The 102,894-nt window shown below is 44.8% G+C and carries 70 protein-coding genes (1 of these 70 cut by a window edge); 19 read left to right on the forward strand and 51 right to left on the reverse strand.

Annotation, left to right across the window (positions count from 1 at the left end; all coding sequences use genetic code 11):
- The 4 genes from DDZ15_RS04745 to DDZ15_RS04760 form a co-directional block, all read right to left on the reverse strand.
- A protein-coding gene (locus DDZ15_RS04745) for a histone deacetylase family protein (RefSeq protein WP_199222878.1) crosses the window boundary here: on the reverse strand, positions 1–111 show its start. Its footprint begins 741 nt before the window's first position; the window shows 111 of its 852 coding nt (coding positions 1–111); the start codon lies at positions 109–111; its stop codon lies beyond the left edge, outside the window.
- 75 nt (positions 112–186) lie between these two features.
- Complete coding sequence (gene pgeF / locus DDZ15_RS04750; protein ID WP_109645407.1) at positions 187–927, reverse strand: peptidoglycan editing factor PgeF; 741 nt, start codon at positions 925–927, stop codon at positions 187–189.
- Positions 924–1,805: a shikimate dehydrogenase gene (gene aroE, locus DDZ15_RS04755; RefSeq protein ID WP_109645409.1), complete on the reverse strand. Its 882-nt coding sequence runs from the start codon at positions 1,803–1,805 to the stop codon at positions 924–926. Before aroE ends, pgeF begins: the two co-directional genes overlap by 4 nt.
- An 80-nt stretch (positions 1,806–1,885) precedes the next feature.
- Positions 1,886–2,356, reverse strand: coding sequence for an SRPBCC family protein (locus DDZ15_RS04760; protein ID WP_109645411.1), 471 nt, complete (start codon positions 2,354–2,356; stop codon positions 1,886–1,888).
- A gap of 271 nt (positions 2,357–2,627) precedes the next feature.
- Between DDZ15_RS04760 and DDZ15_RS04765 the strand changes: the two genes are divergently transcribed.
- Together DDZ15_RS04765 and DDZ15_RS04770 are read left to right on the forward strand one after the other, a co-directional pair.
- Complete coding sequence (locus DDZ15_RS04765; protein ID WP_146198513.1) at positions 2,628–3,863, forward strand: DUF1302 family protein; 1,236 nt, start codon at positions 2,628–2,630, stop codon at positions 3,861–3,863.
- A 66-nt stretch (positions 3,864–3,929) separates the two neighbouring features.
- On the forward strand, positions 3,930–6,242 hold the full coding sequence (locus DDZ15_RS04770; RefSeq protein ID WP_109645415.1) for an efflux RND transporter permease subunit: 2,313 nt from the start codon (positions 3,930–3,932) through the stop codon (positions 6,240–6,242).
- Here DDZ15_RS04770 and tmk read toward each other — a convergent pair.
- The 5 genes from tmk to DDZ15_RS04795 form a co-directional block, all read right to left on the reverse strand.
- Positions 6,211–6,813, reverse strand: a complete 603-nt coding sequence (tmk, locus tag DDZ15_RS04775; protein WP_109645417.1) for a dTMP kinase — start codon at positions 6,811–6,813, stop codon at positions 6,211–6,213. The genes DDZ15_RS04770 and tmk overlap by 32 nt on opposite strands.
- Before the next feature lie 13 nt (positions 6,814–6,826).
- Positions 6,827–7,507, reverse strand: coding sequence for a PspC domain-containing protein (locus DDZ15_RS16920; protein ID WP_109645419.1), 681 nt, complete (start codon positions 7,505–7,507; stop codon positions 6,827–6,829).
- Between the two features lie 187 nt (positions 7,508–7,694).
- Positions 7,695–8,270, reverse strand: a complete 576-nt coding sequence (locus DDZ15_RS04785; protein WP_109645421.1) for a 5-formyltetrahydrofolate cyclo-ligase — start codon at positions 8,268–8,270, stop codon at positions 7,695–7,697.
- On the reverse strand, positions 8,267–9,889 hold the full coding sequence (bshC, locus tag DDZ15_RS04790; protein WP_109645422.1) for a bacillithiol biosynthesis cysteine-adding enzyme BshC: 1,623 nt from the start codon (positions 9,887–9,889) through the stop codon (positions 8,267–8,269). The genes DDZ15_RS04785 and bshC overlap by 4 nt, the downstream gene beginning before the upstream one ends.
- Entirely contained in the window at positions 9,890–10,459 is a 570-nt protein-coding gene (locus DDZ15_RS04795) for a bifunctional nuclease family protein (protein ID WP_109645424.1), read from the reverse strand. It lies immediately after the preceding gene.
- A gap of 246 nt (positions 10,460–10,705) precedes the next feature.
- On the opposite strand from DDZ15_RS04795, the gene DDZ15_RS04800 reads away from it, so the two are divergent.
- The 4 genes from DDZ15_RS04800 to DDZ15_RS04815 all read left to right on the forward strand — a co-directional run bounded on the left by DDZ15_RS04800 (position 10,706) and on the right by DDZ15_RS04815 (position 14,311).
- The gene (locus tag DDZ15_RS04800) at positions 10,706–10,933 is read left to right on the forward strand and encodes a translation initiation factor (RefSeq protein WP_109645426.1); all 228 of its coding nucleotides are present in this window, start codon (positions 10,706–10,708) and stop codon (positions 10,931–10,933) included.
- A 97-nt stretch (positions 10,934–11,030) separates the two neighbouring features.
- Complete coding sequence (locus DDZ15_RS04805) at positions 11,031–11,405, forward strand: response regulator (protein WP_109645428.1); 375 nt, start codon at positions 11,031–11,033, stop codon at positions 11,403–11,405.
- Positions 11,406–11,483: 78 nt separating this feature from the next.
- Positions 11,484–13,694, forward strand: coding sequence for a patatin-like phospholipase family protein (locus DDZ15_RS04810; RefSeq protein WP_109645430.1), 2,211 nt, complete (start codon positions 11,484–11,486; stop codon positions 13,692–13,694).
- A complete protein-coding gene (locus DDZ15_RS04815) occupies positions 13,691–14,311 on the forward strand; it encodes a tetratricopeptide repeat protein (RefSeq protein WP_109645432.1) in 621 nt (206 codons plus the stop codon). The genes DDZ15_RS04810 and DDZ15_RS04815 overlap by 4 nt, the downstream gene beginning before the upstream one ends.
- Here DDZ15_RS04815 and DDZ15_RS04820 read toward each other — a convergent pair.
- The 10 genes from DDZ15_RS04820 to gatB form a co-directional block, all read right to left on the reverse strand.
- A complete protein-coding gene (locus DDZ15_RS04820) occupies positions 14,298–14,603 on the reverse strand; it encodes a hypothetical protein (protein WP_109645434.1) in 306 nt (101 codons plus the stop codon). The genes DDZ15_RS04815 and DDZ15_RS04820 overlap by 14 nt on opposite strands.
- Positions 14,604–14,650: 47 nt before the next feature.
- Positions 14,651–15,226 (reverse strand): sigma-70 family RNA polymerase sigma factor, encoded by a 576-nt coding sequence (locus tag DDZ15_RS04825; RefSeq protein WP_109645782.1) that lies wholly within the window; start codon positions 15,224–15,226, stop codon positions 14,651–14,653.
- A gap of 86 nt (positions 15,227–15,312) precedes the next feature.
- Complete coding sequence (gene holA / locus DDZ15_RS04830) at positions 15,313–16,365, reverse strand: DNA polymerase III subunit delta (protein WP_109645436.1); 1,053 nt, start codon at positions 16,363–16,365, stop codon at positions 15,313–15,315.
- Positions 16,366–16,379: 14 nt separating this feature from the next.
- Positions 16,380–17,207 carry a ThuA domain-containing protein gene (locus tag DDZ15_RS04835; protein ID WP_109645438.1) on the reverse strand — a complete coding sequence of 276 codons (828 nt, stop codon included), beginning with the start codon at positions 17,205–17,207 and terminating at the stop codon, positions 16,380–16,382.
- Between the two features lie 65 nt (positions 17,208–17,272).
- Positions 17,273–18,343, reverse strand: a complete 1,071-nt coding sequence (locus DDZ15_RS04840; protein WP_146198514.1) for an aldehyde dehydrogenase family protein — start codon at positions 18,341–18,343, stop codon at positions 17,273–17,275.
- Positions 18,344–18,346: 3 nt separating this feature from the next.
- Positions 18,347–19,324, reverse strand: coding sequence for a LuxE/PaaK family acyltransferase (locus DDZ15_RS04845; RefSeq protein ID WP_242978880.1), 978 nt, complete (start codon positions 19,322–19,324; stop codon positions 18,347–18,349).
- A 63-nt stretch (positions 19,325–19,387) separates the two neighbouring features.
- Positions 19,388–20,683: a phosphoribosylamine--glycine ligase gene (purD, locus tag DDZ15_RS04850; protein WP_109645444.1), complete on the reverse strand. Its 1,296-nt coding sequence runs from the start codon at positions 20,681–20,683 to the stop codon at positions 19,388–19,390.
- Between the two features lie 3 nt (positions 20,684–20,686).
- A complete protein-coding gene (gene tpiA, locus DDZ15_RS04855) occupies positions 20,687–21,457 on the reverse strand; it encodes a triose-phosphate isomerase (RefSeq protein ID WP_109645446.1) in 771 nt (256 codons plus the stop codon).
- Positions 21,457–22,842 (reverse strand): TlpA family protein disulfide reductase, encoded by a 1,386-nt coding sequence (locus DDZ15_RS04860; RefSeq protein ID WP_109645448.1) that lies wholly within the window; start codon positions 22,840–22,842, stop codon positions 21,457–21,459. The genes tpiA and DDZ15_RS04860 overlap by 1 nt, the downstream gene beginning before the upstream one ends.
- A gap of 29 nt (positions 22,843–22,871) precedes the next feature.
- Entirely contained in the window at positions 22,872–24,323 is a 1,452-nt protein-coding gene (gene gatB, locus DDZ15_RS04865; RefSeq protein WP_109645659.1) for an Asp-tRNA(Asn)/Glu-tRNA(Gln) amidotransferase subunit GatB, read from the reverse strand.
- A 303-nt stretch (positions 24,324–24,626) separates the two neighbouring features.
- Between gatB and DDZ15_RS04870 the strand changes: the two genes are divergently transcribed.
- The gene (locus tag DDZ15_RS04870) at positions 24,627–25,331 is read left to right on the forward strand and encodes a hypothetical protein (protein ID WP_146198515.1); all 705 of its coding nucleotides are present in this window, start codon (positions 24,627–24,629) and stop codon (positions 25,329–25,331) included.
- A gap of 29 nt (positions 25,332–25,360) precedes the next feature.
- Here DDZ15_RS04870 and DDZ15_RS04875 read toward each other — a convergent pair whose 3' ends face one another.
- Entirely contained in the window at positions 25,361–26,419 is a 1,059-nt protein-coding gene (locus DDZ15_RS04875; protein ID WP_199222880.1) for an agmatine deiminase family protein, read from the reverse strand.
- A 170-nt stretch (positions 26,420–26,589) separates the two neighbouring features.
- Between DDZ15_RS04875 and DDZ15_RS04880 the strand changes: the two genes are divergently transcribed.
- The 6 genes from DDZ15_RS04880 (at position 26,590) to DDZ15_RS04905 (ending at position 34,080) form a co-directional block, all read left to right on the forward strand.
- A complete protein-coding gene (locus DDZ15_RS04880; protein WP_109645663.1) occupies positions 26,590–27,225 on the forward strand; it encodes a thymidine kinase in 636 nt (211 codons plus the stop codon).
- A 9-nt stretch (positions 27,226–27,234) separates the two neighbouring features.
- A complete protein-coding gene (locus DDZ15_RS04885; RefSeq protein WP_109645665.1) occupies positions 27,235–28,566 on the forward strand; it encodes a NupC/NupG family nucleoside CNT transporter in 1,332 nt (443 codons plus the stop codon).
- Positions 28,567–28,639: 73 nt separating this feature from the next.
- Complete coding sequence (locus tag DDZ15_RS04890) at positions 28,640–29,524, forward strand: peptidyl-prolyl cis-trans isomerase (protein WP_109645667.1); 885 nt, start codon at positions 28,640–28,642, stop codon at positions 29,522–29,524.
- A gap of 25 nt (positions 29,525–29,549) precedes the next feature.
- Positions 29,550–30,950 carry a peptidylprolyl isomerase gene (locus DDZ15_RS04895; RefSeq protein ID WP_109645669.1) on the forward strand — a complete coding sequence of 467 codons (1,401 nt, stop codon included), beginning with the start codon at positions 29,550–29,552 and terminating at the stop codon, positions 30,948–30,950.
- Positions 30,950–31,945: an AAA family ATPase gene (locus tag DDZ15_RS04900; protein ID WP_109645671.1), complete on the forward strand. Its 996-nt coding sequence runs from the start codon at positions 30,950–30,952 to the stop codon at positions 31,943–31,945. The genes DDZ15_RS04895 and DDZ15_RS04900 overlap by 1 nt, the downstream gene beginning before the upstream one ends.
- Positions 31,946–31,959: 14 nt before the next feature.
- On the forward strand, positions 31,960–34,080 hold the full coding sequence (locus tag DDZ15_RS04905) for a hypothetical protein (RefSeq protein ID WP_109645673.1): 2,121 nt from the start codon (positions 31,960–31,962) through the stop codon (positions 34,078–34,080).
- An 82-nt stretch (positions 34,081–34,162) separates the two neighbouring features.
- Here the strand turns inward: DDZ15_RS04905 and DDZ15_RS04910 are convergent, their stop codons facing one another.
- The 3 genes from DDZ15_RS04910 to DDZ15_RS04920 form a co-directional block, all read right to left on the reverse strand.
- Positions 34,163–35,383: a coiled-coil domain-containing protein gene (locus DDZ15_RS04910; protein ID WP_146198516.1), complete on the reverse strand. Its 1,221-nt coding sequence runs from the start codon at positions 35,381–35,383 to the stop codon at positions 34,163–34,165.
- A gap of 11 nt (positions 35,384–35,394) precedes the next feature.
- Complete coding sequence (locus DDZ15_RS04915) at positions 35,395–35,844, reverse strand: hypothetical protein (RefSeq protein WP_109645677.1); 450 nt, start codon at positions 35,842–35,844, stop codon at positions 35,395–35,397.
- Between the two features lie 66 nt (positions 35,845–35,910).
- Positions 35,911–36,459 carry an adenine phosphoribosyltransferase gene (locus tag DDZ15_RS04920; protein ID WP_109645679.1) on the reverse strand — a complete coding sequence of 183 codons (549 nt, stop codon included), beginning with the start codon at positions 36,457–36,459 and terminating at the stop codon, positions 35,911–35,913.
- Between the two features lie 98 nt (positions 36,460–36,557).
- On the opposite strand from DDZ15_RS04920, the gene tadA reads away from it, so the two are divergent.
- Complete coding sequence (gene tadA / locus DDZ15_RS04925) at positions 36,558–37,001, forward strand: tRNA adenosine(34) deaminase TadA (RefSeq protein ID WP_242978881.1); 444 nt, start codon at positions 36,558–36,560, stop codon at positions 36,999–37,001.
- Positions 37,002–37,234: 233 nt separating this feature from the next.
- Here the strand turns inward: tadA and DDZ15_RS04930 are convergent, their stop codons facing one another.
- Positions 37,235–38,812, reverse strand: a complete 1,578-nt coding sequence (locus DDZ15_RS04930; RefSeq protein ID WP_109645680.1) for a VTT domain-containing protein — start codon at positions 38,810–38,812, stop codon at positions 37,235–37,237.
- A gap of 249 nt (positions 38,813–39,061) precedes the next feature.
- Between DDZ15_RS04930 and DDZ15_RS04935 the strand changes: the two genes are divergently transcribed.
- Positions 39,062–39,880, forward strand: coding sequence for an alpha/beta fold hydrolase (locus tag DDZ15_RS04935; RefSeq protein ID WP_109645682.1), 819 nt, complete (start codon positions 39,062–39,064; stop codon positions 39,878–39,880).
- A 41-nt stretch (positions 39,881–39,921) separates the two neighbouring features.
- Here DDZ15_RS04935 and DDZ15_RS04940 read toward each other — a convergent pair whose 3' ends face one another.
- The 12 genes from DDZ15_RS04940 to dnaG form a co-directional block, all read right to left on the reverse strand.
- On the reverse strand, positions 39,922–41,745 hold the full coding sequence (locus DDZ15_RS04940; RefSeq protein WP_242978882.1) for a type II and III secretion system protein: 1,824 nt from the start codon (positions 41,743–41,745) through the stop codon (positions 39,922–39,924).
- A gap of 17 nt (positions 41,746–41,762) precedes the next feature.
- Positions 41,763–42,614, reverse strand: a complete 852-nt coding sequence (pilO, locus tag DDZ15_RS04945) for a type 4a pilus biogenesis protein PilO (RefSeq protein ID WP_109645686.1) — start codon at positions 42,612–42,614, stop codon at positions 41,763–41,765.
- 3 nt (positions 42,615–42,617) lie between these two features.
- Positions 42,618–44,336 (reverse strand): PilN domain-containing protein, encoded by a 1,719-nt coding sequence (locus DDZ15_RS04950; protein WP_109645688.1) that lies wholly within the window; start codon positions 44,334–44,336, stop codon positions 42,618–42,620.
- A gap of 10 nt (positions 44,337–44,346) precedes the next feature.
- A complete protein-coding gene (locus tag DDZ15_RS04955) occupies positions 44,347–45,591 on the reverse strand; it encodes a type IV pilus twitching motility protein PilT (protein WP_109645690.1) in 1,245 nt (414 codons plus the stop codon).
- A gap of 820 nt (positions 45,592–46,411) precedes the next feature.
- Positions 46,412–46,909, reverse strand: a complete 498-nt coding sequence (locus tag DDZ15_RS04960) for a Crp/Fnr family transcriptional regulator (RefSeq protein WP_109645692.1) — start codon at positions 46,907–46,909, stop codon at positions 46,412–46,414.
- A gap of 18 nt (positions 46,910–46,927) precedes the next feature.
- On the reverse strand, positions 46,928–48,706 hold the full coding sequence (locus DDZ15_RS04965; protein ID WP_109645694.1) for a GspE/PulE family protein: 1,779 nt from the start codon (positions 48,704–48,706) through the stop codon (positions 46,928–46,930).
- A gap of 291 nt (positions 48,707–48,997) precedes the next feature.
- Positions 48,998–50,329, reverse strand: coding sequence for a type II secretion system F family protein (locus tag DDZ15_RS04970; RefSeq protein WP_109645696.1), 1,332 nt, complete (start codon positions 50,327–50,329; stop codon positions 48,998–49,000).
- Positions 50,330–50,445: 116 nt separating this feature from the next.
- Positions 50,446–50,871 (reverse strand): hypothetical protein, encoded by a 426-nt coding sequence (locus DDZ15_RS04975; protein WP_146198517.1) that lies wholly within the window; start codon positions 50,869–50,871, stop codon positions 50,446–50,448.
- Between the two features lie 134 nt (positions 50,872–51,005).
- On the reverse strand, positions 51,006–52,538 hold the full coding sequence (locus DDZ15_RS04980) for an O-antigen ligase family protein (protein ID WP_109645700.1): 1,533 nt from the start codon (positions 52,536–52,538) through the stop codon (positions 51,006–51,008).
- Positions 52,516–52,989: a hypothetical protein gene (locus DDZ15_RS04985; protein WP_199222881.1), complete on the reverse strand. Its 474-nt coding sequence runs from the start codon at positions 52,987–52,989 to the stop codon at positions 52,516–52,518. The genes DDZ15_RS04980 and DDZ15_RS04985 overlap by 23 nt, the downstream gene beginning before the upstream one ends.
- Before the next feature lie 437 nt (positions 52,990–53,426).
- Entirely contained in the window at positions 53,427–54,242 is an 816-nt protein-coding gene (locus DDZ15_RS04990) for an inositol monophosphatase family protein (protein WP_109645702.1), read from the reverse strand.
- A 111-nt stretch (positions 54,243–54,353) separates the two neighbouring features.
- On the reverse strand, positions 54,354–56,405 hold the full coding sequence (dnaG, locus tag DDZ15_RS04995; protein ID WP_109645788.1) for a DNA primase: 2,052 nt from the start codon (positions 56,403–56,405) through the stop codon (positions 54,354–54,356).
- Between the two features lie 201 nt (positions 56,406–56,606).
- On the opposite strand from dnaG, the gene sucD reads away from it, so the two are divergent.
- The gene (gene sucD, locus DDZ15_RS05000; RefSeq protein ID WP_109645703.1) at positions 56,607–57,473 is read left to right on the forward strand and encodes a succinate--CoA ligase subunit alpha; all 867 of its coding nucleotides are present in this window, start codon (positions 56,607–56,609) and stop codon (positions 57,471–57,473) included.
- 436 nt (positions 57,474–57,909) lie between these two features.
- Here the strand turns inward: sucD and tnpA are convergent, their stop codons facing one another.
- From tnpA to DDZ15_RS05020, 3 genes are all read right to left on the reverse strand, one after another.
- Positions 57,910–58,362 (reverse strand): IS200/IS605 family transposase, encoded by a 453-nt coding sequence (tnpA, locus tag DDZ15_RS05010; RefSeq protein ID WP_109645705.1) that lies wholly within the window; start codon positions 58,360–58,362, stop codon positions 57,910–57,912.
- A 665-nt stretch (positions 58,363–59,027) separates the two neighbouring features.
- Positions 59,028–60,299 carry a glucose-1-phosphate adenylyltransferase gene (locus DDZ15_RS05015; RefSeq protein ID WP_242978883.1) on the reverse strand — a complete coding sequence of 424 codons (1,272 nt, stop codon included), beginning with the start codon at positions 60,297–60,299 and terminating at the stop codon, positions 59,028–59,030.
- On the reverse strand, positions 60,299–61,747 hold the full coding sequence (locus DDZ15_RS05020; RefSeq protein ID WP_109645707.1) for a glycogen synthase: 1,449 nt from the start codon (positions 61,745–61,747) through the stop codon (positions 60,299–60,301). Before DDZ15_RS05020 ends, DDZ15_RS05015 begins: the two co-directional genes overlap by 1 nt.
- 223 nt (positions 61,748–61,970) lie before the next feature.
- Between DDZ15_RS05020 and DDZ15_RS05025 the strand changes: the two genes are divergently transcribed.
- Together DDZ15_RS05025 and DDZ15_RS05030 are read left to right on the forward strand one after the other, a co-directional pair.
- The gene (locus DDZ15_RS05025; protein WP_109645709.1) at positions 61,971–62,906 is read left to right on the forward strand and encodes an ABC transporter ATP-binding protein; all 936 of its coding nucleotides are present in this window, start codon (positions 61,971–61,973) and stop codon (positions 62,904–62,906) included.
- On the forward strand, positions 62,903–64,207 hold the full coding sequence (locus tag DDZ15_RS05030) for an ABC transporter permease (RefSeq protein ID WP_109645711.1): 1,305 nt from the start codon (positions 62,903–62,905) through the stop codon (positions 64,205–64,207). The genes DDZ15_RS05025 and DDZ15_RS05030 overlap by 4 nt, the downstream gene beginning before the upstream one ends.
- Before the next feature lie 22 nt (positions 64,208–64,229).
- Here the strand turns inward: DDZ15_RS05030 and DDZ15_RS05035 are convergent, their stop codons facing one another.
- The 10 genes from DDZ15_RS05035 to DDZ15_RS05080 all read right to left on the reverse strand — a co-directional run bounded on the left by DDZ15_RS05035 (position 64,230) and on the right by DDZ15_RS05080 (position 97,698).
- Positions 64,230–66,587: a HEAT repeat domain-containing protein gene (locus DDZ15_RS05035; protein WP_109645713.1), complete on the reverse strand. Its 2,358-nt coding sequence runs from the start codon at positions 66,585–66,587 to the stop codon at positions 64,230–64,232.
- Between the two features lie 3 nt (positions 66,588–66,590).
- Positions 66,591–67,367: a histidinol-phosphatase gene (hisN, locus tag DDZ15_RS05040; RefSeq protein WP_109645715.1), complete on the reverse strand. Its 777-nt coding sequence runs from the start codon at positions 67,365–67,367 to the stop codon at positions 66,591–66,593.
- Between the two features lie 159 nt (positions 67,368–67,526).
- Complete coding sequence (locus DDZ15_RS05045) at positions 67,527–68,237, reverse strand: InlB B-repeat-containing protein (protein ID WP_109645717.1); 711 nt, start codon at positions 68,235–68,237, stop codon at positions 67,527–67,529.
- 2 nt (positions 68,238–68,239) lie between these two features.
- Positions 68,240–72,892 (reverse strand): invasin domain 3-containing protein, encoded by a 4,653-nt coding sequence (locus tag DDZ15_RS05050; RefSeq protein WP_109645719.1) that lies wholly within the window; start codon positions 72,890–72,892, stop codon positions 68,240–68,242.
- 33 nt (positions 72,893–72,925) lie between these two features.
- On the reverse strand, positions 72,926–78,703 hold the full coding sequence (locus tag DDZ15_RS05055) for a right-handed parallel beta-helix repeat-containing protein (RefSeq protein ID WP_158278619.1): 5,778 nt from the start codon (positions 78,701–78,703) through the stop codon (positions 72,926–72,928).
- 257 nt (positions 78,704–78,960) lie between these two features.
- Positions 78,961–79,515 (reverse strand): ECF-type sigma factor, encoded by a 555-nt coding sequence (locus DDZ15_RS05060; protein WP_109645727.1) that lies wholly within the window; start codon positions 79,513–79,515, stop codon positions 78,961–78,963.
- A 102-nt stretch (positions 79,516–79,617) separates the two neighbouring features.
- Positions 79,618–81,633, reverse strand: a complete 2,016-nt coding sequence (locus DDZ15_RS05065; RefSeq protein WP_158278620.1) for a tetratricopeptide repeat protein — start codon at positions 81,631–81,633, stop codon at positions 79,618–79,620.
- A gap of 119 nt (positions 81,634–81,752) precedes the next feature.
- A complete protein-coding gene (locus DDZ15_RS05070; protein ID WP_109645731.1) occupies positions 81,753–83,807 on the reverse strand; it encodes a fibronectin type III domain-containing protein in 2,055 nt (684 codons plus the stop codon).
- 9 nt (positions 83,808–83,816) lie between these two features.
- Entirely contained in the window at positions 83,817–95,960 is a 12,144-nt protein-coding gene (locus tag DDZ15_RS05075) for a hypothetical protein (protein WP_109645733.1), read from the reverse strand.
- Positions 95,961–95,982: 22 nt separating this feature from the next.
- Positions 95,983–97,698, reverse strand: a complete 1,716-nt coding sequence (locus DDZ15_RS05080; protein WP_146198518.1) for a hypothetical protein — start codon at positions 97,696–97,698, stop codon at positions 95,983–95,985.
- 198 nt (positions 97,699–97,896) lie between these two features.
- On the opposite strand from DDZ15_RS05080, the gene DDZ15_RS05085 reads away from it, so the two are divergent.
- Positions 97,897–100,074 (forward strand): Tex family protein, encoded by a 2,178-nt coding sequence (locus DDZ15_RS05085; protein WP_109645737.1) that lies wholly within the window; start codon positions 97,897–97,899, stop codon positions 100,072–100,074.
- 115 nt (positions 100,075–100,189) lie between these two features.
- On the opposite strand, the gene DDZ15_RS05090 is transcribed toward DDZ15_RS05085, so the two are convergent.
- Positions 100,190–100,915 (reverse strand): InlB B-repeat-containing protein, encoded by a 726-nt coding sequence (locus tag DDZ15_RS05090; protein ID WP_109645739.1) that lies wholly within the window; start codon positions 100,913–100,915, stop codon positions 100,190–100,192.
- A 10-nt stretch (positions 100,916–100,925) separates the two neighbouring features.
- On the reverse strand, positions 100,926–102,894 hold a 1,969-nt coding region (locus DDZ15_RS05095; RefSeq protein WP_146198519.1), incomplete at its 5' end, for an Ig-like domain-containing protein.

A 102,894-nucleotide genomic window follows, 5' to 3' on the forward strand; every position in this document is an offset into this window, starting at 1 on the left:
GTGAACGGTACAGAGCGCGGCCATGTCTGCCATACAGGGCTCAATGAACTGTGAAGGCTTGAAGCCCTCATTTTGTGTGAGGTGGTCATAAAGCCCGGAAAATTTTTTCATGGGGAAAATATGTCCTTCCGGGAGCGGCGCAACATAACCTTTGCAATAGCTGATTTTCAAATCTGAACGGAAATTTCAGGTTAACTTTATCATTGCCAACATTCTTCCTGCCCTATCCCGTTCTCTGCGGTAAGAGTAATAACGTTTGCTTTCAAGCGTGCACTCGTCACTCGCCTGGATTCTGGACAAATCAACTCCTCCATCGTTCAGCTGGCTGATCAGAAATCCTTTAAGATCTACATGAGGTTTCGGATAGGTTCCCTTTACCACAAACTTTTCGGGAAACTGTTCTGCGACTTCCTCTCCCACCTCAAAATTCCGGCAAGAAATGCAGGGACTTATGTAAACGTAAAAAGAATCAGGATCTCCGCCCTCTCGGGTCATGGTCTCCATCCCCGCCGGTATAATTCCGCCTGCGGCACCTTTCCAGCCGGCATGAAACGCACCTATGATCCGGTTTACCGGGTCTGCAATAAGAATAGCTGCGCAGTCAGCAACCCTGATTCCAAGAGCCAAATCCTCATTTTTTGTAATTATGCCGTCTGTTCCATCTACCGTACCGGGTTCATTTACGACCTTGCACGATGAGCCGTGTACCTGGCTGGCCAGTACCATATGTGACGGTTCCCAATCAATTTCATGAAACAAATGCTCAAAATTGCGGTCAACCTCTTCCTTTTCGGCTTGTGTATTGTAACCCAGGTTTAAACCAGACACGGTTCCGTGAGTATTGACTAGGGTTCGGTTCGCTTCGGTGAAAAATGCCTCAATACCCGGCAGATCTTTAAAAATATCGGGATGGTATACCGTAATCATGTGTTCCCTAATTGATTCGTCAGCAAATCATAAATGAGATTGTACGGCAGATTTTTACCTGTCCAAAGATGAAAGGCTTCATCACCCTGTGAAATAAACATCTCCAAGCCGTTTATGACCACCGCACCTTGTGATTTTGCAAGCGATAAAAATCGTGTTTCCAGTGGATTATATACCAGATCGTAGCAAATTTTGCCCGAAAGTATTTCGCTATTCATTCTGTCAACCGGAGATGATTCCGTATTCGGCGTCATTCCCAGCGGTGTGGTGTTGATTATCAGTGCAGCGTCTTCTGCGTATGCTTCAGCCTGATCATAGCCGCAGTAGAGAAGTTTAATCTCTCCATCTAGATCGGGGTTAATCCGGCTTGAAAGCCCAGGATTTCTGGATACAAAGACCACTTCGTAAACCCCGATGCGTCGCAGTGCGGTAAAAACCGCCTTGGAAGCCCCTCCTGTTCCAAACACCACTGCCCTGCTTCCGTGCAGGTTGTCTTCATGGGCGTAAAGGGGTTTTAGAAAACCGTCAACATCCGTATTAAAACCTCTGAGCATGCTGCCGGATTTGACAATTGTATTCACTGCACCCGTTTCTTCTGCCGTCTGATCTGTTTCATCCAGAAAACCGGAAAACAATTCTTTAAACGGAATTGTAATATTGCACCCGAGGAACTGTTCCCTGTTCATCCATGCAATAAATCCCGTTATATCTTGCTGCTTCAGTTCCAGGGCATGATATTTTGCTTCTATACCATGATAATCAAGCCCGAACTGGTGCATTAACGGCGACAGAGAGTGGCTCACAGGGTTCCCGACAACAAGGTAATGAGGGATATGTTTCAGATCCGATTGTCTGAGTTCACTAAAAGTATAGACCATATGATGGAACAGCAGGATAAAAAAAATGCGATCCGGGATTATCGGAACGCATTTTCTTTGGGTCAGTTTAAAACGGCAGATCAGGCGACTTCACTTGCCACTTTTTCAGAACTGGATTCTTCATCCTTAAAGGTGTCAGATTCTGCCAGATCTTTAAATGTTTGAAGATCTTTCTTCAGCTGTACCGGAAGTTCTTCAATAAATGCTGCCAGATCCTCTTCTGCTTCACCGAAAAAGGTTCTGTAGTCGAGGGTAAAATCAACTCTTGTTCGCTTGCCGCTATCCAGCGGAGTGAAGCGAATTGTACCGGTTTGATTCAGGTTCCCATTAATCGTAATCCAGGCAAAACGGGTGTTTCTGAGATTATCGATAATATTGGTTGTCCACTGAAACTCCTCGCCGCCGATTGTGGTTGTATAATCGAAAGTTTGTGAGTTTACCTTTTCAACGTCATCAATACGTTCGAGAAATTTTGTGAAATGAACCGGATTACAAAGTAGTTCGTATACTTTGGCAAGAGGTAAGTCTACTTCAATTCTTTCGTGCGCCATAGGTGTGATAAACTTCGAAAATGAAAAGTTTTGATTCGGATTTGGATGATTGTGGGATTATGGGTAGAGCTAATCCACAATGCACTAAAATTACGCATATTTTGATTAAGCTTCAATCAATTTGAGAATTAACATTTTTAAAGAAACAATTTATACACCGTTAATTCAGTTTCTAACGGTTTGTGCATTTTTATTTTTTTTCCCGCTGTTCCCTGCGAGTCATTCATTTGCCCAGAATAGTCTGACGGGACTGTATCAAAATTACAATGCCTTGCAAACCACACCGGAATATGAAATTATTGCCGCACGGAATCGCTTCAGGCTCCAGTTAAACAGATCCATATCCGGTGGCTCGTTTCAGTCAGAAACAGATATTATCCACCGGTACGCTCAGCGTGCGGAAGCTGAGGTATTGATACGGGAGCTCTATTTTGAGCTCTACTTTGACAAATCAGACCTGAGAATCGGGAAACAGGTCATTAACTGGGGAAGGTCGAATGGTGCTTTTGTAACCGGAATACTCTCTCCCCTGGATCTGAGTGAATTTCTAACGCAGGATCCGTCAGATCTCATACTTGGAGTAACCTCACTGAACTATATACGATATTTTGGCTCCAACTCCCTGCAATTTGTTTTTGCCCCCGTATTTGAAAAAGACAGGTTTCCCTCGCCCGACTCCAGATGGTTTCCATTGCAAACAATCGATGCCCCCCTTCCGGTACGATACAGAACGTATGAATCAGAGAGACCGGCTACCGATATGCAGGCCGCACTGCGATATTCACTGAGAAGTCCCGACTCCGTTGACCTGGATCTGATGCTGTATTACTGGACGCATCCAATGCCTTCGTTCTCCTTAACTGTTGAGCTTTTTAACGATTTTCCGGAACCGCCCTCGGTTGATTTGTCAGAAACCTATCGCGTGTCGCCCATGGCAGGATACTCGCTGAACTGGCAGCTTGGCGATAACTTTTCATTGCTTTCTGAATCGCTCTTTGTAACCGATGCCCTTTTTACTTTTTTGCCGGTATCCGTAAACCGGCTTGAAGATGCTCTCGAGAGTACCACAGACGCACTGTTGGTTCTGCAGGAGTTTGAGTTAAGAAACGATGGATATCTTCTTACAAAGCCATGGCTGCAGTCGATGGCAGGCTTGCAGTCTGAAGTTGCCGGTACTACAATTAGTCTTCAGGGATATCTGGAAACAATTTTTAAATACGAAGACCGTATTCTTCCCCAGCAGTTCTTTCCCTATGCTACTCTTTTTATGAACAGATCTTTTCTGCGCGACAGGCTACAGGTGATAACAGGCGGACGCTATAACTTTTTCGGGAATGATTTCTGGGTTCAGCTCCAGGGTGTGTACGAGCTGGATGATGGATTGGAGCTCTCTGCCGGTGTGAACCTATTCGGAGGAAAAGAGATATCCCCATTCTACGGCCATTTTACATTTAACCAGTTCAGGGATAACAGTTTTCTGTTCTCAAAAATATCTCTCTATTTCTGATCATCATTGGAATGAGAACCGTCTCTGAAAGGTTCATCAGCCGTAAGCAAAAATTATTTATCAGTTTTGAAACAGTTCGGCGAATTTATACTGCGTAACCCCAGGATCGTACTGTATGGCATTGCCATATTGGCGCTGGCATCGATTTATCCTGCATCCAACATCCGAACAGATTTTAATCTGGAAGGATTTTATCCGGACGATGATGTCGTAATTGAGGATTACAGGCTTCTGGAGGAGGAATTTGGACGGGATGATAATACGATCATTATCGGCTTTCAATCCGATTCACTCTTTTCACATGCTGTTCTCTCCGATCTGAAAATGATTGGCGAAAGACTCGATTCACTTATGTATGTGAGTGAAACACTTTCTATCTGGAATGCAACGGATATTTCGAGTGACGGTATCAGTCTGGATTTTGAGCCCTACTTATCAGATTCGGCAGTTTCGGAAGGAGATCTGCAGCAAATTAAGGAGAGTATATCATCCGATCCGCTTTTAAAAGGTTTTATAGTCAATGAGTCGGGAACGGCAACATCGATCATTCTGAGAATAGACCAGGAACAGAATACCTATTCCAACAGAAATATCCTGATCAATTCAATTCAGGAGGTTCTGAACCCTTACCGGGACAGATACGAGTTTCATATTTCAGGTATTCCCTATTTCAGGAACCAGTACGTGAATATGCTCAATGGCGAGATTGTGATGTATATTGCAATCTCTTCCATTTTGATCATACTTCTGCTTTGGTATCTCTACAGAACGTTTTGGGGGGTTCTCTTTCCAATGATCATTGTATGGTCTACCCTTTTGATAACTGTGGCCCTGATACAGCTTACCGGTGGTTTTCTGGAGATCATGAGCAGCACAATTGCTCCCATCCTGCTTTGCGTAGGGGTAGCCGATGCAGTACATATGATATCAAAATATGACGATGCCAGAGAGTCGGGCAATACCAAAAGAGAATCCATTCTGGAAATGCTTAAAACCCTGGGCAGCGCTACATTTTTAACCAGTGTCACTACTGCAATCGGATTTGCAAGCCTGCTCAGCAGTACGGTTCAGCCCATGCAGCGCTTTGGTGCCTACACAGCTGCGGGCGTTCTTATAGCCTATCTGGTAACCATTTTCTTTTTGCCTGCCGTGCTCACAATGGGGCGTAAATCACGGGTTTTTGACGAAAAGTCGGGCTCTTTGTACCCGCTTCTAATACTGTGGCTTAATAAACTCACCGCGTTTAACCGCCTGCACTACGGAAAATTACTGGCCGGTGTACTCCTTCTTCTTCTGATTTTTGCTTCAGCTATCCGAAACATTGAGGTTAACGGGAAGGTGTTTGATGATGTGGGTGAAGATACCGAGCTGATGCAGGACAGCAGATTTTTTTCCGAAAACCTGTCACCGCAATTTCCTATGGAGCTTATAATAAACACCGGAGAAGCAAGCGGTGCTCTGACCTATGAAATGTATCGTAAAGCAGATTCACTGACTGAAAAACTGCTCAGCTATCCGGAAATACATAAGGTAACAGGGCTGAATACCCTTATTGGTGAAGTACATACTACCCTCAATCCGCAGAAAGGAGAATTAGGAACTATGCCCTCCCCCGACGACGCGATTGCACAGTATGCACTGTTGCTTGAAATCAACGGTGGAGATAACCTGTTTAATTTTGTCGATTTTGATTACCGTAAACTGAGATTGACCGCGCTTACTGAAGATGCCGGTTCAAAAAGGATCAATGAAATACGGAATGAGATATCCGCTTTTGCTTCAGATCTTTTTGATGAAGAGGAGCTCATTATCACGGGAACCACAATTCTGAGTGCAGATCTGACGGATAAAATTGTGTATTCACTCTCCTGGAGTATTCTTATCGCAATTCTTGTGATCACACTGATTATGGCGGGTCTATTCAAAAGTTTCAAGCTTGCCTTGATTGCTCTGATTCCGAACCTGATACCGTTGATCATGGTAGCCGGCGTTATGGGCTTTCTGGGAGTAGATATAAAACCATCAACTGCGGTCATATTTACCATTGCACTGGGCATAGCGGTAGATGACAGCATACACTATCTGGCGCGCTTCAGAATAGAATTTTCCAGGATCGGATCGGTTTTTCCCGCTCTTTCTGCAACCACCATACGAACCGGGCGGGCAATAGTGGTTACCAGCATGATATTGATTGCGGGTTTTGGGACACTTATCACAAGTGAATTCACATCCACTGCTATGATGGGCGTACTGGTAACGACAACCATTTTTTCCGCCCTGTTGGCTGATCTGTTTGTTCTGCCCGCTCTCTTTTACTGGTTAAAACCTGATTTAAAGAGAATACAGCCTAAAGGTTCTGCTCAACGTAAGCGCGTATAACGGAGTGGATCTCTTGCGGTGACTGAGAGGCATCAACGGTCTTTATTCGATCTTCCTGTTCAGCAAGCACGTCATACCCTTTGCATACCTTTTCAAAAAATGCCGTGCCGGCATTCTCCATTCTGTCTTTTTCACTGCCTCTGGTTCTTTCAGATGCCAGCTGTGGACTAATCTTAAGATAAAACGTTATGTCGGGTACCACTGCATGAGATGCTATATTGTTCAGAGTGTGTATTTGATCAATCTCAAGAGATCCCCTTCCGTAGCCCTGATACGCCGTGGTAGAGTCATAAAAACGGTCAAGTATCACAATTAACCCATCCCTCAGCAAAGGAATCACCTTTTCAGATAGCAACTCGGATCGCGCAGAAGAAAAGAGCAGCATCTCCGTGACGGGATTCATGTGCAGATCGTCGTGGAGCAGTAAACTTCTTACCTTTTCCGACAGTTCAGTCCCCCCTGGTTCTCTGAATACATGGCACGGATAATGATGTTCCTCCAGGTAGGATTTGAGCAGCTCAATTTGTGTGGATTTGCCACACCCGTCAATTCCTTCAAAAGTAATCAGCAAAATGACTCACGTGTTAGTTAAAATCGTCCATCAGGCTAATGGGCTCTTTTGGCATTACTATTGCGAGTGCAATATACACAAGAAAGAAACTCCCGTAGCCCAAAAACAGTGCCGCCAGGAAAATAACCCGTATCACCGTTGAACTGATACCAAGGTACTTGGCAAGTCCACCGCAAACACCGGATATGTAACTATCTGTTCTGGATTTGTACAGTTTTTGGCTGGTTTGTACAGAAACTTTGTCGAATGCTGAGGTGGCAGCGGCCGAGGCTGTTCTGCGGTAATTTCTCTTTTTCTTTTTCTTCTGCTCTTTTTCGGTGTAGAGAAATGCGTCCAGTTTATCGTAGGTTTCCTGTACCCTCATTTTCTCTTCACGCTCGATTTTTTTCTCTTTGTTTCCGGATGATTTAAACATCGTGAGAATACTAATTCCCAGCATTGCACCTGCGAGATAAGGAAGAAAACCCATGAGCGTATAAACGCCTGGAATGGCCTGCAAGCCAATAATGTCTGTAGCTATAGAGTGACCGATAAAAGAAAAAGCGGTGATGACGAAAGCCAGACCTGAAATGGTTGAAATATTCCAGATACTTTTTTTGGTCTTCTTTTCATTTTCCTCCAAAAACTCCTGCAAAGTTCCCTGCAGTTCCCTGTCGGATATGTTTACAGTGCTTTCCATCTGTTTGGTGCTCATGATATTTACTTTTCTGTATTACCTGATAAAAATGGATACGACATTTTTGGCAGACTGTTTCAGTCTGATATCAATTTTCGAAGTTCCGGAGAATATTTAACCTGAATTCAGAAGTAATCCAACCGGCACATATTTTCCCTAAAGTTACCGGGTGAGATTTTTAATCTTGTCTGATGCCAGTCTCATGCTATATAACACCGCTTTCCGTGATCAACAGATCCAGCGGCACGTCAAATCTGTTTACCGGTAACTGTTTGTCATGCATTTGAATGTCAAAAAGAAGTCCAATTTTTACAGCATCTGTTTGCTTGAGAAAACGATCATAAAAGCCTTTTCCGTAGCCCAGCCGATTTCTTTCATAATCTCCGCTAAGCATCGGAACAAGTACCAGGTCCAGCTCTTCAGGTGATGCGGTGCCCTTACCTTTCGGCTCCGGAACACCCCAATCGTTTCTCTTTAAATGGCCTGTACTGCTGATATGATGATGCGATAGCTGAGTATCACTTTCAATACGCGGAACCACAATATTTTTTCCCAGCTCCAGGGCATTCTCAATCAGTAAATACGTGTCAACCTCGTTTCTGTGATTCATTGAAACGTAGGTGTGTATGGTTTTGGAGTCCAAAAAGACGCCGGTGGAAAAAAGATGCCGGTGGATTTCTCTGCTCTTTGCTTCTGTACTATCAGCATCAAGCGACATTCTGAGCTCTGTGTATTTTTCCCTGAGCTTCTTTTTAATCTTTTTTACGGATTCATCGCTCATAATTCAATGACAAAGTGGAAATCGGGCTTCTCATCGGACAGCAGCTCAAGTAAATCATCCCAAACACTGATGCCGTATTTATTCATAAAATAGATAAAAAGGATCTCTCTTTCCTGGAGGTTGCCCATCGGAAAAAGTGCATTTTTTACCTTTGATATTCGATTCAGCTGCACGCTCTCCTGCTGTTTAACAGAGCGGTACATCTTGCCTTTTAATTTATCAAGCTCATTAAAAAAAGCAGCTGATGCCTTTCCGGCACTATTTTCCAGTGTGGGATCGACCTCTCCCACCCGCGGTTTCATTTTCTCGGTAAGTTCCTGAACGTCTTCTTTCCACTCGTTGATAATGGACTCTATATCCGGTTTGTCACTTTGGCTGACAAATTCTGACTCAAGATCCTCAATACGCTGATTGTACTCTGTCCAGGTAAAAGGAAGGTTTTCCATTGCACGATGAACGGCGTTTTCAATAAGTGTACAGCTGAACCGGGGTATGATTACAGGCATGGATTGACCAAAAACCCGGTATGTATCTTTCATCTGTGCAAAGTATGAGACCTCTCCCGGCCCTCCAACATAGGCTATGGAAGGAAGCAGATAATCCTGCAACAGAGGCCGTAAAAAAACATTGGGGGAAAACTGAGCAGGATTCTCTTCCAGCTTCCCGATGAGTTCAGAAGTTGAAACTGCGGGCATGTGCCCTGAATCATCCCTCCACATACCTTCTGAAAATTCAAGCTTATACCGGGTGCCATCCTCATCTATCCGGAACAGATTGCTTTCCTGAACCATGACCTGGCTATGATATCCTGAATCCTCAAGTTTATCGGATGTAGCCTTAAGTGAATGATAGATCTCCTGCCTTTTTTGAATAGCTGCCTGCAGTACAGGCCTGGTGTGATCCTTGATCCCCTCATGATTGCTGCCGGCAAGTATAAGACCGTGTTTGCCGAACATCTCCATCATCAACTTTCCAAAAGCATTTCCGGCTGTCTGTTTCTGTGAATACGAGGTATCGATCAGCTCCCATAAAGCGTTGCTGAAATCCGTATCGCCCAGAGTCCCTTTTATAACTTTTTTGAGTTTTTCAAACTCACTGTTGAGCAAAATATCAGCAGCCCGCTGATCACGGTTCTGTTCAGTTTCCCATTCCAGGTGAAGAGAGGTATCGCCGGAGGGGATCGTAACAGAGGCAATTTCGTCAAAATCGTGATCTTCATCCCCCATCCAGAAGACGGGCACGAACCGTTTGCCGGAGTCCCGATTTAAGTGAGAGCAGTAGATGATTGCGGTCAGTGTTTTATAAACGGTAAATAGCGTGCCGCCCATAAGAACAGGTTGCTGACCGGTTACAACTGCATAGGTGTTTTCGTCTTCCAGGGAATCAATGTTGGATAGTACTGCCCTGGGAGGATCAAACGGGGAGTTATAGTCATGTAAAAGCTGAACAGTATGAGACCTGGAACCCCGAAAGGTATAGTGGTTTAGAGCTGCTTGAGCAAGGTTCTCCTGCAGCGGGTCGTGCTCAAAAAAATCGAGTATTTTTTTGTCCCTGTTGAGATAGTCAGAAAATAGAGTGGAAAAGTTGAGTAGTTCAGGAGGGGTTTTTTTAAAATTCATCTACCCCTTCATTTTTTGGATTTGGTCGCGAAGCTTGGCAGCTTTTTCATAGTTTTCGGTTTCAACAGCTGTTTTCAACTCTTTTTCGAGCGCCTCCAGTTTCGACATCTCTTTCTTGCCTTCGTCTCCTTTCACCTTGCTTTCGGTTTTTTCCAGGGTTTCTTCGGTTTCAATGCCCGCTTCATCCAGCACGGTGCTGTTCACAAATATCGGAGCACCGAATCGGATTGCCAGAGCAATGGCATCACTGGGCCGTGCATCCAGTTCAAACGATTCACTGTCTCTGGAACAGTGAATTTGTGCAAAGAACGTACCTTCGTTTAAATCGTTAATTATGACCTGTTCTACATTCGAATTAAAACTGAGCACCATGTTTTTCAATAAATCGTGCGTCATCGGCCTTGGCGGTTTAATGCTTTCAAGCTCCAGTGCAATAGCCTGAGCTTCAAAAGTACCAATGATGATCGGCAGCCTGCGATTCCCTTCCATTTCTGAAAGAATCAGGGCATAAGCTCCTCCACTGCTGGGACTGGTCGACAAACCCAGTATATCCATTCGTATATTCTGCAATGATATCTCCGTAAATTTACATTTCGGCTGTAGCTAAAGTTAACCATTTTCTGCATTCACTTAAACAGTTTCATTGTCTGATTTGAGAAAAGGACGTGATTGCGGCTGAAATCGTGCACAAAAGCCTATTCCAGAACGGATCACTTAAGTGAGATCGAATCCGCAAGGGAAGTTGGAATTTACCAGAAATAATGTTTTTATAGCGTATATCAGAAACGTAATTAAATCAGGCTGCTGCCAGTTCAATTGAAAGCAAGTATTAAAGAAACCAGAAACCCGAAAACAGGAAAACCTGTAACGGTTATTACAGGTATTACTCATAATCCGCAGGTTATTGAAAAGCTTACCAGGAAGCTGAAAGGCGCTTGTGGTGCGGGAGGCCATATTGAAGGTAAAACCATCATAATTCAGGGTTCACACACTGACAAAATCAGCGACATGCTTGCAAAAGATGGGTATTCCGTATCTTCCTGATTAATTTACTCTGTTTTTAAGATTAAGAATACCGATATTCAGTTCGATAAGCTTATTTGATTTCCGTTCAACACCTTAAATCATACTAAACGTCACAGTGGCTGATCAACCCAAAAAAATTCTTCTTGTTGAAGATGATGGAGTTCAACAGGTTATAATGGAGAGATTCATCAATAAGCTTGGCCATACGGTTTTGGCAACCGTTTCTGAAGGGAAGGCCGCCGTTCAATCTGCCCTTAAGCTGAAAGGAGTTGACTTAATAATCATGGATATCCGTCTCAGCGATGATGTGGACGGTATTGAGGCAATGAAGCAAATTCGCCAGAAGTCGGATGTGAAGGTAATTTATGTTACCGGAAACACGGAAGCGGCTACAAAAGAAAGAGCGTCAGAGACAAAATTTGAAGACTATATCGAGAAACCGGTTACGCCGGAAAAGCTTAAAGGTGCTATTCAGAAAGCTTTCAGTTAGCACGCATACCTGCATCGTTTTCTTCAGAAACGGTCCTGCTTTTACTGTGCGTAATCCGAACAGGTGGTATGTGTTATTATGATCAGGCCCTTTCTCATCGTACTGAATTTTCTACTCATCTTATCTTTTTCAGAAGCGCCTGAATCGTATGCTCTGTCTCAGGCACAAAGCAAAAGTTCTGTTACAAATAAACCGGACTCGCTTCGGGTGGGACTTGTACTGAGCGGAGGCGGCGCCAAGGGTGTTGCACACATTGGTGTGCTGAAAGCGATTGAAGAATCCGGTTTGCGCATCGACTACATTACGGGCACCAGCATGGGAAGCCTGGTTGGCGGATTGTATGCCATTGGCTATAACAGCGACCAGCTTATTGAACTTGCCAAAGAGAATAATTTTGTAGAGTTGTTTACAGAGAATCCGGAACGCAGGTATATCTCAAATTACGAGAAAGGATTCGATGAGAGGACCATTGTTTCTTTTCCGATCAGTGAGAAAGGTATTGACCTGCCGGCAGGAATTATTACGGGCCAGAATATCTATACGTATTTGTCAAATCTTGCCTGGATGGCTCACTCTACGGATGACTTCGACGAGTTTCCTATCCCCTACGCTGCAATTGCCACGGACATAGAAACCGGTGAGGCGGTAGTTTTTCGTTCGGGGTACCTTCCTGATGCAATCCGTGCCAGCATTTCAATACCCTCTGCCATGGTGCCGCACGAAATAAACGGGAAACTGTACGTTGATGGCGGCCTTGCAAGAAATATTCCTGTTGAAGACGCTATCCGTATGGGGGCTAATTATATAATCGCAGTTGATGTGTCCACTCCCCTGGTACCGCAGGACAGTCTTCAAACTCTTACAGAGATCATGAATCAGGCTGTAATGTACCGGATCAATGAAAGGGGGAAACAACAGAAAAAAATGGCAGATCTGGTAATCGAGGTCAGTGAATTGAATAAATATGATATTACAGACTTTGATTTGATGGAAAGATTCCTGGACATCGGGCTGGAGGCAGGCCGAAGATTTATGCCAGAATTCAGGGAATTAGCCAATCGACAGCAGGGTGTTGCACCTGAAAGGCCGGGTATGGAACCGCCTGTTCCCTTGCCGATCAGCAACATTATCATTGAAGGGAATTCGCTTTTTGATGACGAATTCATACTTCGAAAACTTGAGTTTGAACCCGGAAACCGATTAACTCCGGATGATATTGAAGCCCGTATCTCAAAGCTCTACAGTTCCAGCTACATAGATCAGGTAACATACAGAATCAAGCCTGATACACTGTATCAGTATAACCTTCAGGTTAAGATCCATGAGAGTAAACGCAATAACTTCAATGTGGGCTTGCGCTATGAATCAAACACACAGGCCTCCATTTTACTGGAGTCAAGTTTTCAGGACCTGCTTCATCCTGGTTCTATTAACAGATTAGAAACAAGATTGGGCGACAGAATCAGTATTGGTACGGACTATATCTATTATGGTGCTCTCGGCTCCAGATTGGCAGCATTAACATCGGTTTGGTTTAATTCCGAGCTGGTAGAGTGGTACAGTGATTTCGACCGTGTGTCCAGTTTTAAGAGCAGAACACTGAAAGCCGAGATATCGGCCGGAAATTATTTCAGTACCCAGAATCTGTTTACTGTAGGCATCAGAAAAGAGTTTGATTATCAGGATAATGAAATCAATCCTGCTGACATTGAACCGGTTTCGAAAGGACATCATGGAATTTTTGCCAAATACAGATATGACAGCCATAACCGGAAAGCATATCCGTCTAATGGTCAGAAGCTGGTAGCTGAAGGATATCACAGCAATACGGCATTTATGAGCCCCCTTCTTTTTACCTCTGTAGCAGGTTTATGGGAAGGATTTATCCCTCTATCGGAGAATCTCTCTTTCAGGCACGCTCTATACGGAGGATATACCTACGGCGATGATCTCCCCTGGAATTACTGGCATACGGTTAACAGATATTCAGATACCTTCGGTTATGTCCGTATTGGCGGATTTGACACGTTTCAGGTTGCCAGCAGAAATCTGCAGCTTGCATCATTTGGACTGCAGGCAGAACCCGTTTATCATCGATTTGTTGGCGTGGATGTGTACACGGGGCGATTTTCAGACCAATGGGAACTATCACTTAACCGGTCTGATTTTGAATATGGCATATCACTTTCTGTGGGTGCATTAACTATTCTGGGCCCAATAAAAGCCATACTATCAACCAGTACCATTGATTCATTCCAGGCAGAAATTCAAATCGGATACCAGTTTTGAGTACTTTACACAGCGTAGAAAAAGAGCTTCACCATCTGCTGAAAGAAGCAGAATCGAATCCACTTGATCCAAATCTTCTGAATGAAATAGGAGTTGGATACCTGATTATTGGCCGCAGTGAAGAAGCGATAACCTATTTGTCAAAAGCTGTGGAGCAGAGTGATGAGATACGCTTTCAGTATAACCTGGCAAATGCCTATTCTGAAAATGATAATCCACAAATGGCAGCCGATTTATATCTTCGGGTTCTCGAAAGGGAACCGGATCATATCCCTTCCCTGAATAATCTGGCCGACTGTTTTGAGCAGACCGGAAATTTAAAAAGAGCTGCAGAACTTTTTGAGTATCTCACGAAGATCAATGATTCGGATTCTCTGTCGCACCTGAATCTTGGCAACTTTCTTATGAGGCAGAACCGGCATATCGAAGCGGTAAAATGTTTTCAGACCGCGATTGACAGGGACGATCAATGTACGGATGCCTACTATTTGATTAGCTGGGTTCTGATGAAGGCCGGTGTGGAAGATAAAGCACTTGAGTATGCTGAAAGCGGGTTACAAACGGATCCCCATCATGAAGAACTGAACAGAATGATCAGCAAACTCAGAAACGATTAGCTGAAAGTCGCTTACTGCAGCTTTTTGCTGCATTGAGCCGTGAATTCTCTTTTTCCAGCTCCATAGCAAAAGCGGCCGCCATTTTTCTGTCGAATAGATCTGAAACCCCCTTTTGAGGAAGCTTCCGCAGAATCCGGGGCATCACATCACTGGCATCCACAGCACGCCGTAAATCGTTATCAGAACATAATAATTCCTTGAATGAGAGCTCTTCTGCCCCATTCAGGCACTGGTCGGAATAATCAAGGATAAAGCCGGAAATGACTTCATCCTCACGCAATGATATATTCATGGAGTATGAATTTCTGTTGGTATTCAGAAATTCATACTCCGCTATGATTAAAATGTTTCCGAGTTTACATAGTCGCCGATCAGGTCCTGAAGCTGCTGGCGTCCCCGATTGATTCTGGACTTGACGGTTCCCATGGCTGTTCCCGTAATTTCTGCGATCTCCTCGTAGGTAAGCTGCTGAATATCACGAAGAACGATTGCTTCCCTGAAATCATCATTCAGCTCCATGAGTGCTTTTTGAAGCTCATCCATACTGAATTTAAGATGCAGCTGGTCATCCTGAAGCATTTTTGAGTCGGTAATTTCAAACTCTCTGTCGTCGGGATCGCGCTCATCAGCATGGATTGAAATGAGGCTCATTCGCTGCTTCTTTTTATACATACTTTTTGCCAGGTTCAGCGCGATGGTGTACATCCATGTCGACAGTTTGGCAATTCTTTCGTATGAGTGCCGGCTGCGATAAACCCTCAGAAAAGTTTCCTGCACGAGGTCTTCACAATCTTCATGGTTGTGAGTATACCGGTACAAAAAGTTGTGAAGCCTGTCTTTATAGCGGTGCACGATGATGTCGAATGCCTGAACGACTCCTGCCTGAAGCTGTTCCATTACATCTTCGTCTGACATTTGATGCAGTTTAACAGTAGCTGAAGCTTTCATGATGATACCCCGTAATTCTAAGGTTGCTGTTATCGCAACACCGACGGGTACTCTCAGCCGATGATGCGCTTGATCAGCAGGAGAAATATCGAGGAGGTATCTAATGTGCTGTAGCCTTTCGCCGCACTGTCTGCATCCAGAAGTGCTTCGAAGATACCGGGCATCTCTGCCAGGCTGAACCGGGAAGCTTCACTCCATTGTGCATTAAAGAAGTAGTTACTCTTCATGCCAAGTTGACTCTGGACTTCATTTTTGGTCAGTCCCTTCTCGGTAAGCCGGCGAATTTGCCAGATGTTGCCAAACACATTGTAAAAGAACCCCACGGTTTTGATTACTTCTCCCGCGCTGTAGTTATTTTTAAGCAACATCTGTTCCGCAATGCCAAGGGCCTGGTCCAGATTTCGGTTGAGAACTGCATTTTTCAGCTCTATGACGCTGTAATCGCGATATGAGCCGGAAGTTTTTTTTATATCGTCTGTTGTGATACGATCTGAAGTGTCTACAAAAGTGCACACTTTATCTATTTCAGTGGACAGAAGGGTCAGGTCCTGCCCTGCCATTTCACTAAGAATACGTGCCGCATCAGGCTCCATCTCTTTACTGTGGGTGTGACGGGTCCAGTCGATTACCCATTCGGGAAGTTTGTAAACAGGGAGCACATCAAACTCATATACACCGGTTGACCCGCTCTCTTTAAGTGCCTTACCCAGAGCTGTTCGCTTATCAGGATATTTTGAATCGATCAGACACAATATGGTTGACGGATTCGGCTGTTCTGCATATGGTGCAAAATCATTGAGGTTACCATCGTCAGTATTCTCGCCAAGTTTTAAAAAATCCCTGACGATAATTACTCTCTTTTCCGCCATCATGGGAAAACTTCGGGCTATTCCAAGTACCTGAGCAGGAGAAACGTCGCTCCCGTATAACAGATCAAAATTAAAATCTTTTTGTTCATCAGGGATAAGTTTTTCAAACTCCTCCTGCAAAAGGTCAATAAAAAAGGTCTCCTCTCCGTGCAGATAGTAGACAGGCTTTAAACCCTCCCTTTGCCTCAGTTCCCTGAAAAGCTGCTTGAATGTATCTATACTAGTAGGTTTTGCCAATGAACCGCTGATTTTTATTGGTTTTTATCCATTGAATCGTCAATTCCAAGGGCATATAAAATACCACCTGTCAGATGATTCAAAAAGAGGGAGTCACTGAATGATTCTTCGGTATGACCAAGGCCTGTATAGAATGATCGTCCCCCATCATACTCCCTATACCATGCTATCGGATGATTTCCAGGGTGATCACTTCCTTCATAACTATCCGTATCCAGCTTCAGAAGAATGTTAAGCCCTTCTTTGAATGATCTGTAATTGTACCATTCATCGTCTCTCTCCCACCGCTCAGGCAAACCTTGCAGGGCCGGATGATTTTCATTGCTCACCATTATGGCTGCCTGCCTTACGTTTGGATTGTTTGGATGGTTATCAAAATATGCCCCAACAAGTCCTTCGTACCAGGGCCAGTCATATTCGGTATCTGCAGCTGAGTGAACACCAACAAATCCCCTTCCCGATTGAATAAACCGCTTCAGATTTGATCGCTCTTGCTCATTAAACAGCGTACCTGTTGTATTTAAGAATAGGATTCCATCATGGTTAAACAGGCTGTCAGATCCCATATATTCAGAATTTTCCGTAAACGTGAGTGACAGGTTAAGTTCGCGTCCCAGCTTTTGTAATGCTTCCACACCTGCTTCGATGGACTCGTGACGAAAACCCGTTGTTTTTGAGAAAACCAATAGTGAATGTGTGCCGGATGCAGACTTATCGACTGTTGGCTGATTCTTTTCTTTCATACCGCCACAGCCGGTTGCTGCTGCAAACAACAGAGGGGCTACGATCCATGGTGCCGCTGATTTCAGCTGGTTGCTGTTCAATAACATATCATTTGTCATTGGTTTAGTTCTTTTTTAAAGGTACAGAAAACGAACAGATCTAACCGAATGAAGATGCCTGACTTCTACCGCAATGTTTTAAGCAGCCACTCAATGGTATCAACACCATCCGCTTTCCACCATACCGGTGGTTTTTGTGCAAGTGACAGTGGTTCAATTGCTTTCCCGCCTATCATTCTACCCATTTCAGAATTACTGTAAACTGACTGCAGTGAACCGGCTGACTGTTGTACCAGGTTTTCAATCTCCTTTCTTCCTCCTTTTATCCATTGGAGGATGAATTTTTCATCCGGAAAACTCAGGTTCTCCTCTATCAGAAAGTCATTTAACCATGCCTGTTCAATCCCCACCGCTTTATTGTAGGCAAAGCGGTAGCTCAATGATGGATTTGGCTTCTGATGCTGTGGATTCTTTAACCAAAAATTCTCCACATAATCAGTAAACTCACACTTTTCCTCATTCAACCCAAAAGGAGCCACTACCACTGCTACAGACCTGCAGCCATTCCCGCCATACCTGAAAACGGATTCTGTAAGCTCTTCCATGGTTTCTTTACTATTGTCTGTAATCCAGGCAATAGAATAGTATGCCGTACGGATCAGTTCGGGGGTTTCTTGCGAAGCTATACCCAGTTCTTTAAGTAATTTTCTGACAGGAGTTACAGACGATGCAGAACCTGAGAATAGTACTGCATCAGCATCCATTGACCGGAATTGACTCAAACTGGTTGACCAGTGATTCTTGCTCACCAAACCAAAGTCAGCAAGTATTTTAAGTAAAGAGACCATGAGATACGGATCTTTCCGTGACAGTTTGCCTCTGTAAGATGCTCCGCTAAGCAGCACAGCCAGCAGATCATGAAATCCCACAAGCGGTATATTACCCGCATGAAGGCAGCATACAACGTTATCTTTTTCAGCGGGTGATACAAGGCCTGCTTTGTCACACCACTTTTTCAGGCTGATGGAGTCTACAGACTGTTTAAGATGTCGTATACGATGCTTAATATCTTCAAGACCGAAGAGCCCTTCATCAACTGAACGTTCAATTGCTTTTCTGAGATGCTTGTTGTCTGGCTGCAGCCAGTTGTGTATGGCATCAGACAACTTTTCAATATGACTATCAATGGTTTGCATGGATCAGTCAACGTCTATCAGGAAATTGCAGCCCCTTAAATTGCTTGAGCTCCACCGGCCAAGAATCCGAAATTTGCCATCCTCATTCATCACACCGCGGTCTTCAGTCAGAATAAATGGACAGGAGTGTACATTTGCCAGGTCTATGACACCGATTTTTCCCTCAGTTCCGGCAGGGCAATTCTTTAATGGATTTTCAGGATCCCTGATCATCACCTTCACCCAGTGCGGCGAACCAAACCACTCTGATCCGAGCGCATAGCATTGGCTCTGCATTTCACACATACCGTACTCTGAATGAACATGTGATAACGGAATTTCAAATCCGCGGGACAGGCTTTTTCTGAGCTCATTTTTACTGATTTCACGGCGGTGTGTTTTCATGCCTCCGGTCTCTATAATATGGGATGAATCGGGCAATGGATCAGATCCGAGTTCAATCAGGTCAAGCAGACCAAAAGCTGCACCAAACAGGAGTACTTTTTTACCGGCTTTGGTGATTACTCCGACGGTTTCGGAACTTAAAGGTTTATTCAGAGGTAAAAATTTACTCAATCCGTCCGGATCATTCATCACCAGATCATTCAGCATCCAGATCAGTGAGGAATCGGGATTCTGGCTGTATCCCGGAGCATATACAAGTATCGAATATTTTTGCTCCGGGAAATGCCGGTAAAACTCAGTCCTGAAGGATGTTCTATAAATCTCCGGGTCTGCAATGACGTGACTGCTCCTGCCCTCACCCCCTGTCGAACTGCTTTTAAACAGAAGCTTTTCACTGCAACCTGTACAAATCACCCGGGTATCTTTAAAAGCGCGAATTGGCAACAAGGGTATTTCTTCGGGCATGGGAATCCGGTCCATCCCCATACCCAGGGCATCGATGAACGAACGGTAAACGGGATTTTTGGAGAGCTGATATGAATACGCTTCCTCAACCCTATTTTTAAATGGTATGTTCTGATCAAAAAGATCTGCCATCAGCCACATCATTTGCAGATCTGAAAAGTTGCTTTCAGGTCCGGTTCAAATTCATCAGCTGCTTCATGAGCCAATCCTTTGTAATCCTTTTGCGCCGATATCCCTTCTGAAATAACATCCGTCAAAATGAATGGTATCAACATTTTTATAGGTATGCTCAATTGCTTCTTTCAGTGTCTTGCCACTCCCCACTACATTTAGCACCCGGCCGCCCGAAGTTACGAGGTTCTCTCCATTCAGGGCAGTTCCGGCCTGAAAAATAAGTGCGTTATCATCAACGGACTCTAATCCTCGTATCGATTTACCCTTTTCATAGCTTCCGGGGTAGCCATCACTTGCAAGAACCACACAGCAGCGATAGTTATTGTCGATTGTAATTTTCATTTCGTCCAGCCTCTGCTCCGTGGTAGCTACAAGCAGCTCAAGAAAGTCATTTTCAAGGCTGGGGAGTATAACCTGACATTCAGGGTCGCCAAATCGGCAATTGTACTCAACCACCTTTGGCCCCTGAGCGGTGATCATCAACCCGACATAGAGTATGCCGTGATACGCTGCTTCTTCAAGCTGCATACCCGTGATGGTGGGTTCAACGATTTCAGATTTTACCTGCTCCAGAAGTTCCTCTGTCATAATCGGTGCAGGTGAATACGCGCCCATTCCGCCCGTGTTCAGCCCGGTGTCGCCCTCACCTATACGTTTATGATCCTGGGCATTGTGGAGTATGTGAGAAGTGTGTCCGTCTGAAATTATAAACACGGATGCTTCTTCTCCCTCCATAAATTCTTCAATCACAAGCTTATCTGCCGCACCACCGAGAGCATTCCGGTTTTTCAGCTTGTCTAATCGATCCACAACCTCTTCTTCACTGTCGCAGATGAATACGCCTTTTCCTGCAGCCAGGCCATCTGCTTTCAGTACAATAGGATAGCTATCTTTAGATTGAACAAATGTAAGTGCATCGTCAAAATCCTGCGAAGAGAAAACGGCATAGTCAGCCGTCGGAATATGGTATTTAACCATAAATTCTTTTGCAAACTCTTTGCTTCCTTCAAGCCTGGCTGCGCGTTTATGGGGTCCGAATACTTTGATGTTCTCTTTTTCTAGGTAATCCGTTATACCATCTACCAGCGGAACTTCCGGACCAACTACAACAAGGTCGATGTTTTGTTCTTTACAAAACGAAGCAATTTCTTCGAAGTTGGCGGTATCCAGGTTTACATTGAGTCCCAGTTTATCCGTACCGGGATTACCGGGAGCTATAAACAGTTTACCAAGATTGGATGAACGGTTTAGTTTCCACGCAATGGCATGCTCTCTGCCGCCGCTTCCAATTAGAAGAACATTATAGGCAGTATCCATTATTTATTTATCAATTGATTCAGCAATAGATATGATCTCACTGAAACTCTCTTCCTTCAGGCTTGCACCCCCGATAAGCCCTCCATCCACATCGGGCTGAGAGAGCAGTTCTTCAGCATTGCCGGGTTTCATGCTTCCTCCATAAAGTATTCTCACACTTTCAGAAGCTTCCTGACCCCATTCATCAGCAATTAGATTCCTGATGAACGCATGCATCTCCTGAGCCTGTTCGGGTGTAGCTGTTTCTCCTGTCCCAATTGCCCAAACCGGTTCATAGGCGATGACCAATTGTGATGCATCGGAACTATCCAATAATTCCAACACGGCTTCAGTCTGGTTTTTCACCACATCACGATAAATGTCATTTTTTCGTTCGTCAAGCTTTTCTCCCACACATACAATTGGCTTAAGGCCTGAATCCGATATTTTCTTTGCCTTTTCGGCAACAAGTTCATCCGTTTCAAAGAAATATGCCCTGCGTTCGGAATGCCCTGCAATCACGTATTCACAGCTCAGCTCATGGATCATTTCAGTGCTGATTTCACCTGTGTACGCGCCATTATTTTCAGTATGGACATTCTGAGCGCCTGTTTTGAGGCCCGTATCCCTGAATCGTTTTACGACGAAGGGAATTGAAACGAAAGGAGGACAGATAAGTATTTCGCTGTTCGTGTCTTTGTCTTCCCAGCTCTCTGCAATCTGGTCAGCAAGTGCTTTTGCTTCCTTCGGGCCTGCATTCATCTTCCAGTTACCCGCGATTAAAAACTGTCTCATTATTCACTGTTTTGAGTTATAATTGACTGCAAACCTCGTACTACATCATCATATTCATTTCCCACATATCTTCTGACAAGCTCACCTTTGTCATTAACAAGAAACCGGGTAGGAACCTGATTGATATTGTAACGCTCAATCAGAGAATCAGCCTGAAAAGAATCGGGTTCTATCACACTCCATAACAGGCCGCGTTCCTCATAAAATGCATTCATTGCCACATCGGATGCTGCAAGGGGAACCGTGATAATTTTAAGTCCAAAGTTACTGTAAATCTGATGTATGGCAACGGTGCGGTCGTACTGCTGCTGATAAAGGTTGTTGTCGAGTCTTGTAATTTCCAGAAGATACGGAGAATCTTCAAGCATTGATGACGAGATCGAATCATCCGTTAGAGTTAAGAATGAAAATTCAGGAAATGGCGTGCCGGGTGTTAAAAATTCGAGATCATAGCTTTTGTTTTCAGCCCATTCCATTGCAATTTCATTATCAGAATAGTTATCCGTGAATTGTTGCAAAAACCGGTTTGCCTCGACGGTCATGGAGCTGTCGTAAAGCAGTTCAATTCGATCAATTTGTATTTCCATCAACCGATTTTCGGACTTTGCCAGGTTTTCAAGCCGGTCATAGAACTGAAGAACCCTCTCTATGCCTGCGGTTTCGGCATAGTATTCGGCCAGGGCTGCACGTGAAGCCCTTCTCAGGAACCCTTCCGTTTCAAGCAGTCTGTTTGCCCTCTCCACCATAAGTGAGTCGTTCCAGCCTCCTGCAACAGCAACTGAAGAGTTTCCTGCAACCATGGATGCATAGGTGCCGGGATAACGTTCGTGAACATCCCAGTAAATATCACTCCACTTATTGATTTCAAATTCTATACTGTCGGCAGGAATGGCCCCTGCATTTATAAACTGCGCTACTCGATTAAAGTTACGGTCTACCCTTTCCAGATCCCGAAAAATTTCATTCTCTTTTGATTTCAGATCGGATGTTGAACCAATATCCGGAAGCGTGGCTGTATAGGTAATGGTGTCGCCGTCGGCCAGAACCAGCCCCTGAAACCCAAATACATTATTGTTTCTCAGCACAACCATCCTGTAAACTTCCGGTTCATCGAATCGGGCGGTCCCTTCAAAAAAACCGCTTGAATCCGTGGTAGCGTGGAATAATGTGTCCGCCCCCTGCTGGAGAGAAGAAGGAGCTGTAATAAGCAGCTCAATTCCGCTGTTATCCCCGCTGTTGTCGAGTTCCTCGTCTACCGTAACTCTTCCCGATATAAATGCATTGTTTACCGATTCGTCACTTTGAAAAGAACAACCGGCCAGAAGAACCACTAAAGCTGCAACTGTCAGTACAGCTCCCGATTTTACATATGTATTGTTTAACATTTAAAGATAGATGGAATTAGATGCTGTAATTACTTTTCATCGAGCTTTCTTTGCAGGCTTTCACGCACTAGTTTTGGATTTGCCTTACCCCTGCTGCGTTTCATCACTTCACCGATAAAAAATCCGATTAATGCACGCTTACCGTCACGGTAACGGCTCACTTCATCCGGATTTGCTTCGATGACATCGTCAATAATAGGATCAAGAAAATCTGAATCTGAAACCTGTATGAGATTCATCTCTTCAGCCAGCTGCGAAGCTTCTTTGTTATCTTCAAGCATTCTGTTAAATATCTGCTGCATTGCCGAGGAATTTATTTTGTCCTCAAGTTTCAGGGAAATCAATCCTCCCAGCCTTTCTTCTTCAATCGGAAAATCTGCAATGCTGATACTCTTTTCATTCAACACCCTCAGCACTTCGGTTAATATGAGGTTGGCTACCGCTTTCGGATCATCAATGTAATGCAGCACGTTTTCAAAATAATCTGCCAGTGCCCTGGTCTCCGTTAATGTGTAGGCATCCTCACTGCTGAGTGATAATTCGTCAACAAACCGGTCGAACCGGACAGACGGTAATTCAGGCAGCTCTTCCCTGATATCATTCAACAGCTCGTCGGTTACTATAACGGGCGGCAGATCCGGTTCCGGAAAATATCTGTAGTCATGAGCTTCTTCTTTCGACCTCATTTGACGGGTTGTAAGCTTGTTGGGGTCCCATAATAGGGTTTGCTGTACAACTGAGCCGCCAGACTCCACAAGCTCGATTTGTCTTTCGATTTCAAAACCAATAGCTCTTTCCACATTTCGAAAAGAGTTCATGTTCTTCAGCTCCGTGCGTGTACCCAACTCTTTTTGGCCCCTGGGACGTATGGAGACGTTTGCATCACATCTCAGACTTCCCTCTTCCATGTTACCATCGCAGATGTCAAGGTACTGAACGATTTGTTTAATTTTTGACAGATACTGGTAAGCTTCCTGCGGGGTTCGTAAATCCGGTTCAGAAACAATCTCAATGAGAGGTGTTCCCGCCCTGTTCAGGTCAATAAGCGTATGGTACGGATCCTGGTCGTGTATAGATTTTCCCGCGTCCTCTTCCATATGAATACGCGTTATCCCGATTGTTTTTTCATAGTCCTCCATCACGATCTGAATTTCTCCACCATGACATATAGGTGTGTCATATTGAGAAATCTGATACCCCTTGGGCAGATCCGGATAGAAATAGTTTTTTCTGGCAAAAATGGATTTTCTTGAAACGGAACAATTCGTTGCCAGGCCCATTTTTATAATGAATCGCACGAGGTTTTCATTTAACACGGGTAGTGTTCCGGGATGACCGAGACAGAGTGGGGTTACCTGTGTATTGGGAGCACCGCCATATTCGGATGATACCGGGGCAAATGCCTTACTGTTTGTAAGAAGCTGTGCGTGAACCTCGAGACCTATTACCGCTTCATACTTTTCATTCGAAATCGTGGACATCGTCTGTATTTGATTACACTGTCGTAAAGAGGTGAAGATATGAAAACAAGCAGAGAATAATATATCAAAATTGGCCTCTCTCGATACGACATGGAATCATTTATCACGAATACATCTCTTTGTTTAAATATTCCGGTGTCCGCTTCAGAATGTGCATGGATTTTTGTTAATTGATGTAAACCTTAATACACAGATATGGAGGTTATTGTGGAAAAGCGAGCATTTCTCTTCTCAGTCGTCTTAATTTTTTCAAGCATCTTTTGCATTCAGCGGGCTTCTGCCCAGTCATTCCAGGGGCAGTATATGCACATTGATTACATTGACCAATTTTCTGATGACACCGAGGAGTTCCGGCAGAAAGTCAGTGAGGTTGTAAAACCTGTACAACAGGCCAGAAAAGATCAGGGAATTATAACCGACTGGTATTTATACAGGGTTGAATATCCCGGCACTCATCAATCTCAGTATAACTATGTATCGATTACCATTAGTGAACAGATCTCTGCATTCGAAGACATAACAGACGGAGTGGCCGCCGAGTTTGAAGACAGAAACAGCCAGCAGCTTGTGGAGGAATTTGAGGGTGTGTTCACTCCCAATCATTCAGAGCTTTGGAGAATCCGAAATAGTGTTATGCAGGACGAGAACTCCCGCCCCAGCCGATACATGGTGAAAAACTATATGAATGTGGGACAGGGTTATGAATTTGAATACCAGATGATGGAAGATGAAACGGCCCGGCCGCTTCATCAGCGACGAATGGAAAATGATGTTATGAAGGGCTGGGAACTGAATGCGATGATTCTGCCGGGCGGCCTGGAGTATGGGTACAATTTTTCAACCATCGACTATTATGATCATCTGGAACATGTGGAGTTCGGCTTTACGGAAGAGCTGATTCTCCAGACCCATCCCGATACGGATATAAATGAATTTTTTGAGAATATAAACCGATCCCGCGATCTGGTTCGGCGGGAAGTCTGGGAATTGGTGGATTCACTGGATTAAACCAGCCCGTTATACGAACTATAGCGTATTCAGCCTAAATTTTCGAGTCCATACAGCTGTTGGGTGATGCAATGAATACTACCCTGCCCCCAAACCAGGTCACTGCACTCAATCCCCACAATGTCTCTGCCGGGGAAAAAGCGCGACATCAGGTCGATTGCGGCCTGATCGTATCTCTCATCGTACAGAGGCACCAGAACAACGCCATTGGCGATATAAAAATTTGCATAGCTTGCAGGAACATATTCGGATCCGTCAACGGTACTCCCCTCGATGCGGGTCTTCGGCATGGGCAGAGTAAGTATCTGAAATGGATTGCCGTTTGGGTCGGTGCTTTTTCGCAGAATGTCCAGATTTTCATTTAAAGCCGCATAATTGACATCATTTTCGTCCTCACAGATCATTGTGAGGATTGTATTCTCATTCAGGAATCGTGACAGGTCATCTATATGGCCATCCGTATCATCCCCGGCCAGCCCTTTTTTCAGCCAGATGATTTTTTCCATACCCAAATAGCGCTTGAGCTTCTTCCCTATTTCAGCTTTTGTCAGCTGCGGATTTCTGTTGGGGTTCAGCAATACCGATTCGGTGGTAAGCAGTACACCCTTTCCGTTAGTATCGATTGCACCTCCTTCCAATACCATATCTGGTGAAAACATATAAATTGAAAAATGGTCTGCAAACCATTCAGGAATTTTATTATCACTGTCGAATGGCGGGTACTTCTGTCCCCAGGCATTATAAATCCAGTTGGTTATGGCATATTCGGGAACTGTGGTTAACGTGTCAGATCTGCGCTTAATAAAAACAGGTCCACAATCCCTTGCCCAGACATCGTTCAGGGGTACAATGTGGAAGTGTATCCGGTTCAGATCGATATCGGGGTCAAATTTTTTTAAAATTGATTCTGCCCTTTTTCGATCCTCCACCGTGTTTACAAGCAGGAGAACAGGTTCGTATCGGTGCAGAACCGATATAATTTCTGCGTAGACAATTTCAACGCGTTCGAGACGGTCGCCAGGCCATGTTTCCCTGTTTGCAGGCCAGTGGAGCTGGGTTGCAGAATGATTTTCCCATTCAGCTGGCATTCGATAAAGTTTCTCCATGTTCTCAGGACTGCCGGATCTGTTCATTTTAGTTGCCAAATATATGCTGCTATCACGGGTAAATACAATAAAGTTCCTTTTTGTTTTAAGGTATTCAGGGATATATTCAACGCACAGAATCAGCTAATTTATGGTAAGTTTGCAAATCTGATATGATCAATGAACCCGGTTTTACCCCTCACCACCTGGGGTGGATTGAAGTTGTATGCGGAGGAATGTTCAGCGGAAAAACCGAGGAGCTGATTCGCAGGGCAAAAAGGGCGCATATTGCAGGGCAAAGTGTTATCATCGTTAAACCTGCAACCGACAACCGTTATAGTGACACTGAAGTTGTTTCACATAATGAAACATCACTTCCAAGTATAACCGTAAATACGGCTGACCAGATCGTTCTGTTAACTTCCTCAGCCCGTGTGATCTGTATTGATGAAGCGCAATTTTTTGACAATCGCCTTGTGGACGTAGCCAACACTCTGGCAAATGATGGAAAAAGGGTAATTATCGCCGGACTGGATATGGATTTTGAAGGACGGCCATTTGAACCCATGCCGCAGCTGCTTGCCATTGCCGAATATGTAACCAAACTGCATGCCATTTGTGCAGAAAGCGGTCTTATAGCGAATTTTTCGCAGCGTGTTGTTGAGAACAGCAGTCAGGTTCTTGTGGGTGAAAAAGATGCTTATGAACCACGTGCACGTCACTGTTTCAGACCCCCGGTAGATGATAAAAAAGGTAAACCGATACCGGAATTCACAGTTGGAAAAAGAAATGAATCAACCGATAAATAAGAATACCTGATGGATATTTTACGAGGCATAATCGGAATGGCGGCAATTATTGGCATTGCCTTGCTGTTCAGCAAAAACCGTAAGGCGGTAAACTGGAAAATGGTTGCTACCGGTTTTGGCATTCAACTGGTACTGGCCGTCTTTATTTTGAAAGGGTCTGATATGGCTATGTTCTGGTCGCCTTTGGGCTGGCCTAAAATGTTTTTCAGCTGGGTGTCGAGCTTTTTCGTTGTTGTGCTCGATTTTACTACAGCGGGAGCCGAATTTATTTTTGGCGACCTGGCCAAAAGTCCGGGCATGGAGGGCAGCCTAGGTAACTTTTTTGCCTTTCAGGTTCTGCCTACCATTGTATTTTTTGCTTCTCTTACGGCCATATTTTATCACTATGGCATTCTGCAGAAAGTAGTGAGTGTGATGTCGAGGGCTATGCAGAAACTCATGGGGACATCAGGGGCTGAATCTCTGTCTGTTGTTGCAAATATTTTTGTGGGACAAACTGAGTCGCCTCTTGTTATCAAGCCATACATTGAAAAGATGACGCGGTCAGAAATACTAACCATTATGACAGGCGGAATGGCAACGATAGCCGGAGGAGTAATGGCAGCCTATGTTCAGATGCTGGGTAATTCATATTCTATTGCACAGGGAGTTTCGCTGGATGTGGGACGTCTCATGTTTGCAGAACAATTATTGGGCGCCAGCCTTATGGCTGCACCGGCTGCACTGGTGATCGCCAAAATTATCTTTCCCGAATCTGATGAGCCGGTAACCAAAGGCGAGGTAAAAATGAGTGTTGAGAAGACAGATGCCAACGGGATTGATGCAGCCGCAAGCGGTGCGGGTACAGGGCTTAAATTGGCGGCAAATGTAGGTGCTATGTTATTGGCTTTCATTGCACTACTTGCAATGGGCAATTATTTTCTGAATGAAATTGGAGAGTTTACAGGCATCAACTCTTTAATCCCCGGCGGAGAACTTACAATTGAAACGCTCCTGGGATGGATCATCGCCCCGGTCGCTTTCATTATTGGCATACCGTGGGAAGATGCGGTTAGCGTAGGATCGCTACTGGGCACAAAAGTGGTGCTGAATGAGTTTGTGGCCTATCTTCAGATGGCAGATTTTGTAAGCGAAGGCGTTCTGTCACCGAAATCCATAACCATGGCAACCTTTGCTTTGTGCGGCTTTGCCAACTTCTCTTCCATCGCAATACAAATTGGAGGCATCGGCGGATTGGCTCCCAGCCGAAAGTCGGAACTGGCACAATTTGGCCTTATGGCCGTATTGGCAGGAACACTTGCCAACATGATGACAGCAACCATTGCCGGCATGCTATTCTAATCATGCTGAAACAAATGCGGACTAACCCGGTCCTTTCTTGATAAAGGCTGCAAACCGTAACAGATACTGCACTATGCATCACATTCGATACACGCTTCTGTTCACCGTTCTCTTTCTATTGGCTCAGTGTACACCCACCTATCAGTCTGACAACTCCCCGGTTCTGGCTTCTGTCGGGAACCAATCGCTTACCATCAATGAAGCGCTGAGTCAGATACCGGGCTCAGTGATGAATGAAGACTCTGTACAGGCTGTACAGTCATTTATCGATCAGTGGATAGAGAAGCAGGTTGCGGTGAGGCAGGCGGAGCGCATGGGTTTGCAAAACAGCGCTTCTGTGCGTGAAAAAATGGAGCGGCTGCGCAGGCAAATTCTTGAAGAAGCTCTGCGCGAGCAGCTTCTGCTGCAGAATCTTGATGAAGTGGAGGTTACGCGTGATGAAGCGCAAAACTATTATCAGGCTCATAAAGACCAGTTTATTCTGAGTGAGCGTTATGTACGTTTCAGACATATAACAACACGAACACGCACCGACGCCGATAATGCAAACAGGGATTTGATGCGCGGCGATGAATGGGAAGATATTCTTGAGCGATACAGCGTAAATCCCGAACGACAATTGCGGGAATCGAACCAGTTCTGGCCGATTTCCATGGCCGCTGAAACCATTCCTATGCTCAACAGATATCTGAATGTTATCGGCCTTACCGAGCGCTCACCCATACACTACTTTGGGGGTGAATATCATCTTGTTCAGCTGATGGAAGAGAGGCCCGCTGGAGAAGCGCCCGACCTGGAATGGCTTATTCCACAAATTGAAGAGTGGCTCAGACTTGAGAAGGCCAGAAGAATTACCAATAGTTACATTCGAAATCTGTATCTTGAGGCCAATTCAAATAATGAAATCCGGGTAGCGAACGTTAATGAGATCGAATCTATGCTCCGTTCCGGAAATTAAAATTTAGTAAGGTCAGAATTTACAGATGATTAAACTCTTCAGAGTACCAGTATTCCTCACCATACTTCTCTCCTGTTTCACTCAACTTTTCGCACAAAATACCCAGGTAACCGACCAAATTGTGGCTGTGGTTAACGATCGTATTATTCTGAAGTCTGATGTGGATGCAGAAGTTCGCAACTACATGAATCAGCTGCAGATGAATAACCAGCCTGTGCAGTTTACTGAACAGCTATGGTATGATGCACTGCAAAGCATGGTCGACAATCATGTAATGCTGGAAAAAGCTGAGATCGACAGTGTTGTTGTCTCGGATGACATGGTTAACCGGCAGATGGACCAGCGACTGAATCAGATGATCCGACAGGCCGGAGGCGAACAACAGCTGGAACAGGTATTTGGCCAAAGTATCATACAGATTCGGGCCGATTTCCGGGAGCAGTTTCGCGAACAGATGATAGTTCAGCAGCTGCAGCAGCAGAAATACAGAACTATCAATATTACAAGACCCGAGGTGGAAGAGTTTTTTAATAGCATACCCCAGGATTCTATTCCTGTAATTCCGGAACAGGTTGCCGTTTCTCAAATTGTAATTAATCCTGAACCTCTGGCTGATGCAGAGCAGCAGGCTTTTGAGATGGCTTCCGCCATTCGGGATTCCATACTCAACCATGGAAAAGAATTTGAGGAAATGGCAAGGAAATACAGTGACGACGGATCTGCAGCTCGCGGCGGCCTTCTGCCAATGATGTCAATTAATGACCTTGTCGCAAATTATTCCGCAGCCGCTACTGCCCTTGAACCGGGAGAAGTTTCTGAAGTAGTACAAACTGAATTCGGTTTTCATGTCATTCGCCTCAACCGGCGTATGGGTGACAATATTGAAACCAACCACATTCTTATACGAATAGATGAAAGCCTTGTAGATGAGCAGGCAGCCATTGAAAAGCTCAATGCTTTGCGGGACAGCGTATTGAACCACGGGGCAAATTTCAACGAACTGGCTCGCCGGCATTCAGATGATGAAGAAACAAAAGCGTTTGGAGGAAGAGTACTTAATCCACAGACCGGAGACCGGCTTATTCCCATCAGTCAGCTTGAACCTTCCATCTACAGAATTGTACTGCTGATGGATGAAGAAGGTGAAATATCAGAGCCACGATCATTTACGACCCAAAACCGAACCTCTTCTACAGCGTTTCGGATCGTTCGCCTCGACAGGCTTATTCCTGAGCACAGGGCAAATCTTGAGGATGATTATGAAAGAATCCGTGATATTGCACTGAACCGGAAACAGATGTCTACGCTTCAACAATGGCTTGCTGATTTGCGTGATGAAGTTTATATCGAATTTAAGATACCGGTACCTGAGAATACGGTAACTGACAACACAAATCAGTCCGGCACCGAAACAGACGTACGATAATGCATTCTGATCTGCCCACCGCACCCGAAAAAGCAGCCGCTGAATTTAGCGAATCATTTCAATCTATTCGAGATGAAATATCTAAAGTTGTTGTGGGGCAATCCGATATCGTTGAACAACTTTTAATTTCTCTTTTCTCTGGCGGACACTGTGTTTTGGTGGGTGTTCCCGGTCTTGCAAAAACCCTGCTCATCCAGACCGTTGCCCAAACCATGAATTTGAGCTTCAGCAGGATTCAGTTTACTCCAGATCTTATGCCCGGTGATATTACGGGAACGGAAGTAATTGAAGACGATCAGGAAACCGGACGAAAGCATTTCAAATTCATCAAGGGGCCCATATTCGCCAATATTATTCTGGCCGATGAAATTAATCGAACCCCGCCAAAAACTCAGGCAGCACTTCTTGAGGGGATGCAAGAGTTTAACGTAACAGCATCAGGACAAAAATTTGAACTGGACCGTCCCTTTTTTGTTCTGGCAACGCAGAACCCTATTGAACAGGAAGGAACCTATCCCCTGCCTGAAGCTCAGCTCGACCGCTTCATGTTTCACCTTCAGCTCGACTACCCATCCGTTGAAGAGGAGAAACAGATTGTATCGCAAACTACATCCACGCGACACGTGGATATTAAGTCTATTTTAAATAAAGAGAAGATTCTTGAATTCCAGAATCTTGTAAGAGAGGTTCCGGTTCCAACCCATGTATTGGAAAAAACGGTTAAGCTTGTAACCATGACCCGTCCCGGCTGTGATCTGGCACCTGACTTTACGGACAAGTTTCTCAGTTGGGGTGCGGGTCCAAGAGCGTCTCAGTACCTTATTCTAGGATCCAAAACAAGGGCTTTGGCACAGGGACGGTATAATGTCGAGTTTGAGGATATTGAAAGCCTTGCTGTACCTGTATTAAGACATCGCATTGTTACCAACTATGCTGCGGAAGCCGAAGGTCTGGGTACGGTTGATATAATCCGGATGCTTCTCAACAACCTGTAATTCTTACAGTCGTCATGATCAGTGTACTTCCAGAGGGCTTTTCACCGGCACTCCCTGTTCTTATTATCATTTTGCTGGTGATTCTTTCCCTTTTTGTAAGCTGGTGGAGTTATAAAAGCCTGGAAGATCAGTCACGATATATCAAGCCATTGTTGATCACTCTGCGTACCCTCTCGCTATTGATTCTCTGCGCACTGCTTTTCAATCCCTATGTTACCCGGCAACAAATTGTTAGCACACCAAATGAAGTTGCTGTTTTTATCGATAACAGCTCCAGCATATTGGTTGAAAGGGGATCCTATGAGGGAGAATCTGATTTCAGGTCGGCTTACGATGCATTTTTGGCGAACAGGCCTGAAAATTTATCCTATCCGGTTTTTCAATTTGGCGATTATGTAAGAGAGGATAATGAACCTGATTTCAGTGATCCTTCAACCAATATTCAGCAGGTAACGGAGTACCTGCTTGAAAACGGAAACAGGTTTTCTGCTGCTGTATTATTTTCGGACGGAATTATTACCCGGGGCCGAAATCCGGTTTTTCAGGCACAAAGCGTGACGGTTCCACTCATCACGGTTCCATTGGGAGATACAACATTGGTAAGGGATATCTCCGTTGCTGAAATCGAGTATACCGACCCAATTTATACGAATACCATTCATCGGATTACTGTTGAAATACGGCACCGGGGTTATGAGAATGTGGAAACAGATATCGTTCTCTACGAAAATGGAGTACCTGCAGATAGAAAAACCATTCAATTTCCTTCATCCTCAGGAACAGAGTGGATTGATTTTGACCGAAGCTATGCAAATGATGGGTTTGTGAATCTTACCGTATCAGCTGAACCTGTTGATGGGGAATTTACCGAAGAGAATAATCGTGCATCTGCGGCATTCAGGGTACTGGACAACAAAACCCGAATATTGTCGATAGCATATGAAATAATGCCTGATGTAGCATCAGTTCGCAGGTTGATCGCTACCGACCGGCAATATGAGCTTCTTCAGTCAACGTATCTTGGAAACGGCCGTTATGCCGGAGAATCTCTTTCCGGTATTAATCCGGATGATATTGATCTGCTCGTTATTCACGGACTTCCGGTGCAGAGAGACAGCAACCTGAATCGATTGTTAAATTCTGACACCTCCGTTCTTTTTATGTCAACACCCGGAAGTTACAGTATGATCGGCAATTACCAGCAGCAGAGTCCCGCTCTGTTTGAATTCAGGGGCTCAGATACTGAACTCACCGTTTTACCTGCACAGGACACAACATCGGTTTCACATCCATTGATGGAGTTAACCCCTTTAACCTGGAACCGCCTCCCCTCACTGACTGTACAAGACGGGGAGTATCAGATGATTCCCGGAACTGAGGTACATCTATGGGGTCAATCTGCTCAGAAGGCGACCGAAATACCCCTTCTTGTATCAGCAGATTATGGAAATAAGCGGGTGGCGAACCTGAATGCATACGGGTGGAACCGGTATGATCTGTCCACTCAATCGGAAGTATCCCAGTTCTTTGAAGAGATAGTCACTAACATCATATCATGGGGCTCCTCAGCGAATGAGGATAGACTTCTTATTCTGGAACCGTTGCGTGATACGTTTACGGAGCTGGAACAGGTACAGTTCAGGGCTTCCCTCATAAATGAGCGGGGTGAACGGGAACCCAATGCATCAATCAGCCTTACACTAACAAGGCTTGATCAGAATACAGTACCCGTGTCATTCCAGATGCGTCATCTGGGAGATGGCAATTATGAACTTAACGCGGGAAGGTACCCATCAGGCATTTATTCTGCCAGGGGCAGAGCTGTAGCTGCGGGAAGAGAAATTGATGTCGATGAAACTCGTTTTACAATAGGTTCAGTAAACGAAGAAATGATAGATACCAGAAGAAACAGTGCCCTTCTTCAGCAGCTTGCAGCTGTAACAGGCGGTTATTATGAAGAAAATGCCGGAAGTGAAAAACTTTCAGAATTCCTCGAAGAGATTTCTGATCAGAACAATACTGATAACACAGTCACTGAAACGGACTATCTCTACAGGAATGGTATCTGGTTTTTTATAGCTATTCTCTTACTTACAGCTGAGTGGATGCTCCGACGGAAGATATCACTGCCGTAACCAATCTTTGAATCTCCAAAACAAAAAAGCCGATTGAGCTTTACTCAACCGGCTTCATCATTATTCTGATATTTCTATTTAATCAGCCTTTTTTGGTAACCAAAAGTACAATAAGGCCAATAATCACTGCAAGGCTAACCAGGAAGAGAATGAACATCAAATTTGAACTGGGTACTGCATTTTCACCCCATGTGTTCAATTTAACGTCTATGGCTGCCATATCTTCTGCTGATAGTATGTTTCCGTTTATCAGAAGTTCTCCCCACTGGCCTTTTACAGTATTGTTCCAGTAACTGCTGAAATTGCGATATATCTCATAGTTCTCTTCACTGCTCGATTCCATGCTGATGTTCATGGCTTCATCGACATAGCTGTTGAGTGACGAGTTAAATGATTCCGGACTTGTAAAGGGTGAAAGCTCAATGCCGTTTTGATTAAACTCGGTACTTAGTGCATTCCACAGTTTATTGTCAATACTGGCCTGCCATGCTGAGAGCATATCTGTAACTTCCTGACGTGCTTCCACCGGATTATCAGGAGAGAATGTACTTGCAAGTCTTTCACCAATTGTATCCCATACATTTAAAAAGTATCCATGCTGAGCCCGCATTCTGACAAAATCAGGAGCGCTAAGTTCTGAATCCTGATCAGCATTTTGAGTGTATTCACTGATGATGTTCTTTAAAACATCAACAGGGTTGCTGTCCATCTGTTCTGCAGCAGATGCCACGTCAGTTTGCGTAGCCGAGTCCATGGTTTCATAGCGCTGAAGCAAGTCCTGAAGAAAGTCTGACACGAATTCATCACGCTGTTCAATATTCTGCCTGTATTGGCGAATTAAAGCGGCCTGCTGACGCTCGTTTGCACTCGCACGATCAATTTGTTCCTTCAGATCGGCAACTTCCTCGTCCATGGTCGCAAGCTGATTTCTGAATTCGTCAACCTGCCCCATCAGTTCGCGGATTCTCTGATCCGACTCTTGAAGTGCACGCAGATTGTCCAGATTGACTGAGTATCTGCTCCTTAAGGAGCTTATGCGGTCATTCATTGTTTCTGGATAGAGAGCAGCATCTATGATGGAAGCGTACTCCGAATAGTTCGCTTCAAACTCATCAATATCAAGGGATAACTCAATCAATTCATCAGGTGTAGCTGCATTCTCAATACGTTCTGAAAGAGTATTATATTCAGATCTGAATTCCTGTTGAATCTGGTAATCGGATTGTTGTGCAGTAACCGTTGCAGTAGAAACAAACAAGAGAGCTGCAACTGCAGTAATAGTCGTCTTTAGTAGTAATTTCATAATTATATCTCTTATCTGAGTCCGTTTTGGTCAAGGTTATACGTGTTGCCGGTTGAGAGATCAACCAGTTCGATATGGGTATTTCTTTGATTAAATGCAGGTTGGTCCAATCCACTGTCAGAAACTGAAATACGTGTGCTCAGCTTCAGTTCAGATTCAGACGTCTCAAAAACATATACATTGCTAAAGCCAGGCGCTGTGACAAAGTAGTACCCTGCACTGTTTCTGATTAAACGTATTTGATCAACGGAAGAGATCTCTTCTTCAGAGAGAATATCAGTGATAGTAAATTTAATTGCATATCGCTGATCATGAACCTGATTATTTGAGTCGGGTGTGAGAACGCTTTCAATGGGCTGTGCGTAATCAACATTTTGTAGAACCAATGAAGGCCCACACGCAGCAGCGGCAAAAAAAAGAGCTACACACGATAGAAGTGTGGTAATAGTTGGCTTTGCCATAGGGTTTGTATGATGTATTTTTTTAATGAATGTTTAGTTTAATTGCAATAAAACAGGTTTTGTTCCCTAAACCTTTAGCAGGGAGTGAACAGGCAGATTCTGATCAAGAAACCTGCGTCCGCCCAGTGCAGATATTTCCATTACAAAGGAGTACCCGATAATGTTTCCACCCATTTTTCTGATCAGGTTGCTGGCGGCGGCAGAAGTACCTCCGGTTGCCATCAGATCATCATGGATCAACACGTTGTCACCTGATTGAATTGAATCGGTATGAACTTCAAGAGAATCTGTGCCATATTCAAGTTCATATTCGATGGAGTGTGTTGAAGCCGGTAATTTTCCCGGTTTACGTATAGGAACAAAACCCGCATGAAGATCCTGAGCCAGATTGGTTCCAAAGAGAAAGCCTCTTGATTCAAGGCCTGCAACAAAATCAATTTTAGCCCCTCTGAAAGGTTCTGCCAGTAACCTCGAGGTAAGTTCAAGAAGGTAACGATCTTGAAGCAACGGGGTGATATCTTTAAAAATGATTCCGGGTTTGGGGAAATTCGGAACACTCCGCACGTTTCCCAATAGTAAATCCCGTAATGATTTGTCTATATTTGAGTGTGCCATTGATGGCTTTCTGATTAACATCCCCGCGTCTTAAACAAGTAGCTAACATAACACTTTCTCCCCAAATGTTTAACCAAAACCCGTTCAATAGTACCAATATGGACAAAAAGTTTATGATCGAAGCATTTAAACTTGCTGAAAGGGCGTATATGGAGAAAGAGATACCTGTTGGAGCCGTTGTAGTGCATCAAAACCGCATAATCGGTAAAGGATACAATCAGGTGGAGCGACTGAAAGATCCCACAGCACATGCCGAAATGATTGCCATATCCGCTGCTTGTGCTGCACTAGAAAACAAGTATCTGGAAGGTTGTACTCTGTATGTTACCCTTGAGCCCTGCCCGATGTGTGCCGGGGCCATGGTCTGGGCAAAACTTGACCGGGTGGTTTTTGGAGCTATGGACGAAAAAGCGGGCGCATGTGGAACCCGGTTTAATATTGCATCGAGCGCACATTTAAATCATCGTCTTGAAGTTATCCAGGGAGTAATGGAAGCCGATTCTGGATATCTTTTGAAGCAATTCTTCGAAGAACGCAGATAAGTTTTTAACCTAATTTAGATGCAGGGTATTAAACAGTACCCCCGCTATCGAAGGGGAAGAGTGGGAATGACCGCTGAGCGTTGATATGAGCCGGGTAATTTCATTTTGGCGTTACGTTTGCTGCGGTTCATTCTAACCCGGCTTATTGAAATACTTCCCTCAACGGAAAATTACAATGGCCTCCGTTATCGGAGTGAAATTCACCATTGAAAAAAACTTTTGTTAAGCTGACACTATTCAGTATTTGATCTATCCCGTTTCTCTTTAATCCGTCTCCACTTTTCAAATGCCTGTCTTCTCCCCTTCACAGTACCCAGCGGCAGGATGTATTTGATAAATCCGTAGAGCAGTATTGATGCCGCTAAGATTACCAGCAATGCATATTCCTGATATAGTTCAATATAGGTTAACATAGGCTGGCCAATCAAAGAAGTAACCCAAATCAAAAGTGGTGCCCAAACCGCCAATGATGCCAGAAAATAGGCGAGAAATGGCCAGAAGTCTGTTTTTAAAATGCCGGCAGCGAGATAGACCGGCAGCCTGGTGCCCGGAACAAAACGCGTGGCAATCAATATTTCTGCACCCCTCGCCTGAAAGAGATCCCTGGCTCTCATAATATCCTGTTTCCTGATAAACCATTTAAATGGAGCAATCTGAAGCACGGGATAACCCAAATATCTTCCTGACGCATAAATCAGCAAGTCAGCGGAAATAATACCCGTTACGCCCCCGATCAGAGCATGCTGAAATCCAATAAGTCCGGTTGCAAACAGCAGGCCGGCAGCAATACAGGCCGAATCTTCACTGACCAGAGAAATAATGATCAAAAAAAGTATAAGTAGTAATAGTGCCTGGCCTGAAAGCTCTGCAATATCATCTCTTGAAAAGGTCTCCATCGATTCCGCAATTCTTTCCGAACTTGCCAAAGCCCTGTTCATCCCATTTTGATTATCAACCTGGCGGATAAATGATTGAACGAGTGTACTCCAGTCATCCGGATTTGAACGTATTTGATCAGGTTTGGCAGCCAACAGATCAAGTGTACTGTGTGGGATGAGCCGATAGATTTCGAGTGCCGTCTGAACGGGTATCTGAGGATCAGCTGTGCTGTGAATGATCCTGACAGGAACAGTAATCTCCCGGAGGAGGTTTTCAATATGTCTTTGATCCATGGCAAGCATAGTCGAAATGAAATGCCTGTTGAATTGCATAGTTTCAGCCCATCCGAAATGCGGAAACCCATACCTGAAAATTGTAAATACTGGAACCATCAATGAATAAACTGAGCGGTTTATTCTGTAATTGCCCAGAAAATGGATCTCCTCTATTCCCATCGACTGGATCAGTGTGAGGCTTTTCAGATCATTCTCATTTTTTGTAATAGTTTCAATGGCAACAAGCCCTCCATATCGAAACCCTCCAATGTGTATATTCCGGTTCGGCAGCTGATTGATCCATTTCGAAAGAATCTCCCCTCTTTCCTGATTGCTTATATAGTTTCTTAAACCGCCTTTATTTAAAACAGGTATGATCACTCCCATGCTGTCTGCAAGAGTCTCAGCCAGCGGAATCAGTTCCTCTGCAGGTTGATAGGCATCCGGGATAAGAATCATCATTGTTCGTCTTGAAGACGCTTCAATATTGAAATAGTGGATATCCAGCTCCTCTTCATTGTATACGAGCTGATCTGACTTTTCGAACCGGTTAAATTGAGTTTCTGCAGGAAAAAGTGTTTGTGTAGCCCATGAAAGAAGCAGGAGAAATAAATAGACAGCACCAGCGATGATTCCAATTTTTTTTAGTGCTGTCAAAGTCAGGTATCGTTTTTGTATTTATGCTTTATATCCAAATAGAGGTAAAAGAATCGGCGGATTTTACTCATTTTGAATTAAACTTTCATGCAAACCGTTTATTTTACTGTAAATTCTATCGACACAATGCAATGGCTTCAATGCTACGTTTTCGGTTCCGTTATATGGCTAAATCTATATAAGTCCACTGTTGTTTAACAGCCTAAGCATTGGCTAAACATTATCCCGCGCTGATATTTTTTTGTAAACATGCTCTACACCAAATCATTTTATAATTCTCCTGATAAGGACTGGGTGGTTTTTATTCATGGCGCAGGTGGCTCTTCAAACATATGGTACAGGCAGCTTAAGGCGTTTCAGGATGAATTTAATGTGCTGCTTGTTGATTTACGCGGTCATGGAAGGTCGAAAGAGATGAGTACGCTGAAAAAATATTACAAAGAGCGTTATTCATTCAGAACCGTCAGCAAAGATGTTCTGGAATCGATCCATAAAAACAGTATATCGAAAGCGCATTTTGTTGGTGTATCACTCGGAACCATTATTATTCGAACCATTGCCGAGATGGAACCGGATGTAGTTCAATCTGCCATTATGTGCGGTGCGATCACAAGACTTGATATCCGAAGCCGTATCCTGGTTTGGCTAGGTCACACGTTCAAAAAAGTGGTTCCTTTCATGTGGCTCTATAAGCTGTTTGCATGGATTATCATGCCAAAGAAAAACCACGAAGAATCCCGAATACTCTTTGTTCAGGAGGCAAAAAATCTGGCCAGGAAAGAGTTCCTCAAGTGGTTCAGGTTAACCTATGAAGTGAATCCCTTGCTTCAATATTTTAAGGAAACTGAGATGGATGCTCCCACCCTTTATATTATGGGCGAGGAGGATCATATGTTCTTGCCTCCCGTCAAAAAAATGGTAGAGAGGTTCGAGAGAAGCTACCTGGAAGTGGTAGAGAATAGCGGACACGTTGTAAATATTGATAAGCCGGAACAATTCAATGCATTGTCCCTGGCATTTCTTAAAAAGCAGTCAGCTTCTGAAGGGATGACTGCAGAGACTCCCTGAAACGTCTGTTTTAAGACGCGATACTTAAACAGCGTCTGTGTTTAGTCGCCGTTAAGATCAAGCCTTGTTTCGCGGATTACCCGGCTTAACCATGCTTCTGACTGCCTGTTTTCCTGAATATCGAGCAGGTACGGCATGGCGTCTTCAGCGGTTTCGAACCCTTTGTATGCTACAAAATAGTATCCTGTGGCATCCACATGAAGCATATGGGCATCAAGTCCCTCATCTTTAAATGATTCATAGAGACGATCCGCGTTGTTTCTGTTCAGAAATGAGCCTCCAATTACGTAAAAGTCGAGGTGATCGTATTCACCGTTTTCACCGTTTACGTTTGTCATTTCCACTTCGCGCCATTCAGCAGGAGCATCCGAGGTATCCTCTTCAGTCTCGGTTATTACCTCAACTTCCTGCCACTCCTTCATATCGGTTTCTTCAACTTCCTCCTCTACAGGAACGGGTTCTTCTTCAACAGGTTCAGTTTCCATGATTGTCTCTTCCTCAACAACGGTAACTGTGTCAGGTTGAGCTTCAGATGTATCAGTCTCTGTGATTTCGGCCTGTTCCTCATTAGACATCAGTGGATTGTCAACTACCCTGTCGAGGTTATTTCTGTGCCTTTCCTGTTTCTCTTCCAGTAGCTCACGCTGGCTTTGATAGGCATTTTTGACTCTTTCGGCTATTGGTTTTTCAAGCTCTGCCTGCAGCAGAACTATCAGTTCATTCTCCTGAACATCCGTGGAATTGTAGCCAAACAGATAACGAAGACCAAGAAACCATACCGGTAAGTCCTTGAGGATTGGGATTCCACGACGCACTTCAGACTCCTCGGTTCTATATAGGCCTGCCATGACTGTACTTTCACCGTCCAACAGAAGAGCGTGTGTGTTGGCTTCCTGTTTATTGATAACTGTACTAACCGGGTCTGGTTGTGCGGATGATCGCTCGGCCTGAATGTCAAGATAGATCATCGTTGTATCGCCCACTTCTACAATTTGTGGAGTAACCGTCAGAATGGTACCCGTACTGAAAAACTGGTCCGTTACGTTTCCGGCAAAGTCACGTTGCTTAATGGAAAAATCCTGCCCTACCTGAATAAAACCTTCCTGTCCGTTCATCACTTTAATTGACGGAGTTGCCAGTATTTTACCCAGATTATCAGCTTCGAAAGCGCTGAACAGTGCCTGGACTTCTATTCCACCCACGTCACCAAAGTTAACCAGCGCATTAAATGCATTCTGAGAAACATTTTGAGCTCCCCGGGAATTAACGTTTACAAAACTTCCGGTAAAATTAGTAGATGGTATCTGTTCACTTCCATCATCACTGGTGAAATCTCCTATGTTTGTAGGTGTATTAGAAGTAAGGGTTGACCAGTCAACACCGATTTCACGCAGAGCTCTGCGGCTGCCTTCAAAGAATGTGGCATTAATGCGCACTTCACGCGTATTGGTATCGATTATCAGTTCATCTTCACCCGCCTGTGCAGCTTGCTGGGGCTGGGATGAATCTGTTGTTCGCATCTGCCGCGCCTGTTCAGCCGTAACCAACTCAAAAACATCCGGTGATTCGAGGGCCACAAAATTTTGTACCCTCAGAATATAATCCAGCGCATCCCTCCAGTGCATGGGCGGAAGTGATACACCGATCTCTCCCTCGTAACCGGTTCTGTCAATGATAAACCGATTGTCGTAGTCCTGAGCGAAGCGGTTTAATATTTCAACAGCTTCCACGAAGGAGGTTCTGCGATCGAAGGAGATGATTTGATCCGGATCGGAGAATTCTCTCGGAATTCTGTCCTGGGCCTGGACGTACGCCAGGTCACCGAATGCAAAAACGAGTAGTATGATTGCCGTCAGAAATTTCATAAGTCTGTTTGATATTTTCATCGTTGAACCTCCAGTGTAACCACATCAATGATTCCACCTCTGTTTAGTCTGAATGTTACTCTACCTTCCCGTGTATTGATAGACTCGAGTCGTCCCAGGTATACCCTGTCACCTTCACGAAGCGTTATCATCTCACCATTTTGGTCACGAAGATATACAGCTACCGGTGTGATACCTATCAGAGTACTGTTGTCCACATTTGGTAAATTGTCTGTATTTGGCTCAACATTTCTGATGATCGGGAAAAATGGATTATGGGATGATGCAAGCGCACCGGTTGCCGTATCGGGGAGACGCTGCGTATTGAAAAGATTCTGACTGTCGTAATTACTCTGTATCTGAAATACAAAGCTGACATTCTGGTAACCCTCCTCGAGCCCCAGCGGACTAATAGAGACGTTACTTATTTTCTGAACAGGTTCACTATGCTCAATAGCGTTCACAAAACGCATAAACCCGCGATAAGGCCCGGTACCTGTAATTTCAGATCGTATGATGCCATAGTCTTCCGTAATGGTCGAATCCTGAAATACATAGTTGAATGTTAGCCCGGCCTGACGATTCAGCTGAGTCAGAAATCTGAATACTTCATCGGGATTGTTGTTCGGAAATATGGTCTTGTCGTAGTTATCAATGAATGCCTGCGATTCCTCATATTGAATCCGAAGAGAAGGAAGCATATCTGCGGTCTGACTATCCTGAGCATACTGTGTCTCGAGGCTAGACTTCTCAGACTCCAATTCCTCGATTTGTGGTTTTTGAACGAAATGCATGTACGCATATCCTCCTCCATAAATCACAAGGACCACAAAAAGCAGTATCAGTGTATTTCGAATTGCGTATGACATAAATTATTCCCCTAAATTTAGCATCTCGTCAATTTGGCGTGCACTTTCGGGAGTGAACTCCGATTCATCAGCAATCACGCTGCGAATCATCATGTTGAAATAGAAAACTTCACGTTCCCGTATTTGTTCTCTTCGTACAGAAAGCAATGTCACTTCCGGGAACTGGTTTGCAAGCATAGGTATTCGTTCCCGTGTAAGAGAGTATCCATCCACCATCAGTACATCGTCATTTTGACGAACTGAATTGATCCACATTCCGCCGACTTGCTCTACGGCCTGATTAAACCGGTCCAGGGTAACCGTCCACCGTATATTGTCACGGCTGAGTTCAGTTAACAAGGTAAGTTGTCCGGATAAATCAGCTATCTGGGCAGACAACATCTCAGACTCTTCCACAAAGGGTGCCAGCTCTTCTATAGAACTCTGTATTCGGGTATTATCCGTTTGCAACTGCTCTATCTGAGACTGATTTTGCTGGTAGAAATGATTTAAAATTATCGGACTTACACCGATCAATATCAGCAGTGCTATTCCATGCCATTGAAGCTGGAATACCTTTTGGTGTTCTGAGACATACTTGGGCAGAAACGAAAGCGGAGGATATTTGTCACGGCCACCGTTCGCAGAAAGTGAGGCAATACCGATAGCCGTCGAAAAAGCTGATACGGTCTCCTTCATGGATTCACCGATCAACATTTTATCCGGATCGAACTTAAACTCCTCACAGATCAGGTCGGGGAAGTTTTGCCTGAAAAAGTCGGTTGCTTTTTCTCCAACCGTATTATTGAAAATAAGCAGGCGATCGACACCCGGTATGTCGCCTGTATCGAGCTGGAATAGAATTTTGGAAAAAATCGTATTCAGAAAATTCTTTGATTCTGTTCCCTCATTAATTACCGGAGATACCTGCAGCACCTCGTGGCCCTGAGTGAAGATCATTCTGCATTTTTTAGGGCCAAACTGAATCAATCCCGTAATCTGTTCCTGATTGTCTTCGTAGTGGTTTCTGTAGAGGCCCAGCATGGCAGACTCATCAGGAATTACATCCGTGATGTAGTAATTCCTGTCGAACATCTCCTTTGTCTGGTTCACCAGCTGCAGTGCGTGTGACTCCTCATCGATGGAAGCTATAACGAGGGTTCCGTCATTTCTTATTAAATAATCATAGTAATCAGACTGCGGTGTGCTGCCATAAATTGCCTGAAGCTTTTCCTGAACATTCTGTTCTATATCTTTCTTCTTCAGGTCGTTGTAATTCGCATTCCTGATGATCTGAAAAATGGTATTCCCATTTTCAATATTGAGCGCCATCATGATTTTGCTCTTTGAGAAATCATCAAGATACTGTGCAAGCATCTCCTGATTGCTTCTGGCTGTACCAGCTTCCTTAACCAGGTCAGGCTCATCAAAATCATCTACACTGTCTTCGATATCACTCAGATCAAGTTCTGCCAGATCATTTGAATCATCTTCGTCGTCATCATCATCGAGGCCAAAGATGGCGTCCGGATCCTCTTCAGAAAATACATCCTCGGAAAAAACATCCGAATCTTCGGTTTTCTCCTGCTCGAATACCGGCTTTGATTCCGTTTGCAGCGGTTCCACCAGCTTCAGCTTGTCGAGACGAACGAGCTCTAATCCATTCTTTGAAGGTTTTACCCTGGCGATTTTCAAAAATTCGCCCTCAAGACTGATCCCTATATATTCGCGTGGTTTAAACATTGAACTGAGGTTAGTCTAGCTCTTCGAAGAGCTGTTGAATGCGTTTCTTGTTGTTGGCATTATTGTATGCCTCATCCTTGGAAATTTTTCCGGAATCGTGCAGCCTTTTTAAATCCTGTTCCATGGTATTCATCCCCATCTCACTTCCTTCTGCAAGCATCTGGTAGATTTCATTCACATTATTGTTACGGATAGCTGCGCGAACCGAGGGTGTTACAAGCAGAACTTCCTTGGCCAGTACCCGCTTGCCGTCGAGGCTGGATACCAGCTTTTGACTGATTACGCACGTTAAAACATCTGCAAGTCGATTCCTTACACGGTCCTGCTCTTCCGTTTCCACTTCACCCAGAATACGTTCGATACTTTCCATAGCGGAAGATGTGTGAAGTGTACCAAAAGTCTTGTGGCCCGAGTCAGTGATTTCAAGAGTTGTCATAATCGTTTCGGGATCACGAAGCTCACCAATCACGATGATATCGGGATCCTGACGCAGTGATTGAATAGCACCCGCTTTAAATGACATCACGTCACGTCCCACTTCCCTGTGACGAACTACCGAGCGAACAGATTCATGTACCAATTCAACCGGAGAAGCAATGATCACAATGTGTGAATCGACCGTTCGGTTGTTAGCATCAATAATTGTGTCAAGCGTACTTGATTTACCCGATCCGGTAATACCCGTTATGAGTGTAAGACCGTATTTATAATACTTAAGGCTTAAAGCTTTTGCGATTTCAGGGTGAACTCCAAGAGATTTAAACGGCCTGATCTCAGTGTCAATTTTCCGCATGTTCAGTGCCAGGGTTTCCAGGTCGAAATACATGTTGGCCCGATAGCGGCGAAGTGGATCTCCTTCCCTGTTGATGGAGTAGGAAAAATCCAGATTCCGTATATCAAGCAACTGTTCGCGCTGGCCTGCTGTAATCGCGTTATGAAGCAGAACGTCTGTTTCCTTAACAGGAATATCCACTTCGGTTTGCAGGGGAGACTTTTTACCAAAAACCCTGTACCAGATTTTCCCCATACAACCATGGCCTCCCAAATCAATATCGGAGGCTTCAATTTTTTCCATATGCAGAAGAAAACTGTTCAGAGTTTCTCTCAGAAGAGTTCGTTCCGTTTCGGGAAGTGCTTCCACTCGTCTGCCGATTTCACGGTGATATTCAAACCCCTTTAAAGAGGAAGGAATCTCTGATACCAGCCTTCCGCAGATATCATGTATAGGTTTTAGCGAGATTGTAGATGTATTCATTTAATAGCCGTTGAGACGTCGTGTATGTAACCCTGCTAAAAAGACCTGTAAGAACTGCGATCGTTACAAATAAATAAAAGAAAATTATCTGCAACTTTATAGTTCTTTTTTGATCTTTTTCAGGTGAGTTACATTTAGTCTAATAGGAATTTAAGCGACTCATCGAATCTATTTTTTCAGATTAAGGGAGGTCTTTAAAGCAGAGGGACATATTGCTTGCCAAGGTGTGTACAGGATTTAATCCATTAAGGACTTAAAAACGTATCAGAGGAAACAATAAGCGAAGACATTAAAGATATGTTTCAGAGTATATTTTACTGATCAAAATTCTTTTCAGATACAATTCTGCAGATGATCCTGGTACAAATAATCACCGTGATTTAGTAAGACGATGTTATTTCAAGAAATGCGCAGGATATCGCTCTTTCAGAGCTTCAAATTCACTGTAACTCCTGGTATAACGCTTTGCGCTATACTGCTGAATGCGCCCCATCGGGGTTTGGAGGATGTATTGACCGGAATCGTTAATGCGCCTTATAGGATCAGCGACAGTTAACTTGTATTGTTTGTTGGAATGATATCCTGTGCATAGCTTCAGGTACGTTCCGTTCTAGAAATCGGGATCTATTGATGAGTCCAGCTCAGAATGAGCGCCAGCAATAACATAGCACTTCGCACTATGCTTATTTTTGCACCCCGTCGGTTTTGAGGTATGACTGTGCAAATTAACGTGTGTTTGAGTAAGCAAATGAACCGTAAAATTGCACTTTGCCTTTGAGTTTCTTAAAAAGAAAAATGGCTTTGGGGCAGGTGGTACGTATTACCAGTTATCGCCGCTGAGCAGTCTTCTTTTCAAATTGAGGAGCTGGCTGTTCATATTATTGATTTTTTTCTGCTGTATTTCAATAATATTCTTGGTAAAGATATTAAACAGCTTTTCCGGTTTTTTTCTGAAAAAGCTAAGAACATCATACCGCTCAAAGCTGAGCAATACGCTCTGATTTTCACTGATTACTTTCGCCATTCTGTTTTGCTTGCTGAAAAGAAAGGTTTCACCAATAAAACTCCCCTCTTCCAGGACGGCCAGCTGTATGCCATCACGCCATACACCTACTTTTCCTTCAGCGATAAGATATGCTGAGCTAACACGATCATTTTCATTCACAACCGTCTCCCCTTTCTGAAATTTTTCCTCCCTTCCCAGTTCCAGGAAGCCAAGAACATCTTCATAATGAAAATTTTTCAGCAGGTGCGGCGGATCCTTGAGAAGGTTTCGCTTATAGGCCGGCATCATATTTAGCGGGTTTCCGTCGTTCATATACGATCAATCCACAAGTTAGTCATCCAGGGTGATTGCAATTACTTCTTCTATGGTGGTGATTCCTTCTTTTACACGCTCTCTGCCCGATGCTCTCAGCGTAAGCATACCGTTGGCTATTGCGAGGTTTTTAATCTGATCTTCATCAATATCACCACCCGATTCAAGAATAGCCCGTTTGATATCTTTGCTGAAGTAGAGAGCTTCATGTATGGCAGCGCGACCTTTAAAACCAATACCGTTGCATTTATCACAGCCCACTGCCTTATAGAACGTTTCAGTAGCAATTTCTTCATCGGAAAATCCAATTCCCTTCAGTGTTTCAGGATGGGGGTCAAAAGCTTCCTTACAATTGTTGCATAATCGTCGAAGCAGGCGCTGAGCCATAACCAGGTTCACCGCATTGGCAATCAAAAAGGGTTCGACACCCATTTTAAAAAGACGGGAGACGGCACTCGGCGCATCATTGGTGTGAAGCGTGGAAAACGTAAGGTGACCCGTATTCGCCATTTTAATGGCAATCTCGGCTGTTTTTAAATCACGCATCTCACCTACAAGCACAATATCGGGGTCATGACGAAGGATACCCCGAATGGCCATATCAAATGTCATATTGGGGCTGATCTTCAACTGACGAGCCCCGTTAATCAGATATTCGACCGGTTCCTCAACGGTTAAAACATTCTTTGACGGATCGAGTACATAGTAAAGAGCCGCAACAAGCGTGGTAGATTTACCGCTGCCGGTAGGTCCTGTAATGATGACAATCCCGGATGGCTGTTCAATTGCTTTTACAAAATCGGATTTTGCTTTTTTCTGAAGACCAAGCACATTCAGATCTGTGATCACTTTACGATCATCCAGTATCCGAATAACAACCGACTCAAATTTTCTGTCGAACTGGGCACCTACCATCGGCATGATCGACACCCTGTAACGGATGTTGTGATTATCAACAAGCCTCTGAATAAAACCATCCTGAGAGCTGTCGCGCTCAAACCTGTCTACATTCCGGGTTTTGTCTTTTACAACGGCTGCGATAGCTTCTGGCTTAACGTTTTTTTGCTGGTACCATAACTGTAGTTTCCCGTCTATTCTGAACCGAATATCAGTTGTGGTTGGACCGCTTGGAATAATGTGAATATCACTGACGCCCTGACGTACACCTTCTACAAGCATCCCCTCAACCAGGGAGTTGAGCATGCTCTGATTGATTTCGGCATCAATCTCATCTTCATTGACATCTTCCTCCTCTGCGCTCGGGATGTCGGTCTGCTCATAGTCAATTTCTTCCAGGAGGTCCAGAAATTCATTTTTTTGTTCATAAACCCTGGAGAGAATAAAGTCGATCAGCTCAAACCGGCAGTATCGGAGATCAAAATGCTTGAAATTGAGTTTTGATATTGTATTGGAGAGCTTCGGGTCTGAAGGATCTGCAGAAGCGATTGTCAGGGTAGTCATCGATTTACGAACCGGAATGGCTTTCTGATTTGCCAGCTCGTCAACTACATCCTGGGGCATATCGTCTATATACCCTTTGATTTCGGATATTTTTTCATCAGGAAGCTCCGAATCCTCCTCAAAGATCTCTTCAAATGCATAGATGTCAGCAATCTGACTCATCACCTTATGGCGATCGATGCCCAGGTCCTGGTATAGTATTTGACCCAGCCTTCGGTTTGAGTGCGAAGGCTCCTCTGAAAGTATTTTAAGCGCCATCGAAAGCTGATCGCCTGAAATCACTCCCCTGCTCAGCAGAAGGTCGCCAATATGTTGCCGTGTATTAATTTTTCCCATGGGGTAAGAGATTAGCAATCTCCGGACTTACGTACAAGCAATTATTTTGGGTAAACGGATCCTGATTGCTGGTATCTAATGATAGGTGGTTTGCAGTAAGTTGCCCTATTAACAATCCACTACCGTTGGTATCGTCCTATTAATTTAAAAATTAAATCCTAAAGCATCTTAACCAACCGAAAGTAGCCCGTTTGCCGTAAAATTCATAATCCCTGAAAATAAAACTCCGGGAACCCGCCAGCAACGTACGACTGTCTCATTACATGCAGGCTACCGGCGGAGACCCGATCATTACGAATTGGGCTGTATCAGTGCCGCTTCAGAAGAAACAACCGTAATGGCAATCAGGGCAACCATAATAAAAAGGTTAATAAAGAGATTGATCATGTCGATTACCGACTCCATCTTATAGGTTGTCTGTATTTCATAATATTCTGCCAGCTGCTTGGCATTTTCCCGCAATGCACCCGATTCGGCACCAAGCCGGAAACGGCTGATAGCCGTGGTGGTAAATACACCTGTCTCTTCCATCGATTCCACAAGACCGGAACCCTCTTTAAGCATTCTCTTGATTGCCACTTCTTTTATTTGTTTCTCCATGTAGGAGTTTCGGCATGCTTCGGAGGCAACTTTAATTACTTCAATATTTTGACCGGATCCGCTGTAGAGTGTAAAAAATACACGTGCAAAAATTTCAATACTCGTTTTGTGAAGCAGATCCCCAATCACTGGTATGTGGATGATATATTTATCCAGCATCAACTTGCCCTTGGGTGTTTTAACGTACCACGTAAACAGGGCTATGGGTATCACAAAGGATAGTGTAAGCGTAATCCAGTTGTCGGCCAGCCAATAGCTTATTTCAAGGGTTTTGGCCGTCATCGGTGGCAGCTGGATATCAAATTCCAGGAAAAGTTCTGCAGTAGCCGGAAATATGTATCCTACATAGAAAAGTACGGTTGCAATTACGGCAAGCACCGTAACGGCCGGCATCAGAAGTGAACGGCGAAGGTTTTTCTTGAACTCTGCATCCCGCTCCAGAAATTTAGCCGTACTTTCAAATACGAGCGCCATATTACCCGATGTGGACGCCACACTAAGCATGTAAGCAGCAAATTTACCAAATACATCCTCGTGTTTGCCGTATACCTCATGCCCTTCTTTACCGTCTTTCAGATCTTTCTGAATCTCCTTAATCACCTCTTTCATACGCTTGTTTTGCGTATCCTCATAAAGAAGTGTCAGGATTTCATCATATGGAAGCTGTTGCTTGAGAAGGTCGGCTGACAAACTTACAAAAGTCACAATGTCCTGGGTAGGAACACCGCCTTTAAAATCAAACAGCTTCTTATTAACGCTTATAACCTTGTAGCCCAGCTTAACAAGTGCGCGTTCCAGCTCTTCTTTACTGTAAGCTTCCTGTTCACCGGTCTGTTTCGATTTACCAGGCCGCTGAACCTTGTAGATGTAGAGTTCTTTCTTGTCTAGCGACTTAACACGGATCCCGTTTTTACTCTCCAGCTTTTTGATCTTGCTCTGCGCTTCTTTTTTATTGACCGCCTCAAATTCGGTCTGGATCATTTTTCCGCCTGGAGATACTGCTTTTAATCGAAACTGGGCCATGTCTGTAGATTTATTAAAAAAGTCAGTAGTGTATAAGAAACTTTTCTGATACCTACAAGACTACCTGAGGGTTGTTTTGTTACACTCTGAAACAATATTTGTCTATTAATGATATTCTATGACCCTGAATCAGCATCTGTCACTTCAATACTGTATTCATTAGGATTGATGGTTGCAACAAGAAGTACATCATTTGATTGTGCAGGATTTCCTTCTATAACCAGTTCATTCCCGGCAGCACTGGTGATTGTATATGTCCCGTTCTCATTGGATATGACTAAATCTTCAGCACCTTCAGGAACCAATCCGGGAAATGCGATGCCCTCAAAAGTAAAACCAGTAAAAGACTTATCCCCGCCTCCCAGCATTGAAGGCCGCATATAATAAGCCTGTGAAGAAAGTGCTATAGCGCCCAGATCGTTTCTAACGGCGTCCTGGTTCGCATTTTCAGAAGAGTTGCTGAATGTATTAATAGCTACAACTGCTGCCACTCCTACCACGATTGTAACCAATATGACTAAAAGTAATTGTTGCTGTCCCATTTTATTCTAAGTTTTATAAAGGTAAATTTTCTCTCATTAACCGCTACAGGAAACTACTCATATCCGATATATTTGAAAATTAATTATGTCTATAATTATGTTTGAATTATTTGACATAAATAATAGTGTAAAGACTATAAAGGAATAATTCCCTGGTCCCAGAATCGCGGCCATAATCTGGACTCTGGAAAGCTTTGAATGTACTCAAAGTAGCCGGCTGACAATTCATCAATAATAGGAACAGTCAAAATCAAAATTGTTACAAAAAATGCAAGTAGTAAGAGGCAGAGTAGATATTTATTGTACCTGACTTTTTGTTGTTTTTTATTCCACGCAAGCACCCATGCAGTAATAAGTATGAACCAAACCTGGCTTAAAGGCGTATGCATCACGCCACTTACAAGCGAATGAAGCAAAGCTGCAAAAAGAGAACCATACATCCCAATAACCACGATAGAACGTGATTGAAGGTATCTATTGGAATTTCTGATTTTCAATGAACTTTGTGCAAAAAGTATCATTATTCCCGTCAGAAAGATAAATGAGATAATACCCCACTCCGCTAAAAATTGAATCAAATAATTATGCGGATGAGCTGCACCTGGCGTATTGCCCATTACTGAATAGTGCATTGGACCCACTCCAAAAACGGGATTGTCCACCCACATTTCCAATCCTTTTTGCCAAAGATCAAGGCGATTGCTATCTGTGAATCGTAAAAGAGGGGCTTCCCGGGTTGAAGGCAAATAGATGAACAGAATAAGATATCCTGCAAGACCCGTTAAAAATGTCAAAATTGTGACTTTAAAAAACTCAATGGCTTCATTTTTAAAGATGAAGATGACCATCACTCCTGAAGCAAAAATTGCAACAAGTGTTCCACGCCCACCTGATGCAAATACTAATACCCACCATATAGAAGCCAAAAGAAATAATGTGATTACTTCTACTTTAAGCCAACCTTTCAATTTATTCTTAAAGAAAATAATGATTGAAAATAATATGGGAAATGTCCAAGATTGTGTATGATTGAAAAATCGTTTGTTTGAAAAATACAGAACGTCTTTACCGGTTAACGTAGTCTCTCCAAATGTGATGGAATAGGTAATTTTATCAGGCCACAAAATTACCATGGGATCCATGTAGGATGTTATATAATTACCAATGAAAATAATTATGTATAAAGAGGAAAAAAGAGTTGCTGTAACAAAAATAGAAATTCCAAGCCGATAGAGATTTCTTTGATTTGTTGGAGATAGAAGGATAAAAAGCAGGATAATCCAAAATGTAAACGCATATTCGAGAAGTGCATACTTAAAAAATTCTGATAGTACTACAGAAACAAATCCTGCAATAAAAATACCCGAAAGGAATAAAAAAGAGGGTGAGTTATAAGATAAGTTGAGGGATATTTTGCTCTTGCCTCGTCCTGGAACATACCACTGGTATAGTAAACCCAGTGTAATTAACCCAAAAACCACCAATTGCAAGATTCTCTGGCTGTCATGGAATCGCAAACCCGGCAACCTGAGGTATGGTGCAAGGATTAGATAAAGGGATAATATGGCGTAGTAAAATTTAGACATAAAAAAACCTTCCGGATTTTGGTCCGGAAGGTTAATCATTTCAAAAGAATATTTGAAATTAGCTGCCGCTGCCGAAAGCAAGTACAGTTACGTTGTTTGCAGTAACAGTAGCTTCACCAGACTCGGTTGCATCAGTACCGCCAGACAGTACACCGTCAGCGTCAACCGTTCCAGCTACATAGTCTTCATCACTGGCAGGATGCGCAGTAATCAAGAAGCTGTCAACTCCACGTGCGGAGATTACATATCGTCCGTTTTCATTCTGTGCAGTAAGACCGTCAGCAGTAACGCCATTTGCAGCAAAACCGAAGTCTTCGAATGTAATGTTAGTGAACGTACGTCCACCGCCACCCAGCATGGTAGGCTTCATGAAGTAACCTTGTGAACCGGATGCAATCGCAGCCACATCAGTACGTACAGCATCGATGTTAGCCGCATCAGCAGCAGATCCGAAGGTGTTAATAGCCACAACCGTCGCGATACCCACGATGATTGTTACGAGAATAACGAGTAATAATTGTTGTTGACCCATTGTAGTTTACCTTTGTTTTGTTGTGTTGTTTTTAAGTAAAAGTGTGTTGTTTTAAGAGTAATAGACCGTGGTGTCACGGATCACAGGTATAAAGAGCAGCCGAATTTCAAAGTGTTACAAAAAATTTGATCCTCGGTTTTTTCTTTAATCAAGTCCTGTCAGTTTTAGCGTGAACCATGACATGTTGTTTCTCCGTTGTCTCACGGTACCTGCTTTAACCTTCTTCAAGGTCAGACATTCCCAACCCATAGTCACTACATGGTTATGTGGTATTTCTGAAAACTTTCGGATGCATGCGGAACTCCTCAAGAATTGCGCCTGAAGGTATTGATCAGTGAGGTATCGTACAAGTGGCGAAGTTGTATTTTTTAAATAAGAGAAAGGATTGGTTTGACATCTGCATGCTGCGTTATAAGCAACGCAGTGGCCACGTCTGTTTATGACGCTATATCCACATTTTGTCTGAACTCTGGTGGGATGTACTCGATGATGCGCTTCAGCAGATGTTGATGGATCCGGTTGTTTCCTGCAACCAGCCGCTCTCCAAACAGCCAATTGTCCTCTCCCATCCAGTTGGTAACGGCGCCGCCTGCCTCCTTAATTATAAGGGATGCTGCTGCCACGTCCCAGGGCTGCAGCGAATATTCGAAGAAGCCATCGAATCTGCCGGCAGCCACACAGCAGAGATCATACGTTGCTGCTCCGGGCCTTCTGATGCCCTGAAGCTCGTCCATGAACAGTCTGAAAAGTTTCAGATATGAATCGATAAGTGAGAGGTCATTATAAGGAAAACCCGTTGCAATGAATGCATCCCTTGGGTTGTCTGTTGCTGATACTTGTATCGCCTTACCGTTTAAAAAGGCTCCCAATCCAGCTTCTGCGGTGAACTCCTCGTTTCTGTTCACCTCGATTACAACGGCTGTTTTGGGTTGCCGGTGTTCCCATAGAGCAACGGAAACGCAGTAAATGGGAAAATCGTGGGCGAAGTTGGTTGTACCGTCAATCGGATCTACAATCCAGGTACGGTTATCCGTTAATGAATGAGTAGCCAGAGTCTCCTCAGCAAGTATGCTATCGTCAGGACAGTGTTCCCTGATTACTGACAGTATCTCTTTTTCAGTGGCAATATCTGCGTCGGTTACCAGATCATGAAACCCCTTTTCGCGGGTGTTCAGTTTTTTGTTCCTGTAGCTTTTTATAGTCTCCACTCCTTTACGGGCAGCTTTCAGGGCAACATTGAGATCGCTGTTCATCTTTTTGGTTAATGAAACGTCTTGTTAAGATAATTTAAATCAGGAATTGTTAATTGAAATCAACAGGCCCTTATGCCTATGGTATCTCTTTGGGCCTGAGTAATGAATTGACTACCCTTCCCCTTCCCCTTTCATTTTATACTCAAAGCCGTTTTTATCTGAAATAGGATCCGATTTAATGAAATCGGGATCTTCAAACAGCTCATCTGACGGAGTTTTTTGTATACGGCTTATCTCCTTCTGAACTTTGGTCAGTAGTTTCATGAGCCTGGCTTTTTCTTCACCATCTGCGTTTTTCAGGTCGATAGCGATGCTTTTACGTTTTCTCTCAAAAAAATAGAGGTGCAGAGGTTTCAGTGTTGATTTAGCGGTCTTAAACGGATTTTTATCCCTTTTAAATATACTTCCCGTTTTTTCCGCATGCTTCTCACTCAGGGTATACCGTTCCAGCAATATGTCACCAAGTAATGTGGGATAAGGAGCTTCACGTTCTGTGTAATGTTCTATCGTAACCTTTTCACCTTTTACATGCCGATTTATAATGTCAGCATAGAACGCTTTCAGCTCCTCATCTTCAAAATGATCTTCTGCAACGTTGTGCCCGATGAACCGTATCATGTTCTCCCCGTATCGCAGCATCAGCCGGATAAGCTCCATCTCGTAATGGGGTTTTTTCCTTAGAGCCTGTTCACGGTTACGAAATCTATCTTTACCATCAATTTGTTCAGGCAGTGACTGAGCACTTTGTGGGTTACCATAATCATCACCGTCCCGGATGTCAGGAATATCACCCATGTATGCGGGTGGCGCTGAGAGATTAGAGCCTGCTTTATACTGTTTTTTCTGTTTTTTTTCCGATAGAATTTTTTCCATCTGCTGAAAAAGTTCTCGGTCGCTTCCTTTTCGGTACTTCTGGGTTTTCTGATGCAGGTGCTGTATAAATACCTGCCGTTCCAGCTCTTCCGGAATCAATGCAATGCTTTCCAAAATTTTTCTGATGGTGGAAGACCTCCCGCCTGGCCTCTCCATGTCACCCTCTTTTTCCGCTTTCAGTATTGTGAAGGTGACAAAATCTTCTGCTCTCTTTCTTTTATAGTCCAGAAATGAGTCCCGCCCAAACTGCTTTACGAACGAGTCGGGGTCCTCCTTCTCCGGCAGTTCCAGCAGAAAGACCTCCATTCCCTGTTCCAAAGCAATATTCATTCCGCGCTGCATAGCCGCCTGCCCCGCTGAATCTGCATCGTAAATCATGACGATACGGTTACCGTAGCGCTGTAAAATTTTTATCTGTCCCGGCGTGAGGGATGTGCCGCTTGATGCCACCACATTCTTAATACCATGCCTGTTCATGGTGATTACATCGGTGTACCCTTCCACAAGAATTACTTCACCTTCTTTGCGGATCTCATTCTTGGCAAAATTGATTCCATATACTACCTCACTTTTGTTGTATACAGGCGTTTGGGCAGAATTGATGTATTTGGCCGTCTTTTTTGATTCATCCAGTATCCTCCCTGCAAACGCAATTACTTTACCCGATGGATTGAAAATGGGAAACATGAGACGGTCGCGGAAAGTATCGTAGTATCCGTCTCCCCGTGAATCCGGCTTTATGAGATCGGCCCGTAACAGGTATTCATCAGGAATGCCTTCGGTTTGAGCCGCTTTTAACAGTTCCGAACCGGGTGGTGCATACCCCAATCCGAAAGATCGGATGGTTTCTTTTTCATACCCCCTTTTGTGCAGGTATGATCGTGCAGTTGCTGCTTTTTCAGACTCCAGAAGCTGACGGTAAAAGAACAAGCCGGCAAATTTCAATGCATGATAAATCCCCTCGCGAAGCCTGGTCTGCTCATCATCACCATCGGTATGCTCATCGGGAATATCAATTCCGTAGCGATCAGCCAATGACCTGAGAGATTCGGGAAAACTGACACCCTCCATAGCCATTACAAAACTAAACACATCACCGCTCTCTCCGCAGCCGAAACATTTGTAAATTCCAAGCTGGGGAGTTACGTGAAATGAGGGTGTTTTTTCACTGTGAAACGGACATAAACCCACAAACCCACTTCCTGACTTTTTCAGCTTCACATAGTCGCCAACCACTTCAACGATATCGGCTGTTTGACGAATTTCCTCTTTTTTGTCATCAGTAATCATACGCTCAAAAAATACCGAAATGAACAGCAGGCTACAAGGAAGATGAGCAGACAGTTGTTTGAAATTATAGAATGGCCGGGAAATAGAATAGGTCATTTACTGCTGCATGGTTCAAGACGTTCCTTGTAGCTTGAAAACAATAAGGGTATATTCACAGCCGACGATTTTTTAACAGAAAAACAAAATTAACTGACCTGATTCATGAGTGTATTAGTTGGCAAGGACAGCCGTCTGGTTGTTCAGGGTTTTACCGGTAGTGAAGGCACGTTTCATGCCGGACAAATGATCGAATACGGTACAAATGTTATTGGTGGAGTAACGCCCGGTAAAGGAGGGCAAAGCCATCTTGACCTGCCCGTTTTCAATACCGTAGCAGATTCCATTGAGAAAGAAGGCGCAAATACCTCTGTAATTTTTGTTCCTCCCGCTTTTGCTGCGGATGCTATTATGGAAGCCGCCATTGCAGGCATAAAGGTAATTATCTGTATCACGGAAGGCATACCCGTGCAGGATATGGTGAAAGCCAAGCAGGTGGTAAAAAACCATGGTGCCACGCTTGTGGGACCCAATTGTCCTGGCGTCATTACTCCCGGAGAAGCCAAAGTTGGTATTATGCCGGCGATGATTTTTTCACCCGGAAATATCGGACTTATATCACGGTCGGGCACCCTTACCTACGAAGCGGTTGACCAGCTCACCAAAGCCGGACTCGGTCAGAGCACCGCAATTGGAATTGGAGGTGATCCGGTAATCGGAACGAACCATACTGATGCAGTTAAACTGTTTGAGAATGATCCGGGAACAGATGCCATTGTTTTGATTGGTGAGATTGGCGGTTCTGCCGAGGAAGACGCTGCTGCGTATATCAAAGATCATGTATCAAAACCAGTTGTTGCCTTTATTGCGGGCAGCACGGCTCCTCCCGGACGACGAATGGGTCACGCAGGGGCAATTATCTCAGGCGGTAAAGGTACCGCAGAAGATAAGAAGAAGGCATTGCGCGATGCAGGTGTCACCGTTGCCGAAAGTCCCGCTGAGATTGGAGAAACGCTTAAAGGCATTCTCTGATTTCCCGTAACTGAATTGTTACTGTTTTAGAATGGCCGCATGAAAATTCATGCGGCCATTTTTATATCCGGAAACAGGCCAATAAAGGATTACGCCCCTTCGGGGCTTTGTCATTCTGATGCTTATTGTACATAGCGCGCTGCGCTATGCTTTTGATGGCGCTCCTTTGGAGCTTGATTCAACCGTAATGCCAGGTTGGTCAAATGAAGGATCACCTTTTGGGATTGGTTTATATTATGGATGGAGCGATTTAGAAGAGAACGATAAACCCCAACGAGGTGCTATCATAAGCACAGTGCGAAGCGCTGTGTTTAGAGAGGCCCACAATCTAAAGCTCTGAAAGAGCTTAATCCTGTATTATTCTTGAATAACCTATGATTATTAATTTCTTGAAAGATCGGTCTACGATTAAAGAGCTGTTCTTTTATGTTTTCCCTCACTCCCATAAGTATTTTTCATCATGAACTATGTTGAATTTGTTTAAAAATGCAACAAGTTCATCCTTGTATTGCCTTTTATCGTGATGATCTCTCTGATTTTTTATATATCTGATTAATTTCTCTACTTCATCAGGTCGGACTGAAATTGCACAATATCCATCCTGCCAATAGAAATCTGAGTATTGTTGACCTTTTGTTTTTATCCATTTCGAAGATCTTTTTTTTAACTCCTCAATAAATTTCGGCAGGGTTACATTTTTGGACAACCTGCAAAGAATGTGGACATGATCTATGTATCCACCAATTTGAATCGGATTGGCACCGGTTACCTTACATATACCGCCTAAATAGTTGAATAACTCAGATGAAATCCGGTTATCAATTAAAGGTTTTCGGTTTTTTGTACTGAATACTACGTGTATATATATGCTATTCAATGATTGTGGCATAAGGCTGTCTCTCTTTTTGTTCTGTATTAAAGCTCACTTAATTGTATGAACCAGAAAATCTCGATTCCTTACAGATAATTTTTTTTGGATTACGCCCTTCAGGGCTTTCGCGTTTTGACGCTTATTGTACATAGCGCGCTGCGCTATGCTTTTGATGGCGCTCCTTTGGAGCTTATTATAGGAAGTGCATCCAGCACACAACCTTTGGTCATGTGATCAAATTTTACTTTAAAATCTTTGAAATCGATAAACCCCGACGGGGTGTCATCATAAGCACAGTGCGAAGCACTGTGTTTAGAGAGGCCCACAATCTAAAGTTCTGAAAGAGCGTCATCCCGACTGAACCTTTAAGTCGATTTGATGTTTCAAGGGATTCTTCCGGATTACACCCCTTCGGGGCTTTGTCATTCTGATGCTTATTGTACATAGAGTGTTGCGCTATGCTGTTGATGACGCTCCTTTGGAGCTTAATTCAACCGTAATGCCAGGTTGGTCAAATGAAGGATCACCTTTTGGGATTGGTTTATATTATGGACAGAGCGATTTAGAAGAGAACGATAAACCCCAACGGGGTGTCATCATAAGCACAGTGCGAAGCGCTGTGTTTGGATAGGCCCACAATCTAAGCTCTGAAAGAGCGTCATCCCAACTGAACCCTGATCCGGTCAGATGCTATACCCATCAGGTATCACTGTTCCCTTCTGAATAATGACAATACCGTCAACAACATGGTGTTTGTCATATTTCCCATCATCCAGATGGGTTCCGCCCACAATTCTTACGTCATTGCCAATCCGTGCATTTTTGTCAATGATGGCGCGGCTGATAAAACAGCGCTGTCCGATACCCATCAGAGGTTTTTCATTAGACTGACTGGTAAGTTCTGCTTCCGTGGCGAAATAGTCGTTACCCATAACGATGGAGTGTTCGATCGTCGTACCTCTTCCGATACGGGAACGGATTCCCACAATGGACCTTTCAATTCTGCTGGCTTCGATAATACACCCCTCCGCAATCAATACATGATCGGTAGATGTGCCTGTCAATTTTGAGGCCGGAAGAAGCCGCGCTCTTGTGTAGATTTGACGTTCATTATCATAAAGATTGAAATCCGGCACAGTATCGGTGAGTGCCAGGTTTGCATCAAAAAAGGAACCTATCGTACCGATATCCGTCCAATATCCGCTGTATGGATAACTAATCACCTTTGCACCACCATCTATAGCTTTTGGAATAATCTCCTTTCCAAAATCCGTTGCATCGGGATTATCCTCGAAAAGCCTTATCAGATCCTCCTTGTTGAAAACGTATATACCCATTGAGGCCAGGTATACCCTGCCCTTCTCTTTCATTTCGTCTGTTGTTTCGGACGTCCATTTTGAAAGCTCCTCTGTGGCAGGTTTTTCTACGAATGAGTTAATCTCTCCATTTCCTCCGGTTTTCATAATTCCAAAACCCGGAGCATCCGCAGCATTTACAGGGATCGTGGCTACTGTCAGATTCGCTTTTGCCTTCTTATGATTTTCGATCAGTTTATTATAATCCATCTGGTAGAGCTGATCACCTGAAAGAACCAAAACATGTTCATATTCATGGTTTGCCATATGGTGGATGGACTGACGGACTGCATCAGCAGTGCCCTGAAACCAATTTGAGCTCTTCGGGGTCTGCTCTGCAGCAAGGATGTCTACAAAACCGTGCGAAAACAGATCAAAATTGTATGTGTTTTTGATGTGACGATTCAGGGATGCTGAATTGAACTGGGTGAGTACGAATATTTTGCGTATACCGGAGTTAAGACAGTTTGAAATCGGAATATCTACAAGCCGGTATTTACCTGCTATAGGTACTGCCGGTTTACTGCGGTGCCTTGTAAGCGGGTGAAGCCTTGTCCCCCTTCCGCCTCCCAAAATGATTGCAATGGTCTTGTTGCTCATTATTCCCCTTTCATTTTTTTAAGTTCTTCGTAGAGATCCGTGTAATTTTCAGCAGCTTTTTCCCATGAAAAATCCAGTCCCATGATGTATCTGCGTATACTATTAAAAAACTGTTTTTCCTGAAAGAATTCCACTCCCCTTTTTACTGTATTAAAAGCCTGTTCCACATCAAAATCATCGAATACAAGTCCATAACCGTTTTCCTCATTCAGGTCTGTCACCGTATCCGCAAGTCCCCCGGTTTTTCTGACAACCGGGACCGTGCCATATCGCATCGAATAGAGCTGGTTTAATCCACAAGGCTCTACCCTGGAGGGCATCAGAATAAAATCACTTCCTGCATAGATTCTGTGGGCCAGCTTTTCATTATACTCCAGCCGGGCATCAAAATACCCCATATATTCACCCTGAAGCTGTTTTAATACATCATGAAGTGCCGGGTCTCCGGTGCCAAGAACAACAAATATAGCTTCCAGATTCTCCTCTCTGCATCGTTTTATAAGATCAGGCAGCAGATCGGCCCCTTTCTCTCTTACCAGGCGACCTATAAAAGAAAACAGTGGTTTGTCAGGCTTAAGACTGAATTCATCACACAAATATGCCTTGTTCGCAGCTTTACCCGATTTATAATTTCTCAGACTGTAGGTTTTATCCAGATATTCATCTGTTTTTGGATCCCAGACGTCAGTATCTATTCCATTCAGTATACCGGCTGTTTTGTCCTTTTCATGGCGCAGCAGTGTTTCCAGACCATGACAGTCCTCCAAAAGCTCATTCATATACCCTTCCGATACCGTTGTAACTTTCCATGCTGACTTAATTCCGGCTGCAAGCGAGTTTAACTTTCCGTTCCAGTCAAGCAGTCCGATTTTCCCAAGATTGAACGCGGGAAGCATGGTATAGCTACCGATATCGTGCATGCCCTGGTATTCACCATTGTGAATGGTAATGACGGACGGGGTATCTGAGTAATTATCATACCTGAAACAGTGATTCATCATAAAGGGCACAAGACCTGTGTGATGGTCATGGCAGTGTATCACATCAGGATTTCGATCCGTTTGGCTTAACCATTCCAGAGCGGCAATCTGAAAACTGAAAAAACGTTCTTTTTCATCCCAATAAGGATGACCCGACCATGGATCTATATAAATTCCGGGACGGTCGAAGCGCCCAGGTATCTCTACAAGATTGAGTTCAAATCCAAGGTCAGGATCATCCAGGCGATGCACCCTGAAGAAAAAGGTGTCTGTTCCAAAAGGCGCCGATCCTTCAAAGATGGGTGAAGTTGAAGCCTTCTGAAGCCAATTTGTTTGGTAATATGGCAAAATCACTGATGATGTTTGCCCAAGTTTGTTGAGGTATTTTGGAAGTGCACCTGCAACATCCCCCAAACCACCTGCCTTAGCAGCCGGATAACATTCTGCCGTAATGTGGATGATTTCCATAAACTATTTGAACCAGATTATATTCTATCTTACCGCCTGTATGCGGCAGTCAAATAAGAAAAAGATTTGTACATCTGCAACGCCGTACAGTGATTAATTGGAATCATCACTCTCAAGCAAAAAAGACAATGCTGTTAAAACTGAGATATTTTTTTTAGCAGCTTTTTTATTATAATGACGGCTCCTGAAAAAGAGAATAAAAATAAACGGATAGAATTACATTGTGACAAATACCATTGAGGTACATAACGTAACCAAGGCGTTTGGTGAGACAAAAGCGGTTGATGACGTCAGTTTTAATATTGAAAAGGGAAAGATTTTCGGTCTCCTGGGGCCCAACGGTGCGGGTAAAACCACTACCATCCGAATGATCAACTATATCATTCTGCCTGACGATGGTAAAGTGCTGATCAATGGAATTAAAGCGGGCCCCCAAACACAAAAAATGATTGGGTATATGCCCGAGGAGCGCGGGCTTTACAAGAAAATGAAAGTTGGCGAACAGCTGCTTTACCTGGCTCAGCTGAAAGGATTAAGTGCATCGGATGCCAGGGAAAAAATCCGATACTGGCTCAAAAGATTTAATGCCTACGACTGGCATTCAAAAGTTGTAGGTGAACTTTCTAAAGGAATGAGTCAGAAAATTCAATTCATTTCTACGATCGTTCATGACCCGGAAATTTATATTTTTGATGAACCCTTCAGCGGTCTTGACCCCATAAACAGTGAACTGCTGAAAGAAATCATCATTGAGTTGAAGGAAAAGGGAAATACCATTCTTTTTTCCACACACCGCATGGAACAGGTGGAACAGATGTGCGATGATATTTGCCTGTTCAACAACGGTAAAGTAGTTCTGACCGGTAACCTGAGAAATATTAAAAAAGAGTTCGGGAAAAATACCGTCCTTATTGAATTTCAGGGCGACGGTTCATTCCTGGACCGGCTTGAAAATGTCAGAATCAATAACAGGTCAACCAACTTTGCTGAAGTTCGTATTCTGGACGGCCTGAACTCACAAACGATTCTCAAAAAAGCGATGGAAGCCGCTGAAATTCACAAATTTCAGCTTGTGGAACCATCGCTCAATGAAATATTTATATCGGTTGTTGGTGAAGACAATATTAAGAAGCAACATGAAGAGGAGCTCAGGGCATGAATTGGAGTCAGACGTTTTTAGTAAGTAAACGGGAATACCTTACGCGTGTAAAGAGCAAAGGATTTATCTGGGCTACCATTCTGGTGCCCGTAGGTTTTGCCCTGCTGATTGCCGTGGGAATATTTATTGCAGTGTGGGACACGGATATAGACTACTCAATCGGTATCAGTGATGAGTCGGGCCGCGTAATTAGCGACCTGCAGGAATCGAATGGTGATGAATATACCGATATCACCGACATTCCCGTTGATACGGTCCGTGCCATGGTACAGCGTGAAGAGCTTACCGGTTACGTGCTGGTAACCAACGAAAACATTGAAGGAGATAGGCCGCTTGAACTGATCTACAGCGGAAGCGGCGGGCTTCAGCTTCTCACTACGGTTCGCAGCGACCTTCGGGAGTCCATACGGCAGGAACGTCTACGCAGAGCTGAAGTCAGTGATGATATACGGAATATATTTGAATCACGGATTGCCCTGGAATCTCGACGGCTGACCCGGGAGGGTGAAGAGAGCGAAGACGACACCGAGATATTATCAATGGTCGGTTTCTTTATGGGTATTATCATCTTTGGCGCCATTTTCGGCTATGGCGGATATATTATGCGGGGGGTTATTGAAGAGAAAACCAATCGTATTATTGAGGTCATTACTTCCTCTGTGAGGCCCATTGAACTTCTTACCGGTAAAATGGCAGGTGTTGGCGCTATCGCCATTACACAGTTTGGGATCTGGATACTCGCAATGAGCGGCCTGTCTGCCCTGGCAGGTCCGGTAGCGGCATCAATGATGCCCTCTGCACCTGCAGCAGCCTCTGAACTGCCCGATGAGCTGAATGGCACGGCCAACGCAGAGCTTCCTGCATTTCTTGATTTGCCAACGATTGAAACCTCGCTTATCATCTATTTTGTTCTCTTTTTCCTGCTTGGATACCTTCTTTACAGTTCACTGTTTGCCGCCATCGGTTCAGCTGCAGATTCTGAAACCGATACGCAACAGCTGATGCTTCCCATTACGGTACCCATTATGATAGCCTATCTGATCCTGTTCCATGCAATGAGAAGCCCGGATAGTGCACTTTCAGTAGTCGGTTCCATGATTCCTTTTTTCTCACCCATTGTAATGGTAACCAGGATAGCTATTACCGAAGTACCTTTCTGGCAACCTCTTACAGCCATTTTGCTTATGGCCGTTACCTTTGTAGGTACGATGTGGCTGAGTGCCAGAATTTATAAGGTGGGCATTCTCAGTTATGGAAAATCTGCCAGTTTTAAAGATCTCGCAAAATGGATTAAGCAGTAGCTGCTAGAAATCTGAATCATAATCATTGTTCACCTGACCCCGGTACGGAGCTCTGCAGCTTTCTGCGAACCCTCTCATCATACTCTTCGGGCAGCCGACGGTCAAGAAGATCCCTAGCGGCTTCACTGGGTAACAGCTTCAGTGCCTCCTGCGAATGGTATCGTATACGGGGATCTCTGTCAAAAAGAAGGCGTTGCAGACGAGCCTGCCATCTATCTCCGGATGAATCGTACTGCAGTATCAGGTCAAGTACACCTTTACGGATTTCATATGGAAAATTATCAGAGAGGAACGTTTCAGCAAACCGGACAGCTGACTCCTGCTCCCCTTTATCAGCGAGCAATCTGAGCATATAAGGCACATCATTCAGTGCCAGGTCATCCGTAATGGAGCGTTCCAAAATGTTCAGGAATACATCGGGCTCAGTGGTCTCATACAGTGACCGCGTTGCAGCCCTTCTAACACTGCTTGTCTCACTTTGGTAAAGTGTTGACCTGAGCCTGGATATAACCTGTTCATCTCCCGTGAAAAGTGAAAGACCGTCAATCGCTGCAGCGCGAACGGAGTCCGGATTACCTGAATCCAGGAAGCGCAAAAAAAGTTGTTGTGTACCGGCAGCGCCATTGGTAACAGTTGAAAATGATCGAAGTATCTGAGCCACGACAGCGGCATTCTCTTCACGCTGCAACAGATCGGTAAGGGCCAGCTGCAGATCCGGATTATCAGCATACTCTGCCAGTTTTGCAGCAGCTTCCACCCTGAAAGAAGGCTCATTGGAACTGCGCAACTGATAAAGCCAGAACGAAAAGGGTTTATTAACTTTTAATTGTACATTTTCTGAGTCCGGAAGCTCAAGAATCAAATTTTCAGTAAATGGAGAGACGGATAGTACAACGGTATCGCTCTCACCTGTAAACGTAAATTGCTGAGAACGCACTTCATTTGGTGTTATCTCTTGTACATTCACACTTACAAGCTCATCAACTGCAATGTTTTCAGCCCGAAAATTAATTTCAGCAGCATCCGATCCGGCTTCCCACGCAATATCAGCTGTGTACGTATAAACAGAATCCAGCTGAGAAACCGATTCATATAGCGTAACGCCATCGAATAAAGGAACGCCAGAAACTTTATAGACCTCTTCGGCTAAGGTATTGTATGACAATACATAATTACCGGAAACAAACAAGTTACCCACAACTTCTGAAAGCTTCTTATCCCAGGCACTTTGATCCGGTCTTGTCTCATTGAAATGAATCCAGGGAGTCAGTTCACCCGATTCGAATACATTGTAGGGAGGCGGAGATTGTCCGCCCTGAACCGGTTCATAATCTGAACGCGAAAGCTGCCAGCCCCGAAGCATCTGAACTGCTTCCGGATTTGACCACTGTCTTTCTCTCAGTTTTGCACCAAACCACTGACTGACAATCGATTCTTCCACCTGGCCGGGAATATTGCCCCTGTTACTGAAAAGATAGATGATTCCGCTTCCATAAGGTTTCGTTTCCCAATAATCATCTTTAAGCAGAATCAGGTGTAAATCCCTGAATGGGTACGATATTCCCGTTTCCTGCTGCATTTGAAGCAGCAACTGTGCAGAATTCGTGATGATATCACTGCCATAGTCCGTTTCAAACTCTGAGTAGAGATAGATCTGTGAATCCGACCTTCCGGAAAACGCGGAAACAATATCCGGATCCGTTTCCTGCTGCCATAGCTGAGAGGTCGTTGTAGCAATGATGCTGAGATCACCCAGTGCCCAGTTAAGCCCTGTCGGTGTTATTGCAGGATTAACAGAGTAAACCGTCACCTCTTCATCCACGGATACAACGGAACCCTCCCCCTCTCGGCCGTTCATAACGAGTTTTTTACCGGCAGGATGAATAAACATAAACTCGGCTGTAAACTCAACCGAGGGATGGTCGACAACCGGCAGCCAGTGAGACGTGCTTCGTGGCAGACTGGATGTAAAACGTGTGCCGAGAGCCGATTGATGAATTCCAAACTCTGTTTCAGAGCGATACTGAATCCTGAGTGAAAGATTCTGACCCCTTTCAAACCTTTGAGGCAGCGCAATAATAAGCTTGTCTCTGCTGATATAGTTCTCGGCAGGCTCATTTTGAACCTCTACCCCAATAATTTCCAGTCCGGGAGCATCCAGCATAAGCGAGTCTGCCTCTTCATCCTTCATGCTCAGTGAGTATAAAATATCCCCCTCGATACGCCCTGTTTCACTTATACGCAATTCAGCATCAAGGTGTCGGAATTCAGTGGGCATCCAGGGATATGCTTCATAGTCCCAGTTTACATCCTGACTGAACAGACTGTTTACGAGATAAGTGATTGCGAATAAGGTGCCAGTAACTGCTTTGAATTTCATGCTCTATCTGTAATTCTCAAATATGGATAATATTTCGTGGCTTAATACAGGATTCGTTGATATGGCATTTCCGGTTTCAATGCTGCCATTCCCAAAAACGTCTGTGTAGCTGCCACCTGCTTCTGTTACTATGGGGAAAAGTGCGGCTGCATCCCAAATGTTCAGTATAGGGTCGATCATGATATCAGCCCGTCCTGTAGCGACCAGCATATGCCCGTAGGCATCCCCCCAGGTTCTGTGTATCCTGGCTGATTCGACAAGTTCCCTGAACGGCTGTTCAAATCCATGGTCACTGAACGAATTGACGTTGGTAGTGAGAAAAGTGGCTTTTGAAATGTCGCTGCACTCCCTCACCCTGCAGCTCTTTCCATTCAGGGTACAACCCAGTCCCTTGCCGGCTGCAGCCATTTCATTTAATGCGGGGGCATAAATCACGCCGACAACAGGACTGTTCTGAACAAGAACGCCAATCAGTGTTGTATAAAGGGGCACTCCATGTATGAACGATTTGGTGCCGTCAATAGGATCAAGTATCCAGACAACGTCTGCATCTTTATTTTCACTGCCAAACTCCTCTCCTATAATGCCGTGAGACGGGTACTTCTTTTGAATCATCTCCCGGATAAGACTCTCCGCTTCCCGGTCGGCATTGGTTACCGGTGATTCGTCATCCTTAAATTCAAGAGCGAATGATTTGTTGAAATATTTTAGAGTTGAGTCTCCGCCGGCTTTTGCAAATTTTATTGCATCAATTCGCAACTCATTGTAGTCCAATGCCATAACTGTATTTATGGTAATCAGGTAATCGTTCTATATTCGGGGTTAGCAGCCAGCTTGTATCGCGCAGCTACAGCATATAAGATACGATTATCTGCCTGAATCTCAGGACTGAATATATTCAGGCGGACTTATGAGTGGCTTCTTGTGAACGAACTGAGATTACTCTTCGAACCGATAAATAATTTGAAGTGATTCGGCCTGGGCTGCATTTACAGACTGACTGTTTTGGCTTGTCATGTCGGTTTCGAACGTGCCGTTCTGATCGGTTAATATCAGGCTGCCATTGAACTCTTCAACCTGTCTGCTCCAGGTAAGGGTGAGATTATCCTGCTGTCCACCGCTAATCTGCAGGTCCCAGATAACTTCAGGTGAAAAGGCATTCCGGTAGTCCCATAGAAGATCCCGGTCTCCCCCGCCAAACCAGGCGTGCAGGGTATTGCCCGGCGGAGGTGGAGGAGACTCAAGGTCAACACCCGAATCAAAGAAATCTGTTGCACCCGGCTGCTGACCCAGCCGAAGTTCCACCTCAGAGTTTTGATCGGACAGTAAAAGCAGGTATTCATAATTATTGCTGAAAATGGAGAAGTTTGCCGTCAGATTGATATCATTTTCAAGCACAAATGTGAGCGGATTGTCAAAGCTTTCCACGGACCCTGTCCAGCCGGCAAACACCCATCCTGTATTGGGCACGGCAAAAAACTGAACCGTGTTTCCGGCTTCATCACCTCCTGACGTTAAAACGGATCCTGCATTTGGTGGATTCACGTTAACCGAAATATTGAAGGTTTCAGCTTCTGAGCCAAAATTTCCGCATGCAGACAAAAACAACATTCCAATCACCGTAACCAATATTATAAAAACGTTCTTCATCCTTACTTGATTAGCGTAATTTTTCTGAGATCCAGTTTATTCCCATTCTGGAAGCGGACAATGTAGATGCCTGATGCAAGATTTTGAGCGTCAAAACGAACCCTGTACTCACCGGACTCCATGACGCCGTCAGCTAATACACCCACCTTGCGCCCGGCAACATCAAATACCTCAACTTTTACATAGGATGTGTTTTCCAGTCTGTAGTGAATGGTCGTAGCCGGATTAAACGGATTCGGATAGCTTGCAAGCAGTTCACTTTCTGCAATTTTTTCATCCCCTGGAATTCTCGACACTGATAGATGTTCGGGTATTTCATGCAGCGTAAAAGATTGACCCGAACTCAAATCCGTTGTGACCTCTTCGCCTGAATAAATTACCCTTAACCGTAAGAAGTGATTGCCTGTATCGGAGATTTCTCCCTCGTACTGTATTGTGACCGGAAACTGTATCGCGGTTAGATTCAACCTGGTTTCAGAATCAAATTTGATAACAGAAAAGCCCCCTTCGGTTCGTATATCGATCGGTGTATCGGGTGCAACCGGCGGAAGCAGATATTTGAGCCGCTCATTACTGTAAAGTCCATAATCGGGAATGGCGAGCGACGCACTGTTTTCAGCATTTCGAAACTGTATTAACTCACCCGATATCCCGGAAGGCTCTGCATGCCGGTCTGCAAGTATTGATGCGGGTTTATTTCCCTGAGGTACCATATTTGGATCCAGATTCAGCTGCAGTTCAATTTCACCGGATTGGTCCGCATGAATCCAGTAACCTGCACCCGGTACAAGCTCATTTACGGCTTCATACTGCCCATTGCTGTAACTGAAGATAGATGCATCACTTAAAATATTTCCGGGATCTGAAATGTCTGAAGTCGGAATCGTATCAGACATGGCTCCTATTAAATTCCAGCCTTCGTTGAGTTGTATAACCGCCTGCTCTAACCCATTTCCTGATACGTTATATGTTTCTGCATCAAACGTACGGGTTTTAATCCAGTAACCGCTGGCTGGATCAAGTGATTCAGCTACTGTATACCGATTGCTGTAGGAGAATACCGTAGCGAGATCTGCTTCAACATTACCGGATGAAAGCGGTATGCTTACCAGCCGCCAATCCGTATCCGCTATCAGTTCTGAATTCACATAGCTCTTGCTGTTCGACAACCCGCTCTCTCCTCCTTCACTGTTGCGTGCGCTGATTGCATAAAAAGAAATTCCATCCGGGAGGGTATTATCCTGAAATGAGAACGTGCCTGTATTGGCAGTGCCGATTTGCTGAAGATTCATGATATCATCACCCCTGTAAATGATGTACGTTGATGTAAAATCTTCAGATGCCGCGTTCCACTGTATCTCGGTTCCTGATGCAGTCTCTGTGATATCGACCAATATCGGAGCCTCCGGTATCTGGAGAGGTTCTTCAAACGTGATTGCGGGTGTATCGTTTAGCTGTACTCCGTCAACAGTCACCGTTACGGTTATCTGCTCAGCTACAGAATTGGTGACTTCAAGCGAATATGTACCCGCTGTGCCCGTTTCAGAAATCTGACCCGCAACTGCGGACCCCGTCAATACAATATCGAACAGATTCTGAGGCAAACCGGATGCCGGATCACCATTTGTATAGAGCAGCGCAATCGAAACAAGCGACGCATCACTGCCATCAGCAGTATGAGGTGACGTTGCGGTTACCGCAGATGCGGCTGAGTCAATAACCAGTACGGGCTCCTCAAACAGGATAGCGGGTGTATCATCAAGCACCGCCCCATCAGCCGTGACCGTGACCGTTACCTGTTCCGCCACGCTGTTGGTCACCTCGAATGTATAGATTCCCGCGGTGGCCGTTTCCGTAACCGGGCCGGCACCGGCTGAACCTGTGAGCGAAATAGTAAACTGATTACCTGCCAAACCCGTCACCGGGTCGCCGTTGGTGTCAACCAGGGTTACGGTAACAACTGATGCATCCGCTCCATCTGCAACATGCGGAGAGGTTGCTGCGACCGTGGAAGCTGCAGGATCAATAATCACTGCAGGCGCTTCAAACAATATGGAGGGCGTATCATTGAGTTGTACTCCATCAGCCGTGACCGTGACCGTTACCTGTTCCGCCACGCTGTTGGTCACCTCGAATGTATAGATTCCCGCGGTGGCCGTTTCCGTAACCGGGCCGGCACCGGCTGAACCTGTGAGCGAAATAGTAAACTGATTACCTGCCAAACCCGTCACCGGGTCGCCGTTGGTGTCAACCAGGGTTACGGTAACAACTGATGCATCCGCTCCATCTGCAACATGCGGAGAGGTTGCTGCGACCGTGGAGGCAACCGGGTCGATGTCTGCCTGTTGATCATCTTCTGTTGTAAAACTGAAGACAGCAGACGGATCCCCTGTTCCCTGGCTGTTAACACCGGATACCCGCCAATAGTAAAGTGTGCTGAACGACAGTGACTGTGCCTGGTATGTGAGAGCGCTCACAGTCGCGGACTCAGCAATCACGCTGAAATCAGGCTGTTCAGAAATTTCTATAAAGTATTCTTCTGAAAATTGTGAGGATTCCCATTCGAAATTGGCATTAACGGGCACATTCACGGAAGCATCGGAAGGAGATGTGAGTACAGGAGGTACAGGAGTACCCGGTACCGTGGTGAATGAAAAAGCGTCAGACCAGGGCCCATTTCCGCTTGAGTTTGACGCTCTTACGCGCCAATAGTAGGTGGTGAGTTCATTCAGCGGGTTCACCATCTGGTAAAGGGTGCCTGTCAATCCGGCCTGATCTTCAACCAGCGTTGAAAAGTCGGAAACTTCAGAAATCTGGATCTCATAGGTTTCTGCGGCTGCAGCTGCCTGCCAACTGTACTCCGGAAGCAGATCAACATCTACCGACCCGTTTGCGGGCGAAGAAAGAACGGCTTTTTCAGGGAGACTGCTGTCAATGTATGAGACTGTTCCGGAGCGCAGTGTGGCTGTCGGCGTATCGGTCCCCGGTTCATTAAATGACAGAGCTATCGGAGTTACCTCAGTCGTAGTACCCAGACCCGTGCCATCCTGTATTGAAAAGCGCAGATTCAGTATGGAACCCTCACCGGTAAGGTTTTCAGTTCCCGCAGCCGCAATTTGTATCACTCCGCTTTCCTCAGAAAGGGACAGCGCATAGCCGTCAGACAGCGTACCGGCCTGTTCAACCCCTTCAAACTGCAGCACAGCCGGATCGAACTGAATATCCGTTTCGAACGAGTTTGCTCCGAGCCCTGAGATGTCGGTTGTCTGTAGCGGCAGCGTAAATATATCGAGACTGCTTACATCGGTATCAGGGAACGATACGGTGACATCATTAACCACAAGGGTAGCCGGTACCGATTCAAAATTTTCACTGTCAATGGCCACAATTTCTACCGTACCCCGACGCAGTCCGGTTGCTACCCCGGTATTTTCATCTATTGTTGCAACTTCTGTATTGGATGATCTCCAAGTATATGGTGCCGTACCGCCCGTAATCACAGAAAACTGAGTTGTTTCACCAATAGTAATCTCAGTGTCATCCTGCTGCACGTCAATCACAGGTGCATTCTGTATGGTTACAGTACCATTTGACGTAGCCGCATCAAAAGATTCATTGAACCGCGCTGAAAGAGGCGCGAAGGTTGCCGTTCCGGTTGCCTCACGCAATACCCTGAACCGAATATTCAAAAGGGAACCAGCCCCTTCGAGCGGTGTTGTACTAGCAAAAGCAAAGGATATCGTATTGTTCACTTCATTGATAACCGGGTCAGCTACCCCTTCCAGAAGCGTGCCTGCTGTTGAAAAAGACAGTATTTCAAGCTTGGTATCAGTGTATGAAAGCGATATTTCACCTGATCTAATATCCAGTCCTGTCAAATCGGATACTTCAACCCCCACCTCTCCTTCAAGCGTCTGTGTAACCGTTGCATCACTTACCCCGACCGTAAGATCGAGCAGCGTAGCCGGCTCAACCCTGAACAAGTCCGTGGAATCTCTCTGCCCTTCTGCATCCTCGACGAAAATTTTCACGGAACCGCTTGTGATTCCCTCCGCAAGACCCGTGGATGTCACGGTGGCAATCCCCGTATTGGATGAACTCCAGGTAACCGGTTCGGCTACATCCCCGGATACGTTGAATTGAAAAGTTTGTCCCACCACCAGGGGCGGTGACGGTGATTTGGGCGTGAGCGAAATCCCTTTGATCCGAAGTGTGCCGCTGATTGCATCAATAGCCGGTGTACCCTCATTGAATTGTGCAGTTGTTATCCCAATTACAGACTCCTGAAACTTTACCGCATCCGCCGCTATTTGTACCTGAAGGAATAGTATCACACCCGTTCCTGTGACCGGATCTGTTGACGAGAAGGCGAATTCCCTGTTGGTTGCATTGTATTGCACATCTTTGCCCTGAAGCAGTGTCCCATCCGTTGTTACACCCGTTATTTCAGCAATGTCTGATGAGACCGTAAACTGCCACTCTCCTGACAGCACCTGGTCTCCAGCCGTGAGTTCTGAGACAGAAACCGGCAGCAACAGAGTGGCCCCTGCCTCTACCGTTGAATCAGGTATCGACAGCGTTACGTTCTGTGAATACGCCATCCCTCCTGTGAGCCACAGCATGAGCAGCAATATGCCTGAAAATCTGTTGATCATTCGGTTCTCCGTTTCATTGACAGATTGCTGCGATTATTTGATGAGAGTCATGCGTTTTACATCAGAAAATGCTTTTCCATTGGCACCGCTCACGTCAATTCTATAGAAGTACACCCCGCTGGCTACATCCAGGGCATTCCACTCGAGCTGATAACTGCCTGCATTTTGAACCTGATTATTCACAAGCACCGCCACCTGCTGTCCGATTGAGTTGAAGACCCTCACCGATACTTCTCCTGAAACAGGCAGTTTATACCGAATACTGGTAACCGGGTTGAAAGGGTTCGGGAAGTTTTGGTCGAGTGAAAAGATTTCGGGAATCTGGGCAGCTTCAATCTCTTCCGAGAATCCTTCCTCGGCATGCGAGGTAAGGTCCATTTCGTTCATGACCAGGCTGGTAATTTCAAACTGAGAGGCGTCCGGAGTCACTCCATCCTTCAGGTGGAACCGGATATGATACGCGTCCACCCGGTTTTCAATGGGACTGACACCCGCAAGCGCCCATGCAAGTTTCCCTTCTCCCTCGTTTCTGAGGTCTGTCCAGTCGGCCAGTTCAGGGCTCGAGATCATTTCAACGGAAGCTATCTCATCGGCAGGATAGTTAAGTTTTAGAAGCCCGCCCAAAAGATTGAGTTTTCCTTTCGATGAGATCACAATGTCATAGTATGCATCCGTGATTTCGGTCGAAACCTCATAAACCTCTTCCGGTTCGAAAGCGGGAAGCTTGCCGGCGCCAGGGAATCCGGTAATAATATCCACGACGAACTGCAGTATGAAGGAAGCGTCCTGAGACGTGATTGTGCCGTTTCCTGACACATCGGCTGCGGCCAGCTGTGTGGATTCAAGGGTAATCAAATCCACCAGGTACTGCAGGATAAGGGACGCATCAAAAGCGGAGATATCCCCGTTTTCGCTTACATCGCCCAGCAGTACGCCGGTTCGATCGGTGAGGAACGGACGATAAGTTACCTCATTGGAGCCACTGATTAAGATTCGGTTTCCAAGTCCATCGAGGTTCAGATCCGGCCCCTGGTCTACAAAAGGCCCGGTTGCATCTCCCCAGTAATTATCTGTGGCGGTTACATCTCTGAAAACATAGAGTCCCGCATCATCGTTATCGTAAATATTGTTCAGCTGAAGTACGGGATCACCTGAGTTACCAGAGACATATATTCCATATCGGTTTGAATGGATATCCGAATTTCTGATTGTTGGAATCGCAGTATCATTTGTGAATACACCGTACACAGAATTTGAAGAAAATCCGGATTCAAATATCGCATCGCTGTTATCAAAGTAGAGATTCCGGTCGCCATAACGTACAATGACATTTTGCAACAGGGAGGCACTCGAACCATCATCACGAAACCACAAATGATCCCAGTTATTTCGTCCAGGAAGAGTAGTATTAGAATCTTTATTCGTATCCCCTCCGAATGTATCATCCCGCACTGATGTGAAGACGATCTTATTCTCCTCAAGCCCGGCTGCATTCAGCTCGCCCTGGATGTACATATAGTCGTTTGTGGAAGTGTGCCCCAGTTTAAAAACGGTGCCCGGTGCAACTTCAACCCTGTTTCCTGAATTGATGTAAGTAGTTCTGTTTATTGGTATATATACCGGGTTCGTGTAGGACTCCGGCCAGTTAAATCCAAGTTTACCGTTCAGGCTGAGATTACTTTGAGTGTACAGAGCGATTGCATCCTGATAGGTGTGAGTTCCGATTGTATTTCCGCTGTAGGTCGTCCCGTCAATGTTCGGGCCGCTCTCAACGGAAAGCTCTCCCAGCAACCCGATTGGAAACTCATTGTTTTCAAAAACATTATCTGTGATAATCGCTCTGGAGACTATTGCACCCGTACCATTGGAATGTCCGTTGAAGCTATTGCCTGAGATGGTCAGGGTTTCTTCTGTGGCTATACCTGAAAGCCTGGCAAGTATTCCATGGGAAACATTATTTTCAATTGTATTGAACTGGATCGTTACCGGTATGGAAGATCTTTCGATATTTACACCAATCGAATTACCGCTGATTGTGCTATTAGAAATTTCCGGAAATGATGCTCCGTCACCGGATGACTGGGCCAATAATCCTGCATAAAAGGTATTGGTTCCCCCGTTGCCTGTGATTTCAGAATTACGAATGGTAACCCGGGCTACAAATCCATTATTGCTGTTTCCATCACTTATCTCAACGCCACTATTTCCGTTGTTTGTTGCCCGAAGACCATCAAAAATTAATGCTGATTCACGGGCCTGAATCCCGTCTCGCTGGGCGTTTTCTACCCGCACATTCTGGAATGTATTGACGTAGTCATACGCCGGTGGTGACCCGCCAAAGGAGCCGAACTGAATTCCAGTACTTGCATAGCGAACATAGACCTCGGTTAAAACCGAGTTAACTGTATTTCCACCATTAAAACTTATTCCACCCCAGTTACCGGGAGCCGGATCTGCTGTATCGGAAGCTTGATTTACAGCACCTCCATAGGCGTTATCTCGAAGTGAGGTAAATACTATGGGTGAAATCGGACTGCCTTCAGCATTCAACTCACCCTGGACAAGAAAACTCCTGTTGGAAAGACTGTTCAATGCTTTAATTGTAACCCCACCGGAGATGTTTAAGACACCACCGCTGCCAACAGCAGGACTGCTAATGCTGGCTAAAATGTATGTGGGATTTGTAAATGCCTGCGGGACAACTGTACTAAGCAGTCCGTCCAGGTCATTGGCATAAATGGCGACCGCATTATTGTAGGTATTATTGGTAAAAACATTCCCATCAACACCGACTCCATCCGTATAAATGTGCCCCAAACGCTTCCAAGCTCCAACTCCAAAGCGGTTTCCATCAAACGTATTATCGATAAATCGGGCACGGCTACTCACAACACCGGATTCTGCATTGTTCAAAAACTGATTTCCAGCAAAAAGAACGTCTTCAGCCACATTAGCTGATTCTATTAATACTCCGTGACTTGTGCTGGTCTCAATTACATTCCCAATAAGGCTTACAGGGATGCTTGGGTTATTCATTCGAACCCCGATCGAATTACCGCTGATGGTACTGTTAGAGATTTCAGGAAATGCGGCTCCGTCGCCGGATGACTGGGCCAACAATCCTGCAAAAAAGGTATTGGTTCCCCCGTTACCTGTGATTTCAGAATTACGAATGGTAACCCGGGCTACAAATCCATTATTGCCGTTTCCATCACTTATCTCAACGCCACTATTTCCGTTGTTTGTTGCCCGAAGACCATCAAAAATCAACGCCGATTCACGGGCCTGAATCCCATCACGACTTGAGTTATCCACCCAGATATTCTGGAATGTATTTACATATTCATAGGCCGGCGGAGACCCTCCAAAGGAACCAAACCGAATACCGGTACCGGCATATCGAATATAAACCTCTGTAAGTACTGAATTAAGAGTACTTCCACCATTAAATTCAATACCACCCCAATTCCCACGAGCAGGGTCCGCAGTGTCATTAGCATTGTTTACTTCGCCTCCATAAGTATTGTCACGAAGAGAAGTAAAAACAATTGGAGAAACAGGACTGCCTTCAGCGTTCATCTCTCCCTGAACAAGGAAGCTCCTGTTGGACAAACTGTTTAACGCCTTGACCGTTACCCCGGCGGAGATGTTCAAAACACCACTGCTACCCACTGCAGGACTGCTTATTCCAGCAAGAATATATGTTGGATTGGGAAAGCTCTGTGGAACGACATCACTTAGGAGTCCGTCTAATTCAGTTCCGTAAAGAGCTACAGCATTTGGATATGTATTATTTGTAAAGGTATTCGAATCGACTCCACTGCCATCGGTATATACATGTCCCAGATTTTTCCAGGCACCGATTCCAAAACGATTGCCTTCAAACGTATTATTTATGAATGTAGCTCGGGAAGACAGAATTCCGCTCTGTCCATTGTTCAGAATAGTATTATCTTCAAAGACTATTTGTTCCACAGGCTGACTATGGGATAAATTAATTCCATGCCCCCCATTTCCTTCAATAGTATTATTAAAATAGTTCTGTGCAGCAATAGTCTCTTTTGATACTGCATTCTCAATAAGCAATCCATTCTGCCCGTTATTTGTAATGGTGGAGTTTTGAACTATTGAAATACGAGTTCCGAATCGACTGGTTGTGCCATCTATCCATAACCCGTTACTATTATTTCCATCAATTGTGACAAAGTCCAATGAGATAATTTTCTCCACTGTAGCTGAACGAGAATACAAACCATTTCCATCATTTAGAGATAGATTTCCTCCCTTAAAATCCGCAGCTACATCAAGCAGATAAACACCATTACCGGTATTATCTACAGAACCAATTTGTGTCCAGGACAATGTTTGATCAACAGTCGCATAAATTCCATTCCCTGCATTTTGCGATACTACTATATTTGACAATACGGTAGCGGCATTCAGAAAAAGAACTCCGTTATTGCTCGCGCTACCGCCATAGCGTATATTTGTATAAGATAACGAGCTGCCTGAGGTACTCTCTATGTCGATAATTACCCAGTCATCCGGAGCAGGGAGCGTGGCATCCCCATCCCCATTGGAATCGCCGCCGGCCGCATCATCCCTCTCGGATGTAAAGATGACCAGATTGGATGCAGTTCCGTTGGACAACAGATTACCGCTAACCGTCATCGTCACACCAGATGCAAACTTGACAATGGTTCCAGCTTCGATGGTCAGTGTAGCACTTACTGTAATATTATTTAGAACGTGATAGACATTCCCCGCTGACCAGGTTGTGTTCGCGGTGATATCTGCAGATACTTCCGTAACCGGAAGGTCCGTTGCCCCATACCTCCAGGGCGCGTACAGAATATTGTCTGTAATGGCATCCCCTGTTCCGGATGGGTTGGAGTCCACAGTGGGACCTAAGGAGCTTCCCCAGAAGTTGAGCCGGGCATCGAGTGTATTTGAACCGAGATTCTCGGCACCGAAGGTGGTGTTTCCTGAAATAGTATTATCTGTAATAACAGGAGCTGTGGCACCTACTTCAATGACCTGAATCCCCACATCGTTATTGATAATCTGGTTGCTTGTGATCTCCGGAGAACCCCCATTGTCAATCAGAATACCAACCGGATTGGCTTCAATATTGTTTTCGTTGATCGTAGCATTGGAATTTAAGGGTACACGTATCCCTCCTACACCATTGTTGGTGATATTACTGTTTTGCACGGAATAGCCGAGGCTAAGATCCGTAAAGACTCCAAATTCAGCATTATTCGAGATGTCAGAGCCGGAGATAATAGGGTTCGATGCACGCAGGTTAATTCCATGCACAGCACTATTACGGATAATGGCGTTGGATATATTGACACTGAAAGCACCCGTTGTGTAGAAAATCATGCCTGTTCTGGAACTGCCGGCACCATATTCAACGGTAACATAGTCCATCACAGATCCGACAGGGTTGGTGTTTCGAAACTCAATAGATCCCCAGTCGCCTGGTGCGGGTGTTAAAGATGAGGATGTAAATAGGATTATGTTCCCTTCCATACCGTCAGCTACAAGAGCCCCATCCACAAGCAGGGATGCTCCGCTGTCGAACTGAACGGTAACACCCGGATCAATGGTAAGTGTGGCCCCCTCTGCCACGCTGATCGTGTTTTGAACCGTTACTGGGCTATCGGCTGTCGTCCAGGTCGTATTGGCTGCGATATCCGTACTGACCGTCAGCTGGGCAAAACTCTGTGCAGACCACACCAACAGAAAACCGAAGAGCAGCAAAATTTTTCTGAACCGCTTTAATTGAAGGCATTCAATAAGGTTCAAATTTATTTTTTTGAGAAATAAAGGGACAGAATTCTCTGATCTTGATTCACTCATCTGTCAATTACCCGCAGTTTGATTATAAATTCAGGCTACTGAGGGTTTCATTCTTCATCCGCCAACAATAATCACAGGTAAACAAGAGAAACCCCGGCCTTTATTGAGGTATGCGGATTTTATCTCACACTCTTGTCATTCAACGGAATATTTTTTTTTGCTTCTTCGGATTTATCCATAAAGATGAGGCAAACTGAAGCTGTTTACCCTTTTAACTCTTTGTGAAGCCAGCCACGGGCTTTGGCCCAGTCGCGGTTCACGGTACTTTCGGAGATACCGAGTACCTCTGAGATCTCATTGATGTTCATTCCACCGAAAAATTTCATCGTTACAACGCTGCTGAGGCGTGAATTCAGTTTTGCAAGCCGGTCGAGAGCTTCATCAATATCCAGAAGTTCGTTCACCATCTGCCTGTCGCGGCTGAACATTTCATCCACATACGTTTTCCTTTCCGGGTTGCCCCCCCTTTTATCGGCGCTCTTTTTTCTCGCATGATCAATAAGTACCTGCCGCATACAGTTGGAAGCAATAGCCAGAAAGTGGCTTTTGTCGTTAAAGCTGATTTCGGACTGGTTCACCATTTTCAGATACGTTTCGTGCACCAATTCGGTCCTGGAGTAGGTAAGATTCGGGTTCTCCTGACGTATTTTATACGTAGCCATCCGTTTCAGTTCATCATAGACAATGGCATAGATATCGTCATAGACATCCTGGCCGTCGCGCATTTTATCAATCAGAACAGATATTTTTTCGCTCATTTCGCCCTATAGATTTTTTTAAAAAATAGACGATCTGAGCTAAACTGCCAATCTAAATTTTCTAATTCGAAAGAGAGCCCAATTCAACGGATAAGCCATGCATTAACGGGAGTCGTCATCGCGAAGGATTTGGGTGGCTTCCTCGAACCGGTCTGCTTTGTGGAGGGCTTCGATGAGGTGTTCATTAAAGACATCATTGGTTTTATCCGTCTTATACTCCATCAGCCACCGATCGCAAAGTATGTCCAGCTGATTGGCTTTCTGGCTAACATCAATCAGTTGTGAGTATGCTTTAGCAAATTGAGGATTCAATGTGCGTGTTTGTTCAAAGGATAGAATTGCATTTTTCGTTTCACCCAGCTCATGGTAAATCTCTCCCATCTGGAAATATAAATTGTAATCATTTGCACCATATTCAACAGCTTTCTTAAAGGAACCCAGTGCTATCATAGGTTTTGAATCATTAAAAGCCATTAAACCTTTCTGATAGTGCAGTATTGCGCTTTCAGGATGTGTCAATAGAGCATATTCAATGATCTGAATATTCTCAATAAAATTAAAATGCCCTGACATGGATGTAAAGACGTCATTCAAGCTATTTTCGAGAATCTCTAGTACGGGATCTTTCTGAAATATCTCTGGCAGAACCGGCCCGATATTATTGACACGCTGAGAAACTTTATCGGTGTTTTCTTCAAAAAGATCGCCATACAGTGTGATCATATCTCTAAGAATGACCCTGTATGTTTCCAACAATTCCTGTCTTGACAGATCCTTATCTGAAATTTTGTTCATGTAGAAAGTTGCATAACTATCATACCTGGATTGGAATAGTTCATTTAAATATGGACGAGCTTGTGAATGAACACCCTGGCTGACAAGCAAGTCAGCAATCTGCACTTTAAGCTCCTCTTTTGGGCCTAATGAATCGGCTTTTATCAATAGGTCAACAGCGTCAGAGGATTGATCCAATATTCTATGCAGTTGTGCTGTATCGATTAGCAGATCCTGGCTTTCACCAAATTCTGCAATAACAAATCTATACTTTTGTAATGCAGCATCAAAATCTTCTTCAAAAACCCACGATCTTGCAATCATTACATGATATTTTTCACTTTGGTCGTGAACCGCCAATGAGTCGTATATGGCTCTTGCCTCTTCAAATTCCTCGATCAGAATGTGTGTCTCCGCCAACTCTTCAGCTACCAACCGGTCATCCGGAAAAGCTCTTCTTTGCATTTTGAGCACATTCCTTTTTCCACCGTAATCATATCTTTGTTCATTCATTCTGATCAAAAGATCATATAGTTTTTTCTCACCTGGATTTTCCGAAATCAGTGTTTCGAACAATAGGTTAGCTTTTTGCGCCTGATTATTAGACATGAGCAATTGGCCATAAATAATCGCATAGTCCAAATTCTCAGGATAGTCTCTATATAGCTCCGAATAAACGTCAAGCAGTTTTTCTGAATCATTTAATTCGTTGTAGATTTGCCCCCTTAATACACTTAGCTGCTCTGCACCCGGGAACCTTTCATTCGCTTGCATGAGCACCTCAAGTGATTCCTCAAGTCTTCCATTCTCAAACAGGATGTACGCAAGGTTGTTGTGGATTGAGATATTGTCCGGACTATATTCTCTTGCTTTATAGTACAGATTTAAAGCCTCTTGAGAGCGCCCATCCTGATACGCTTCATTTGCCATTCCCTGATACACATTTCCTATTGTTGTCCTGACCTGATTTTGCGTAATTCCATGCTCTGTCTCTAAATCCTGATTATTTTCAAGCATGTCCAGAATAGTTAAATACTCATTTATCGCCCTATCATCCCCTGACCGATAAAACCCTTCCGCAATAACCAATTTAAGCCGAATATTCCCGGGAAAATTTACTAATCCTTTCTCTGCAGCATTAATTGCAGCTGTGTGATCTTCGATGGCGAGGTATGCAGATGCCAAATAGACATGGGGTTCTATCCGCATGGGATATTTTGAAACGGCATTCTCAAGTTGTTGAACTGCCTGGTAATACTGTCCTTCTTCAAATGAAAGGATTCCTGCCGACACCTCATAGGGTAGAATATTTTGAGCGGCTGCACCTGAATAATTAGAAAGCATCAAAAAGGTCGCTAAGCAGAAGATATATTTAAGAGACCTATATAATGAGCACGTATTTGAATGCATAATTAATTTAGAAAATTTAAAATCGATCAGAAATGCAACATATAATGACCAATTTAAAATGCCCTTGAAGCGATTTCAATAGCTTGTGTGGCTTTAGCAGTTCTAGCCTCCCTGCCACTTGAATCAACGGGAAATACTTTATACCAAAAACCTGCATTTCCTTCTTCATCTATAAATTCTCTTGAATCAGCTGCTACTTCGCCTACATATTCAAAAATGCCTGTGGCTACTTCCGCCTTGTAAATTTTATAGCCTGCAACCTGGCCACTATCGCTATCTTCCCAGACTACTTTTACACTATTGTTCATGTAGGCTACCTGAACATTGCGAACGGGAGCCGGAGGATGTTTTAACTGTGTAGTAATGGAATCTGATCTGAATTCACTTTGATTTCCCAACGAATCCACGGCTGAAATACGATATTCATATGATTCTCCAATTCTTACCATCTCATCTCTGAAATAACGCGTACCGGTTGAAAATGCAGATAACAGGGTATCTCTCCCCGATTCTATATGGTTCCTGTAAAGAACATACTCTGTTACGTCCGTGTCTTCAGAAGCATTCCATGTAATTCCCACTCTTTGTCCATCCTCCATTGCCAGTCTAAACAATGTGGGCGGTTCGGGTGGAGTAATATCCGGTATGGTTATTTCAGTGTACACCGTATCACTGTAACTCCCATTATTACTGGCAACGGATATCCCATATTCGTACGTAGCACCTTCTGTAAAAAACTGACCACCTATACCCCTGTCAACAAACGTCGTATCGGTTAGAGGTCCGCTATTTACCTGTGTAAAACTGATCCCCGATTGCGGCTGAATCTGTCTTCGAAGCAACAAATAATTTCGCAAGCCGGCAGGCACTTCTGTAGTGTTCCAATTTAATGAAACAGCGCCATCCTGCATGATCCGGGACTCAAAAACTGATACAGGATCAGGTATCCTGTAATCTATAATCAGAACATGTGCAGGGTTACTTCTTTCGCTTTCATTACCAAGCGAATCAACTGCTGTAATACTGTATCTGTATTGCGTACCAGGCTCAACGGTGGAATCAACAAAAACGGTCTGCAGAGGCTCCATCAATGTCTCATTAATCTGCGCATAAACCTCTTCATCATTTCTGGCCCGGTAGATATTGTACCCTTCGAGGCGTAAGCTGGGGCTTACCGGCCAGGTAACGAATGCCAGATGATCATCTGTAGATTCTGCTCGGACGTTGGCAATTCTATCCGGTGCAATATTATTTGTTATGGCAACTGTAATTCTTTCACTTGGTTCTGAAAGCTGTCCCGTAAAATCAATGGCGTGAATTGAAAATGTATATTCTATATCTGTCTCAGGAACATCAAAACTGTATAGATAATCTGTTTGCTGATCGGTTCGGGCGATAAATGATGTATGAGCTTTTACGGGGCCATTTTCTTCCGTTTCATAAAAAATCTGAAAACGGATCACATTTCTTGAATCCTGATTGGTCGCGGGTACATAACTCCACCTTGCTGTCACCCTGCTTCCTTCATGTTCGATTTCCGGATTTTCCGGAGCAGGAGGATAGAGAGGGTTTAACGCAGCTCTCCCCTCAATGACCTGACCAATTGGCCTTTCCAGATCATCCACAATCTCAAACCGATACGAAGCAGTCTGCCCTAATGGAGCTTCTTCATCGATATATAATCTTCCCACTGCCTGAGCTACTTCCGGCATTGTAAAACTTGCAAGCAGCCCTGTCTGTGAATTACTTCTTAATCTCAAAAATGCAGATTGCGGACTATCGGTATTCAGAAGATCAGAAAGCAATGAATATGTTTCCCCCAGCTGTCGCTCAAACTCATAACCGTTTATTACCGGATAGATAGGTTCGTCAGTAAGCAATACCCATTCAGCGTCTTCAATTTTCCTGTATACATTGAACCCATGTGACAGGGGTATCTCTTCCCCATGATAGATGAATGCCCGGCCATCTGCCCTGACAACAGCATGGATATCACCATCCGGAGTAAATTGAGCCTGTACCGCATCAACAAATGCCAGCAATATTATCGATGAAAACAGTGTAAATATTCTTAACAGATTTAACTCCGGCATATTCGATCTCATCATGATATAAAGTTAAAATTTTGGGAATGAATATTGCGGATTATTGTATTTAAACACGTAATAAATATCGCTAAAAGAGACTTGTTTTGAGATGGTTCGTTGCAATCCAGCCCCGTTGGTGAGCCTCACTTTCACCGTAATATTGGTTGGTGTCTCTATTTCACCGTTTGAAAATGACACATCTCGGGACAGTGAAAAGGATCCGTGTTTGATTCCTGTATGTGTATGCATATCAGTCCATGACTGGAGCGTCATCCAGTAATACGGGTACTGAATGGAATATTCAACTTTTTCAATTCCGGATTGCGGATCATCAATTCCGCTTACGTTGATGTTCAATTCATCATCTGTACCATTATACCTAACGCTAAGGGTCGGCGCTAAGGGGGGCGTTTCATCAAGATTAATTGGACCGGTTGATCGAACTCCGGACTTCATTCCCTGGCCGTTTACACTTCTATAGCTGATATAAAATGTAGGACCGACAGGCAATTTGTTGAAAGGTATTTCAAAATGGCGATCCGGAGTATTCTTATATCCCAGTATTGGGCTGTATAGTGCATTACTCTTGAACAAATTCCATTCAAAGTCCACGCTGTCATTTAGCGGCCAGCTACGGATGTCTGTCGCACCCGGAGACGTCCCGACCGCGTATTGAATGCCCAGCAGGTCTGTTTCCGGATCGTATGGCAATTTTGTTAGATACATACCAATTCTGTCATACCCGATCATAGCCTGCATTCTTCCCACATTGGGGCCCGTCGTATCCCTGGCTTTCAGAGGACCAATCGAGTAGATCTCGCTTGACATGCCTGCATTGTTCAAGGCTCTCACATGGATGAAGACTTCCGTGTCATAATCAGGCAACATCGGTCCGAAGTACTCAGCCTGCAAGTCCATTGTTTCTCTTGCTGCATATGGTGTGAACTCTTCTATCGAAGCGGCCACTGAATCCGTTATGATATACTCATAGCGCATCAAACCCGATTCCGAATCAGTTGATTCTGACCAGTACGCATTAACTTTGGGTGTTGCAGAATCAGTCCAGGATTCTTTTTCATCTGAGCTTATATTTAAAGGTGGTACAGTTTCAAGTACCGGATCAACGGGTGTCGTATAACCATACAGGTACATTGGCATTATGAATGGAGCGGCCACAAACGTAATTCCGGGATCAGTGGGTGGCGTGCTATCGTAAATAACTGCAGCCGGTGACTCAAACGGATCACTCACTGCTCCGGCACCATTTATTACACGCACGCTAACATAGTAAGGGGCACCCTCCACCATATTCAGGAAGCGCGTATTGCCAACCATTTCAGATGAAGGCATGTACGCATAAAAGTTTCTTTCACCCTGCAATTCCGTCCATTCCACAATATCAGTGGCTCCCTTTGTTGAACCAACTGCATATTCATAAGTGGAAATCCCGGTTTCAGAATCGTGAGCCAATACTTGCATCCTGATACTGCTTGGGTCACTCGTCCAGTATCTGTCAACATCCTGAAGTTCAAAACCAAAGGGGCTACCGTCAGAAATGGGCACCAGCATTGATGATGTCGTTTTTTCATAGAAAGAGCTCAGGTACAGCGTTGGCTTATCTGGCCTCAGTTGCGTTACCGGCAGTACGTCAGTACCCTTGCCGGTCGTATTTCCACCCGGTCCCACATCCACATCAAATATTGCACGGCGAATGGCGGTATTCCCGGCATATCCCCTTACACGGACACCAAAATTGATTGTACGCGTGTTGTAAAATTCTATTTCAGCCTGACTTGGGTTTGCTGATCTTGGGTGTGCCCGTTTGTATGGATAAATTGTGATTGAATTGTTTTCTCCAACCGAGAGATAATCATTAATACCCACCGAAATGTCTGTGTCATCCTCAAATTGTTTTACATCAATGCTATTCTCTACAATACCCACAGGATGAGTGGCATTCCAATCAATGGCAGTAGTATTGTAGAATCGTTCATAAGAGTGTACCGGCCTGCTCGGGTCCACTGTGACACCGGTTATCTGTGGTGGAACGAGTTCATCCGATAATTCAGCCAGTCGAAGCTGATAGGCATCTATATCGCTTGGTTCAGATGTACCATCAGGATTCACTGATTGATTCCAGCTAACATAGTTATCGAGAATGTTGTACAAAATCGCTGTAAGAGATGCTTTGTTTGTGTAAAACTGATCCAGAATTTGAGTGAAGTTTTTATGTGCTTCGGTTAGCGATTGTTTAAGCTGATTATGAGCGGGAACAACTTCATTCACTACTGTCCTTGAAGCGGTAGAGGCGTACTCTTCCAGTCCCCATTCGTGCATATCATACCAAAAACTGTTGTTTAATCTTGCCGCTTCATCCGTGATACATGTTAAGGAGTTAGTGTTTTCACAATTTGGATTTAATAGTCTGGTATAACTCTCCCTTACATCCTGAGGACCTTGACTTGGAGGCGGAATTCGTAGAAGCATGTTCCCATCTTTATATCTTAAGAGTGCATGATACCGCTGAACCACACTATAAACCTGATTTGAATAGCTGCTATAATCACTATTTCGATTGTACAACGCAGAATTAAAATTGCTGTTGAGTGTCTGAATTCCTGATTGTATTAAACTACTATTATTTATTACCGTAGTTCTTAGATTTCTTGCCCAGTTCCATTCCAGCCATCTCATATTGGCTTCATTGGCATAATATTTTTCCATTAAGTTGAGGACATGAGCATACTGTTCGGCAAGTACATTTACTCCCGGTATGACAGTGGCTTTTTCACCATCTGATTGTGCCGGTTCGAAATCAGTTGCCAAAAGACCATGCATTTCGGCAAGATTTTGTTCAACAGCAGCTATGCTTTCTCTGAACTGTTGATCCAGTTTATCAATTTCTTCTTTAAGATCTTCAGTAACCTGAGATTGATTGGCAGCAAGGGTTCCATCTACCTGAAAGGATGGAGCTGCCTGAACATTGGTGGAGGGAACAGGCCGGTACACATTTGAAACCGGTGATTCGCTCATCGCATTCATCAAATCATCGAACTGATTTTCGGCTTCATTCAGAAACTCAATAGATGTTTCGAGCCCTGTTGCCAATCTGGGATTTACTTGATCTGATAAGTTTGATGCAACCGTAATGGCTTGTTCCAGATTAACCTTTGCGATATCAGGCGATAGTAGTTCGTGGCTATTCAAATTCTGATGGCTTCTGGGAGCTAAAAGAACATTGTTTATGAGATTGTCAAACTGGGTTGGAATTGTGTTAAACTGAGTCCTTTCAACATTATCCTGAATTCTTCCATAAATAATGTTTCGCTCCTGAAGTGTTGAAGCATAGATGTTGGCTCCCGCCTTTCGTACATCTTCGTCACTATAGTCAAAACCTTGAAAAGGTGGAGGCTGATTCAGCGCATCCTTGGCTGCCTGTATCTGATTTCTCATCTCTTCAATTTTTGCCCTGAACTGGTCTCGCTGAGCCTTGGCCTTTGAAATGAGATCATTATGGCTGCCGGGCCCGATTCCACCACTAATGCCATCGTCTCGTATGGAAGCCCAGGCAGACAGACACGCTTTGTCTATCCAAAGATCGACACATCCCTTGATCGCAGCATATAATTCAAAACCTATCGGCTGATACACAACAAAAGCAGCTTTTGCCTCAACTTCAATACAGATAAAAGCGCATGCACTTGCTTCAAATACTACATATGCTCCAAAAGGCATGCTGAAATTGGGATCTGTGATCAGCCAGACAGAACCGGTAACCTGACTTTTAACCGAAATGACGGGAATACCAACTTCAAAACCGACGCTGACTTCAACCAGGAATCCCATATTGGCTGCCAAAAATTCACCGTCCCCCTCAAGGATTCCACCCATTACAGAAAAATCGATGTCCCCTATAATACCCCAAAGGTTTTCAGGCGTTTCTTCTTTCAGGAAAAATTCAATCGTTCCGCTTCCGCTAACCGCACCCGGTATATTCATATTCACAGCAACACCACCCATCATAAAGAACGGATCTCTCTGCATTCCAAAGTAAAAGGATGCATCAACCCTTGCCCTGGCAATGCCCTCTCCATCCATCTGTAATACCGTACCGCGGGCATCCATATAAAAGTTTTTGTTAGTGATACGCAAGAAAGTTGACCCTTCAATCATATAATTACTCGCGCCACCCGCAATTCCCATGCTTGCGTAGAGCATCACTGCAAACTGTATGTCGTCCCTCTCAGGAAGTGCATCCGGGCTCACCAGATTGTATCCGAAACCCGCCAGAGCTGTTTCAACCATTTGCAAATCTTCAGTATCCGGCCGGTAAAAGAACCCGCCTCCTGCACCCGTCAGATCAATCACTCCCGGAACAATTGGAATTCCTACGCTGGATGAGACAGCTACAAAAAGGCCGTAACTTGACTCTCCTCCAATGCTTGCAAACTTACCTGCAACCATAGCACTGGCCGTTGTTCCGCCAAGATTAAATGTGGCAGTTGCAGCTGCACGCAGAAGAAAATTCTGGTTTTCATCCTTCATGTAATTAAGACTGGCAGTCATGGTGAAAAACTCATCGATATTCACGATAAAACCTTCAATTGACAGTAATTTTTCGCCATCCGTCGTCTCGTACATAAACACGCTCTGAACCCCGGCCTTGAATCCGGAATCACTGTTTGCATCGGCACCGATTGATAACTCCAGGGCGGCATTATCACTGCTTCCTTCAACTCCCACCGGGCAAGGGCCGAAACAGAGAAGTTCTACAACGGAGATTTGCTTACCCGGAACCTCATCTGAGTTTGTATCAATCTCGTCAGGGCCTTTCTTGGATGTATCCTTCAGCGTAATTTGCTCTCCCTGTGGGTTGGATATATAGTGAAACTGGCCAAGAGACAGGCTTGCAATTCCCAAAATATCAATAGAACCGGTTCCGGACAGATTACCCACGTCGGATACTCCCTCCTGATTAACCGTAAAACCCTGGTAGCCGAGGCTTCCGCTCAGGCCTGACAGGTTCAGGCTGGCCGTACCATTAAAAGTTACTTCAAACCCGCTTTCGGATGCAGTAACCTGATCAAAATTGACGGCGACGGTAAGTACATTCACGTCAAAAGAAAAACCGACATTGCCCGTTACATTAAACTCAACAGGCTGTTGCTGGCCGGGATAAATACCAATTCCGGGATTGCCTGGAAAGCTCGAATCCTCTCCAAAATAGAGGATGGGATCTGTTTTACCATTCTGTACAACGACCGCATTGGCATATATTCCCGATTGACTCCAGTCATACGGATCAATATCAGCTCCAATTTTTTTCAGCTGAAAATATCCAAACTCACCCAGCGCAAATTGCTGATTAAGATCAAATTGAGGTTCACCGATATCTACCACAACCTGATCAGCGGAATCCCTGTAGATACTGATTGTCGACATAGCGGAACTGCTTACAGGTGCAGGTAATGTGACGGATAAATCGGCGTCGAGCTGCAATCCGTTGTTATTTACAAGTGAGAGGGATTCCAATGAGATATAATTTTCAATCAGATCGATGCTGCCTGTATTAAAACTGCCGAATTGAAACCCGCCATCTGTATCAAGAAGTAAATTTTCGTAGTCGATATCAGTTTGCAGAAATGTTACCGTTCCGGTTGAAGAAGAGATTCCCAGTGTACGGCCACTTAATACAATTGTCGGTTGATTGATGACTCCGGAGAATGCACCGTCAAAAAGTGAAAATGTCTGATCCTGAAGAGATCCGGCTACACCCCCCAAATCAAAATGGAGAGAAGGATTGGAGTTCAGATCGTTAATGCCGATTTCAAGATCGGTGATACTGATATCCAGCGGTTCTCCCAGAATACGTTCAAATGATACAATTCCATTGATCGAGAAGTAAAACTGAGTGGCATCCGAGTAAATACCGAAACCGTTATGCTGATCGGGCGTTAATGATGCCTGTCCAAAGTTCAATTCATCTGCCAGGCTACCCGGATCTATGTTAAAAGTCCATTCACCTGCTGTGTAGGACGACGTAAAGAAAAGAGGCATGTCGCCCGCCGATTCATCAATTACCAGGCTGCTTGACAGTGTTCCTGATATTCCCATACTGGTGCTTCCAATTTCCAGCTGCAGACCTAGCAGGGAAGCTTCAAAGATATCCGTTTCCATACTCTGATCTATCGTACCGGAGTGTGAAAATGTATAGAGCGGTATTATCGAAGGATTATAGGAGGTTGAATATGTACCGACTTCTACAATTCCGGATTCCAGGCCGGTTTCTGAAATCACAACACTTGCAGTGACATCGGCGTTGTTCAACACAGCGGGCAGATCAGCTTTTATGTCCGCGTAGAGCCTCATACCTGACCCCCTGTTTGCATATTCCAAACTCGTAATGCTGAGGGGCAAATTTACCATAGACTCCAGGTCTACATTGCTCTGCAAAGTTATGGAACCCCCTGTAATATTGTAGGCATCGTCGGTTGTCACATCAAACTCAATGTCAACCGCTACGGGGTCGTTGTTACTGTCGCGAACAGATGCTAGTACCAGCTCCAATGGTGTTCCGTTCGTTTGAACCACATAGCCTCCTCCCGATTCATTTTGTGAAAGGTCAACCAAAAGGTTGCCTTGGTCATCTTTTATATCGACATATGCAACATTTTCTGACGGCAGCAGAAGCCTGTCGGGAAGGAATGTAAGCACATCGGCGCCCAGGCTGAAGCCAGACTGATCGAGAATGGCCAAAGGTTCTGCAGCTGGTTCCGGACCGGAATCATCAAAGAATTCAGCTCTCCCGGCAACAACACCAAAACCCTCAGCAGAGACTGTAAAACCATCTGAATACTCTACTTGAAGCGGACCATAATCCTGGCCGCCAAATCGGATTGCAGAAGTGGATGAACCTGTCAATGATAGCCCAGCCTGATTGATCTCGAAACCTGATAAAAGATCAATCCTTATCGAGTTATCCGAAAGTGGTGTAGTATCGATATCTCTGATACTCAGGGAGAAGGGTGAAAGTCCAACATTAAACGATAATGCTGTATTAACATTAGCCGAGCCGCTCTTAACTGAAAACGGTTCGAAACCGAAAAGCAAATCATTAAACTGAATATCAGCCGATAAACCCTCATCCGTACCAACAGTCCCTGAACCCTGAAGCATCAGGCCTGTCGAATCGAGCACAGCCTGGTTTACGGTAAAATCAAGCAGTGGTTCGGATACACTGTAGGGAAAGTTCAGACCAAAAGGCTGATTAACGGTGAGAGATCCATCCCCAATCTTTCCCGTCATAAGATCAAGCGTCATCGAGCCGGTAACTGACACATCTGTTTGTCCATCATCTGCCGGCAATTCTGCAATTACTGTACCTGAAACTTCAGCTCTTTGTGAATTTTCAGAAACGAAAAGGTTCAGGTTGGTCGATGATGCCCGAACTTTAACCGGCCCAAGACCCAGATAACCGCATGGTTGAATATTGGCAACGGAACCTTCGAAGTATCTGCTTTCAACCAGATTCAAACTGAATTCGGGATTCGTAACACAAGATTGAGGGTCATCTACGGTAAACCCGGGCAGGTCACCTAGCTCTCCATCAACGGTTATAGAGACGAGATGCTCAGGGTTTGCCTGGTCGTCAGATTTTTCAAGAACGCCTTCAATTCGGTTGACCCAAATTGTAGGGCTTTCCGGTGCGTCAGGTGACAGGTCGATCTCAACGCCACCCAGTGGCTCAAATGGTGTTATACTTCCTGACAGGAACCCGTCGTTGCTGATTGACACATCTCGAAACGTAAACCCATCTGGCGGATTGAAGCCTGTACCCTCGAATTCAGGAAGCTTCAATTGAAAATCCATTGAGATATTTGGGTTAAATCCGTCAGGGCTGTCCCAGTTAAACACGAATGTTTCGGATGATTGCAGAACAATCGGTTTGAATGCAAATCCTGCCAGATTGAATTCCGGTAAATTAAGCCCGGGTATACTGCTTTCATTGATATTTTGCGGAGGAATGTGGATTCCATCATTCCTGATTTCAGTCCCCAGAAGCGGGAAGTTAAATGGCTCTCCGGATACAGGATTAACAGTCAGGTCCAGATCAAGAGAAATTGCGAATTCAAACCCGTTTTCATCGGAGTAATTGAATACCGGAAGTGAAACAATTGAATATAGATCGATTCCGAAAACCCCGAAATCAATTCCAACATCTTCATTAAAATCCAATCCACTAAAACCTGTGACATCGAAGGTATTTTCTGTAATTCTGAGGCTTAAATCCGCACCATTATCACTAATTCCATCACTATTTATCTCAAGCCCTCCAGCGATATTGAAATCATAAACAGGTGTTGAAAAAGCTTCCGGAATTTGAAAAGTACCGGTAACCTGGTCAATTCGTAATTGAACAGTGTTATCAGGCAGAAGTGAAATTCTTTGGTTTAACTGCGCAAGAGACAGATTGGCGCGCAGATAACCGTCATTTTGAAAATAGAACTCAGCTGTTTGGTCTGATGAATTTACAGTTTCATCAAAGAGATGAAGATTTCCGAGTAAATAAAACGCAGTTAACGGATTTCCATCTACCATCCGGGTTCCAAAAAATACCTGTTCCACCGTCAACGGAACATTTCTGTCATTCAGATCAAATAGTGAATTATCTGTGGGCACATCCGCATATATAGTTCCTTCAAGAACCTGTGGATTTGTTGGATCAGCCGATATCACAACGTTTTGAAGTGTTATATCGGAAAGTACGGGCGGATCTGCAGGATTTAGTGCAGGTACATAAATCGAAAGAGGTTCATTTGGAATTGATGCCAAAACATAATTGCCATCCTCATTTTCGGTAACATTAACCAAAAGCTGATCATCTCTCCTGAGTTCAAGATATGCAATGCTTTCACTTGGCAATGGCAGCACGTCCGGAATGAGAAGATCAGCAAAGAAACCCGGAGCAGGATGAAAGCCGTCCGGGTCCAGATATGCAAACACAGAACCCTGATATAGAAGGTTAGCCCGACCGCTGCCTACTTTAAACGGAAACAGACTTAAACTAAAATCATCTGAAAATTCAACAACCGTAAGATCTCCATAACTTTCACCTGCATAGTTAACAATTGCATTTCCGTCACCCGACACAGTCATTCCGGAACTGTCGATAATGATAGTACCTCCCAACTCAACATATATACCAGGGTCATCGGTAAATTCACTGCCAACTTCAACAGCTTTAAAGTTTACCGTATTCTCCACCGGATCAATACCTCCGGCAAGCGCGAATGATTCATCAAATATGATACGCCCGCTCGTAATTTGTAGCGTCTCTAAGTCAATTTGCAGGTTATCAAAAGTTGTGCCGATTGTAGTGTCGTTTTCAAGCAGCAGTTCATTTCTGCCATCAATATTTAGACCGTTTTCATCAAGGCTGGCACTACTAATACGGAAAACCATAACCGGCTCATCTTCAGTGGGTATATACCAATCGAAAGGTTCATCCATATCAAAACTTACCGATAGAAACTCTCCTGAAATGAGATCCAGAGCAAATGTCCCCTCAAATGAAGAGCCATTCAAAAAGTTAATTTCAGCATCAGCTAGTAAGACTGCCTCTTGAGGGTTTAAATCATCTTTTGAGAACTCAATTCTTGAATCAGTCACGATAGCTGATAATGGCCCGATCTGTACTTCACAATCAGGCACAACATTTTCCACTACTCCGTTTAACCCGCCCGCAATATTAAGACTGCTTACATCAACCAACCCCGATTCGTTTGTATCACAAATGAAAGGTTCACTGAGTTGAAGGTTTCCGTCAATATTGACTTCCGTCAGAGTCTCATAAGAGCCGTCAGGATAAAACTGAGCTCCAATTCTGCCCGATACCCGGTTGATGCTTACACTCAGACTCTCACCCAGATCTGCCCGGCAATTCTCGAGATTTTCAGCTACAATACGGGCAAAAACTTCCATATCACTAACTTGACCACCCTGGAATTCAATGGTTTTACCAATCAAGCATGCAGGATAATCGCTGTCAGAAGCAACTTCTATTACTCCTTCGAATTCAACATCCCAGGGACCCGGCCCCGACTCATCCCAATCAAACAGTGGAAAAACAGATTGATTAATTTCGAACCGGGATAATGCAATATTCAAATCCCTATCTACATACTGCGGAAGTGGTATATTACCGGTACCCAGCTGAATGGTTTCAAAATGAACTCCCCTGTTATCAATTCGTATATCTTCTATAATGGCGGATGTCCATGAATCAAAAACCGGTACATGGATTTTTAGATCTGTCTGGAGTTCAAAATTCCACTCATTGGTTTCTGGGTTGAACGAAATTTCGTTCATCTGCGCTTCAACCATCTCGAGTTCAATAAAACCAAGTGAAATGGTTGGCTCAGGTACTGAGCAATCATATCTGCTTGAAATCGTGGAAAGGCCTTCATTTTCATTTAAACCCAAAATGGATTCAACTCCACAGTAACTGCCGGTTGTGTTTTTCAAACCGGCAGAAAGAGTAATCTCCAAATCATATCCCAGGGTATTGCCAGACAGACCGGCAACAATTTCTCCTGAAAATTGATCAAAATTTAACTGCGCGATGTCCTCGTTTCCGCCCAGACTGATGGATCCGTAATCCTCACAAAAAAGCAGTGCCCTTATTTCACCATTTTCAACAGAGAAACCATTTACCGAACAGATCTCTTCATTTCCAAATAATTTTGCATACCCCCTGCCTGATATTGAAAATTCAGGGAAACTTATAGTTAATTCATTAACGCCAAATTCGGCATATTCATCCGAGAATGTGAATAAATCCTCGTTTGTGATATTGAGGGTTCCCTGGATACCTGATGCCGTTAGGGCCAGCTGTTGAGATGCCTCAAATTGACGTCCGTCAGGAGTACGGACTGAAACTGAAACATTGAAATTTTCACCGAAAACCCACTCCACCAGATCCACTTCAACTTCAATTTCATTTTGATCCAATGTCTGTGAGATAAAATCGCCTCTTCCCGATAGAGCGCCTCCCATAACAATCGGATTATCCAGTGAACCTTTTTGGATTCTCAGATTACGAACGGATATACGCCCCCGTACAGCATCCGTGTAGTTGAAGTTTAAATTTAAAACAGCATCACCATTCAATTCATAATAGGAACCCGTTTCGGTTACATCCAGGCCTTCCAGCTCCACCAGCTCCGCAAAACCCGGCACCAGCGTGATTGATTCCAGCTCCTCAAGGTCGGTGATAATCGGTTCGGAGGTTTCATCTCTGTAGGTAAACGTATAGATATCGCTTTCACCCTCATTCTGCAGCGGTATCCGCCCGAATGCATCCCGGGCCGTTACCCGCCAGGCATATGTAGCTCCTTCTTCGAGCGGCAGAAATTCAAGCGTGTACGGCAGTACGGTCTGACCCGTAAGTGTTTCCTGCATATGTGCACGGTTGCTGTTAAGGGCCTGAAATGGGGTCTGCTCAGGAAAGACCTCAACCAGGAGAATATCATATTCAAACGTACCTCCGATGGAACTCACAACGGGTGTCCATGAAAATGTTGGTGTATCCATGGTTACATTTGCACCGTCCGGAACGGATACAAGGATGGGCGGGGTCGGGTATCGAACCGAAAACATAGCTCTTCCGGGAACCGTTACAATGCCGCTCTGCTGGGTAAAAGGCCTTGCGGTGATTTCAACGGTATAATTACCCTCCGGAATGGCACCGGTTTGAATCAGCTGATTGGTCAGCTCGCTGTCCAGTCCGCTCAAAATTTCATCAGCGGTCTCGCGAAACTGAATCTCTTCAAAAAAGGAGGAGAACACATAGCTTCCTGGTGTAAAGGCGATGGGCGCAGAGGTGATCCGTATCAGTTCCCGCCCATTTCTGCTGAGTGCAAAATCGAACACAAAATCCACAGGCACCGTACTAAAGCCGGAATAATTCAGAATAACCTGATATTGACCGTTTTCGAAGTTGTTTCGAATATCATCCGTAAAAGGTGTAGAAAGAACCGGCGGCACACCAATGATGGTAACCTGCGTGGAACTTTGTGCAACCGCTCCGTTGGTATTAAAAAGGCTTAGAAGCACGATAACAGCGATTCCGGCAAACCGGATAAGTGCGTTGCTATGTTTTGTTAAAAAGTTCATTCAGGTCTGTTAATCTGAGGGTTTAAAAACTTCTCTGATATTGAAAGCTTCCTTCAAGCTCACTGAATTCACGTCCCGCTCCGGATGTACTTCGGTTGGTTCTGGTGCGGAGCCTTAGTGAGAATGAGTCACGGGCAGTTAATCGGTATTGTGCATTCAGGCTGCCGGTAATCTGTTGTAATTTTGCCGTTACTGAATCTCCAGCGGGCAACTCTCTCTGCGTATTGTTAAAATTGATGCCGGCATTCGCACTCAGCGTTAAACTTCTGCTGAATAGTGAGTAGCTGCTGCCCAGATTCACACCAAAATTATCTATTTCGAGGCCATCCGAGCTGTTGGTGAGGTAATTTCCGGATGAGGTTAGTGTAAGTCCGTTCGGAAGGCTTACCGAGTAGTTCAGGCCACCTGTGAGAGAGTAGGACGAAAAATCACTCACCCCCTGCTGATTTCCGCCAAATTGGCTGTCGATGGAAAGATATCCTGCATTAAGCGTGATATTGTGCGAATAGCTGCCCGAAAGAATAGAGTATCCCGGCTGCAGCAAAACATTGTGTGATGACTGGGTTTGTGAGCCGCCTATGATATCTTCAGAGCCGGATGCGGGGTTTACATCAATGAGAAGCAGGTTGTATGTGGTGCTGAGCGTAAAACGATCTGTGACCTGCATTTGTATGCTCGTTCCTGCGTTGATATTGTTCTGGGTCTGAAGCCTGTTACCGAGAAGATTATCGCGGCCGTATGAGAAGCTGGAATTGATGTTCAGACGGTTACCCAGCAGACGAACGACTGGATTCACGCTCACTTTTTCAAAATCATCCCTGCTGCGTCCTCTGCCCAGTGACTCGAAACCCGGCTGCACGCGCTCATACCCCAGGGTCATATTAAACATGTCGAGGGTCAGAGTGGCATCGGCTAATCCGGCAAAGTTGATTCTGCTGCTCGATCGCGGTTTAAAAATATTTTCAAAGAAAGAAGGCAGGGGGATTTCGTTATAAGGAATGTATTCGCTGTTGATATCCCGCGTAAAGATCGACGTGGTTACCTGACTGGCAAGTGTAAAGCGTCCGTCAAAAAACTGAACCTGAAAATCAGGGGTTACGGTGAGGTTTTCCTGCGGATTGATCTCCAGTACGCCGTTAGTGTCATCCAGGTCTCTGCTGTCGATGGCGTAAAATGTACTCAGATGAAAGTAGGAGCCTGAACCGGAGCCATAGCCTATTTTTGTTCCGTACGCCCACTGTTCAAATGAAGGTTCCCTGAAGCCGGTCTCTACACTGGGCTTTACTGCTCTCTGCGAGCGGCCTCCCACCGCTTCAAAGAGGAATTTTCCCGGATTTAGCTTAACGTATCCGCCTCTAACCGTGGCACCGTTTAATCCATACTGAGAAAACCGTGAATTGATATCTCCTACCTGAACGGTGACCCATTTCCAGGAGGCGTTGTAACGAAATGCATTCATATTCTGACGGAAACCGCTGTCGTCTGTAGAGTAGAACATATTGAGCCCGGAGCTCAACCCGAAAAGTGAAAAGTTAAGGTTGGCCGTCGATTGTATCATACCCGGCGGGCGGCGGTTTTCAATACCGTCAACGGCATACGCGCTTGCCGTGAGGCCTATGCTGCCCCCTGCAGAAATACGGTCCGTACCCGAAAAGAGTCCGTTTTGCGCCGAAGCAGCGTTGAATGAAACTGCTGCAAGCAAAACACCCCAAAAAAGACCAACATTTAATTTGCACACTATTTGCAAACCTCTACCCTCCATTATTTATGGCTTCATTTCTATAAGCGTACTTCAGATACCAATTGTATCATTGAATTCGATTTTTTTTCCATTCAGCGCGCTTAGCCTCATCAGAAATTGAAACAGACATGTTAAACCCGTTTCTTTATCCGCTCACCAATCAGATATTAATTCGTTCTATAGAGGATTTACTGAATGACCGATACCCAGATTTTCAGCCACATTGCATCTGCGCTCTCTCTCGCGCCTAAACAGGTTTCAACCGTAGCAGGTTTAATTGATGAAGGTGCAACCATACCCTTTCTGGCCCGATACCGCAAGGAAGCTACGGGCGGGCTGGATGAAGAGCAGCTTCGGGAGGTTCGTGACCGGATTGAGTTTCACAGAACGCTCGAGGAGCGGAAAAAAACCATACTCAAGGCAATCAAAGAGCAGGACAAGCTTACCACGGAGCTGAAGGAGGAAATTATACAGTGCAGCGATCTGAAAACACTGGAGGATCTCTATCTGCCCTATAAGAAAAAACGCAAAACCCGCGGTGACATGGCCAAAGAGAAAGGGCTCGAACCGCTTGCAAAACTTATCTGGGAACAGAATATAACCCATGGCAATCCTCTTGAATATGCAAAAGAATATATCAGCGAAGAGCATGAACTACCCGATGCTGAAACCGCACTTACAGCTTCGCTAGATATTGTTGCTGAATGGATCAATGAGTCGGTAGAACTTCGTGATCGTCTGCGAACAATCATCCGAAAACACGCTCTTCTGAAATCGAAGAAAAATCCGGTGGTTGAAAAAAGAACCAATTTTGAAATTTATTATGATTTCGTAACACCGGTTCGCCATATCAAACCGCACCAGGTTCTTGCCCTTAACCGCGGTGAACGGGAAAATGTGCTGTTTGTGAACCTTGAGCTGAATACCGGCCGTACTCTTGACAGCCTGGATGATCTTGTGATTACCGATGACATGAGTATTTTTACACCCTATCTTCAGGATGCCGTTGAGGATGCCTACAAACGGCTGCTGATACCCTCTCTCGAACGGGAACTGCGCAATGAACTCACTGCAGCCGCGGATGAGCATGCCATTGCCACCTTTGCCACCAACGTCAGAAACCTGCTGCTTCAGCCGCCTTTGAAAAATCATATTGTGATGGGTATTGATCCCGCGTTCCGCACAGGTTGCAAGGTGGCTATCATTGATGAGACGGGGGCTTACCTCGAAGGAACCACGATCTTTCCCACACCGCCTCAGAATAAGATTTCGGAAAGCGCAAAGGTGGTTAACCGGCTGATCGACAAACACGGTGTGACTCTGATTGCCATCGGTAACGGAACGGGCAGCCGGGAAACGGAACAATTTATTGCAGACGTGATCCGCGATAGAAAGGATTCCAGGCCGGATGAGGAGCTGAGCTATCTCATCATCAGCGAGGCCGGTGCTTCTGTCTACTCAGCATCAGCAGTTGCACGGGAAGAGTTTCCGGATTTGAACGCTTCACAAAGGGGAAATATATCCATCGCGCGCCGCGTACAGGATCCACTTGCTGAACTGGTCAAAATTGACCCCAAATCCATAGGTGTGGGTCTCTATCAGCACGATGTAAACCAGTCAAATTTATCAAAAAAACTGGACGATGTGGTTGAGAGCTGCGTAAATGAAGTGGGCGTAAACCTGAATACCGCCAGTTCATCGCTCCTGACGCATATCTCCGGACTAAGCCGTTCTGTAGCCCGAAATATCATAGAGCATCGCGAAACCGCCGGAAGGTTCAAAAACCGTGAGGAAATTAAAGAGATCAGTGGTGTAGGCGACTTCCGCTTTCAGCAGGCTGCCGGGTTTATGCGTATTCCGGACGGAGATCACCCTCTCGACAATACCGCCATCCATCCGGAAAGTTATGGGGCTACTGAAAATCTGTGCAATCTGTTTGGAATTGACATTGACAACCTATCCGATCAGAAAGAGAAGATCGAAACAACACTGAGCTCTATCGATATATCGGATGTCGCGAACCGGCTCGGAATCGGCATGCCCACACTTGAACTGATTATCGAAAACCTGCAAAAACCGGGACGTGACCCGAGAGAGTCGCTGCCCAAGCCGCTTATGCGTCAGGATGTGATGAAAATGGAAGATCTCTCATCAGGCATGAAGCTTGAAGGCACCGTACGAAACGTGGTCGATTTCGGTGCTTTTGTGGATATCGGCGTGAAACAGGACGGTCTGCTTCATATCTCACAGATGAGTAAAGGCAGGGAGCGCATCAGTGATCCGCATGATGTTGTTTCGGTGGGTGATATCATCAATGTTGAAATTACAAACATCGACGCTGAACGCGGACGAATTGGTCTTTCTTTGGTGTAAAATTATCACCGCAGAGACGCTGAGGACGTGGAGCTTATCTTTTTGCTCTTTCTAAGTTGTGGAAACTGTCAAAACACCTTTGCGCCCTCCGCGACTCTGCGGTACCCCTTATATTTTATTCTACCTGTAATTCATATTCGATAAATACCACATTCAGCTGGCTGGTATCGATTTCGTAGCTGGTTTCGGTGAACATATCTACCGTAAAACTACCCGCCTGATCCGTCAATACAAGTGTTCCGTCAGCCTGAACAACATCCGTTGCCCACTCCAGTGTGATCAGGTTACTCTCATCACCGGACTCCAGGTTGATTTGCCAGCTCACCTGTGTGAGCGTCCGGCTGCGAATATCGGTAAAATAGTTTTCACCTTCCCTGAATAGCCAGACGTAAAATGCACCCGGAGGCGGAACCGGAGGGGCCTCTACTGATTCGGGAGTTTGCTGCTGGCCAATGCGAAGATCTATCTGATCCGGTCCATTGGTTGCAGCTATATCTACTATATAACTGGAGCTGATATCAGTAAAATTCGCAGTGAGGGTGGTGTTGGATGTAATGCTGAAATTCAGCGGGTTATCAGTGGACTGAATATCTCCAGACCATGAATCGAATATCCACCCTTCATTTGCTGTGGCTTCAACAGACACATTTGTACCCTCATCGAATGTGCCGGAGGAAGGGGTTACACTGCCTCCGCCCTGTGGTGACACGCTTGTGGAGAGCGTGTAAGTAGTCGTTTCCGGCGGATTATCGTCTCCTCCCCCCGAGTCGGTGGTGCCGCACCCTGTTGAAAATGTTAACAAGGTTCCGAAGAGTATTGCAATGAGATACGAAGTTTTCATGATTCAGCCCTTATTTGATGAGTGTCAGTTTCTGAATATTTGTCACGGATCCTGCCCTCATACGAACAAAGTAGATGCCGGAAGCCAGGTTAGATGCATTAAAGGGCACGGTATAGGTTCCGGCCTGCTGCTGCCGGCTGACCAGCGTTGCCACCCGTCTTCCCCCTGTATCATACACTTCAACGGTAACATCAGCCTGCTGTGCCAGCCTGTACCGAATGTTGGTTGTTGGATTGAAAGGATTCGGATAACCCGGCTCCAGTGCCGTCTCAACGATCATTTCATCAGATGCGATCAATTCGACAGCCAGGTAACGATGCGTATTTTCCAGTGTGAGTGCATCACCATCCGTCAACTCCCTTGTTGTTCGTGTCCCATCTTCATCCTCCAGGTGAATCCGGACAGCTCCGGGATTCTGATAATCACTCTCAAATTTCAGGGTTACAGGCCAGGACTCGGATACAAGCTGCAGTTCTGTAATGGCTCTGTCGGCCGCAGAAAGCTGGTGATCCGTTCTTAAATCGAGAGTTGGATCCGGAGCCAGAGGTGGCTTCATAAACCGATACTCCTGTTCCCTTGTCATTGGAGACTCCAGTAAGAGGATCTCTTCCATATGACCATTTTGTGAGGCGATCAACCTGTTGCGCGGCTCCTCCTCTACCCTTCCGGCTACTGGCTGGACGGTTCCGGCAGCCGTTTGCGGTGTAAGGTTTACAGAAGCCGTAACCGTACCTGCCTGTTCTGCAAATATCCAGTGTCCCAACCCGGCCGTCATTTCCGGTGCCGTCTCATAATCACCATTCACATACCGATAGACCGGAGTCGCCGTTAGAATCGATCCGGGATCCTCCAGTTCCGAAACCTGTATGGATCCTGAGGGGGCTCCGATCAGGTTCCAGCCTTGAACCAGCTCAAATTCTACTGAGGTTGCTCCCTGGCCGGCTACGGGCAGTTCAATAGGTGTATCGCTCTTAACCCAGTAACCGGTTCCGGACTGAAGTTCACTAACGGACTGATAGACCCGGTTAAACCCGTAAACAAGTGCACCTGATGCGTTAAGGCTTACCGTACTCACCGGATGGCTCAGAAGCTGCCATTCAGCTCCCGCTTTAAAACGTTCACTGAAAAAGGCAGCCACCTCGGAAAAATTCGATTCCTCACCAGCTGCTACAGCGGTAACGGCATAGAACAATGGTCCGGCCGGAGCCTGTGAATCCACGTATTCGGTTTCACCGCCTGTTAACGTCTCAACGAGTTCCAGCGCAGAAGCAGAGTTCCCCCTGTAAACATTGATATCGGGTGGTGTACCACCTGATCCGGTATTCCATGTTATACGAGGGCTTCCATTTTGAACACTTACCGTGATGGACGTAGGTGTTGGATCATTCACTTCAATGGTCACGATGCCTGTTGCTGTGGCCGTCCCGTCAGTGATGGTGTACGTGAGGGTTTCGGTACCTGCAAATCCTGCATCCGGTGTATATGTGAATGACCCGTCGGTGGCAATATTTATTACCCCGTTAGCCGGGGCTTCGATCGACTGCACGGTAAGCGGGTCCCCATCGGGATCCGTGTCATTGGCCAGCAGGCCGGTGGCAGCATCCACAATCAAATCTGTGCCCGGCCGTGTTGTGTAACTATCATCGTTGGCAACCGGAGGCTGGTTCTCCACAGCAATGGTCACGGTTCCTGTTGCTGTAGCCGTCCCGTCAGTGATGGTGTACGTGAGGGTTTCGGTACCTGCAAACCCTGCGTCCGGTGTGTATTCGAATGACCCGTCGGTGGCAATATTTATTACCCCGTTTACCGGGGCTTCGATCGACTGCACGGTAAGCGGGTCCCCATCGGGATCCGTGTCATTGGCCAGCAGGCCGGTGGCAGCATCCACAATCAAATCTGTGCCCGGCCGTGTTGTGTAACTATCATCGTTGGCAACCGGAGGCTGGTTCTCCACAGCAATGGTCACGGTGCCTGTTGCA

The organism is Rhodohalobacter mucosus, assembly GCF_003150675.1.
Classification (GTDB): domain Bacteria; phylum Bacteroidota; class Rhodothermia; order Balneolales; family Balneolaceae; genus Rhodohalobacter; species Rhodohalobacter mucosus.

Coding starts and splice junctions, on each gene's coding strand:
- purD (WP_109645444.1), bottom strand. CDS start 20,683: ATGGATACTGCCTATAATGTTCTTCTAATTGGAAGCGGCGGCAGAGAG.
- gatB (WP_109645659.1), bottom strand. CDS start 24,323: ATGTCCACGATTTCGAATGAAAAGTATGAAGCGGTAATAGGTCTCGAG.
- DDZ15_RS04810 (WP_109645430.1), top strand. CDS start 11,484: ATGATCAGGCCCTTTCTCATCGTACTGAATTTTCTACTCATCTTATCT.
- DDZ15_RS04880 (WP_109645663.1), top strand. CDS start 26,590: ATGATCAATGAACCCGGTTTTACCCCTCACCACCTGGGGTGGATTGAA.
- DDZ15_RS04785 (WP_109645421.1), bottom strand. CDS start 8,270: ATGAGCGATGAATCCGTAAAAAAGATTAAAAAGAAGCTCAGGGAAAAA.
- DDZ15_RS04900 (WP_109645671.1), top strand. CDS start 30,950: ATGCATTCTGATCTGCCCACCGCACCCGAAAAAGCAGCCGCTGAATTT.
- DDZ15_RS04890 (WP_109645667.1), top strand. CDS start 28,640: ATGCATCACATTCGATACACGCTTCTGTTCACCGTTCTCTTTCTATTG.
- DDZ15_RS04955 (WP_109645690.1), bottom strand. CDS start 45,591: ATGAATACATCTACAATCTCGCTAAAACCTATACATGATATCTGCGGA.
- DDZ15_RS05030 (WP_109645711.1), top strand. CDS start 62,903: ATGAATTGGAGTCAGACGTTTTTAGTAAGTAAACGGGAATACCTTACG.
- DDZ15_RS04905 (WP_109645673.1), top strand. CDS start 31,960: ATGATCAGTGTACTTCCAGAGGGCTTTTCACCGGCACTCCCTGTTCTT.
- DDZ15_RS04970 (WP_109645696.1), bottom strand. CDS start 50,329: ATGGCCCAGTTTCGATTAAAAGCAGTATCTCCAGGCGGAAAAATGATC.
- DDZ15_RS04840 (WP_146198514.1), bottom strand. CDS start 18,343: ATGCAAACCATTGATAGTCATATTGAAAAGTTGTCTGATGCCATACAC.
- DDZ15_RS05075 (WP_109645733.1), bottom strand. CDS start 95,960: ATGAACTTTTTAACAAAACATAGCAACGCACTTATCCGGTTTGCCGGA.
- DDZ15_RS04975 (WP_146198517.1), bottom strand. CDS start 50,871: ATGGGACAGCAACAATTACTTTTAGTCATATTGGTTACAATCGTGGTA.
- DDZ15_RS04920 (WP_109645679.1), bottom strand. CDS start 36,459: ATGGCACACTCAAATATAGACAAATCATTACGGGATTTACTATTGGGA.
- tadA (WP_242978881.1), top strand. CDS start 36,558: ATGGACAAAAAGTTTATGATCGAAGCATTTAAACTTGCTGAAAGGGCG.
- DDZ15_RS04845 (WP_242978880.1), bottom strand. CDS start 19,324: ATGGCAGATCTTTTTGATCAGAACATACCATTTAAAAATAGGGTTGAG.
- tnpA (WP_109645705.1), bottom strand. CDS start 58,362: ATGCCACAATCATTGAATAGCATATATATACACGTAGTATTCAGTACA.
- DDZ15_RS05070 (WP_109645731.1), bottom strand. CDS start 83,807: ATGATGAGATCGAATATGCCGGAGTTAAATCTGTTAAGAATATTTACA.
- DDZ15_RS16920 (WP_109645419.1), bottom strand. CDS start 7,507: ATGAGCACCAAACAGATGGAAAGCACTGTAAACATATCCGACAGGGAA.
- DDZ15_RS05065 (WP_158278620.1), bottom strand. CDS start 81,633: ATGCTTTCTAATTATTCAGGTGCAGCCGCTCAAAATATTCTACCCTAT.
- DDZ15_RS04960 (WP_109645692.1), bottom strand. CDS start 46,909: ATGAACGACGGAAACCCGCTAAATATGATGCCGGCCTATAAGCGAAAC.
- tpiA (WP_109645446.1), bottom strand. CDS start 21,457: ATGAGACAGTTTTTAATCGCGGGTAACTGGAAGATGAATGCAGGCCCG.
- DDZ15_RS04835 (WP_109645438.1), bottom strand. CDS start 17,207: ATGACAAATGATATGTTATTGAACAGCAACCAGCTGAAATCAGCGGCA.
- DDZ15_RS04875 (WP_199222880.1), bottom strand. CDS start 26,419: ATGCCAGCTGAATGGGAAAATCATTCTGCAACCCAGCTCCACTGGCCT.
- DDZ15_RS05085 (WP_109645737.1), top strand. CDS start 97,897: ATGACCGATACCCAGATTTTCAGCCACATTGCATCTGCGCTCTCTCTC.
- DDZ15_RS05050 (WP_109645719.1), bottom strand. CDS start 72,892: ATGATCAACAGATTTTCAGGCATATTGCTGCTCATGCTGTGGCTCACA.
- DDZ15_RS04870 (WP_146198515.1), top strand. CDS start 24,627: ATGCACATTGATTACATTGACCAATTTTCTGATGACACCGAGGAGTTC.
- DDZ15_RS05060 (WP_109645727.1), bottom strand. CDS start 79,515: ATGAGCGAAAAAATATCTGTTCTGATTGATAAAATGCGCGACGGCCAG.
- DDZ15_RS04820 (WP_109645434.1), bottom strand. CDS start 14,603: ATGAATATATCATTGCGTGAGGATGAAGTCATTTCCGGCTTTATCCTT.
- aroE (WP_109645409.1), bottom strand. CDS start 1,805: ATGGTCTATACTTTTAGTGAACTCAGACAATCGGATCTGAAACATATC.
- DDZ15_RS04935 (WP_109645682.1), top strand. CDS start 39,062: ATGCTCTACACCAAATCATTTTATAATTCTCCTGATAAGGACTGGGTG.
- DDZ15_RS04950 (WP_109645688.1), bottom strand. CDS start 44,336: ATGTTTAAACCACGCGAATATATAGGGATCAGTCTTGAGGGCGAATTT.
- hisN (WP_109645715.1), bottom strand. CDS start 67,367: ATGGCATTGGACTACAATGAGTTGCGAATTGATGCAATAAAATTTGCA.
- DDZ15_RS04965 (WP_109645694.1), bottom strand. CDS start 48,706: ATGGGAAAAATTAATACACGGCAACATATTGGCGACCTTCTGCTGAGC.
- DDZ15_RS05020 (WP_109645707.1), bottom strand. CDS start 61,747: ATGGAAATCATCCACATTACGGCAGAATGTTATCCGGCTGCTAAGGCA.
- DDZ15_RS04940 (WP_242978882.1), bottom strand. CDS start 41,745: ATGAAATTTCTGACGGCAATCATACTACTCGTTTTTGCATTCGGTGAC.
- DDZ15_RS05090 (WP_109645739.1), bottom strand. CDS start 100,915: ATGAAAACTTCGTATCTCATTGCAATACTCTTCGGAACCTTGTTAACA.
- DDZ15_RS05045 (WP_109645717.1), bottom strand. CDS start 68,237: ATGAAGAACGTTTTTATAATATTGGTTACGGTGATTGGAATGTTGTTT.
- DDZ15_RS04985 (WP_199222881.1), bottom strand. CDS start 52,989: ATGGGTCAACAACAATTATTACTCGTTATTCTCGTAACAATCATCGTG.
- DDZ15_RS04895 (WP_109645669.1), top strand. CDS start 29,550: ATGATTAAACTCTTCAGAGTACCAGTATTCCTCACCATACTTCTCTCC.
- bshC (WP_109645422.1), bottom strand. CDS start 9,889: ATGAATTTTAAAAAAACCCCTCCTGAACTACTCAACTTTTCCACTCTA.
- DDZ15_RS05035 (WP_109645713.1), bottom strand. CDS start 66,587: ATGAAATTCAAAGCAGTTACTGGCACCTTATTCGCAATCACTTATCTC.
- dnaG (WP_109645788.1), bottom strand. CDS start 56,405: ATGATTACTGATGACAAAAAAGAGGAAATTCGTCAAACAGCCGATATC.
- DDZ15_RS04760 (WP_109645411.1), bottom strand. CDS start 2,356: ATGGCGCACGAAAGAATTGAAGTAGACTTACCTCTTGCCAAAGTATAC.
- sucD (WP_109645703.1), top strand. CDS start 56,607: ATGAGTGTATTAGTTGGCAAGGACAGCCGTCTGGTTGTTCAGGGTTTT.
- pilO (WP_109645686.1), bottom strand. CDS start 42,614: ATGTCATACGCAATTCGAAATACACTGATACTGCTTTTTGTGGTCCTT.
- DDZ15_RS04910 (WP_146198516.1), bottom strand. CDS start 35,383: ATGAAATTACTACTAAAGACGACTATTACTGCAGTTGCAGCTCTCTTG.
- DDZ15_RS04825 (WP_109645782.1), bottom strand. CDS start 15,226: ATGTCAGACGAAGATGTAATGGAACAGCTTCAGGCAGGAGTCGTTCAG.
- DDZ15_RS04860 (WP_109645448.1), bottom strand. CDS start 22,842: ATGTTAAACAATACATATGTAAAATCGGGAGCTGTACTGACAGTTGCA.
- DDZ15_RS05015 (WP_242978883.1), bottom strand. CDS start 60,299: ATGAGCAACAAGACCATTGCAATCATTTTGGGAGGCGGAAGGGGGACA.
- pgeF (WP_109645407.1), bottom strand. CDS start 927: ATGATTACGGTATACCATCCCGATATTTTTAAAGATCTGCCGGGTATT.
- DDZ15_RS04915 (WP_109645677.1), bottom strand. CDS start 35,844: ATGGCAAAGCCAACTATTACCACACTTCTATCGTGTGTAGCTCTTTTT.
- DDZ15_RS04990 (WP_109645702.1), bottom strand. CDS start 54,242: ATGAACAGCGATCTCAATGTTGCCCTGAAAGCTGCCCGTAAAGGAGTG.
- DDZ15_RS04885 (WP_109645665.1), top strand. CDS start 27,235: ATGGATATTTTACGAGGCATAATCGGAATGGCGGCAATTATTGGCATT.